The 115,343-nt window shown below is 42.4% G+C and carries 96 protein-coding genes (2 of these 96 cut by a window edge); 50 read left to right on the top strand and 46 right to left on the bottom strand.

Annotation, left to right across the window (positions count from 1 at the left end):
• The 4 genes from thyA to rppH all read right to left on the bottom strand — a co-directional run.
• Positions 1 to 298, bottom strand: partial view of a thymidylate synthase gene (gene thyA / locus HRU23_06455; GenBank protein NRA53770.1) — the 5' end (the start) only. Its footprint begins 497 nt before the window's first position; 298 of the gene's 795 nt are visible here — the first part of the coding sequence; the start codon lies at positions 296 to 298; its stop codon lies off the left edge, out of view.
• A 48-nt stretch (positions 299 to 346) separates the two neighbouring features.
• A complete protein-coding gene (gene lgt, locus HRU23_06450; GenBank protein ID NRA53769.1) occupies positions 347 to 1,156 on the bottom strand; it encodes a prolipoprotein diacylglyceryl transferase in 810 nt (269 codons plus the stop codon).
• A gap of 20 nt (positions 1,157 to 1,176) precedes the next feature.
• Positions 1,177 to 2,043 (bottom strand): sulfite exporter TauE/SafE family protein, encoded by an 867-nt coding sequence (locus HRU23_06445; GenBank protein ID NRA53768.1) that lies wholly within the window; start codon positions 2,041 to 2,043, stop codon positions 1,177 to 1,179.
• Positions 2,044 to 2,108: 65 nt separating this feature from the next.
• On the bottom strand, positions 2,109 to 2,612 hold the full coding sequence (rppH, locus tag HRU23_06440) for an RNA pyrophosphohydrolase (GenBank protein ID NRA53767.1): 504 nt from the start codon (positions 2,610 to 2,612) through the stop codon (positions 2,109 to 2,111).
• Between the two features lie 764 nt (positions 2,613 to 3,376).
• On the opposite strand from rppH, the gene mutH reads away from it, so the two are divergent.
• Both mutH and HRU23_06430 read left to right on the top strand, forming a co-directional pair.
• Positions 3,377 to 4,045: a DNA mismatch repair endonuclease MutH gene (gene mutH, locus HRU23_06435; protein ID NRA53766.1), complete on the top strand. Its 669-nt coding sequence runs from the start codon at positions 3,377 to 3,379 to the stop codon at positions 4,043 to 4,045.
• Positions 4,046 to 4,308: 263 nt separating this feature from the next.
• Positions 4,309 to 6,318, top strand: a complete 2,010-nt coding sequence (locus tag HRU23_06430; protein NRA53765.1) for an NADPH-dependent 2,4-dienoyl-CoA reductase — start codon at positions 4,309 to 4,311, stop codon at positions 6,316 to 6,318.
• 90 nt (positions 6,319 to 6,408) lie between these two features.
• Here the strand turns inward: HRU23_06430 and HRU23_06425 are convergent, their stop codons facing one another.
• Entirely contained in the window at positions 6,409 to 6,966 is a 558-nt protein-coding gene (locus HRU23_06425) for a type II transport protein GspH (GenBank protein ID NRA53764.1), read from the bottom strand.
• Between the two features lie 289 nt (positions 6,967 to 7,255).
• Here HRU23_06425 and HRU23_06420 point away from each other — a divergent pair, with 289 nt between their 5' ends.
• Positions 7,256 to 7,768, top strand: coding sequence for a glycine cleavage system protein R (locus HRU23_06420; protein ID NRA53763.1), 513 nt, complete (start codon positions 7,256 to 7,258; stop codon positions 7,766 to 7,768).
• Between the two features lie 62 nt (positions 7,769 to 7,830).
• Positions 7,831 to 8,391 (top strand): carboxymuconolactone decarboxylase family protein, encoded by a 561-nt coding sequence (locus HRU23_06415; GenBank protein ID NRA53762.1) that lies wholly within the window; start codon positions 7,831 to 7,833, stop codon positions 8,389 to 8,391.
• A gap of 36 nt (positions 8,392 to 8,427) precedes the next feature.
• Here HRU23_06415 and ubiA read toward each other — a convergent pair whose 3' ends face one another.
• Positions 8,428 to 9,291 (bottom strand): 4-hydroxybenzoate octaprenyltransferase, encoded by an 864-nt coding sequence (gene ubiA, locus HRU23_06410; protein NRA53761.1) that lies wholly within the window; start codon positions 9,289 to 9,291, stop codon positions 8,428 to 8,430.
• Positions 9,288 to 9,893 (bottom strand): chorismate lyase, encoded by a 606-nt coding sequence (locus HRU23_06405; GenBank protein ID NRA53760.1) that lies wholly within the window; start codon positions 9,891 to 9,893, stop codon positions 9,288 to 9,290. The genes ubiA and HRU23_06405 overlap by 4 nt, the downstream gene beginning before the upstream one ends.
• Before the next feature lie 206 nt (positions 9,894 to 10,099).
• Here HRU23_06405 and fliL point away from each other — a divergent pair, with 206 nt between their 5' ends.
• Positions 10,100 to 10,510 (top strand): flagellar basal body-associated protein FliL, encoded by a 411-nt coding sequence (gene fliL / locus HRU23_06400; GenBank protein ID NRA53759.1) that lies wholly within the window; start codon positions 10,100 to 10,102, stop codon positions 10,508 to 10,510.
• Between the two features lie 60 nt (positions 10,511 to 10,570).
• On the opposite strand, the gene glpG is transcribed toward fliL, so the two are convergent.
• Both glpG and HRU23_06390 read right to left on the bottom strand, forming a co-directional pair.
• On the bottom strand, positions 10,571 to 11,401 hold the full coding sequence (gene glpG, locus HRU23_06395) for a rhomboid family intramembrane serine protease GlpG (GenBank protein NRA53758.1): 831 nt from the start codon (positions 11,399 to 11,401) through the stop codon (positions 10,571 to 10,573).
• Positions 11,398 to 12,456, bottom strand: a complete 1,059-nt coding sequence (locus HRU23_06390; protein NRA53757.1) for a polysaccharide deacetylase family protein — start codon at positions 12,454 to 12,456, stop codon at positions 11,398 to 11,400. Before HRU23_06390 ends, glpG begins: the two co-directional genes overlap by 4 nt.
• A gap of 19 nt (positions 12,457 to 12,475) precedes the next feature.
• Here HRU23_06390 and HRU23_06385 point away from each other — a divergent pair, with 19 nt between their 5' ends.
• Positions 12,476 to 13,789: an MATE family efflux transporter gene (locus HRU23_06385; protein ID NRA53756.1), complete on the top strand. Its 1,314-nt coding sequence runs from the start codon at positions 12,476 to 12,478 to the stop codon at positions 13,787 to 13,789.
• A gap of 223 nt (positions 13,790 to 14,012) precedes the next feature.
• Here the strand turns inward: HRU23_06385 and fre are convergent, their stop codons facing one another.
• The 4 genes from fre to HRU23_06365 form a co-directional block, all read right to left on the bottom strand.
• Positions 14,013 to 14,714 (bottom strand): NAD(P)H-flavin reductase, encoded by a 702-nt coding sequence (fre, locus tag HRU23_06380; protein NRA53755.1) that lies wholly within the window; start codon positions 14,712 to 14,714, stop codon positions 14,013 to 14,015.
• A 112-nt stretch (positions 14,715 to 14,826) separates the two neighbouring features.
• Positions 14,827 to 16,311: a 4-hydroxy-3-polyprenylbenzoate decarboxylase gene (gene ubiD, locus HRU23_06375; GenBank protein ID NRA53754.1), complete on the bottom strand. Its 1,485-nt coding sequence runs from the start codon at positions 16,309 to 16,311 to the stop codon at positions 14,827 to 14,829.
• 99 nt (positions 16,312 to 16,410) lie between these two features.
• Positions 16,411 to 18,249, bottom strand: a complete 1,839-nt coding sequence (locus HRU23_06370) for a protein-disulfide reductase DsbD (protein ID NRA53753.1) — start codon at positions 18,247 to 18,249, stop codon at positions 16,411 to 16,413.
• Entirely contained in the window at positions 18,249 to 18,566 is a 318-nt protein-coding gene (locus tag HRU23_06365) for a divalent-cation tolerance protein CutA (GenBank protein NRA53752.1), read from the bottom strand. Before HRU23_06365 ends, HRU23_06370 begins: the two co-directional genes overlap by 1 nt.
• Before the next feature lie 182 nt (positions 18,567 to 18,748).
• Here HRU23_06365 and HRU23_06360 point away from each other — a divergent pair, with 182 nt between their 5' ends.
• From HRU23_06360 to HRU23_06350, 3 genes are all read left to right on the top strand, one after another.
• Positions 18,749 to 19,324: an FxsA family protein gene (locus tag HRU23_06360; protein NRA53751.1), complete on the top strand. Its 576-nt coding sequence runs from the start codon at positions 18,749 to 18,751 to the stop codon at positions 19,322 to 19,324.
• A 181-nt stretch (positions 19,325 to 19,505) separates the two neighbouring features.
• Positions 19,506 to 22,583, top strand: a complete 3,078-nt coding sequence (locus tag HRU23_06355) for a transporter substrate-binding domain-containing protein (GenBank protein NRA53750.1) — start codon at positions 19,506 to 19,508, stop codon at positions 22,581 to 22,583.
• A 25-nt stretch (positions 22,584 to 22,608) separates the two neighbouring features.
• On the top strand, positions 22,609 to 23,235 hold the full coding sequence (locus tag HRU23_06350; protein ID NRA53749.1) for a DnaJ domain-containing protein: 627 nt from the start codon (positions 22,609 to 22,611) through the stop codon (positions 23,233 to 23,235).
• 10 nt (positions 23,236 to 23,245) lie between these two features.
• On the opposite strand, the gene HRU23_06345 is transcribed toward HRU23_06350, so the two are convergent.
• On the bottom strand, positions 23,246 to 24,526 hold the full coding sequence (locus HRU23_06345) for an MATE family efflux transporter (GenBank protein NRA53748.1): 1,281 nt from the start codon (positions 24,524 to 24,526) through the stop codon (positions 23,246 to 23,248).
• A 261-nt stretch (positions 24,527 to 24,787) separates the two neighbouring features.
• Between HRU23_06345 and HRU23_06340 the strand changes: the two genes are divergently transcribed.
• The 16 genes from HRU23_06340 to HRU23_06265 all read left to right on the top strand — a co-directional run bounded on the left by HRU23_06340 (position 24,788) and on the right by HRU23_06265 (position 42,882).
• Positions 24,788 to 25,081 carry a co-chaperone GroES gene (locus HRU23_06340; GenBank protein NRA53747.1) on the top strand — a complete coding sequence of 98 codons (294 nt, stop codon included), beginning with the start codon at positions 24,788 to 24,790 and terminating at the stop codon, positions 25,079 to 25,081.
• A 42-nt stretch (positions 25,082 to 25,123) separates the two neighbouring features.
• Entirely contained in the window at positions 25,124 to 26,770 is a 1,647-nt protein-coding gene (gene groL / locus HRU23_06335; GenBank protein NRA53746.1) for a chaperonin GroEL, read from the top strand.
• A 216-nt stretch (positions 26,771 to 26,986) separates the two neighbouring features.
• Complete coding sequence (locus HRU23_06330; GenBank protein ID NRA53745.1) at positions 26,987 to 28,189, top strand: tyrosine-type recombinase/integrase; 1,203 nt, start codon at positions 26,987 to 26,989, stop codon at positions 28,187 to 28,189.
• Between the two features lie 18 nt (positions 28,190 to 28,207).
• Positions 28,208 to 29,053 carry a hypothetical protein gene (locus HRU23_06325; protein ID NRA53744.1) on the top strand — a complete coding sequence of 282 codons (846 nt, stop codon included), beginning with the start codon at positions 28,208 to 28,210 and terminating at the stop codon, positions 29,051 to 29,053.
• A gap of 123 nt (positions 29,054 to 29,176) precedes the next feature.
• Complete coding sequence (locus HRU23_06320; protein NRA53743.1) at positions 29,177 to 29,377, top strand: AlpA family transcriptional regulator; 201 nt, start codon at positions 29,177 to 29,179, stop codon at positions 29,375 to 29,377.
• Complete coding sequence (locus HRU23_06315) at positions 29,370 to 29,861, top strand: helix-turn-helix domain-containing protein (protein NRA53742.1); 492 nt, start codon at positions 29,370 to 29,372, stop codon at positions 29,859 to 29,861. Before HRU23_06320 ends, HRU23_06315 begins: the two co-directional genes overlap by 8 nt.
• Entirely contained in the window at positions 29,848 to 30,948 is a 1,101-nt protein-coding gene (locus HRU23_06310) for a site-specific integrase (protein NRA53741.1), read from the top strand. The genes HRU23_06315 and HRU23_06310 overlap by 14 nt, the downstream gene beginning before the upstream one ends.
• Positions 30,949 to 31,111: 163 nt before the next feature.
• A complete protein-coding gene (locus tag HRU23_06305; protein NRA53740.1) occupies positions 31,112 to 31,693 on the top strand; it encodes a recombinase family protein in 582 nt (193 codons plus the stop codon).
• A gap of 200 nt (positions 31,694 to 31,893) precedes the next feature.
• Positions 31,894 to 33,486, top strand: coding sequence for an SAM-dependent DNA methyltransferase (locus HRU23_06300; GenBank protein NRA53739.1), 1,593 nt, complete (start codon positions 31,894 to 31,896; stop codon positions 33,484 to 33,486).
• The gene (locus tag HRU23_06295) at positions 33,470 to 34,741 is read left to right on the top strand and encodes a restriction endonuclease subunit S (GenBank protein NRA53738.1); all 1,272 of its coding nucleotides are present in this window, start codon (positions 33,470 to 33,472) and stop codon (positions 34,739 to 34,741) included. The genes HRU23_06300 and HRU23_06295 overlap by 17 nt, the downstream gene beginning before the upstream one ends.
• Positions 34,742 to 34,744: 3 nt before the next feature.
• On the top strand, positions 34,745 to 38,002 hold the full coding sequence (locus tag HRU23_06290; GenBank protein ID NRA53737.1) for a type I restriction endonuclease subunit R: 3,258 nt from the start codon (positions 34,745 to 34,747) through the stop codon (positions 38,000 to 38,002).
• A gap of 17 nt (positions 38,003 to 38,019) precedes the next feature.
• Positions 38,020 to 39,414, top strand: coding sequence for a DUF262 domain-containing protein (locus HRU23_06285; GenBank protein NRA53736.1), 1,395 nt, complete (start codon positions 38,020 to 38,022; stop codon positions 39,412 to 39,414).
• An 8-nt stretch (positions 39,415 to 39,422) separates the two neighbouring features.
• On the top strand, positions 39,423 to 40,520 hold the full coding sequence (locus HRU23_06280) for a DUF3696 domain-containing protein (protein NRA53735.1): 1,098 nt from the start codon (positions 39,423 to 39,425) through the stop codon (positions 40,518 to 40,520).
• 227 nt (positions 40,521 to 40,747) lie between these two features.
• Positions 40,748 to 41,479: a hypothetical protein gene (locus HRU23_06275; GenBank protein ID NRA53734.1), complete on the top strand. Its 732-nt coding sequence runs from the start codon at positions 40,748 to 40,750 to the stop codon at positions 41,477 to 41,479.
• A 397-nt stretch (positions 41,480 to 41,876) separates the two neighbouring features.
• Positions 41,877 to 42,149: a recombinase family protein gene (locus HRU23_06270; GenBank protein NRA53733.1), complete on the top strand. Its 273-nt coding sequence runs from the start codon at positions 41,877 to 41,879 to the stop codon at positions 42,147 to 42,149.
• A gap of 316 nt (positions 42,150 to 42,465) precedes the next feature.
• The gene (locus HRU23_06265) at positions 42,466 to 42,882 is read left to right on the top strand and encodes a hypothetical protein (protein NRA53732.1); all 417 of its coding nucleotides are present in this window, start codon (positions 42,466 to 42,468) and stop codon (positions 42,880 to 42,882) included.
• 53 nt (positions 42,883 to 42,935) lie between these two features.
• On the opposite strand, the gene HRU23_06260 is transcribed toward HRU23_06265, so the two are convergent.
• A complete protein-coding gene (locus HRU23_06260; GenBank protein NRA53731.1) occupies positions 42,936 to 43,265 on the bottom strand; it encodes a primosomal replication protein in 330 nt (109 codons plus the stop codon).
• Between the two features lie 32 nt (positions 43,266 to 43,297).
• Positions 43,298 to 44,338, bottom strand: a complete 1,041-nt coding sequence (epmB, locus tag HRU23_06255) for an EF-P beta-lysylation protein EpmB (protein NRA53730.1) — start codon at positions 44,336 to 44,338, stop codon at positions 43,298 to 43,300.
• Positions 44,339 to 44,630: 292 nt separating this feature from the next.
• Here epmB and efp point away from each other — a divergent pair, with 292 nt between their 5' ends.
• Together efp and epmA are read left to right on the top strand one after the other, a co-directional pair.
• Entirely contained in the window at positions 44,631 to 45,200 is a 570-nt protein-coding gene (gene efp / locus HRU23_06250) for an elongation factor P (GenBank protein NRA53729.1), read from the top strand.
• 116 nt (positions 45,201 to 45,316) lie between these two features.
• Positions 45,317 to 46,282: an elongation factor P--(R)-beta-lysine ligase gene (epmA, locus tag HRU23_06245; protein ID NRA53728.1), complete on the top strand. Its 966-nt coding sequence runs from the start codon at positions 45,317 to 45,319 to the stop codon at positions 46,280 to 46,282.
• A 370-nt stretch (positions 46,283 to 46,652) separates the two neighbouring features.
• On the opposite strand, the gene polA is transcribed toward epmA, so the two are convergent.
• Both polA and HRU23_06235 read right to left on the bottom strand, forming a co-directional pair.
• Positions 46,653 to 49,436, bottom strand: a complete 2,784-nt coding sequence (gene polA / locus HRU23_06240; GenBank protein NRA53727.1) for a DNA polymerase I — start codon at positions 49,434 to 49,436, stop codon at positions 46,653 to 46,655.
• Positions 49,437 to 50,517: 1,081 nt separating this feature from the next.
• Positions 50,518 to 50,829 (bottom strand): c-type cytochrome, encoded by a 312-nt coding sequence (locus HRU23_06235; protein ID NRA53726.1) that lies wholly within the window; start codon positions 50,827 to 50,829, stop codon positions 50,518 to 50,520.
• A 261-nt stretch (positions 50,830 to 51,090) separates the two neighbouring features.
• Here HRU23_06235 and HRU23_06230 point away from each other — a divergent pair, with 261 nt between their 5' ends.
• Positions 51,091 to 52,902: a phosphotransferase gene (locus HRU23_06230; GenBank protein ID NRA53725.1), complete on the top strand. Its 1,812-nt coding sequence runs from the start codon at positions 51,091 to 51,093 to the stop codon at positions 52,900 to 52,902.
• Between the two features lie 61 nt (positions 52,903 to 52,963).
• Here the strand turns inward: HRU23_06230 and HRU23_06225 are convergent, their stop codons facing one another.
• Positions 52,964 to 56,614 carry a response regulator gene (locus HRU23_06225; protein NRA53724.1) on the bottom strand — a complete coding sequence of 1,217 codons (3,651 nt, stop codon included), beginning with the start codon at positions 56,612 to 56,614 and terminating at the stop codon, positions 52,964 to 52,966.
• Positions 56,615 to 56,739: 125 nt separating this feature from the next.
• A complete protein-coding gene (locus HRU23_06220; GenBank protein ID NRA53723.1) occupies positions 56,740 to 58,119 on the bottom strand; it encodes a PhoH family protein in 1,380 nt (459 codons plus the stop codon).
• 231 nt (positions 58,120 to 58,350) lie between these two features.
• Between HRU23_06220 and rapA the strand changes: the two genes are divergently transcribed.
• Complete coding sequence (gene rapA, locus HRU23_06215; GenBank protein ID NRA53722.1) at positions 58,351 to 61,245, top strand: RNA polymerase-associated protein RapA; 2,895 nt, start codon at positions 58,351 to 58,353, stop codon at positions 61,243 to 61,245.
• A gap of 80 nt (positions 61,246 to 61,325) precedes the next feature.
• On the opposite strand, the gene HRU23_06210 is transcribed toward rapA, so the two are convergent.
• Genes HRU23_06210 through HRU23_06195 form a run of 4 tightly spaced genes read right to left on the bottom strand, consistent with a single transcriptional unit; the run spans position 61,326 to position 64,513 of the window.
• Positions 61,326 to 61,859, bottom strand: a complete 534-nt coding sequence (locus tag HRU23_06210) for a DUF3299 domain-containing protein (protein ID NRA53721.1) — start codon at positions 61,857 to 61,859, stop codon at positions 61,326 to 61,328.
• 46 nt (positions 61,860 to 61,905) lie between these two features.
• Positions 61,906 to 63,165, bottom strand: coding sequence for an ABC transporter permease (locus HRU23_06205; protein ID NRA53720.1), 1,260 nt, complete (start codon positions 63,163 to 63,165; stop codon positions 61,906 to 61,908).
• A complete protein-coding gene (locus tag HRU23_06200; GenBank protein NRA53719.1) occupies positions 63,165 to 63,863 on the bottom strand; it encodes an ABC transporter ATP-binding protein in 699 nt (232 codons plus the stop codon). The genes HRU23_06205 and HRU23_06200 overlap by 1 nt, the downstream gene beginning before the upstream one ends.
• Complete coding sequence (locus tag HRU23_06195; protein NRA53718.1) at positions 63,863 to 64,513, bottom strand: DUF2796 domain-containing protein; 651 nt, start codon at positions 64,511 to 64,513, stop codon at positions 63,863 to 63,865. The genes HRU23_06200 and HRU23_06195 overlap by 1 nt, the downstream gene beginning before the upstream one ends.
• 348 nt (positions 64,514 to 64,861) lie before the next feature.
• On the opposite strand from HRU23_06195, the gene HRU23_06190 reads away from it, so the two are divergent.
• Positions 64,862 to 65,269: a MerC domain-containing protein gene (locus HRU23_06190; GenBank protein NRA53717.1), complete on the top strand. Its 408-nt coding sequence runs from the start codon at positions 64,862 to 64,864 to the stop codon at positions 65,267 to 65,269.
• A 236-nt stretch (positions 65,270 to 65,505) separates the two neighbouring features.
• Here the strand turns inward: HRU23_06190 and HRU23_06185 are convergent, their stop codons facing one another.
• The 4 genes from HRU23_06185 to ribA form a co-directional block, all read right to left on the bottom strand.
• Positions 65,506 to 65,877 (bottom strand): YacL family protein, encoded by a 372-nt coding sequence (locus HRU23_06185; protein ID NRA53716.1) that lies wholly within the window; start codon positions 65,875 to 65,877, stop codon positions 65,506 to 65,508.
• Between the two features lie 39 nt (positions 65,878 to 65,916).
• Entirely contained in the window at positions 65,917 to 66,579 is a 663-nt protein-coding gene (locus tag HRU23_06180) for an SDR family oxidoreductase (protein ID NRA53715.1), read from the bottom strand.
• Between the two features lie 11 nt (positions 66,580 to 66,590).
• Positions 66,591 to 68,255 carry an NADH:ubiquinone reductase (Na(+)-transporting) subunit F gene (gene nqrF, locus HRU23_06175; GenBank protein NRA53714.1) on the bottom strand — a complete coding sequence of 555 codons (1,665 nt, stop codon included), beginning with the start codon at positions 68,253 to 68,255 and terminating at the stop codon, positions 66,591 to 66,593.
• A gap of 117 nt (positions 68,256 to 68,372) precedes the next feature.
• The gene (gene ribA, locus HRU23_06170) at positions 68,373 to 68,981 is read right to left on the bottom strand and encodes a GTP cyclohydrolase II (protein ID NRA53713.1); all 609 of its coding nucleotides are present in this window, start codon (positions 68,979 to 68,981) and stop codon (positions 68,373 to 68,375) included.
• 287 nt (positions 68,982 to 69,268) lie between these two features.
• Between ribA and HRU23_06165 the strand changes: the two genes are divergently transcribed.
• Together HRU23_06165 and HRU23_06160 are read left to right on the top strand one after the other, a co-directional pair.
• Complete coding sequence (locus HRU23_06165; GenBank protein NRA53712.1) at positions 69,269 to 70,003, top strand: DUF599 domain-containing protein; 735 nt, start codon at positions 69,269 to 69,271, stop codon at positions 70,001 to 70,003.
• A 16-nt stretch (positions 70,004 to 70,019) separates the two neighbouring features.
• Positions 70,020 to 71,051: a lytic murein transglycosylase gene (locus HRU23_06160; protein ID NRA53711.1), complete on the top strand. Its 1,032-nt coding sequence runs from the start codon at positions 70,020 to 70,022 to the stop codon at positions 71,049 to 71,051.
• Positions 71,052 to 71,297: 246 nt separating this feature from the next.
• Here HRU23_06160 and erpA read toward each other — a convergent pair whose 3' ends face one another.
• The gene (gene erpA / locus HRU23_06155; protein ID NRA53710.1) at positions 71,298 to 71,651 is read right to left on the bottom strand and encodes an iron-sulfur cluster insertion protein ErpA; all 354 of its coding nucleotides are present in this window, start codon (positions 71,649 to 71,651) and stop codon (positions 71,298 to 71,300) included.
• Positions 71,652 to 71,940: 289 nt separating this feature from the next.
• Positions 71,941 to 72,657, bottom strand: coding sequence for a hypothetical protein (locus tag HRU23_06150; GenBank protein ID NRA53709.1), 717 nt, complete (start codon positions 72,655 to 72,657; stop codon positions 71,941 to 71,943).
• Between the two features lie 56 nt (positions 72,658 to 72,713).
• Between HRU23_06150 and HRU23_06145 the strand changes: the two genes are divergently transcribed.
• From HRU23_06145 to hemL, 3 genes are all read left to right on the top strand, one after another.
• Positions 72,714 to 74,411, top strand: coding sequence for a chloride channel protein (locus HRU23_06145; GenBank protein ID NRA53708.1), 1,698 nt, complete (start codon positions 72,714 to 72,716; stop codon positions 74,409 to 74,411).
• 105 nt (positions 74,412 to 74,516) lie between these two features.
• On the top strand, positions 74,517 to 75,524 hold the full coding sequence (locus HRU23_06140) for an aspartate carbamoyltransferase (protein NRA53707.1): 1,008 nt from the start codon (positions 74,517 to 74,519) through the stop codon (positions 75,522 to 75,524).
• 46 nt (positions 75,525 to 75,570) lie between these two features.
• Positions 75,571 to 76,857, top strand: a complete 1,287-nt coding sequence (hemL, locus tag HRU23_06135) for a glutamate-1-semialdehyde 2,1-aminomutase (GenBank protein NRA53706.1) — start codon at positions 75,571 to 75,573, stop codon at positions 76,855 to 76,857.
• A 136-nt stretch (positions 76,858 to 76,993) separates the two neighbouring features.
• Here hemL and HRU23_06130 read toward each other — a convergent pair whose 3' ends face one another.
• From HRU23_06130 to ampD, 7 genes are all read right to left on the bottom strand, one after another.
• Positions 76,994 to 78,223, bottom strand: a complete 1,230-nt coding sequence (locus HRU23_06130) for an HDOD domain-containing protein (GenBank protein ID NRA53705.1) — start codon at positions 78,221 to 78,223, stop codon at positions 76,994 to 76,996.
• Positions 78,224 to 78,488: 265 nt separating this feature from the next.
• Positions 78,489 to 79,916: a dihydrolipoyl dehydrogenase gene (gene lpdA / locus HRU23_06125; protein NRA53704.1), complete on the bottom strand. Its 1,428-nt coding sequence runs from the start codon at positions 79,914 to 79,916 to the stop codon at positions 78,489 to 78,491.
• Positions 79,917 to 80,123: 207 nt separating this feature from the next.
• Positions 80,124 to 82,118: a pyruvate dehydrogenase complex dihydrolipoyllysine-residue acetyltransferase gene (aceF, locus tag HRU23_06120; GenBank protein NRA53703.1), complete on the bottom strand. Its 1,995-nt coding sequence runs from the start codon at positions 82,116 to 82,118 to the stop codon at positions 80,124 to 80,126.
• Positions 82,119 to 82,130: 12 nt separating this feature from the next.
• Positions 82,131 to 84,803 carry a pyruvate dehydrogenase (acetyl-transferring), homodimeric type gene (gene aceE / locus HRU23_06115; protein NRA53702.1) on the bottom strand — a complete coding sequence of 891 codons (2,673 nt, stop codon included), beginning with the start codon at positions 84,801 to 84,803 and terminating at the stop codon, positions 82,131 to 82,133.
• Positions 84,804 to 84,884: 81 nt separating this feature from the next.
• On the bottom strand, positions 84,885 to 85,652 hold the full coding sequence (gene pdhR, locus HRU23_06110; GenBank protein ID NRA53701.1) for a pyruvate dehydrogenase complex transcriptional repressor PdhR: 768 nt from the start codon (positions 85,650 to 85,652) through the stop codon (positions 84,885 to 84,887).
• A 278-nt stretch (positions 85,653 to 85,930) separates the two neighbouring features.
• On the bottom strand, positions 85,931 to 86,788 hold the full coding sequence (gene ampE / locus HRU23_06105) for a beta-lactamase regulator AmpE (protein ID NRA53700.1): 858 nt from the start codon (positions 86,786 to 86,788) through the stop codon (positions 85,931 to 85,933).
• A gap of 99 nt (positions 86,789 to 86,887) precedes the next feature.
• Positions 86,888 to 87,454 carry a 1,6-anhydro-N-acetylmuramyl-L-alanine amidase AmpD gene (ampD, locus tag HRU23_06100; GenBank protein ID NRA53699.1) on the bottom strand — a complete coding sequence of 189 codons (567 nt, stop codon included), beginning with the start codon at positions 87,452 to 87,454 and terminating at the stop codon, positions 86,888 to 86,890.
• Positions 87,455 to 87,573: 119 nt separating this feature from the next.
• Here ampD and HRU23_06095 point away from each other — a divergent pair, with 119 nt between their 5' ends.
• From HRU23_06095 to yacG, 10 genes are all read left to right on the top strand, one after another.
• Positions 87,574 to 88,095 carry a TIGR02281 family clan AA aspartic protease gene (locus HRU23_06095; GenBank protein NRA53698.1) on the top strand — a complete coding sequence of 174 codons (522 nt, stop codon included), beginning with the start codon at positions 87,574 to 87,576 and terminating at the stop codon, positions 88,093 to 88,095.
• A 29-nt stretch (positions 88,096 to 88,124) separates the two neighbouring features.
• Entirely contained in the window at positions 88,125 to 89,933 is a 1,809-nt protein-coding gene (locus tag HRU23_06090; GenBank protein ID NRA53697.1) for an O-antigen ligase C-terminal domain-containing protein, read from the top strand.
• Positions 89,934 to 90,078: 145 nt separating this feature from the next.
• Positions 90,079 to 90,918 carry a carboxylating nicotinate-nucleotide diphosphorylase gene (nadC, locus tag HRU23_06085; GenBank protein ID NRA53696.1) on the top strand — a complete coding sequence of 280 codons (840 nt, stop codon included), beginning with the start codon at positions 90,079 to 90,081 and terminating at the stop codon, positions 90,916 to 90,918.
• Positions 90,919 to 91,296: 378 nt separating this feature from the next.
• Positions 91,297 to 91,617: a prepilin-type N-terminal cleavage/methylation domain-containing protein gene (locus HRU23_06080; protein NRA53695.1), complete on the top strand. Its 321-nt coding sequence runs from the start codon at positions 91,297 to 91,299 to the stop codon at positions 91,615 to 91,617.
• Between the two features lie 321 nt (positions 91,618 to 91,938).
• Positions 91,939 to 93,642, top strand: a complete 1,704-nt coding sequence (gene pilB / locus HRU23_06075) for a type IV-A pilus assembly ATPase PilB (protein ID NRA53694.1) — start codon at positions 91,939 to 91,941, stop codon at positions 93,640 to 93,642.
• A 79-nt stretch (positions 93,643 to 93,721) separates the two neighbouring features.
• Positions 93,722 to 94,960 carry a type II secretion system F family protein gene (locus HRU23_06070; protein ID NRA53693.1) on the top strand — a complete coding sequence of 413 codons (1,239 nt, stop codon included), beginning with the start codon at positions 93,722 to 93,724 and terminating at the stop codon, positions 94,958 to 94,960.
• Between the two features lie 109 nt (positions 94,961 to 95,069).
• A complete protein-coding gene (locus tag HRU23_06065; GenBank protein NRA53692.1) occupies positions 95,070 to 95,951 on the top strand; it encodes a prepilin peptidase in 882 nt (293 codons plus the stop codon).
• Positions 95,951 to 96,571, top strand: a complete 621-nt coding sequence (gene coaE, locus HRU23_06060) for a dephospho-CoA kinase (protein ID NRA53691.1) — start codon at positions 95,951 to 95,953, stop codon at positions 96,569 to 96,571. Before HRU23_06065 ends, coaE begins: the two co-directional genes overlap by 1 nt.
• 43 nt (positions 96,572 to 96,614) lie before the next feature.
• Positions 96,615 to 97,349 (top strand): cell division protein ZapD, encoded by a 735-nt coding sequence (locus HRU23_06055; GenBank protein ID NRA53690.1) that lies wholly within the window; start codon positions 96,615 to 96,617, stop codon positions 97,347 to 97,349.
• A 10-nt stretch (positions 97,350 to 97,359) separates the two neighbouring features.
• On the top strand, positions 97,360 to 97,572 hold the full coding sequence (gene yacG, locus HRU23_06050; GenBank protein NRA53689.1) for a DNA gyrase inhibitor YacG: 213 nt from the start codon (positions 97,360 to 97,362) through the stop codon (positions 97,570 to 97,572).
• Here the strand turns inward: yacG and mutT are convergent.
• On the bottom strand, positions 97,569 to 97,970 hold the full coding sequence (mutT, locus tag HRU23_06045; GenBank protein NRA53688.1) for an 8-oxo-dGTP diphosphatase MutT: 402 nt from the start codon (positions 97,968 to 97,970) through the stop codon (positions 97,569 to 97,571). The genes yacG and mutT overlap by 4 nt on opposite strands.
• Before the next feature lie 234 nt (positions 97,971 to 98,204).
• Here mutT and pssA point away from each other — a divergent pair, with 234 nt between their 5' ends.
• A complete protein-coding gene (gene pssA / locus HRU23_06040) occupies positions 98,205 to 99,548 on the top strand; it encodes a CDP-diacylglycerol--serine O-phosphatidyltransferase (GenBank protein ID NRA53687.1) in 1,344 nt (447 codons plus the stop codon).
• Between the two features lie 40 nt (positions 99,549 to 99,588).
• On the opposite strand, the gene HRU23_06035 is transcribed toward pssA, so the two are convergent.
• The 4 genes from HRU23_06035 to HRU23_06020 all read right to left on the bottom strand — a co-directional run bounded on the left by HRU23_06035 (position 99,589) and on the right by HRU23_06020 (position 104,687).
• Positions 99,589 to 100,026, bottom strand: coding sequence for an Hsp20 family protein (locus HRU23_06035; GenBank protein NRA53686.1), 438 nt, complete (start codon positions 100,024 to 100,026; stop codon positions 99,589 to 99,591).
• A gap of 327 nt (positions 100,027 to 100,353) precedes the next feature.
• The gene (locus HRU23_06030; GenBank protein ID NRA53685.1) at positions 100,354 to 100,758 is read right to left on the bottom strand and encodes a MerR family transcriptional regulator; all 405 of its coding nucleotides are present in this window, start codon (positions 100,756 to 100,758) and stop codon (positions 100,354 to 100,356) included.
• 2 nt (positions 100,759 to 100,760) lie between these two features.
• On the bottom strand, positions 100,761 to 103,133 hold the full coding sequence (gene cadA / locus HRU23_06025) for a cadmium-translocating P-type ATPase (protein ID NRA53684.1): 2,373 nt from the start codon (positions 103,131 to 103,133) through the stop codon (positions 100,761 to 100,763).
• A gap of 357 nt (positions 103,134 to 103,490) precedes the next feature.
• Positions 103,491 to 104,687, bottom strand: a complete 1,197-nt coding sequence (locus HRU23_06020) for a tyrosine--tRNA ligase (GenBank protein ID NRA53683.1) — start codon at positions 104,685 to 104,687, stop codon at positions 103,491 to 103,493.
• A 237-nt stretch (positions 104,688 to 104,924) separates the two neighbouring features.
• On the opposite strand from HRU23_06020, the gene HRU23_06015 reads away from it, so the two are divergent.
• Entirely contained in the window at positions 104,925 to 106,319 is a 1,395-nt protein-coding gene (locus HRU23_06015) for a peptidoglycan DD-metalloendopeptidase family protein (GenBank protein ID NRA53682.1), read from the top strand.
• Positions 106,320 to 106,336: 17 nt separating this feature from the next.
• Positions 106,337 to 107,443: an anhydro-N-acetylmuramic acid kinase gene (locus HRU23_06010; GenBank protein NRA53681.1), complete on the top strand. Its 1,107-nt coding sequence runs from the start codon at positions 106,337 to 106,339 to the stop codon at positions 107,441 to 107,443.
• 20 nt (positions 107,444 to 107,463) lie between these two features.
• On the opposite strand, the gene HRU23_06005 is transcribed toward HRU23_06010, so the two are convergent.
• Complete coding sequence (locus HRU23_06005) at positions 107,464 to 109,875, bottom strand: EAL domain-containing protein (protein NRA53680.1); 2,412 nt, start codon at positions 109,873 to 109,875, stop codon at positions 107,464 to 107,466.
• A gap of 200 nt (positions 109,876 to 110,075) precedes the next feature.
• A complete protein-coding gene (locus HRU23_06000) occupies positions 110,076 to 110,744 on the bottom strand; it encodes an OmpA family protein (protein NRA53679.1) in 669 nt (222 codons plus the stop codon).
• Between the two features lie 268 nt (positions 110,745 to 111,012).
• On the opposite strand from HRU23_06000, the gene HRU23_05995 reads away from it, so the two are divergent.
• Positions 111,013 to 113,727, top strand: a complete 2,715-nt coding sequence (locus tag HRU23_05995) for a bifunctional acetate--CoA ligase family protein/GNAT family N-acetyltransferase (protein ID NRA53678.1) — start codon at positions 111,013 to 111,015, stop codon at positions 113,725 to 113,727.
• Between the two features lie 113 nt (positions 113,728 to 113,840).
• Complete coding sequence (locus tag HRU23_05990) at positions 113,841 to 114,032, top strand: (2Fe-2S)-binding protein (GenBank protein NRA53677.1); 192 nt, start codon at positions 113,841 to 113,843, stop codon at positions 114,030 to 114,032.
• A 9-nt stretch (positions 114,033 to 114,041) separates the two neighbouring features.
• Here HRU23_05990 and HRU23_05985 read toward each other — a convergent pair whose 3' ends face one another.
• Together HRU23_05985 and HRU23_05980 are read right to left on the bottom strand one after the other, a co-directional pair.
• Positions 114,042 to 114,965 (bottom strand): histone deacetylase family protein, encoded by a 924-nt coding sequence (locus tag HRU23_05985; GenBank protein NRA53676.1) that lies wholly within the window; start codon positions 114,963 to 114,965, stop codon positions 114,042 to 114,044.
• A gap of 151 nt (positions 114,966 to 115,116) precedes the next feature.
• Positions 115,117 to 115,343, bottom strand: the 3' portion of a protein-coding gene (locus HRU23_05980) for a PilZ domain-containing protein (GenBank protein NRA53675.1). 70 nt of this gene lie beyond the right edge of the window; the window shows 227 of its 297 coding nt (coding positions 71-297); its start codon lies off the right edge, out of view; it ends in the stop codon at positions 115,117 to 115,119.

Raw genomic sequence — 115,343 nt, 5'->3', positions numbered from 1 at the left:
TGCGCCATTGTTTGCCATAAACAGGCCCTAAGTCGCCGTTATCATCGGCCCATTCATCCCAGATTTTAACCCCGTGCTCAGTCAAATAAGCAATGTTGGTATCGCCATTTAAAAACCACAATAATTCATGGATAATTGAACGAAGATGACATTTTTTAGTAGTAACCAGCGGGAAACCTTCGGCCAAATCGAACCGCATTTGATGACCAAATATCGAACGAGTTCCAGTGCCAGTACGGTCGGCTTTATCACTGCCGGTCTCTAAAATCTGTTGCATTAAATCTAAATAAGCTTTCACTATTTTTTCCTACTCTCTGGCCCTTTGTTACCAAGGGCCGCTGACTATTTAACTGTGTTGCGGCTGCGACTTGTGCTTGGCGTAACCATTAATTATTAAGAACAAACCACCGACCAACATCGGAATCGTTAGCAACTGTCCCATGCTTAAATTCAATGTTAGCAGCCCTAAATGAGCATCGGGTTCACGGAAAAATTCGACAATGAAACGACAAAGCCCGTAACCCAATAAGAACATTCCGCTAATAACACCAAGTGGGCGCGGTTTGCGACTAAATAAATATAATACCAAAAACAAGCAAAAGCCTTCTAGTGCTGCTTGATATAACTGTGAAGGATGACGGGCCAGCGGACCTCCGCCCGGAAAGACCATCGCCCAAGGCACATCAGATGTACGCCCCCACAACTCACCGTTAATAAAATTACCTATGCGGCCAAAACCCAGACCAAGCGGTACTAAAGGGGCCACAAAATCACCCAATTCGAGCATTTTTTTATTGGTGATACGGGCAAATATAATCAAGGCCATGATGACGCCTAGCAAGCCACCATGGAATGACATGCCGCCTTCCCATACTTTAAACAGGTACAATGGGTTAGCTAAGAAATAGTCGAAATGGTAAAAAATCACATAACCAATACGGCCGCCTAAGATCACCCCAATAAAACCGTAAAATAATAAATCACTGACCTGATCACGGGTCCAACCTGAATTAGGTCGATCGGCTCGCATATTTCCCAACCACAATGCCCCGACGAACCCCAACAGATACATCAAACCATACCAACGCAATGCGATTGGGCCAATTTGGAAAATAATAGGATCAATTTGTGGAAATTGCATAAACTCTTGTACCATAAACGCCTCTGATTAAACTCTTAACTGACCAACATTTTTAGGCCAACACTCATTAACAACACCGAGAAACCACGTTTAAGTAGCTGCGGTGGCATCACTCTCGCCGCTTTGACGCCCAAAGGTGCTGTAAATAAAGATAAGGTAATAATACCTGCTAGCGCCGGTAAATAAATATAACCAAAGCTCCATTGCGGTAACGCGTAACTGGTATGTAAACCGGCCCACAGATAACCCACCGAGCCCATGCTTGCTACCGCCAATCCGCACACAGCTGATGCAGCTACCGCTCGGGTCATCAAAATTCCACTCCAAGTCAGCAATGGCACCATCATCATGCCGCCTCCAATGCCTAACACGCTAGATAAGCCTCCGATAATGATGCTGGCAAAAAATAACAGTAACTTATTCACTTGAGCATCACTGTTATCTGCTTTTTTCTCAACGGTTTTCGAACCTCGCCACATCTGAAGCGCCATCAACAGAACAAAGCAGGCAAACATCAGCTTTAGAGTGGCTCCCGCGATCGAGTCGGCAAAATAACTGCCACACAACGCACCAAAACCAATGCCACACAGCAGCGGTGGTAACAACGTAACAGGGATGTTTAACAGTCTTTTATGAGCTAGAGTAGCCGAGACCGAGGTTAAAAATATAGCAGCGAGCGATGTACCTAACGCCATTGGCATCAATAGGTTGAGATCGATAGCAGTTAACGGCAATAAGAATATTAGTACAGGCACGATAACTAAACCGCCACCGATCCCCAATAGTCCCGCCATAAAACCCGATAGCGCCCCCAACGCCAAACACCATAGAAAAATAATTAGCGCGACATCCACCCGATCAATCTCCACCATAAACACAGCAGCGTTTGTTAAAAACGCCAAACTGATTACTATCGTTATACGCAGTAGCTAAATTCTGCGCCCACTTACCTATCCTGAGTTCTAGGTTACCTGTTATGAAATGAATCTTTTTTGGTAATAGGCATACACAAATTAACCAGTTCTTTCATTGCTTTTCGGTAGACGTCGCGTTTGAATGAAATCACTTGGCGCACCGGATACCAATAAGTCACCCACCGCCAATCGTCAAACTCAGGGTGAGTAGAATGTAACACATTGATATTACTTTCATCTTCAACAAGTTTTAACAGAAACCAGCGCTGTTTTTGACCAATACAGACAGGCTTGGTGTCGTGACGCACCATTTTAGCGGGTAATTTGTAACGCAACCAAGCTCGAGTAGAGCCTAATATTTTAACGTGTTCGGGACGCAACCCGACTTCTTCGTATAATTCACGATACATTGCTTGCTCTGCACTCTCGCCCTCGTCAATTCCACCTTGAGGGAATTGCCAAGAATGCTGACGATAACGACGAGCCCACATCACTTGCCCATAGCCGTTACATACTATAATACCTACATTGGCACGATAACCATCACCGTCAATCACATTGATTCCCTTAAAACTAGTACCTGACCCACATTATATAGGTCGTTATATCAGAACTACCAATGAAATAATACAAAATCGACAGTTACTGGATAACTTTAAGTTTAACTTCGCCTTATTAACATTCCATTTACCACCGCACAATGTTATCCACTTTTATTAACTGTTTCTGTGGATATAACTGTTATAAACATCAATGTTATACCCATTAACACTCAACACCAGATATTAATATCAAAATAGATCACAGCTTAGGCCGAAAATAAAGATCAGATCATTCAGTCAATTAGATCACATACCCACAAGTAAACCAACTAATAACCACAGGGAAGCTCTCAGTTTTATTATTCAATTTAATCCACAAAACCACGCTGATTACTTATTGAGCGATCACGGTTTTTATCCACAATAAAGACGCATTCCTCATCAATAAAGGGGGTTATTTAGTCGATTATGATCTAGATAGGCCATATTCATTAACAATAAACCGTTTAAGCCATAGTTATCCAACGAATCTGTGGATATCTTTGTTAGCATCGTACTAATTTATTACTTTTTGACTAATTAGCGTCGAATTGTTGCTCACCAGCTACTAACTGACGGCATCTTTATGCTTTGAATTCATATAGATAGCTATATCATAGCTATACAACCATACTTATCGGTCACTTTTTAACCACCCCTTGGTGGTATTCGTGATCTGCATCAGTTAAGATCTGTCTTCTGCGTATTTAGATATCTCGATTGTTAACCCTGTGGATCCCATGATTGAACGACCAAGCGATGAACAGCAACTGCTACTACGAGCACAATCACTGGCTGGCTTAACACTAAGCCAACTTGCTGATGATCTAAAAGTCACCGTACCCGATTCACTGAAAAATAATAAAGGCTGGATTGGTAACCTTCTTGAATTAGCACTAGGTGCAACTGCTGGCTCTAAACCACAACAAGACTTTCCTGAGCTAGGTATTGAGCTAAAAAGCATTCCGATAGATTGTCGTGGCAAGCCATTAGAAACAACCTATGTTTGCATTACCCCTTTAATGGGTATTGGCGGACTGACCTGGCAGCAATCAAATATCTTCAATAAGTTACGCAAAGTACTTTGGATCCCAATTTTATCTGAACGCTCACTTGCGATCAGCGAGCGTCAAATAGGCAGCCCATTTATTTGGCAACCCAGCGCCGACCAGTTGCAATTAATGCAACAAGATTGGGAAGAAATAATGGAACTGATTGCGTTGGGTAAAATTTCAAGCATCAATGGCAAAATTGGCCAAGTTTTACAACTGCGTCCCAAGGGAGCTAATAGCAAAGCCCTTACTAGCGCGATAGGTATAGACGGGGCTCGTATCATGACCCTGCCGCGTGGCTTTTATCTTAAAATTCCTTTTACTCATCAGATCCTCAAAGCCCAATTTAATTATTAAACTCCCGACTAAAAATCCTGATTTTTAGCCCATACTTAACATTAATCAAGCGCATCAATAACTGTCAGTGCATTTAACTGTTTGCTCATCTACCATCGAGTCAATATCAGTAAAATATTAGCGCTTAAATATCGACCTTGTAATGGCTAAAGTGTTAGCGTAGTATTCAAACTAGTGTTTGAATAGAGCCTTAACTCTATTCAATGTCGCAACATTACAAGCCTAACACCGGAGAGATTATGCCAACGTCACCATATAGCCACATGTTAAGTCCGCTTGATTTAGGATTTACTACGCTAAAAAATAGAGTACTGATGGGTTCCATGCACACAGGCCTTGAAGAAGAAAAAGGTGGCTTTGAAAAATTAGCAGCATTTTATGCTGAACGTGCTCGCGGTGGGGTTGGGCTGATCGTAACGGGCGGTATTGCGCCAAATTTTAGGGGCCGAATTGCTCCCCACGGTTCACAATTGAGCTTTAGCTGGCAAACCTCGAAGCATAAACTCGTCACCGATGCCGTGCATAAGGCGGGTAGTAAAATATGCCTGCAAATCCTCCATACCGGTCGTTACGCTTATCACCCTTTTAATATCAGCGCCTCGAATATTAAAGCGCCAATAAACCCGTTTAAGCCGCGCGCCATGAGCGAACGCCAAATAAAGAACACGATTAAAGATTTTGCCAACACTTGTCACCTCGCTAAAAAAGCAGGCTATGATGGAGTTGAAATTATGGGTTCTGAAGGCTACTTAATTAATCAATTTTTATGTACCCGAACCAATAAGCGCCAGGACCAATGGGGTGGCAGCTACCAAAACAGAATGCGTTTAGCATTAGAGATTGTAAAAGCATCGCGTAAAAAAGTCGGTAATGACTTCATCATAATTTTTAGATTATCGATGTTAGATTTGGTCGAAAAAGGCAGTACTTGGGACGAAGTCGTGATCCTGGCCAAAGAGCTGGAGCAATCAGGCGTCACCTTGCTCAATACCGGTGTTGGCTGGCATGAAGCGCGGATCCCAACCATTGCGACCTCGGTACCGCGTGCTGCGTTTAGCTGGGTTACTGCCAAAATGAAAAAAGAAGTCAGCATTCCGCTTATAGCAACAAATAGGATCAATACCCCGGAAGTTGCCGAAGCCATATTAGAACGCGGTGATGCCGACATGGTTTCAATGGCGCGCCCGATGCTCGCAGATGCAGACTTTGTCAATAAGGCAGCTCGTAATGAAGCCGACTCGATTAATACTTGTATTGCCTGTAACCAAGCTTGTTTAGATCATGTCTTTAAACAAAAGCGTGCTAGTTGTTTAGTTAACCCACGCGCTTGTTACGAAACAGAATTAAACTTCGATGCAACCAAAACACCAAAAAAGCTCGCCGTAATTGGTGGTGGCATGGCAGGCATGTCATTTGCAATTTATGCGTCCGAGCGCGGTCATGATGTTACTTTATTTGAAGCCAGCGATACCCTAGGCGGCCAATTTAATCTCGCCAAAAATGTACCAGGCAAAGAAGAGTTTATTGATTCACTACGCTATTTCAGCTCTGAATTAACCCGCAGAAAGATTAAAGTCGAGTTAAACGCTTACCAAAGTGTTGAAAGCATCAAACAGTCAAATTTTGATGAAGTTATCTTAGCAACTGGTGTCGTGCCGCGCATACCTGAAATTGACGGTGTTGATCACCCAATGGTTTATAACTATCAGCAAGTACTACGCGGTGATGCCACAATGGGCCAACGCGTCGCTGTACTAGGCGCGGGTGGCATTGGTTACGATATTAGTGAGTTTTTAACCGAACAGGGCGAATCACATACCGTCAATCTCGATTTGTGGCTAAAAGAATGGGGCATTGATACCGAGATTGCCCACCCTGGTGGCGTTGAAGGCGTCAAACAAGTTAAGCCGCAATCGGCGCGCCACATTTACTTATTACAACGCAAAGACACTCGTTTTGGTAAAACACTCCAACCTACAACAGGTTGGATCCATCGAGCAGCGCTTAAGAAACGCCAAGTAGAAATGATCGCGGGTGTGCAATATATAAAGATCGACGATGATGGTCTCCATATTAGTGAAAATGGCGTCAATCGGATCTTAGCAGTCGATAATGTCGTGTTATGTACTGGTCAGCAATCACAAAAAGAGCTGCATCAAGGTCTTGAAGACGCCAACATCAAAGTTCATCTAGTCGGTGGCGCCGACTACGCAGGTGAATTAGATGCCAAACGTGCAATCCGCCAAAGTGCAGAGCTAGCGGCAATTATTTAACTGCGATAGCTCTGGGTTAGTAGGTCAGGCTTCCCTGACCTACTAACACCTTACTGTCACCTTACTAAGACCGTTCTAATACTTTTAGTGCTAACACCTTAAGACTCTGCCGCTAGCATCCTCATGGACCCCATCACGATTACGATCGGTAGATTTTCGGATCCGCCCTGTTTTACTAACGATTAATGCCCGATTAAACCGCAAGTCGTCTCCTTCAATGCAAAACCTGAACGTGCCATTATAATGATCGGTCCAACCCAAACTGCTAAAATTTAGATAATGATGTCGACGAAACGCCCGCCAAGTGAGTTTTACTTGTGAGCTACGATGGCGCGCATATTGAATCAACAAATCATCCGCCCCTAATACTTGGTCGTTATTACGATCAACAAACACTAGTATGCCCGCCATCCAATCTCGACTGCATATTTCACCGTCTGAAGATGGACACATGGTGACATAACTTCGATTAATCAACGCATATTGACGTGCGGTATCTACCAGAGTTAATACCTGATTATATTCACTGGCTACTCGTGTTTGTTTGAGCGCGGCGCTTAAGCCGGGCACTGCGACGAACACAGCAATTGCTATAATCGCTGTTACTACTAACAAATTAATCAGACTAAATCCTTGTTTTGATAACATCTTAGCTCCTTTTATTAGCCCCTACATTATTAAATCTATTGGTTACAAAATAGCGTTTAAATTTAATGTGATTAGTATTAGCGATAAATAAAACGCCACTGAGATAAAGTGTAGCAGTGCGAACCAGAGCCGGATCTCATTCAAATTAAGTAATTAATTTAAAATGAAATTTATTTTGTTGAGGTGCTTAATCTTGATTAACACTGGACAAACTATTAAATCGAGTTTATTAATGATTAGTGAAAGGCTGTTCGAACAAAAATATAAAGCTAAAAAATTAAGGACGTTTATGAAAAATATAGTAGTTACTTTTGTTGGCAAAGATAAGCCCGGTTTAGTCGATCAACTTGCGGCGCTGATTGTTAAGCACAGCGGCAATTGGTTAGGCAGTTCCATGAGTCATTTAGCCGGACAATTTGCGGGAATAATTCAAGTTGAATTACCTGAATTAGAACTCGCTAAATTTAGTCTAGCGATTGGTAAGCTTGAAGATTTAAGCCTAACGATCCAGCAAGGCCACAATACAACCACCGATATAGAAGCCGAAGAACTACTCAATATAGCGATTGTTTGTAACGATCGCGGTGGTATCGTGCAAGAAATTACCCAAGCCTTGCATTCTGTCGATGCCAATATCGAGCAACTTGGCAGCCAATTAGAAAGCGCCGCGAACACCGGACATATTCTGTTTAGAGCGCATATTACCGCACTATTGCCGCAGCATTCCTCAGTTGAACAGCTGCAAGAAGCGATCGAAAAAATTGGTGACGATGTTATGGTCGATATTGAATACGGTAGTTAACTGCACTTAGCCTCTATGATTGATTTCATCGAGGCTATATTGCAATTTCAGACAAGGACTAAATCATTTTCATTTCAAGTAAAACAAGCTATCCGTGGTATTTGAAACTTTTTTTTTGGAATCAAAAACGCCGTTATGGTGAAGTATTAGAACCCGCAAAATTATGGGGTCGCAGCCCAACAGTATTTGCAACGCTGGCGTTACTTTTTGGTGCTTTAGACCGTAAGTCATCGCCAATTTCGCCATCGTTACGCTCACTAATCACGGTCAGAGTATCGCAAATTAATTGGTGTACATTCTGTGTTGATATCAACTCAATGATGGTATTACGCCGTGGTAACAGCCCAGAAAAATTAAACCAATTAGCTAATTTTCGTGACTGCGATTTATTTAGTGATCAAGAAAAGGCAGCGCTACATTATGCAGAGATCATCACCAAATCAGATGTTCAGGTCAACACTGATGATCAGCATCGGTTACGGCAACATTTTAACGATGACGAAATTATCGAACTAACGGCAATAATTTCATTTCAAAATATGTCGAGTAAGTTTAATGCGGCGCTAGATATACCACCGCAAGGCTTCTGCCAAATCAAGCCAACGAGCCCTACCAACGACTAAGTAATAAACTGCTCGATAGCTGCGGTAACTAGCAAATTACCCGAGATAAAAATTAGCTAAAATACCGGCAAAAACAACACCACCCACTTGATTGTTGGCAATAAATGCCGTGAAATAACTATCGCGTTCACGGCTCTTGGTTTGCCACTGCTGATGAATGAATAATCCGGTTGCAGCCACTAATGCCACATAATAATAGCCGCCTAATTCCATCATTAAGCCAACTTTAACCAAACAATAAATCGTAGTAGCTTGCAATATTCCAATGATTAACCGATCGTAGCGACCAAACAAAATAGCGGTCGACTTAACCCCTATTTTAAGATCATCCTCACGATCAACCATTGCATACCAAGTATCATAAGCCACAGTCCAGGCTAAATTAGCGCCAAATAATAACCAGCACACCGGTGGCAGTTCGTTAGTTTGGGCCGCAAAAGCCATTGGGATAGCCCAGCCAAAAGCGGCACCTAGCACCACCTGCGGTAAATGGGTATAACGTTTCATAAACGGATAACAAGCGGCCAATGCCACGGCGGCAAAAGATAACCCTATGGTTAAATTATTCATCGTAATTACTAATAGCAAAGCGATAACCAACAAACCAAAAAACAGCGCCAGTGCTTGTTTTGATGAGATAAGACCCGTCGCCAAAGGCCGATTTTTGGTGCGCTTAACCCGGCCATCTATTTTTCGGTCGGCAAAATCGTTAATGACACAACCAGCGCTGCGCATCACAAACACCCCGAGCGTAAATACAATTAGCACCTTAAAATCAGGAGTGCCCTGCGCTGCAAGCCACAAGGCCCAGTAAGTTGGCCATAGCAATAATAACGTGCCAATAGGCCGATCAAGCCGCATCAGCGTTATATAGCCCTGCAGCCCAGTTTTAGTGATCATGGTGTTACCTCTTGATAAGCCAGTGCGCCGGGCAAAAATATTTCGGAAACTAATAACGGGTACTGCTGCAATGTAAAGATCGAGCGTCGTCCCCATAACGGCTGAGTTGGGCTTAAATTAAGCTCACGGGCCAATGTTGCCACCGACGACTGACAACTAAACTGACTCACCTCAATGCTGCCACGTTGGGCTTGCGGCGCTTGAAACAACACCTGACCCAGTGAATTGTTACCCAGTTGTTTAAGCCCGATCTCTGAATGCTCTAACGCTTGCTTAACAATTAAACTGCGCGCATAGACCTGAGGAATACCATCACACAATAATAATACTTCGCGACAATGCAATGGCATCTCAATGGCGGGAAACAACAGTTGTTCCTGTGCAGATACGGCCCCGGCGCCACTGTTCAGTACCACGACGGAGAAATTTTGACAATAATCCTTTAATCTTGTGGTTAATGATCCTCGGTCAAACAGCCAGCTGGTAAGGGCTGGCGTTAATTTACCCTGGCCAAGCTCACTTTGTGTTAGCCATTGATTATCACAACCAGCAGCGAACGGTGGCGTTAGTTGTTTAAAGTCTACATTGTGGATATCTGACACTGAATTTTCTTCGTTTTTTGCAACTGGCGTATTATGCGATAAGCCGTTAAGAATAGTAATACCAAAACAACGAATAATTTCTGTCCAACGTGCTCAAAATAAGTGATTTTATTGCTATATTCGCGAGATAGCCTTAACATGTGATTATTGAAATCCAATAACAACCGCGCTAATTAGAGCGATTAACTACAGGAAACATCTACTAGATGAAAGCAATTTTTAGCCTACTCATTGCATCGATGATGCTATTTAGCGCGAACAGCTACGCCGCCGAGGACGAAGAGGTAGCCGCAGATGAATATGCATACTTTGCATTCGAACCCGATATTACTACCAACTATCTTACGTCAGGTAAAAAAGTAGGCTTCATTCGCTTAACCATGGAAGTAATGGTTAAAAATCCTGACGATTTAGCAATCGTTGAACATCATGCGCCCTTGTTACGAGCCGCAATTGTCGAAGTATTGGGCCAGCAAACCGAAGATAAAGTAAAATCAGCATCAGGCAAGCAAGAAATTCGCGAATTGTGCCTTGAAACTCTTAACGATTTACTTAAGCAAGAAACGGGCAAAAAGCTTATCGTCCGACTGCTATTTACCAAATATATCCATCATTAATTAGTCTTAGCGGCGCAACATCGCCGCTCATTACTAAATATTGCTAAATGTATGGCGCCATTATTTATTTGATTCTCGTTTGTTATCAAACCAAGCCAATAAGCAGCCAACGATCAACCCACCAACGTGCGCGCCATTGGCCACCTTAATCCCCATCAGATCAAAAAATCCCATCACTAACCAGACCAACATAAAACCAATATAGGCAGGTGGCAGATACAAACCTACTTTAGGATTGCGCCACCAGACATAACCAACTAAAGCATACACGACCCCAGACAACCCACCGAAAGCCGGCCCTGTCATAAGATATTGCACAATATTGGGAAAAATACTAGCCAGCACTAGAATTACCAATAACTTGCTCGACGACACCTTGTTTTCAATTAAGCCACCAAGATACCACCACATCACCAGGTTAAATAAGATATGCAAGGTTGAAAAGTGCAGCAAGGTCGGGGTAAACAACCGCCATATTTGACTAACTTGGGCCAACTCTAAGCTCGGAAAAAAAGCCAACGCCTGATACACAAAGTTAAAGCCCAATAGATAACTGAGATAGACAACAACCGCAACACCAAAAGTAACCAAGGTAACTGGGCCGCTATGACTGATGAAATTAGCTAACATCTCAACATTGGCTGCCGAGTGACCAACCGCACTGATTTGCGGATTAGCATTAGTCCAAGAAGCAGCCAAGTACTTTGGATGACTGGGGTTTACGATAAATTGCTCAAATTCATCCTGCGCAAGCTGTTGTTGATCAGTGGTCACCAACCATAACTCAAAGCCCTGCTGCTGGCGCAACTGACAATCGATATCAAGGTTAAACAAATAATCGATAAACGCTTGGGCCATGCGTGGATTTGGCACCCGTCCTAATAAAATCATCCGTGATACCAACTGCCGTCAGGCTTGTGATTAATCCAAGGTTGCGAGAACCAATAATAACCCAATTGGCTTTTACTCGGCGCGGTGCAGTTGTAACGCGAACGCCCAGCTGGTAGGTCTTGTGGCGCGCCGATAGTAAATCGACGTTTGTTCAACCAAATTGGATCAACACGCTCGCCCAAGATATAGCAATACAGTTGCCTCGTATCAACATCTTTCCTGTTAATAGTTACGGTTAACACGGGTCTGTTTTTGTGCTTTATTTTACGGTGTTGGCTCAGTTGCGGATTGGCATTAACCAATGAGGTTACCGGCATTGCCAGTGATTTTAATTTAATCGCCAAGGTTTCAAGATTGGCATAACGACCAGAAGCCGGGAATCTTGGCAATGCGCTAAAGTCAGAATAAGTGGCCAAGGCACCAGAGTGCTGACCAATGCCAACATAACCCAATTTAGCCACCAGTGCTTGTAAGTCACTGTTATATTCGCCATAAGGATAGGCTAACAACTTTAAATTCTGCTGAGTTTTCAAGCTAATCAGCTGCTCAGCTTGCTCAATATCCTGGGTAATTCGCAACTGCCATTGGCTTAAGCTTTCGTCAACCAAGCGCCGATTAAGATGTAAGTGCTTACTACTGTGATTTGCAATGGCGACGCCCCCTGCGGCCAGCTGCTCTATTTGCGCCCAGCTCAGCATATTGGGGTAATCGTGATTAATTTCATCCGGGGCAATAAATAAGGTGTAGCTAAAGCCATGCTGTTTTAAAATAGGCTCGGCATTGATCAGCACATCGTCATATCCATCATCAAAGGTGATGGCAACAACCTTAGGACCCGGATCTTTACCTTGTTGTAGTTGCTTTATAATTTCACTGAGCGCTAACACCTGATAGTTATTATTGGCCAAGTAATTCATATGAGCTCTAAACTGCTCAACCTTAATGCTGGTTGAGACGGGCGTACTATCACTAACGTGATGATATTGTAATACCACGGCTGCAGGTGCCGGTGCGATATAACATAACAAGAAAAAACAGGCCACAAAACGCCGCATATAAAACCTCAGGAATAAAATGAATATTGTCACTCAACTACAGCAACAACGTAAGCTACTGACACTGGCCTTGCCAATGATTTTTTCTAATATTACCACACCTTTATTGGGCTTAGTTGATACCGCTGTTATCGGCCACCTTGATCATGCTTATTACTTAGGTGGCATAGCAGTGGGCAGCATGGTCATCAGCATTATGTTTTGGTTAACCGGCTTCTTACGCATGTCAACCACAGGTGTCGTATCACAAGCCCTAGGCCAGAATAATGCCACCCTCGCTTGGTCTTATGTTTTTCACTCACTAGGGTTAGCACTTACTATCTCGCTGGTGTTGTTGTTAACACAATCACCATTGAGCAATTTAGCTTTTGGCTTAATTGGTGCCAGTGAACAAGTCACCACCTTTGCTCAAGTATATTTTGATATTCGTATTTTCTCAACACCCGCAGTATTAGCTAATTTAGTGATACTTGGCTACTTAGTCGCCAGCCGACAAATTAAGTGGCTGGTCTATCAGTTACTGTGCATCAATATTATCAATATCGTGCTTGATATTATATTTGTGGTCTACTTAGATTGGGGAGTTTCAGGTGCAGCCAGTGCTTCAGTTATCGCTGACTACTGCGGCCTAGTACTCGTTGCAGCAGTGGTGTATCCAGCGATTAAATCGCAAAACATTGGCCAGTTAGTGCACTTTAATTACGCGATATTACAGCGCTTATTTCGGCTTAATCGCGATATCTTTATCCGTTCGCTCGCGTTACAACTGTGTTTGGCGTTTATCACGGCCACGGGCGCTGGGTTTGGCGATGTTTATGTCGCTGCTAATGCTATTTTACTCAATCTGTTTATGCTTGCTTCTTATGGGCTCGATGGCTTTGCATATGCAGCTGAGTCACTGGTCGGTTTTGCCAAAGGTCAGCGCGATCAACATAAATTGCACCAAACTGTTTGTCAGTCAGCTGGGTGGTGTGCTGTGGTTGGCCTGAGTTTTGCGATTGCTTTATGGCTTTGGGGCAGTACGTGGATTGGCTGGTTAACCGATATTGCTGAGGTGCGAGATTTAGCCGTGCAATATTTACCTTGGTTAATTGCTGTTAGCTGTGTCGCTTGGTTATCTTTTATTATGGATGGTGTATACGTTGGCCTAACTCTCTCGCATGTTATGAGAAATTCAATGCTAGTTGCTTGCGCGGTGTTTTTTAGTCTGTGGTATGTCGCGGCTGATTGGCACAATGATGGTTTGTGGTTAGCCTTTTGCGGCTTTATGCTGGTGCGGGGGTTAACGCTGACTGGTCATTATATGTTTAGCTATCGCCAAACTAAGTTATAGCAATAACAAAGCGACCACCAGAAAATAAGATGGTTGCACTTATTGCGCAACCGTCTGTATTGGTTATACCGTTTGCATTAATTACGTGATCTTGTTGTGCCTGAGTAAAATAAATTAGAACAAGGCGCTCGATTGACTAATAGCTGGCTATTGGGATTGAGAGCAACGCCGTTATTACTTATTCTAATTGGCACAAGTGGGCAATTATTAGATGCAAATGGTATTACTTTAAATAAGCTAAAGCATCGCCGTGCATATGTTCTATTTTCATGCCTTGTTCAAGGAACGCGTCACGAATAACACCGACCATTTCAAAGCGACCAGCGGCATAAATTTCATGCTGGCTCAAATCACTAAAGTCTTTAAGAACAGCATGGTGAACCAACCCGCTAACACCTTGCCAATCAGCTGGGGTATTTTCAACCACAGGAATTAGCGTCATGTTGTCATGCGCAGCGGTCAATTGCTGTGCTTCTTCCAAGACGTAGAAATGCGCTAAGTCTTTACAGCCCCAGTAGATAGTCACTGGGCGCTGATCATTGTTGGCAACCAATTCGCGCAAAATAGAACGAACGTAGCTAAAACCAGTGCCACCAGCAATCAAAATGATAGGTCGCTGATTGTCGTTATTTAAATCGGCATCACCAAAGGGCGCTAAGATCGTAATTTCTTGATCTTGCTTCATCCGCTCAATGACTTGCATCGGATAGCTATGCTGCTCAGAAGCACCGATGTGGAGCTCGATTAATTCACCGTCACTTGGCGCGCTGGCGATCGAAAATGGACGCTTGTCCTCATCCGACATTTTAACCATTAAATATTGTCCCGCTTTATACGTAAAGCCTTGCTCTGGACGCAATACCACGTGATAAACCGACTCATTAAAAGCGTGTAATTTTTCAACGCTACATCTAATCTCTGACATTAAAATACCTTGAAAGTTAATGATTTTTGCCAAGGATACCGTAAATGAGCTCGCTTGAATACCAGCTCAGAACAATATCACTACCTAAACGTAAACACCTGCATCAAGCGCCTTAGTCACTGGTGTTATTAGTGAAAATTGCCAAGTCGTCCCAAATGTCATCAACTTTGTCTTTAACTTCTTGAGTCATCTCAATTGGTTCGCCCCATTCTCGGTCGGTTTCGCCCGGCCATTTATTGGTGGCGTCCATCCCCATTTTAGAACCTAGTCCCGCAACTGGCGAGGCAAAATCAAGGTAATCGATTGGAGTATGCTCAATCAACAAGGTATCGCGCGCGGGATCCATTCGGGTGGTAATAGCCCAAATTACATCATCCCAACTGCGGGCATTAATGTCGTCGTCACAAACAATCACAAACTTGGTATACATAAACTGGCGCAAGAATGACCACACACCCATCATTACCCGTTTAGCATGACCAGGGTACTGCTTTTTGATGGTCACGATAGCCATGCGATAAGAACAGCCTTCTGGCGGTAAATAAAAATCGACAATCTCTGGGTACTGTTTTTTGAGGATTGGCACAAATACTTCATTTAATGCCACACCTAAAATCGCCGGCTCATCGGGCGGACGACCGGTGTAGGTACTATGGTAAATCGGATTTTTACGATGGGTGATATGAGTGACAGTAAAAACAGGAAACTCTTCCACTTCGTTATAATAACCGGTGTGGTCGCCATAAGGTCCTTCTGGCGCCATCTCGCCTGGCTCAAGATACCCCTCAAGCACAAATTCAGCACTGGCTGGCACTTCTAAATCATTAGAAATACTCTTAACCACTTCGCTGCGAGAACCACGCAATAATCCAGCGAATGCATATTCAGACAAAGTGTCTGGCACTGGTGTGACTGCACCAATTATCGTTGCCGGATCCGCTCCTAAAGCAACAGATACTGGGTAACGTTCACCAGGGTTAGTTTGTTGGAATTCTTGATAGTCTAACGCGCCGCCGCGATGAGATAACCAGCGCATCACCAATTTATTTCTACTGAGCAATTGCTGGCGATAAATCCCTAAATTCTGGCGTTCTTTATGCGGGCCTCGGGTAATCGTTAAACCCCAAGTCACCAATGGCGCGACATCGCCGGGCCAACAATGCTGAATAGGCAACATCGTTAAATCAACATCGTCACCAGTAATCACCACATCCTGACAAGGCGCACTGCGCAACCGCTTGGTTGGCATGTTGAGTACCTGCTTATACAGCGGCAACTTATTCCACGCATCTCGCATGCCCCGTGGCGGCTCAGGCTCTTTAAGTTCTGCCATTAGCTCACCCACCTCACGCAAAGCGGACGCATCGGTCTTGCCCATGGCCAAAGCGACTCGCTCAGGGGTACCAAATAAATTGGTTAAGACAGGAATGGTTGAACCTTTAGGGTTTTCAAACAATAACGCTGGCCCTTTCGCCCGTAACGTTCGGTCCCCTATTTCAGTCATTTCAAGGTAAGGATCAATTTCTTGGGTGATGCGTTTAAGCTGACCAAGTTTTTCCAGTTGCTCGATAAAATCACGCAGATCTTTATATTTCATTATTAGTCTTTATCAGATAAATAGGGTTTGATACCGTCGATTGTATCAAACCCTATTATTATTGTATCTAGTGCTGTGTTCACTGCTAACCGTTAACGGCTAACTTTGAGTGGCAGGTACCGCATTCAAGGCTTGCTCAACAACGAGCTTAAATTGTGCTGGCTCCTGAAAGCCGACCACTCGTAAATTTTTAAGCTCATTACCTTGGCGGTCAAATAAAATAATGCTCGGCAGCCCCAACACCGCTAACTTGTCTTGCAGCTCGATATCAAGTGCATCAGTATTGGTCACATCAGCTTGAATCAAGCGCATATTAGCCAGTAATGGCTCAACACTAGGATCAGAGAAGGTTTTAGTTTCAAAGTCTTTGCAAGCGACACACCAGTCTGCGTAAAAGTCTAACATCACTGGCACATTGTCGGCCTTAGCCAGCGCTAATTGCTGCTGCAATTGCTCGTAACCTTTAACCTGAATAAATTCAACCTGATGCTCAGGGCTAGTTTTCCCAATCAACGTTTGATTGCCAAGCCAAGGCAGAGCCACTGTTAACGTACCAAGAATTAATATCACTGACGCCAAGGTATGTCTAATGCTGTGCATCATGCTGTGCTGAGTTTGCTTGTTGTGGTGTAACAAGTATCCCGCTAATGCCACGGCCCATAAGCCCCAGATCATCATGCTGATAGTCTCGTTAATAAACCTGCTGAGCAATATCACGACCACGGACAACAGCATAAAGCCAAAGATCCCTTTAACCACTTCCATCCATGCACCAGCCTTTGGCAACAACTTACCACCCGAAGTACCCATTAGTAACAACGGTACTCCCATGCCTAAACTTAAAACATACAGGGTAATGCCACCAAGAAATAAATCGCCCGTTTGCGCAACATAAAGCAAGGCGCCCGATAACGGCGCAGTGGTACAAGGTGAAGCCACCAGCCCAGAAATCATGCCCATTGCAAAAACGCCACCATAACGGCCACCTTTTTGATTGTTAGACAATTGATTGAGCTTATTTTGCCATGATGACGGCAGTTGCAGATTAAACACCCCAAACATCGACAAAGCTAAACCGGTAAACAAAATCGCGAGCGCACCTAATACTAATGGGTGCTGAAAGGCCGCCTGAAATTTCAAACCGGCTGACGCCACGACTAAACCTAATGCTGAATAGGTAATTGCCATGCCCTGAACATAAGTAAACGACAATAAAAAGGCCTGACGGGTCGACAGTTGGTTACCCGAGCCCATGATAATGCCAGATAAAATTGGATACATCGGAAAGACACAAGGCGTAAAGGCTAAACCAACACCCAAACCAAAAAACAATAATAAGGCCAAATAGAAACTGCCGCCGCTGAGCAAACTGGCAAATTTACCTTGCTCACTGGTTAAGTCACCCTGCTGGTTCGCCGCTGGTCCAGATAATTCAGAGCCAACTGATGGCGAGACAGGTAATTTCGAAATAGTGGTGGTAGTAACATATTTAGGATCGAAAAATACCGTCTTGGTGGTCGGTGGATAACATAAACCAGCGTCAGCACACCCTTGATAGCGAACCGTAATCTGATGAGGTTTATCGCTAGGGCTTAACGCAAAATCAAATGCCGCGGCTTGATAATAAACAACTTGCTTACCAAAATAAGGGTCGTCATGCATTTCACCTTCAGGTAAAACCAAAGGCTTTATTTGAGCGGTATCACTGGTAACTTTAAACTGATGCTGATAAAGGTAATATCCGGGCTCAATCTGCCAATTGACAAAAACTTTGTCATTTTGTTGACTGAAATTAAACTTGAAAGCCTGCTCTACCGGTAAAAACTGTGGTTCATCATCAAAAAAACTGCCAGCAGTGACCGGGATGAATAAAGAAAAACAGACCGCGACGTGGGCAAATAGTAAGCCAAATGAGCGCCCAGAAAAACGTGTAAACATCAGTGTAAATTACCTTTTAACCAATCTAAATATGCTTTGTTACCACTAATAATAGGTAACGCAATAACCTCAGCGACATCGTACGGATGAAGCTGCAATATTTTATCTTCAAGCGCTTGATACAAACTCTTACTGGTTTTAATTTGCAACTGAACTTCACGAGCTTGCTCAAGCTGCCCCTGCCAACTGTAAATCGATTCAACATTGGCGATGATATTGACACAAGCGGCCAACTTAAGTTCAACCAAGCTTTGTGCTATTTGCCTGGCACTGTCTTCATCAGGGCAATTACAAGTTACTTGAATAAATTCGGTCATAACAATCCTAAAGTGATTACTAACATATAATATCGGGCGAGCTCGCTTGAATTGTGCTAGTTTACCCCAATATTAATAGCAGGGTATTGGTTTTATTTAAATCCCACCCTGCTATTGCAAGTTACCGAAAGATTTCAACATGTTGATTTCTTTATATAAATAAATCAATGAGTGAAGTTAGCGTGTTTATTATATTATTTCTTATTTTTGTTATCGTTCCTATTATTGAAATATCAATTTTAATTCAGGTCGGTGACTACCTAGGCCTAGTGCCGACCATTGCTCTGGTTATCTTAACCGCCGCAGTTGGTGCTTCGTTGGTGCGTAGCCAAGGATTAAAAACCTTGCTGTCGGCTCAACAAAAGATTCAACAAGGCTTACAACCCGGCCAAGAAATGCTCGAAGGCGTGATGCTAGCCGTTGCGGGCGTATTATTAGTTACCCCTGGATTTGCCACTGATGGACTCGGACTGTTATTACTACTGCCTGTAACCCGACAAGCCTTTGCCAATTACTGCCTGACTAAAATGATTAAGCGCCAAAGCGCTAACGATCCGTTTGGTGGCCAAGGTTTTGGCTCAACCCAGTCACAATCAGAAGACATCATTGAAGGTGAATTTGTCAGTAAAGACCAAAGCCGCATCAATCAAAGTACTGCTCAAGACAATGTTCAAAACAATGCCCAAAGCAATGCTCAAAGCAATGCTCAAACCAACGAACAAGACACTGAACAAGCCCGAAACAAGCACAACCAATAACAATTTAGCCGACGACTATCTTCATCGTCGGCCATTTCCCAACTATCACTTGTCACAAAACTATCCATTTATTAGCGAAATAAAAGGATAATAAACAACCAACTAATCATTGACTAACACCTGAGATTGCCAGAGAATCAATAAGACCCATCGATTTGATACTTAGACGTAAGGACACGTAGTGAGCACTCAACAAAGTCAATTAAAGCTATCAATTCGTTCGAGTTTGCTGTTATTTACCGCCGCGGTAACTCTAATCACGGCATCGATAACCATTGGGCTGCAGTACTATTTTAGTAAAAACCTCGCGACCCAATCCGCTTTCTCGTTGTACGAGCTTTCAGCCGACAATACCAGTGACTATATTGCTTCCTTAGATACCAAAGCCCTTAATGCCTCAAAGATCTTATCGCTGCACAGCGACTTGACCGCCAACAACTGGATAAAACCACAAACTCGCGAACTATTCGCCCAAATAATGTTAAATAACCCGGTGTTTTACGCGATTTATGTCGGCTTTGACAATGGTGATTTTTACGAGTTAATTAACCTTGATTCGGCCCCTATCGTCCGTAATCAATATGGCGCTCTGCCTGAAGATCGTTGGATTGTAGTCACAATAAAAGAGCATAACGGCCAACGATTACGTCATTACAATTTTTTAAATCATGATTTTAAACGACGAACAGTCACCCAGCAGCAGAGTAATTTTTATGCCACCAAACGCCCTTGGTATAATAATGCTAAAGCCCAGCAAACCCTTAAATCTGAGCCTTATTTGTTTCAACTGTTAAAAACTCCAGGCCAAACTTACTCAACCCGACTTGCTGATGGCAAGGCGGTGCTTGGCATTGATATCGCCTTAACGTCGATTTCTGATTATTTAATTCAACAACAAATAAATGATATCGGGCAGGTCTATTTATCAAAAAACAGCGGTGAAATAATTGCGTCCAACACCATGCCATATCAGCTAGACCCGGTTGCCGATATAGAACCTTTAGAGTTAAGCTCAGCACAGCAGAAATTCGTCGCAAACACACCGTTAATTAGCATTACTAATGCAACAGATTCTGCGCCACTTGATTTTGTAATCGCCGGACAGCCGAAAGGTTATGCGGTCGATATTATTTCTATTATTGCTAAAATGACCGGCTTACAATTTCAATACATCAATGGTTTTAGCAGCGCAAAATTAGCCGAAAAATTTAAGCATAATGACATCGACATGCGTCAAGCTGTCTACCATACTCACGATAATGAACGTGATGGCATATTGAGTAGCTCTTTTGCTAATTTAGCTTTTACCATCTTTACCAAACCGGCGGTACCAGATGTCACTCGCTTAGAAATGTTAGCAGGGCGGCGCTTGGGCATTGTCAAAGGTTGGTCTATTACCAATAGCCTCCAGCAAAATTTTCCGCGGGTTAACATCGTCGAATTAGAAAGCCGCAAAGAGGTATTACACGCCGTGCGCTCAGGCACTGTTTATGCGGGACTCGATGTTGAAGTTATCGTTAAGAATATTGCGCATCAGTTTTTTATTACCGATATTAAATACCATAATAATTTAACGTTTCTGCCGCTTAGCTTTCCCAATACCTTGCATTTTTTATCTCAACATCACAATCAGGAATTAGCACAGCTGATTGACTTTGCTATTGCTAATATTCCACCTAATAAGCTGCTAGCATTACAAGAAAAATGGTTAAGTACCAACAACAGTGTCAAAAATAAAATTACTAACGGTATTATTCCCTACCCTGAGCTCATCAATCCACACACGACTATACAACCAAATTCATCACCATTAACCACCACGGTTAATGATATAGACTATGTTATTTTTTCAAAAAACATCCTGCTTCATCCGCAAAATACCAGTCTATTTTCAATCGTTATTCCACTCGATAGAATCACCGCCAACAGTTTACGCGAAGCTAAATTTTCATCAATGATCGCCTTAGCAATCCTAACTTTTCTATTACCAACAGCTTGGTTTGCGGCCAAACCCTTTACTAACTACTTTAATAACATTAATAGCCAAAATGCTAAGTTAATTCACCACCAGCAGGACCAACAGGACCTACTACAAGCTTTTACCGGCATTATTAGTCAGGCGATTGATGATAAATCAAGCTCGACCGCCCAACATTGCAAACGCGTACCCCAATTGGCAATGATGCTAGTCGATTGTGCATCTAAATCACAACAACCAGCCTTTGAAAACTTTAGCTTTTCTAAAAATGAACGACGTGAATTTAGCATTGCTGCGGCGTTACATGACTGTGGCAAGATAACCACCCCGGATCACATCATTAATAAAGCCACAAAACTCGAAGGCGTTTATAATAGGATCCACGAAATAAGAATGCGCTTTGAGGTATTATGGCGCGACCTAGAGATAGAATACTTAGTCGAAGTATCACAAAAACCGTTAAATTACGCTTTATTGCAACAACGATTGCAACAGCAACGTGCCACCCTAGTTGATGACTTTGAATTTATTGCCAACGTTAATCTTGGCAGTGACTTTATGCCTCATCGCGATATTGTACGCTTACGCGCTTTGGCTAGCGTAACCTGGCAACGAAATTTTGACGACACCTTAGGTTTGTCTATCGCAGAAACAACACACCTTAGCCCCCGCTCGCTTGATTTCCCGGTCACCGAACACTTAATAATGGATAAACCTGAACACCTTGTCAGACGCCAACAACCCTTAGAGTTCGATCCAAAACATAATATTAAAATGAAAATTCCTGAGTATTTGTACAACAATGGCGAACTATACAACCTGTCAGTGACTCGCGGCACCTTGACGACCGAAGAGCGATTTAAGATTAACGAGCATATTATCAGTACCATAAAAATGCTTGAAACACTGCCGCTGCCACCAGAATTAGCAAAAATCCCTCGCTATGCCTCAACCCATCACGAAACCTTAAGAGGCAGTGGTTATCCAAGAAGCTTAACCGCAGAACAACTTAGTATTCCCGATCGCGTCATGGCTATAGCCGACAGGTTTGCCGCCTTAACGTCATCGAAAAGTCCGTATAAAGAACCTAAATCGCTCAGTGTCGCGATTGATATGTTATATAATATGGCCTTAGGAAATCAGATCGACATGGACATCTTCCAGTTGTTATTAACCAGTGGTATTTACTGGCAATTTGGTGAACTATTTTTAGAGCCAGAACAAATGGATCAAGTTAATATTATCAAATATCTTGAACAACCCGCTAACGCGACTATATAAAAATGGCAGAGGAGCATTGAGTAAAGTGTCACTTACAGAAACAACTCATGCCAAGCAACCAGATCAAGACAACCCATTAATTTGGCCCTTGCTGGGGCTACTAAAAAAAACAGACCACAGTTGGAAAATTCATTATTTGGCGACGCAGCTTAAACAGCACGGTTTGCTTATAACGATGGATCCAGATCCCAATCAAGACTTGTTTAAGCGTAACTTTCTGCTGATGAATGCGCTGTTTCAATTGCAAGCGCTGTTGCTGCCGCAGCAATGGCTGCAAGTACAGGCAATGGATATAAGAATATGCTCTTGCGTACCAACAGATCTCGCGTTAGAAATCCAAGCCGAGCAAAGTTTGCGTGAGTACTATCTAAACTGGGACAATTATCAGGTCAGTGGCGACTATATCCGCCAAATGTTAGAACAATTTTGGAGCCGTTATCAGGAACATATTGGTGCAGATAATAAATGCAGCGCTAACTCCAAAGACCGGCGAGCCGCCTTAATTGTTTTTGAATTACCTCAACAAGCCACCCAAACGGATATTCGCCAGCAATGGCGACGACTCGCACTGCGCTGGCATCCAGATCGTCACCAAGGCAATGCCGAAAAATTCAGAACCATGTGTGAAGCATGGCAGGTACTACGCGATTAATTTATTGGTTTTAAAGCTTGGTTTCACTTATCCGCAAGGCCAATAAATAGCTCGCCCCACCCATAATAATGTTAGCAATAGCAATCGCGGCAAATATGCCCGTCGCACCAAGCAAGGTATTACCTAACCAAGCCAACGGTAACATCAATAAAAATAAACGCGATAAATTAAGCGCCAACGAGCTGCCGGGGCGATTATAGGCATTAAGGCTGACCGCCAACATAATCACAATGCCGAGCGCGCCGTAAGCAAAAGGCACAATGCGTAAAAACACCACTATATACTCAATTACCGCGGTGTCCTGACTAAATAAATTAGCAATCGGTCGTGCTAATAATGCCACTACTACATAGCATACCAATTGCGTTAAGATTGAAAATTTGGCACTACCGACCAAAGCCCGTTGCGCGCGCAACGTCTGCCCCGCCCCAAGGTTTTGCGCGATAAAAGGCGTTAATGACGAAGACAACGCCATAATACTAATTAATAGTAACGACTCAATTCGAATGCCCACACCAAAGGCGGCCACCGCTGCCGTATCTGCACTGGCTAACATCGCCATAATAATTGCATTAATCAAAGGATTGATCATGTTTGACAGTGCCGCGGGCCGCCCTATTTTCAACACCGTTTGCCAGTGCCCATAACATTGACTAAAACTGAGTTTAACCCGGCGAATAAGATCGCTGCGATAAAGTAAAAATAACGAGCCTAACATCGAGAAAAACCACGCCAACAAGGTCGCTATTGCCGCGCCTTGCATGCCCATCGCAGGAAAAGGACCCCAACCAAAGATCAAAATAGGATCGAATATCGCATTGAGTAAGCCAGCGATTGCCATGACTAAGCTCGGCAATTTGGTATTACCGGTTGCCCGCAGCGCGCTGTTGCCCAACATCGGAATAACTAAGAAGATAATGGCGACATACCAGACACTAATATATTGCTCAATTAACGGAATTAAATGTGGCGGCGCGCCCAAGAAACTAAACAGCGGGTAAATCGAGACAATGCCAATGGCGCTTAACAAGATCACCAAACCAAGCCCTAAAATTAAACTGCTCACCACTAGATTAGCATCGTCATTGTTAGCACCTTGGCCCAACATTCGCGCGAGCGATGCCGACAAACCACTGCCAAGACCAATGATCACACTCGATAAAATTAAACCAACAGGAAAAGTAAAACTGATAGCGGCCAGTTCATCGGTACCCAGTAAACTAACAAACCAAGTATCGACTAAATTAAAGCCAAAAATGGTCAAAATACCCAAACCAGAGGGGATACTCATTTTTGTTAAGGTGTGGCGGGTTGAACCTTGCAGGAGATTTAATCTCAAAAGAAATCGGTAGCCTAATAAAAAAGAACTATTGTACCTGCGTTTTAATGATTTCCGGATAAATAAAACACGATAAATTGAAAAAATTATCAGCTAGCCCTTGGTTCTGTAAATTACACCCCCACCTCTTATTCACAAGCAAAAATAATCATAAACAATAAGTGCAGCCCGTGCTGTACTGACCCATATTTTGAAAATTATTAGGAGTTAACCATGAAAATTCGTCCTCTACACGATCGTGTTATCGTTAAGCGCACTGAGTCTGAATCTAAATCTGCTGGCGGTATCGTATTAACAGGCAGCGCCGCACAAGTATCTACTCGCGGTAAAGTACTAGCCACAGGTAACGGCCGTATTCTAGAAAGCGGTGACGTTCGTCCTCTTGATGTTAAAGTTGGCGACACAGTAATTTTCAAAGATGGTTACGGCGTTGAAAAAGAAAAAATTGACGGCGAAGAAGTATTAATTATGTCTGAAGCAGACATCTTGGCAATTGTTGAAGCTTAATCCCTTCATTGACCACTAATTAACAGAATTTAGGAACACAACATGACAGCTAAAGACGTAAGATTTGGAACTGATGCCCGCGTAAAAATGTTAGCCGGCGTTAATGTATTAGCAGATGCCGTCAAGGTAACTTTAGGGCCAAAGGGTCGTAATGTAATTATCGATAAAAGCTTTGGTGCTCCAATCATCACTAAAGATGGTGTAACTGTTGCCAAAGAAATCGAGCTAGAAGACAAATTCGAAAACATGGGCGCACAACTGGTTAAAGAAGTTGCTTCTCAAGCCAACGATGCAGCTGGTGACGGAACGACTACTGCAACAGTACTTGCACAGTCAATTATTACTGAAGGCATGAAAGCAGTTGCTGCGGGCATGAACCCAATGGATCTTAAGCGCGGTATCGACAAAGCAGTAATCGCTGCAGTTGCTGCTCTTAAAGATTTATCGCAAGAATGTACTGACAACAAAGCGATTGAGCAAGTTGGTACTATCTCTGCAAACTCTGATGTTAGCGTTGGCCAAATCATTGCAACAGCAATGGAAAAAGTGGGCACCGAAGGTGTTATTACCGTTGAAGAAGGTCAGTCGCTTGAAGACGAGCTAGACGTTGTTGAAGGTATGCAGTTTGACCGTGGTTACCTATCACCATACTTCATCAACAACCAAGAAACTGGTACGGTTGAACTTGATTCACCATTTATCTTATTAGTAGACAAGAAAGTTTCTAACATTCGTGAGCTACTGCCTACGCTTGAAGCACTTGCTAAAACAGGCAAGCCGCTATTAATTATTGCAGAAGACCTTGAAGGTGAAGCACTAGCAACGTTAGTGGTTAACAACATGCGCGGCATCGTTAAAGTAGCAGCAGTTAAAGCCCCTGGTTTTGGCGACCGTCGTAAAGCAATGTTACAAGATCTAGCCATTCTAACTGGCGGTACGGTTATCTCTGAAGAAATCGGCCTAGAGCTAGAAAAAGCAACTCTTGAAGATCTTGGTACTGCTAAGCGTGTAATCATTACCAAAGACAGCACCACAGTTATCGATGGCGCTGGTGATGAAGTTGCAATCAATGGTCGTGTTGCACAAATTAAAGCACAAGCACTTGAGTCTAGCTCTGACTACGACAAAGAAAAACTTCAAGAGCGTATGGCTAAACTAGCTGGCGGTGTTGCAGTGATTAAAGTTGGCGCAGCGACTGAACTAGCAATGAAAGAAAAGAAAGACCGTGTTGACGATGCGCTACACGCAACTCGCGCTGCAGTTGAAGAAGGCGTTGTTGCCGGTGGTGGTGTAGCTCTAGTACGTGCTGCTGCAATGATTTCTGGTCTAGAAGGTGATAACGAAGAGCAAAGCCACGGCATCGCAGTATTACTACGTGCCATGGAAGCGCCACTACGTCAAATCGTTACTAACGCTGGCGATGAAGCTTCAGTTGTTTGTAACAACGTTAAAAACGGCGAAGGCAGCTACGGTTTCAACGCTGCTAATGGCGAATATGGCGACATGCTTGCAATGGGTATCTTAGATCCTACTAAAGTAACCCGTAGTGCATTACAGTTCGCTGCATCAGTTGCTGGTCTTATGATCACAACTGAAGCGATGATCACCGACGCACCGCAAAAAGACTCAGGTGCTATGCCTGACATGGGCGGCATGGGCGGAATGGGTGGTATGGGCGGCATGATGTAAACGTATTGCCCAAATACTAGCACTTCCTAGAAAAGCCCGTAAGCTTATAGTTTACGGGCTTTTTTGTTGACTCCACTTCCTAATTCATTCCATAATATCCCACTACTTCCCAGAATTACTAGGTGTTAATGAGGGGTACCAGTGTTATTAGCCATCTTAAATTTGGCGCTTTAAATAGTCGTACCCCTCATTTTGTACCCCTCTTAGGAGATTTTAATGCCATTAACAGTGCTAGAAGTTAAGAATTTATCCTGCCCTGATGATAAGTCACAGATCAAGAGATCTGACGGTAACAACTTGTTCTTACTAATTAAAAGCGGCGGCTCTAAGCTTTGGCGGCTTAGGTTTAGACATGCAGGTAAGTATCAAGAAATGGCTTTAGGAAAGTACCCCTCCGTATCCCTAAGTGAAGCACGTAAATTGGCAGAGGAAGCTAGGGCGTCGCTAATTAACGGTATTAATCCGATGGATGTACGAAGAGAAAGAAAACGCACTAAAACAACTTCTAAAGATAAGCTGTTTGAAACAATTGCCCTAAAGTGGTGGGAACAACAAAAAGACTCTTGGTCTGATGATCATGCCGCTAGAATTAAACGCTGGTTGCTGGTGGACTCTAAATGTATAAGTAATCTCCACATTGAAGATATTGATGCAGGGCATATTACGGAATTAATGTTAGCCATTGAGGCTGCGGGTACGCCTAAAAAGGCTCCTAATATATTAGCCGTCATAAATCGGGTGTTTGGTTATGCACTGGCGCATAGATTAACGCGAGGCAACCCAGCCCAAGGATTACCGTTAGGTGACATATTAAAACCCTTACCAAAAGTAAAGCATAGGGCGGCAATTGTTAAGCCTAATGAGCTAGCCCAATTAATTAAAGACATCGATGCAACACAGTCAGGTAATTATTGTACCGCAGAAGCACTTAAGTTAATCCCTAGAGTCTTTTTAAGACCAACGGAAATAAGAAATTTAAAATGGGAATACATCGACTTTGATGATCTTTTGATTAGAATACCAGCCGAAAAAATGAAGCGAGAACGAGAACACTTAGTGCCAATGTCAAAACAAGTCGCTAAGCATCTAAAGGAAGTTAAAGCCGTTACTGGTTATTCTACATTGGTATTTCCAAATCAAAGAGACAGCAGTAAACCGATGAGTAAAAATGTATTAACGAATCGTTTACGCAGTTTAGGCTACCCCGCTGATGTGATGTCTGCCCACGGCTTTAGAAGTACCGCATCGACTATTTTACATGAAAAAGGCTGGGATCATGACGTGATTGAAGTACAGCTTTCACATTTGACAGGAACCGCAACCTCAAGAGCTTATAACCGTTCAATTTATTTAGCTGAAAGAACAAAGTTAATGCAAGAGTGGGCGAATTATTTAGATGATCTATCTAATATGGGTTAAGAAGGGTATAAAAAAATAATGAGCAAACTAGATAAACTAAAAGAGTGGTTCACACTTGAAGATGCCGCTAAACACATTTCCAAAAAGATTGATGAAACTATCACTATTGATGATTTGTATCGGTCGGCACTCGATGGGTATTTAAAACTTTCTGTATATTTTGTTAACAATGCCTATGGCATAACAGGGAAACTGTGTGATATTGATAATCAGCTACCGCAAGATTTTGATACAAAGAGGAGTGATGTTCAGAATATAGAAGGCATTTGGGATTTATCAATGCGTGGTTTGGAAGCTCATTTAATTGAAGAACATTTTGTACAGGGTAGCTCTGGATTAAGGCTTACACAGCAAAGTAAATATGAACATGGAATTTTACTACAACGAGACGGTGTTATCTGCAGACTTTACAAAGGATTCGATCGTAAGACGATATGTGATCCTAAATTCAACGAGTCAGAAGAGAGGCAACGTGCTATTGCGGAAGCACCTATGAGGGCTTTAGAAAATCATCTTAGGATTAACCATCCTCTACTTAGAACTGGTAGATTCGGCATCGAATACGCACCTTGTGCCAAATTTTCTGATCTCGGTTGTGTATTGATTATTAAAAGCCTTGAAGTCACTCGCTTCATCCAGTCCTTAGAAGATACACCGCAAGAAGAAAAACCACTTCATGATAAAGAACGCACTACGTTACTTACTCTCATAGGCGCACTTCTAAAAGAGCAAAATATAAACTATTCAGAGAAAGGTGCAGGTAACCCTGCTACTGTTAAATTGATAGTAGAGAAATCTGATATGACAATATCAGAAAATACCGTTCGTAAAATTTTTCGTCAAATCTCTGAGACTCTAGGTTAATCCACATTATTTTTAGATATTGAAAAACGCAATTGAGTATTTGCTTTCCGCAATTGCGTTTTTTACGCCCCCTCTTCCCGCATTCTCTTGGTCACATTCAATAAACGACCAAGAGAGCTTAAGATGTCTAAAAAATTCATTCGCTTACCAGAAGTAAAAAGTAAAACAGGTTTATCACGTAGCAGTATTTATTTACGTATGAGCAATGACGAATTCCCCCAAAGTATTTCATTAGGTAGCCGCGCAATTGGTTGGCTGGACGCTGATATTGAGCAGTGGCTTGATGAGTGCATTTCAGCATCTAAGGCGGCTAGCCATGGGTAGTCGTAATAACCCTAATCGTATCAAAATCCATCGCAGCTATACCGTAATTGAGGTTAGTGAAGCATTGGGCGTTCACCCCAAAACTGTGCGTAATTGGATTCGTGTTGGTTTACCTGTTGTAGATGAAAAACGTCCGCTCTTAATTTGTGGGGTTGACTTAAAAATTTATTTAAAACAGAAACGCAAAACTTACATGCATCGATGTGAAGTAAATGAAATGTATTGTTTCAAATGCAAACACCCTAAAAAACCAAGCATCGAATCGCTTCAGTTTATAGCAAAGCCTGCTGGCATGGCGCAAATGACGGGGCGTTGTGGCGAGTGTGGATGCAAAGCAAATAAGTATGTTTCTTGGCGTGACGTAAATCAAATTTGGCTTGAACTCGGAGGGAAATTACCGATAGCAGAGAAACACTTAAACCTGAGAGGAAAAGCTCTCTTAAATTATCCTTTAAATACGGTATTTGATGATGAAAAAAAGTAGTGTAAATAACGTTCGAATTCTGCATGAATACATCAAGTATTTGAGAGATGCAAAACGCCAAGATCATTCAACAATTGATGGAGCAATGAAGTCAATTAATCGCTTTGAAGAATATACGGGCTACCTTGATTTCAATAAGTTTAAGGCAAAGCGTGCTATTGGGTTTAAGAAGCATCTTCTTGCTCAAAAATCGATTGTGACTGGGGAAAAGTTGAGTAAGGCAACGGTGCTTACTGCAACTCGCCACTTAAAAATGTTCTTCCAATATCTCGTCACACAAAAAGGCTATCGAGCAAAAATCAACTACAGCGATATTGAATATTTCAATTTGTCTGAAAAAGATACTCGCATTGCCAATGCCAAGCGTAAAAGGAATGTGGCGACAATTGAGCAGATCATGCAAACCTTGGAAGTTATGCCTTACTCAACAACGATTGAAATGCGTGATAGAGCTTTAGTTGCCTTTGTAATCCTAACAGGCGCAAGAGACAGTGCTGTTGCTTCAGCGAAGATTAAACACATAGATATTGCCGAACAAAGTTTTTATCAGGATGCAAGGGAAGTAAATACAAAGTTTAGTAAAACCTTCACTACTTACTTTTTTCCTGTGGATGAGTTGCCATTAAAGATTTTGACTGAATGGATTGAGTATTTGATTAAAGAGCTTGGATATAAGCAAAATGAACCGTTGTTTCCAAAAACCAAGTTGGGACACAACAAAAACCAGCAATTTGAAGTTGTTGGTTTACTTAAAGATCATTGGAGTAATGCAAACCCAATCCGCAAGGTCTTTAAACAAGCCTTTGAAGCTGCTGGTTTGCCTTATTTTAATCCTCACAGCTTTCGTCATACTTTGGTAAGACTAGGTGAAAACCTTTGTCGATCGCCTGAAGAGTTTAAAGCATGGAGCCAAAACTTAGGACATGAAAGCGTGTTAACCAGCTTTTATAGTTATGGTGATGTGCCAGATTACAAACAAGCCGAACTATTGCGTAAATTAGCCGAGCCAGCTGATAGTATTTCTTCAGATATGGAAGATAAATTTAAACAATTTATGATGTTCCAAGAAATGATGGAGAAAAAATAAACCCATTAAATTAACCTGATTATCTGGTATCAAAAAACAGTCGTATATTGATACCAGTCTTCCATATCAAAAACTGGCATCATAAAAGTAGGGGGTAGCTTTTATGATACTTAAATTATATGATACCCCCATATTTGATACCTTCTATAAAAGTGAGTGACCAATGCGTATCTTCTCCTATTGTCGTGTCTCTACAACAGAGCAAACAACCGAGAATCAAATTATTGCTATCCGTCAGAAAGGGTATGAGGTGAGTGACTCTCGTGTTATCAGCGAAACGATTTCAGGTTCTGTTGAAGCAATGAAGCGAGATAAATTTAAGATGTTAATCAATCATCAGATAGAAAGTGGCGATATGTTGGTTGTCTTAAAGTTAGACCGTTTAGGCCGAGATAACATCGACGTACAAAACACAATCAAGCTGCTTACAGAGAAAGGCATTAAGGTTGTTTGCCTTGATCTCCCCATCGCAGATCTTTCTAGTGCTGAGGGTAAGTTGATGTTGCAAATGTTTTCGGCCTTTGCTGAGTTCGAGCGCAACCGAATTAGAGAACGAACAAAAGAAGGACTTGAACGAGCTAAAGCTCAGGGTAAAAAGCTAGGCAGACCAGAAGCCCACGCCACAACGCATTCAGTTCAAGCAAAGAAAGCCGAGGGCTTATCGCAAGCGAAAACCGCAGAAGCGTTAGGTTTGGGAATTGCTACAGTGAAAAGACATTGGAATAAAACGACTTATATAGTTTAGCTTGCAATGTGACGGAGGCAATAATTTTGGCTTCTTCGAATTTTGATTATTTATTATCGTTAATATTCTTTCCTAAGACTTCCTAAAAAGGCTCTTTAAATAGGAGGGTTATCAACCTAATCCATTAAATTTCATATATAATCTTTGATATGAACTGCACGTAACCGCAGTAATCCTAAGTTATTAGAGTAATAAAAAACATGGCAAAAGTACCCGCTAAAAAGATACCAACAACGAAAAAGAAAGAAAAATCATTTGAAGAAATACTCTGGGACGCAGCAAACAAGCTACGTGGTAGTGTTGAATCGTCAGAATATAAACATATTGTTTTAAGTCTTATATTTTTGAAATTCATCAGTGATACATTTGAAAAGCAAAGAGAAAAACTCATTGATGCTGGGCTTGAAAAGCATATTGATATGGTGCCAGCTTACACCAAAGATAATGTGTTTTATTTACCAGAAAACAGCCGTTGGAGCTTTGTTCAACAAAACGCTAAGCAAGAAGATATAGCGCTTAAAATTGATACAGCCCTAAGTACCATAGAAAAAACCAACAAAGCCTTACAAGGCGCATTACCAGATAACTATTTCTCTCGTCTTGGTTTGGATGTCAGTAAACTTTCTGCTTTGATTGATGTAATTAATAACATAGATACTCTAGCTAATCCGCACGAAGATGTGGTTGGGCGAGTTTATGAATATTTTCTTTCTAAATTTGCCATTGCAGAAGGTAAAGGTAAAGGCGAGTTCTATACCCCAAAAAGCATCGTTAACTTACTTGCCGAGCTTATCGAACCCTACAAAGGAAAAATATACGATCCCTGTTGTGGGTCGGGCGGTATGTTTGTTCAATCAATGAAGTTCATTGAGAACCATCAAGGCAATAAAAAAGATATTTCTGTTTATGGTCAAGAATATACGGGCGCAACCTACAAGTTAGCGAAAATGAACCTCGCTATTCGTGGCATCTCTGCCAATCTTGGTGCTGCCGCAAAAGATACCTTTGCCAATGACCAACACGAAACGCTTAAAGCTGATTTTATTATGGCAAATCCTCCTTTTAACCAAAAAGATTGGCGAGCCTCAGATGAGTTGGTTGATGATCATCGTTGGGATGGCTATGAAACACCACAAACAGGTAATGCTAACTATGGTTGGATATTGCATATGGTATCTAAGCTATCTGAAAATGGTGTGGCTGGTTTTATTCTTTCGAATGGTGCTTTATCAGGAGATGGTACTGAAAAGGCTATCCGTAAGAAGCTAATTGAAAATAACCTTGTAGAAGCAATTATTATGTTGCCTCGTAATATGTTTTATACCACTGACATTAGTGTAACTCTTTGGATTTTAAACAAGAATAAAAAAGCGCATTACGTTCCGCACGAAGATGTAACTCGAAACTATCGAGATCGTGAAGATGAAATTCTGTTTATGGATCTACGTCAACGTGGCGAACCATTTGAGAAGAAGTACCTTCAGTTCTCAGAGCAAGATATTAAAGACTTTGCAGAAACACTTCATACTTGGCAAGAAGTCAGAGCTAATGAGCAATACCAAAATATTGCAGAATTTTGTTACTCTGCGAATAAAAGTGAGATTGCAGCTAAGGATTACTCATTAGTACCAAGCAAATACATTGAGTTTATTAATCGAGATGAAAATATCGACTTTAATGAGAAGATGAATACTCTCAAATCTGAATTTAGTGAGCTTCTAGTTCAAGAAGAACAGTCAAAGAATGACTTGTTAAACGTCTTTAAAGAGTTGGGCTATGAGATCAAATTATAAAAAGTTAGGCCAGTTCATTCGAGATATTTCTGTTAAGAACAAAGACCTCAATGTTGAGCTATTACTCGGTGTAAGTATCACAAAGCGATTTATTACTTCAATAGCAAATACTGTCGGCACTGATATGTCGAAGTATAAGATCGTAAAACGTCACCAGTTTGCTTATGGTCCTGTGACTTCTCGCAATGGCGAGAAAATATCGGTAGCTTTACTCAATGAAGATGAGTGCCTTGTTTCTACTTCTTATACAGTGTTTGAAATAGTTGATACGGACCAACTTGATCCTGAATACCTAATGATGTGGTTCAGACGCTCTGAGTTTGACCGATATGCACGCTATATGTCACACGGTACGGTTCGAGAGCTATTTGGTTGGGAAGAAATGTGTGATGTTGAACTGCCAATCCCTGCCATCGAAAAGCAGTGGGAAATTGTGCGTGAATACAATGTGGTGAATGATCATATAGTGCTAAATGAGCAACTCACTCAAAAGTTAGAGGCCACAGCACAAGCCATTTACAAACAGTGGTTTGTGGATTTCGAGTTTCCTATCACTAAAGAATACGCAGAGTCGATTGGTAAACCAGAATTAGAAGGAAAGCCTTATAAATCGTCTGGTGGAAATATTGAGTCTTGTGAAGAGTTAAAAGTAGATATTCCAGCGATTTGGAAAACTCATTGTTTAGATGATGTTCTTGAACTGATTATTGATCATAGAGGGAAGACTCCTCTGAAATTAGGTGGGCAATGGAGTTCATCTGGTTTTCCTGCAATATCAGCTAAAAATATTAAAAAAGGTAAAATAGTCCAAAGAAATACAATTAGATTTGTAAATGATGAACTCTATGAAAAATGGATGAAAGTACCTTTGCAAACAGATGATCTCATTATGACATCAGAGGCCCCGATGGGAGAGCTTTTATATGTTGGTCAAAAAACAGATTTTCTTTTAAGCCAAAGGCTTTATGCGTTTAGAACCATTAAGTCAATGATTTCAGGTTACTACTTGTACTATTGGATGTTAAATCCATTATGTGTGAGAGATATGGAAGGTCGAGCATCAGGAACTACTGTATTAGGTATTAAACAATCAGAGCTAAGGAAAGTTAAGATATTAAAACCTGATTTAAATACGATGAATACATTTTCCAGATTGGTAGCTCCGATTTTTAAACAGAAAGAAAATATCGAAAATAGAAATGTAGCGTTAGAAGAACTAAGGAATATTCTTTTTTTAAGATTATCTAGGATTTAGACCATGAAATTCACAGAAGAAAGACTTGAACAAGCCATTATTGAACTGCTAGGGAAAGAAGGCTATCCACATACTCGTGGTGAGGCGATTGAACGGCTACCTGAAGATGTGCTGATTAAGTCCGATCTTCGTGAGTTTATAGCAAAGCGTTATCAAGCTGATTCAATCACTGACTCTGAAGTTGAATCGGTCATTCATAAGCTGGAATATCTCCCAGCATCAGATCTTTACGATACTAACAAAGCCATTATGAAGTTTGTTGCTGATGGTTTTTTGTTAAAGCGTGAAGATGCCAATCAGAAAGATTTATATATTCAGCTAATCGACTACGACAATGTTAAACAGTCATTACCGATAGTATTGAAAGAATTGCAAGGTGTTGCTGAGGCTAGTCCAAAAGACCTACCTAGTAGTGATAATAATATCTACCGTATCGTTAATCAGATGGAAATACAGGGCTATGAGCTGCGTATTCCTGATGGGATCCTTTATATTAATGGCTTGCCGTTAGTGGTGTTTGAGTTTAAAAGTGCCATTCGTGAAGAAGCAACTATTTATGATGCCTATAAGCAACTAACCACCCGTTATGACCGTGATATTCCAGAACTATTCAAATATAACGCTCTATGTGTGATCAGTGATGGTATTAATAACAAGATGGGATCTTACTTTGCCCCGTATGAATTTTATTATTCTTGGCGAAAAATCACGGGTGAAGAGAAGTTAGACAAAGACGGTATTGATTCTCTGTTTACTATGATCAGCGGTTTATTTAATAAGCAGCGTTTGGTCGATGTAATTCGCCATTTTATTTATGTACCTGACACCTCCAGCAAACAGGAGAAAATTGTTTGTCGTTATCCGCAGTATTACGCTGCAACTAAGCTCTTTACTAATATAAAACAGCATATGAAGCTTATTGATAAGCAAGGCAACTTGATTAACGAGAATGGCTTACGTGACGGTAAAGGCGGTACTTATTTTGGTGCAACAGGCTGTGGTAAGAGCTACACAATGTTGTTTTTATCTCGTTTGTTAATGAAAGATATTGAGTTGGGTAGCCCTACCATCATTTTAATCACTGACCGTACCGATTTAGATGACCAACTCGCTGGCACATTTACTAACGCCAAAGCTTATGTAGGCGACCAAAATATTATTAGTGTTGAGAGTCGAAGTGAGCTGCGTGAACACCTAAAAGGCCGTAAAAGTGGCGGTGTATTCCTTACTACTATTCATAAGTTTACCGAAGAATTAGCACTACTGACTGAACGTACCAATGTTATTTGTATCTCTGATGAAGCGCATCGTAGCCAAATTAATTTAGAGCAAAAGATTACCGTCACTGAAGATGGTGTGAAAAAGACTTATGGTTTTGCTAAATATCTGCACGACTCTTTACCTAATGCGACTTATGTTGGTTTTACGGGGACACCGATTGACGCAACGCTGGATGTATTTGGTGCAGTGGTAGACAGCTACACAATGACTGAATCTGTTTATGATGAAATTACCGTTCCTATTATTTATGAAGGTCGAGCTGCAAAAGTCTTACTTGATGGTAAGCAACTTGATCTCGTTGAAAAATATTATAAAGAGTGTGAAGACGCAGGCACTAATGAATATCAAATAGATAAAAGTAAAAAAACGATGGCGAGTATGTCTACCATACTAGGCGATCCTGACCGTATAAACGCTATAGCTAGAGACTTTGTTGAACATTATGATAATCGTGTAGAAGAAGGCTCTACTCAAAAGGGTAAAGCTATGTTTGTTTGTAGCAGCCGTGAAATTGCTTATCAATTCTACCAAGATATTATTGTGCTTCGTCCTCAATGGGATGAGGTGAAAATATGTGAAGAAGGTTCAACTTTATCAGAAAGTGATAAGAAAAAAGTTAAGCCGATGGAGCGAGTTAAAATGATTATGACTCGTAACAAAGACGATGATAAAGCGATGTGGGATAAACTTGGTAATAAAGAGTACCGTAAAGAGTTAGATCGTCAGTTTAAAAATGGTAAATCTAACTTTAAAATAGCCATTGTAGTAGATATGTGGTTAACAGGTTTTGATGTGCCGTTTCTAGATACTATTTATATTGATAAACCATTGCAAAAACATAATTTGATTCAAACTATCTCTAGGGTAAACCGTAAGTTTGAAGGAAAAGAAAATGGTTTAGTGGTCGATTATATCGGCATTAAGAAACAGATGAACTTAGCCCTTTCTCAATATACGGGCGGCCAAAAGCAAGATATTGAAGATATTAAACAATCAGTGATTGTGGTGAAAGATCACCTTAGTTTACTCGATGGTTTATTTCATCAATTTGATTCAAAACCCTATTATAACGGCTCCCCATTAGAGCAACTACAATGCTTAAACGCTTCTGCGGATTTTACGCTAAGAACCAAGAAGTTTGAAAAAACCTTTATGGACTTAACTAAGCGGCTTAAATCTGCTTATGATATTTGTGTGGGTAGCAACGAGTTAACTCAAGATCATAAAGATAAAATTCATTATTATTTAGCGGTTCGTACCATTGTTTTTAAAATTACAACGGGTGGTGCGCCTGATGTTGATCAAATGAACCGTAAAGTACGTGATTTAGTTAAAAATGCATTATTGAGTGATGGTGTTGAGGAAATATTTAAACTTGGTGAAGATAGTGGCGGCGAAATTAATATTTTCGATGCTGATTATCTCGCTAAATTAGAAGTGATTAAACAGCCTAATACTAAGCTTCAGTTACTTCAGCAGATGCTTGCCAAAGCCATTGGAGAGTTTAAAAAGACCAATAAAGTTAAGGGCGTAGATTTCTCTAAAAAGATGAATATGCTGGTTGAAAAATATAATGAGCGTGAAGAAAAAGACGTACTTAGATCTGAAGTGATTACCGATTTTTCAGATGAGATTATCAACCTATATAACGATCTGCGAGAAGAAATGTCTTCGTTTAGTGAGATGGGCATAGATTTCGAAGAAAAAGCATTTTACGACATTTTAATATCATTAGCTCATAAGTATGATTTTACTTACCCAGAAGATAAATTGCTGGATCTAGCGAAAGAAGTAAAAGCGGTGATTGACGATAAAGCCCAATATCCAGATTGGAATAAACGTGAAGATATTAAGGCTGATTTGCAATTTAGTTTAATCATTTTGCTAGATGAGTGGGGTTATCCACCGATTGATCGTGATGAAGTGTATAAAGAGATATTTGAACAGGCTGAGAATTTTAAAAGTCATAGAGCAGCATAAGAAATTACGGGTGTAAAATGGAAACTCAAAATAAGAACGAAGATGAAAAAATTGAAGGGTTAGATAATGCACCTTCTGAGTCTTGGGGCGACTATCCGCTAGATACTGTTTTTGTTAGAAAAGAACCTAGAACTGTTGGAGATATTGTAAGTCGGATAGATAAGGGAAGATATAAACTAGACCCAGACTTTCAAAGAGACTTTGTTTGGAACCTAACAAAGCAGTCTCGGCTGATTGAATCAAGTCTTATGCGAATACCTCTTCCTGTTTTATATGTAGCAGAAGACACTGATGGAAAAATTATTGTTGTTGATGGGCTTCAACGACTTACTACTTTTCATCGATACTTAAATAACAAATTTGCCTTAAAAGATGTTGGCAGCTCAGATCCTGAATCTGTGATATCGGGGAAAAAATTCGATGCATTGCCTATCCACTTACAAGAAAGAATAGAAGATACCCAACTTACGCTTTATATTCTAGATCCTAAAGCCCCCGAAAGAGCTAGATTGGATATATTTGAAAGGGTTAATAGTGGAGAACCATTAACTCGACAACAGATGCGAAACTGTCTTTATTCTGGGGAGTCTACTAGGTGGTTAAAAAAGGCTTCTCACATGGACTGTTTCTTAAAAGCCACTGGTCGCTCCCTTAAAATAAAGTCCATGAGAGATAGGGAAGTTATTAATCGGTTTTGTGCATTTTATATTTTGGGGTTTGATTCATATAAAGGAGATATGGAAGAGTTTCTTGCAGAAGCATTAACTTCTATGAATGAAATGGATGAGGATTCTTTAGCTGAGATGAAAGAAGCATTTTCTAGTGCTATGGAACTAAGTTATAAACTTTTTGGAAAACACTCATTCAGAAAGTCTCTAGCAAAAAATAATGGCGACGATTCACGTTCTGTGCTTAATATTTCATTATTTGATGCATTAGCTTCTCAGTTAGCTTTAAATCAAAGATTTTTGAAAGATATACACCCTAACTTAGTAAAAGAAAGAATATGTAAATTAATGGAATATAGTAAATTTACTTCAGCTATATCCTACTCAACTAACAACACAATTGAAGCCAAAGCCCGCCACCGATTGGCGAACAAAATGTTAAGTACCGCTGAAAAGGTGAGCATCGATGAAATCATTTATCTAGATATCATCGAGGAGCATTTTAAATACATAAAGAAGAGTATTTATAGCGAAAAGGCGTGTCAAATAGCACGTCACTTCTATTCTGAAATAGAGGAAGTAAAACAATTTACAGATTGGTCTGTAAAAGAAAATCTTCTAAGTGAAATTTATTTCAAAGTAGTGCTTGTTTTGGAGCCATATGAGTTAAATGAAGTACAAACTACATTATTAATCTCAAAATTGATGGAACAAGCGAAAGAGTACAATGTAAGCAAAGGGTAGGGAATAAAATGCTTGATAATATATATATAGAAAACTTTAAATGCTTTAAAAAACAGAATATTCCAATGGCTCAGTTGACTCTTTTTACAGGCTTTAATGCTGCTGGAAAGTCCAGTGCTATACAAACATTGCTCCTAGGTCGTCAACTTCAAAAAAATTCAAATGGGGACTTAGCAGCCCCTCTTAATGGAGATTGTGTCAAGCTAGGTACAGTAGGTGACGTAAGGTGTCATTTTGGCTCTGATAAAGAAATCGTAATTAAATATACCACTAAGGAAAGTACATTGTCTTTATCCTTAGATGCTAGCTTACGAAATCAGAATTCATTACCATTCAAAGTAGAAGACGATAGTAATTCTTCAGAAATATACAGTAAGTTAAATGAAATCATATTCATAAGTGCCACTCGAAATGGGACATTGGATGTATACCCTGTACCGCACAGTCCCTTTCCTATTCATGCTGATGTTGGTGACTGTGGTCAATTTGCTCCTTGGTGGTTTAGTCAATATATCGATGAAGATATATCGATAAAGAAGCAAAATGGAAAGGAATCGGCAATGACCTTGAGGCGGCAGTTCAATGCTTGGGCTAACGAATTGTTCCCAGGTGCAGAAGCTTCAGTAGAAGAACTTGAAAGAGTACCCCTTGTTAAGCTTGAACTAAGAACGAGTACAAGACAACAGTTCAAGCGCCCTGCAAATATTGGTTATGGATTAACTTATGCTTTCCCTATTTTAGTAGCAGGGTTATTGGCTAAAAAAGGACAAATATTGATTGTAGATAGTCCTGAAGCTCACCTGCATCCCCTTGGGCAATCGAGAATTGGTTACTTCTTAGGAGCAATGTCTGCTGCTGGTGTTCAAGTCATTTGTGAAACTCACAGTGATCATGTCTTAAATGGTATAAGACTTGCGGTAGCTGATAACACTATTACGAATACGGATGTGGCTATACATTTTTTCCAGCCTCAAATTGGTGCCACTGAAGAGACACCTTTAATAACATCCCCACAAATAGATCCTAATGGTAGCCTTGATATCTGGCCTGACGGCTTTTTCGATCAAACGGATAAAGATTTAGCTAAACTAAATGGGTGGACTTAATTAATATGGAATGGATTCTAAATGACTTATCTTTAAAAAATAAATATGCCACAGCAGCAGACTTTCTTACCGATATTGAAGGAATTGTTAAGTTAAGGTTTACGAATAAATTAATTAATGAAAAATTATTGTGTCCAAGAAGTATTGGGAATATTGAAGTTATTAACGATAAGCTATTTTCTCAAGTTGTATTAACGGACGCACCAAGGGACTTAAAGCAGCAAATAATGATTTGGGTAAATAGAAAAGGCCCTTTCTGGTGTGATAATAGAATAGAGAATGATGATGATTATTTTGAATATAATGACATCGATGTTACTGATTTAGGCTTGGGAGAATGTGCAAGGAAATCGATTATTAAACAAAGAGTTGCCTCTTACAGTTTTTCAGGGCTTTACGACCTATCACCTTTACCTATTCAACATGGTATTCCTGAAGATAACCTCGGTACATATGATATAGAGAACCTTTGGACTACAGAGCAACTACTTGAGTCGTGCCGTGAATCGATACCTGAACCAACTACTTGGGTTGAAGCTTTAGAGCAGCTAGAACAGACATTTCCAAAATTAATATTCTCAATTCATCTTATAGAGCAAGTTGCGACACTGCCATTCAACCTGACTGTATACCAACGAATGAAAGCGCTTTGTCGAGTATTGGAAGATTACTTGGATAGTAGAAATGAAAGAGGTGAATCTACCGGTAAGACTGTAGAAATATTAAATGAACATTTTCGTGGTAGGAAAGCATGGTTTTCTGATGAAACAGATGATGACATCAGAGATTTTGAGCATCAATTGAAGTTCATTGATACTAGAGATGATACTAAGAAGAAATATAGCTTTCATGGGAAAATTAAGACCCCACAAGTGCGAGTTTACTTTGAGTGGCCGATACCGTCAGGCCAGAGAGATATTCAAATCGTTTACTTTGGCCCCAAGATTACTAAAAAATAACGACATGAGCCTATGTTCATTGCCGTGCCAGCAGTTTAGAAATATTTTGGTAGCATAAACGCACGGCACATGGTGAGGAATTCAGGTTAATCACTCAGCCCAATATGTAGTGGGTACAATCAGGGGTATACAGGCGTCAGCTTTACTTTTAACTTAATTAAATCAATGCTTTGGTTATGTGTGGGCGGCATGATGTAATCATACTGGCCTAAATACATAATAACGGCGTTATGACTGCGCTCGCATAAGAAACACTATGCAGCGCTTATCATGCCTTGTTCTAATGTATTTACCCTGCGCATGAAGTGTTATGTGCTGAAGATGAAAAAGCCTGAATAGTAATATTCAGGCTTTTTTTGTGAGCGAACGATACAGAATATTTTTAAAAATCACTGATATAAAAGTACAGGCCCCGAATTCTAGGTATATTCGTGTTTCGACAATTGAACAAAACACGGAACGCCAATTAAATATAATCCCACTAGATGAAACCTTCACTGATAAATGTAGCGGTAAAGATACAAACCGACCTGCTCTGAAGGAGCTTATAAAATTTGTTAGAAAGGATGACACTGTACATGTGCATGACATCAGCCGAATGGCTCGTAAGGTTTTACCTTGCGGGCTTTTTTGTTGCTGTTGTTTCGTGCATAACTCTTGTGCGGCATGATATAGCCACCTTTTCACCTAAGATCGCTTTTACATGGCATAAAGTTAACCGGCTCAGTCTCAATCAGATTTTTGAGCATGCACCAGTCAAAAGTGAGTCATTTTTTTGTCAAACGCCGTTATTAACAGCGGTTAATAATTATTTGAATCAAAACAAAAATTAAGCGCTAACATAATCGTCAACGGCTATTAGGGCTAACAAAGTCTATTTAAACTACAAAATCAATAATGTTGGCACTAAAGTTGCTTTTAATTACATAACATTGAAAAGAACCTGACTTTATCGGGTTTCTGACACTCAAGAAAAGGACAACCTTATGTTTAAAAGTGAAATTGTGACACATGCCGCTGCTTCTGCCGAAACGAACCGTTTGGTACTAAACAGCTTAGGTCTTGAACATGAAGGACCTATTCAATACATGGTATTAAAAAGTGACGTGGCGGGTGAAGAAATTTTCAGTGCGTTAGTTGGTGGTGAAATTGTTGGTGACGATATCAACTTAACGCCTGTTGGCACTGGCGCTTATGAAGCGTTATGTTCATTGCCTGGTCAAGAAATTCAAATGTACGCCCTAAGTGACGACGACGAAATTATGGCGCAGCAAGTGCCTGGTATTATTGAGCAGCAACGCAATGGCAGCCGTCTTTGCTTTATCAGTTCAAACCTTGTTGAACGCCAGCAACAAATAATGGATGCATTTTCATTAGTTAAGGCTAAAAACTTAGCTGCCTAGCGCTCGGTGTGACACGCTAGGGTTATAAGCCACGATCTAACTGGTGTACTAGGTTAGCTCTGTGGCTTACCTTTTAGGTTGGCTTTAAATACCTGTAATATTTGCAGCGACACTTCAATTTTCACGACCAGCGGCTGAACTTGCTTAGTTATCTCTTCCGGTGAGAGCTGTTGCAATTCTATTAAGTCTTTCGCTAGCTCTTCAGCATACGGAGTAAAGCGGTTTGCTTTCGTGCTAAATCCTAGGCTTTGATCAAAGATCGAACTAAATTTTGCCATATCTTGCTGGCGCAATTCATTAATTTTCTTGTCGGCGTCAATCGACTGACGATAGATCAGGCGAATGTTTTCTTGCAGTGCGGTAAAAAGTTGACTATGTGGCATCTTATTCTCTATAACCTATAAATTTTGCGACATTATACCTTGGGAAATAACCCAAGATCTATCGGTGTTTTGTGAGCCTCGCCACCAATTTCTCTGACTAATTTAGGAACCAAGAAGCCCGGCAGTTGCTGATGCAGCTGACGCATCATCGTGATGGCCTTAGTCTCGGGAGTATCAAAATGGCTCGCGCCAGCGACCTTATCGAGTAAGTGTAAGTAATAAGGTAATATTCCAGCGTCAAATAATGCTTCGCTCAGCTGCGCTTGCACCGCTGCACTGTCATTAATGTCTCGTAATAACACCGCCTGATTTAGCATCGTCACCCCTGCTTGTTTCAACCGCTGTACAAACTCACTGACCGTGTCATCAATTTCATTGGGGTGGTTAATGTGCAACACCATTATTAGTTTAAGCCGGCTATTACGGCACAGCTCAACAAATTGCTCGGTTATCCGCGCTGGAATAACCACCGGCAACCGGGTGTGGATCCGCACACGGGTCAAATGGGGAATCGGCTCTAGCAGCGCCATTAAAGCACTAAGCTGATCATCATTGGCCATTAACGGATCGCCGCCCGATAAGATCACCTCATTGATCTGAGGCCGCTGACCAATATAAAGTGCGGCATCTTTAAAGCCTTGCTTATTGGGGCTGTTGTCTTGATAGGGAAAATGGCGTCGAAAGCAATAACGGCAATTAACGGCACAACCCGTTCTTACCATGAGTAACACCCGGTTTTCATATTTATGTAATAAGCCAGGTAAGGGGGTCACTTGCTCGATTTGTTCAACGAGGGGATCGGCACCAAAGCCTGGCTGTTGCTCAAATTCCAACGCTGAGGTCATAACCTGTAACAAGAGCGGATCCTTGGCATTACCGCGTTGCATTCTGTTCGCAAAAGGTACCGGTACCCGCAGCGGGAATAGTTTGCGCGCAGCAAAGGAACCGAGCAGTGGTTCAGGATCAATCGCTAAATATTCCAGTAGCTTAGCAGGGTCAGTAAATGCCTGACTTAACTCTTTTTGCCAGCTAAGCTGGGGGGTGATCATATTTCGGGCTATTATCTTCATCATTTATTTTTAGATTGGTGATTAATCAGGTAGAATCTGCCAATTAATATCGTTAGCAGTAATTGACAAACTATAACAATAATGTGCTTTGTCAGTAAGGCTAGCAGTCGTAGATTAACAAAATAAATTAATTGCGCGCTGACAGACAGCTTCAAGGTTGCACGCAGTACCACTTATTTTAATGAAATAACGCTGCCAGTAACACTGCTGACTTTAAGTAAATAAAGACCTGCGACTTAAGAGAGTTATCTTTTGGGTAACAGAGCACAGATTCTGACAACATAATGAGGAAATCATGGCTACAGTTAGCACAAACGAATTTAAAAACGGTTTAAAATTCATGCTCGATGGTGAACCAACTACCATTATTGACAACGAGACAGTTAAGCCAGGTAAAGGTCAGGCCTTTAACCGCGTTAAAGTTCGTAAACTAATTTCAGGTAAAGTACTTGAAAAAACATTCAAATCAGGCGAAACAGTTGAAGTAGCCGATGTAATGGAATGTGATCTTGACTATCTGTACAGCGATGGTGAATTTTGGCATTTCATGAATGCTGAAACTTTTGAGCAAATTGCCGCAGACGCTAAAGCAATTGGCGACAATGAAAAATGGTTAGTTGAACAAGATAGCTGTGTTATTACCTTATGGAATGGCAGCCCTATTATTGTTACACCAGCAAACTTTGTTGAATTAGAAGTCACTGAAACCGATCCTGGCCTTAAAGGCGATACCGCTGGTACGGGTGGCAAGCCAGCAACCTTAAAAACTGGTGCTGTAGTTCGTGTTCCACTATTTATTCAGATTGGCGAAATCATTAAAGTAGATACTCGCTCTGGTGAATACGTATCACGCGTATCTAAATAACCTTTATCAAAAGTTCTGGTTAAATAACAACTAATTTACCTTAGTGTTAGCACAAAGCCCGCGGTTTATAACTGCGGGCTTTTTTGATTAATGCGCTAAATAAAATAGGACGCCTCATGAATTGGCAACCCTCGGCCTCAATCTCAACTCTAAAACAACGCGCCAGCATTTTAGCAAATGTTCGCCATTTTTTTGCCCAGCGCGATGTCATGGAAGTTGATACCCCAGCGATGTCACAAGCCACGGTCACTGACGTTCATTTGCAAACCTTTAACACCACTTTTGTCGGCCCAGGCGCCGCCAATGGTAAAACGCTGTATTTGCAAACGTCACCTGAGTTTCACATGAAAAGATTGTTGTGCGCTGGCAGCGGTGCCATTTATCAAATCTGTAAATCTTTTCGTAATGAAGAATCGGGCCGCTATCACAACCCTGAGTTTACCATGCTGGAATGGTATCGCCCGGGGTTCAACCATATTGACCTGATGGCCGAAATGGATATATTGCTGCAACAAGTGTTAAACACCGCGCCTAGCGACTCAATGAGCTATCAACAAGCTTTTATCGAGCATTTAGCCATTGATCCACTAACCGCTGACATTGAGCAATTGCGCCAATTAGCCATGTCGCATGATCTCGGTGATTTTGTCGCGACCGAGCAAGATCACGATACGTTATTGCAATTGTTATTTTGCTTTAAAATTGAACCTAAGATTGGCCTTGAGCGCCCGATAATGATTTATGACTTTCCGGCTTCACAAGCGGCACTCGCTCAAATTAGCCCAGCGGATCCACGAGTCGCCGAACGATTTGAGGTATATTATCGCGGTATTGAGCTGGCCAATGGCTTTCATGAGTTAGCTGATAGCGATGAGCAACATCGGCGATTCAAAATCGATAATCAAAAAAGAGTCGCTGCCGGGTTGGCACCACAGCCGATTGATTTAAACTTAATCGCGGCCTTAAACGCCGGTCTGCCCGATTGCGCAGGAGTCGCCTTGGGCATAGATCGGCTAGTGATGCTCGCGTTAGATCAAACGCACATCGATCAAGTAATCGCTTTTGAAGTGCAACGGTGTTAATTGCGACAAAATAGATCAACATTTTCACGGTTACAGAAAAAAGGCAAAAAAAACCAGCCTAAAATAAGGCCGGTACAAGGAAATGTTTTACTATCGAGATAACTAACTACAAAGATTAGTCAACGAGGTTGCTCGATAGTTCATAAAAATAACTAATTTTTACGGTTGACTGAAAAAAGGCAAAAAAAACCAGCCTAAAATAAGGCCGGAACAAGGAAATGTTTTACAACAGAGATAACTAACTACAATGATTAGTCAACGAGGCTGCGCAATAGTTCATAAAAATAACGCGTTTTTTGCATTATTTAAAAAACCATTTAAAAGTTAACATTAAGCCATTGATTACTATTGGTTACTATTAACATAATAATTAATGAGCTTGTTCCCAATTATCACCAAAACCAGCTTCAGCAATTAGCGGTACATCAAGATCAGCGGCCTGGGCCATTAGTTCGATAATTTTACTACAGAACTGTTCAACCAATTCGGTTTTGACCTCAAACACCAATTCATCGTGTACCTGCATGACCATTGACGCATCACCACTAGGTTGTTCACTTAACCAACCAGCAACCAAAATCATCGCCTTTTTAATGATATCGGCGGCAGTTCCTTGCATGGGTGCATTAATAGCGGCACGCTCAGCAGCTTTACGACGCGCGCCATTTTTGGCATTAATATCAGCCAAATACAAACGACGTCCAGCTAATGTCTCAACGTATCCTTTGTCTGCCGCTGATAGCCGAGTATTTTCCATATAATCGAGCACGCCAGGGTATTTACTGAAATAGCTGTCAATGTATTGCTGGGCTAAACCGCGTGGAATATCGAGCTGTTTGGCTAAACCAAACGCCGACATGCCATAAATTAAACCAAAGTTAACCGCTTTAGCGCTGCGACGTTGATCGGTTGTCACCTCATCAAATGGGGTATTAAATACCTCACTGGCTGTGGCTTTGTGAATATCTAAGTCATTGGCAAAGGCCGTTAACAAGCCTTTATCTTGCGATAAGTGCGCCATAATCCGTAATTCAATTTGGCTATAATCGACCGCGACAATCTGATATCCCTCAGGCGCAATAAAGGCCTGGCGGATCTTACGCCCTTCTTCACTGCGAATTGGAATGTTTTGCAAGTTAGGATCGCTTGACGACAAACGCCCTGTCGCAGTAACTGCCTGATGATACGAGGTATGAACCCGGCCAGTTTTCGCATTTATCAACAAAGGTAACTTGTCGGTATAGGTCGATTTAAGTTTACTCAGGCTGCGGTATTCTAAAATAGTCTTTGGTAACTCATAATCATGCGCTAATTCTTGCAGCACTTCTTCGTTGGTCGACGGCGCGCCTTTAGGCGTTTTCTTTAATACCGGCAGTGCCATTTTTTCATCGCTAAACAACACGTCTTGCAATTGCTTGGGTGAGCCTAGGTTGAATTCCTCACCCGCTAAGCTCCACGCCTGCTGTTCGAGCTCAGTAATGCGGGTGGCTAGATACTTGCTTTGCTCAAGCAACATGTCGGCGTCAATTAAAACCCCGTGGCGTTCAATGTCCGATAAGATCGGAATTAACGGCAACTCTATCTCATTAAACAAGCTTGCTAATTTCGGCTCAGCACTGACCTTTTGCCATAAATTTTGATGCAACCTTAGGGTGATATCAGCATCTTCAGCGGCATAAGGCCCGGCTTCAAGAATAGAAATTTGATTAAAGGTCTTTTGTTTAACGCCTTTACCTGCAACGTCTTCAAAATTAATGGTCTTGTGGCTTAAATATTTAAGCGATAAGGCATCCATGTTGTGCTTAACTGCCGTCGAGTTAAAGACATAAGACTCCAGCATGGTATCGAACTTAATACCCGCCAGTTTAATGTCATAATTGGCTAACACATTACGATCATATTTAAGGTTTTGGCCGACTTTAGCTTTTGTTGGATCTTCAAGCAGTGCTTTAAATTTCTCAAGCGCAAAGGCTAATTCTATTTGCTTAGGTGCGTCTTCGTAATCATGTGCCAACGGCAAATAGGCCGCCTCGAAGCTATCATCGCCCGTTTGAACAGCAAACGACATGCCGACAATTTCAGCCGCCATATAATCTAAGCTAGTGGTTTCTAGATCAAACGAGAATAACTCTGCATTGGTCAGTTTTTTATGCCACTGATTAAGCTGACCTAGGGTGTAAATAACCGGGTAGTTATTGGTTTTAATCGTATTGGCTGATTCGGCAGTAGCAGCGTTCTGAGTGCTCGCTTGACCACTGGCCAATAAATTACCGCCATCAATCACTTCGCTCAACCAGCGCTTAAATTCAAGCTGACCAAAGAGTCTTATTAGCTCATCTTGCTGTGGTTCAGCAATTTTAAAGTCGTCATAACCTTGGTCTAATTCAACATCAATCTTGATCGTGGCTAGGTCGTAAGACAAACGCGCCATTTCTTCATGCTCAAGCATTCGTTTGCCAATCGTTTTAGCACCACGGAAACTTAAATCAGACAGCTTATCAATGTTTTGATAAATATCATTAATCGAGCCAATGCCTTGTAGCATGCCTAACGCGGTTTTTTCACCAACTTTTGGCACGCCGGGAATATTGTCTGAACTGTCACCCATTAAGCCAAGTAAATCGATAATAAGCTCTGGTGGCACACCAAATTTGCCGATCACACCGTCACGATCCAATACCGTGTCTGTCATGGTATTAATCAGCGTGGTATTTTGATCAACTAACTGCGCCATGTCTTTATCGCCGGTACTAATTAGCGTGTGTATGCCCCGCTTGCTCGCCAACGTCGACAATGTACCAATAACATCATCGGCTTCAACACCAGCAATCGATATAAGCGGCAAGCCCATCGCACGAATAAGCTCATGTAATGGTTCGATTTGAATCCGTAAATCATCAGGCATCGGCGGTCGATTGGCCTTATATTCACTATACATGTCATTGCGGAACGTTTTGCCCTTAGCATCGAATACCACCACCATATTTGACGGTTTGTATTGCTTAACTAAACTGCGCAACATATTAATGACACCGTATACAGCGCCAGTGGCTTCGCCTTTAGAATTCGTTAAATGTGGTGGCGAAAAAAACGCACGAAACAGATAAGAGGAACCATCAACGAGAATAAAAGGGTTTTCAGGAATTGTAGCCATATTTTTTTATCGTTTTTTATCAGAAAATGAACAGGATTTTACGGCATTAAGCATGCCATATTCGACAAGGTTAGTTAACTAACTTTTATTGTTCGCTACTAAAAGTTAGCTTGACAATTTAAAGTTCTTTTAAAATAGATTAGTAAGTGAAATGTTCAACTTATTATAAATATATTCTGTGGATAACTCTGTTGAGAAGAAATTCTATTATAGCAACATCAAATAGCACAAAGCTGCATAATTTAACGCTAAATATTTGTTTTTGCTTAAGAAAAAGATAAAGAGATGAATTTTATAGTAAAAATTATTTTTTGTGGATAATAATTTTATGGCATGGAGTTTGCCTTATACGATCTTAGGGTGTTTTTAAGCCAAACTACTAACTTTAGCTAGAAATGAGACCTCGGCAGGCTCATTTATTAACCAGAATAATTTGGCAGGAGCGATAATTTACCAGAATTCGATTCGATTACCAGCTTTTATTTAATTTATTTTTATTAGCAGTCGACCGACTTAAGTTAACGATAAATTTCAAGTCTTTTTTTGATCAATTAGCAGACCAATATCACTAAATTTGCAGTTATTTTCCGCGATCCTCTCGCGACAATGCTAATGACGAGAGTTAGTCACGTTAAATACAATAATTTGAGTAAGGAAGCTTGACTGATAATTTTTAGAGAGGCAAAAAAAAGCGGCCGCAAAATGCGGCCGAAAAATAGCAATGTGAGCAATAGTCGTGTTCAAGCAAATACCAACATTCGATATTTACTCTAAAACAATCCATATAAACAGCATATAGTTTGTCAGGAGATACGTCCCTGAGAACGTGACGTAATAATAATCATTCTCATTAGCACTTGTCAACGCTTAATTCGAATTAATCACAACATATCGATCTTTTGTTAACATTTAGCGCAATATGATAGTTGCGATAACACGACTCACCTTGTTATTGGCGCTAAGCTAACAAAAAAAGCCCATCGTAATGGACTTTTTGGTTTAACCTGAGTTTTGGTTAAGGTTTTTGTAACCCCTGATACTAAACCAATACTTGGCAGCGTCGGGTTATCTGCTTAATTTTTTACAGTGCAGAATAGTACGCTGCTAAGTTTGCAATGTCAGCGTCACTTAACGGTGCGGCCATGCCATACATGACCGCAGCTTGGTTACCGGTGCGTGATTGATTTTTAAAAGCTTTTAAAGAAGCTTCAAGATAAGCAGCCTTTTGACCTTTTAAATTAGGGTAAGTTGGAATAGCTGAAACCCCTCCAGCGCCATGACAAGCGGCGCACATTGCCGCTTTTGCTTTACCGGCCGCAGCATCACCCGCTGCATTTGCTAGCATTGGCAATGATAATGCTAGTGCCAGTGCGATATAACGTTTTTTTAACATGTTTATTCTCCTGAATATTATTATGTTTTGTTTAAAACTATTGCTTAGAACTTTTACTTAGAGCTAATGTTAATAGTTATGGCTAAGAGTAATCAAAGGTTCACCTTAGCAATAAGACATTGATCAATTTTTTGTTATAATTATAAATTAATTTGTCTGTCCATATATTAATACAAATTTCGCAACAAATATTATAACTTTGGTTGCCTTGTTTTATTAATAGTCATACTCTTAAATTGATTGCCCTCACAAATTAATGCTATGACAAAACCTAATCTACAACAGTTTTATATCTCTGAAGAACAGTCAATTTATTTACTCAATCATCACGACGCCAAAAAGCTGCGCGATTGGATAGATCTTTGTCATCAGCAACTTGAGCAATTGGGTTATCGTAATCCGCAATATATTGGCAAAGGCGCTTACGGTTTTGCATTTTCGGCTTTGTCACCTGCCAATCAAAATTTTGTGTTTAAATTCTCGCGTATTACCTTGCCTGAGCATGTGCAAGACCGGCTCGAAGAAGAAGCCTTTATGCTAGAGCAAGTCAATTTTCCACTGGTGCCTAAATGCCTCGGTTATTTTAAAATCGGCAAACAACGGATATTGGCAATGCAGCAAGCCATCGGCATTGATTTAGAAAAATATTCGATCAGTCAGGGCCCGCTGCCCGCTAAAATATTAATCGATATCGCCAGCCAATTGGTCGAGATATTAATCGAGTTAAGACAACTAAAAAAACCTATTATTCATGGTGATATTAAGCCGTCTAATATTGTGTATGATCCACATAAAAATCGGGTCGGATTAATCGATTGGGGCTCATCGGTGTTCTCTCAAGTTGATACTCAAGGACAATTTTTTAATGCCAACGTGATGGAGTTAATGTCTGGTGATTTACAGCATACTAATGCCCGGCTAGGCGATGTTTATTTTATTGGCGAAGAGCAGTTAAATGGCGCGTTGTCTTCCCCGCGTTTTGATGAGCAGGGCTTGGCCGGTACGCTCTATGCGTTAGCGTCTGGCCAGTCTTGCCGCTTTGGATCGCAAGTTATTTCGGTAACGTCCCTTGGTTTGCCCAAGGAGTTTGCCATCACGCTACAAAATATGATGAGTAGCGACATCAAACTACGTCACCAAGCTGGCGATTACTTTATTAATAACATGAAGTACATGAAAAACATTGTGGTGCCAGCTGAGCAAGCATCTCCAAGCCCACCTCAATTGCCGGTATGGATTCATCCGTCAAATGAAGATCTGGAATCGGTTGTTTATACCTCTCGTAAATCATTCCTTAAAGAAGAAGCCCATTTAAGCGAGTTTGATGATATTGATGACGTTCAGCTCGATAATTATTATAAAAACTTTCTCGCGGGCATGGGCGACAACTCTAAAGCTTTTCTAGCCTCGGTTAGTCGCTTAGGTAAATTTCCGATTGTCGGCGGTTTGGCTATTCATTGGCAAGATGATGGCCTTTATATCGACTCAAATTTAAATCTTTATGATCCGTCATTACGACGCTCCTTTGGTTGCGCCGTCAATAACATGGTGAATTTGGCGCGAGCAATCGACCGTGAAGGCATTTTTAAAGCGTGTTTCTTCAACGCTAAGCAAACCCAACATATTGAGCGCGACAGTCAGGACAAGCCATACTTGCCCTATGAGCAGACCACGTTAACTTTTGATGTTCATGATCAACCCCAAATTGATGACAGCAGTCGGCTTCACTCTTATTTTGAAGATGACAAAGATCCCGATGAACAACTGGATTTACCCGATGAAATGATGGAAATTTTAGCCAAGATGAATCAGGTTCATCACACCGGCTGTATTATTTTTGAAGCGCTTGAAAAAGATTTAAAGATCCATAACTACCTGTCATTGCTCGATGGTTCGCAACAACAATATTTCCAGCAACTTATTGATAGCTTGATCGCTAAAGTACCGCTAATTAACGGCCTTGGCGTATCTGGATTTATGAAATTTCCTTACAAAGACAGTAAGTTCTTTAGCTCGCAGGCAAGGATGCAAGATAATTTCCAGCACGCCAACCCAAAATCACAAGCGAGTTAGCTTGTGATTAATAGCCAATTTCATTAAAGCGGCTAGTCGATACTAGCCGCCGTTTGCACGGTTATAACGGATCGCTCTCGCTAATGCAGCGCGCGATAGTCTCGAACATTTCAGTTAAAATCAGCGGCTTGGTTATATGATCATTCATACCAGCATCAATGCTTTTTTCTCGATCGCCACTCATTGCATGTGCGGTCATCGCAATAATAGGTAATTGAGTGAGTGAGTAGGTTTTTCTGATTTCTCCCGCTGCTGTTAAACCGTCCATTACCGGCATTTGAATATCCATTAATACCGCGTGATAGTGATGATTTAATGCAGCTTCTACCGCTTCTTGGCCGTTAACAGCCAAGTCCACTTGATAACCTTGTGACTCTAACAAACCTTTAGCGACTTGCTGATTTATTATATTATCGTCAACTAACAGCAGTTTTCCTTTAAATTCAACGCTAGCAGCCTTTTTAGCGACAGTAGGCACCGTTGCTTGATCGAGCAGTTGACTGACTTGCTCTACCATGACCATTGGCGATAGCGGCTTACTAAGTACACCTTTGACGAGGGAACTTATCTTAGGATCTTTCATTACGTCATCGCCATAACCAACCATCAAAATTAATAGCGCTTTATTAGCCAGCTTAGCAACCGTTTGTAATTGTACGGTGTTACGGTCTTGCTCTCGGGTCCAGTCAAGCAAGATCGCTTGGTAATTATAACCAGACTCAAGCTGCTCGGCGGCATCGGCTAAACTACTCGCAGGCGTCACCGTAAAACCAATTTCAGTTAAGGTCTGTTGATAGCTAATGCGTGCGCGTTCGCAAGGTTCCACCAGCAAGATCGCTGGTTCACGAAGCTGCTCAGGCAAACGCCATGGTTGCGGTAATTGCTGGTTTTCTAACGCCAATTCAATGGTAAAACTAAAGCAACTGCCTTGGCCTAATTGACTAACAACCTCAAAACTGCCGCCCATCATTTGCACCAAATGCTGCGAAATAGACAAACCTAATCCCGAACCACCATATTGACGGGTGGTTGAGCCATCGGCCTGACTAAATGGCTTAAATAGTCGGTGTAACTTGCTCGAGTCAATGCCAACACCGGTATCGGTAACACTAAACTTTAGCTTAACCTGCTGCGGACTTTGGCTTTGAACATCACAACGCAGCTCGACAAAACCTTGGGCGGTAAACTTAACCGCATTTGATACCACATTGGTCAATATTTGATTAAGCCGCAATGGATCGCCCAACAAGGCCAGCGGCGTTGTCGGCGGATGCAATATGAGTTCTAGCTGCTTGTCTTGCGCCGCCAAGACATTAACATTAACCACCGCACTTAATACCTCTTCCAAATTAAACGGCACTTGCTCTAATGCCAGCTTGCCCGCTTCAATTTTGGAAAAGTCTAAAATGTCATTAATGATGTCGAGCAAGACGTTAGCCGAACTATGGGCTTTATTTAAATAATCAGCTTGCTTAAGATCTAATTCTGTTTGCAGCGCCAGCTGGATCATGCCCATGATGCCATTCATCGGCGTACGGATTTCATGGCTCATGTTAGCCAAGAATTCACTTTTATAACGGTTAGCCGCTTCTGCCTCTTGCTTGGCTTCAACGATTTTCACCTCGAATTCTTTGCGTTTGGTAATGTTTTTATGGGTGCCTAACATCCGTAATGGTTGGTTATTTTCGTCATACTTAACCACACTGCCGCGGGCTAAAATCCATTCATAATTACCCTGTTGCGACAACATTCTAAATTCATGTTCATAAGGTTGGCTCGGATCACTCAAGTGCTCGTTAAGCTTAGCCGCGGTTAAACTCCAATCGTCTTTATGGACCAGCTTTCTAAAACCGTCCCAGCTCGATAACACATCGGCAGGTTGATAACCTAACATGGTAAAATATGCGGGGTTGCAATGCAGCTCATCACTGTGAACTTTCCAGTCCCATAAGCCTTCTTCGACCGCGTCCATCGCCATATAGTAACGTTCTTCACTGCGTCGTAATTGCTCAGCGGCGTGGTGCTCTTTGGTGATGTCGCGAGCCACCCCGATAATACCAAGTAATTCACCGTGAATACCTTGGTAAGGCGTTTTTTGAATTTGCCACAACAGGCTTGGATTCTTGGAATCGAGCGCTTGTTGCATGGTGACTGTTTTGCCGGTTTGTATCGCTTTTTTATCACCTAACTCCAGCTTGTCGGCTAAGTCATCACCAAGAAAGTCACGACAACTGCGACCAAGAAACCCTTGTTCATCAACCGCAAACAGGGTTAAAGCGGCTTTGTTACAGCCTAAATAATTGCCTTGAATGTCTTTATAAAAGATCACATCGGGGATTGAGTCGATTAACGAGCGCAATAAGGCATATTCTCGCTCGCGTTTTTCAGTGGTTTCTCGCAGCTTTTCGGTTCGCTGAGCTACTTTTATATCGAGCTGACGATTGTCTTCAGCCAGCTGTAACGTATTGCTTTTGTTTTCACTGAATATTCTGCTCACTAAGACAAAGAATGGTCGCCAACCCTCGCTGATCCCTTTAGGCGGTTCAATAGGCTCTTTAGCACAAGATTCTAGATGCTCCATCAATTTAGAAGCAGGGCCAATAAAGGTTTGCTGTGCTAGCCAATGAACCACTGAAATTAAGATCGATAACGCCAGCATCATTGACACTAAACTAATCACAAACTGGCGTCCTGACTCACCAAACAATTGGCTTTCAGCTTCAAAATAAATCATTTTAAATGGCGCGTTAACTAACTCGACCGCTTGAACATAATAACCATTAAGCAGCTCGCCTTGTGTCGCCTGTAATAGCCGTTCAAGTGAATAATTACTTAACTCTGTTGGCAACTGACTTTGAAACAGCTCTAAGCCAGAACCTGCTGGCTCAGTGTCGCGCCGGTTTTGGGCCAATATTTGTTGCTTATCATCGAGCAATAACATAGTGCCGTTAAAACTCACCTGCCGCATCAACTCCTTGCTTAAGGTTGATAGTGTAATATCAATCGCAATTGCGCCGTAGAATTCGTCATCAATATACAGTGGCACCCCCACCGTGGTCATTAGCCCTTTGCCGGCATCATCTAGGTAAGCACTGGTCCAAAAAACGCCACGCTGTGGATTAGCCTCGGGAGACGCATTAATAAAGGCAGGACTATTAAACGAGTCTTTGGAAAAAAAGTAATCATCTCCTGGCCATGGATATACGCCAATAAATTCATTCGCTGATAAATAATAGACCCAAGCAGCGTCGGGCACCATTTCGAGCGCAACCGGAAACGACAAGTTCATTTCGAACAACATATCGATTTCACTGTAATATTTCATTGAGCGTTGTTTAAGGCTGCCGGTACCACTGATCATGCCAATTTCAAACAAGTCTTTAAACTCAGCTTTAACATTTGGGGTTATCTCAAAACCTTGCTCAATACCTTTATACGAATAATAGGACAGCAACAAATCAAGTCGCGGAGCATCAGCCAAACTTAAGTGTTTGGTTGCATACTGGCGCAACGAATTAACAGCGCGCACGCCAGAGTCGAGCAGCAATTCAACTTGATGCTCATGGGTTTTTATTTGCAGAAATTTGTCATTGAGCGTTTCTGTACGGTTTTTATTAAGTACCCACAACGATGCGCCAAGCGCCAAGGCCAAAACAGCAAGATAGGTATAAAAAATGGTCCGATTATATTGACCAAGAATGTGGGTCTTCACGCTAAACTCCTAATATCATTATTGGCGCTATTATATACCCAAGCTGCTTGGGGATATACCCAAGCTGCTTGGGGATATACCCAAGCTACTGGAATTGCATAGCTTAGGCAGGAGTTTAACTGGGCTTACATATGCTCTTCGGCAAATTTAGCCAGGCGACTACGCACCACGCCATCAAGATGAACCACCGAGCTGCCTTCAAAGTCTTTAAAGGTTTCGACCAGGTAGGTTAAACCCGACGATACGGCAGTTAGGTAGTTACTGTCTATTTGCGCTAAGTTACCCAAGCAGACAATTTTGGTGCCCTCTCCACAGCGAGTAATAATGGTTTTTAGCTGTGACGCGGTTAAGTTTTGACATTCATCAAGCAATACAAAGGCCCGTTGAATTGAACGTCCGCGCATAAAGTTAATCGATTTAAATTGAATATTTGCCCGTTCACAAATGTAATTAATACTGCCTTGCTGGCATTCGTCGCCACCATGTAATACTTCCAACGAATCGGTTATTGCCGCCAACCACGGTGCCATTTTTTCTTCTTCGGTGCCGGGTAAAAAACCGATTGATTCGGCAATTTCCGGGGTATTTCGAGTGACAATAATTTTGTTATAACGTTTTTTATCAATCACTTGCTCTAACGCCGCAGCCATGGTCAGCAACGTTTTACCGCTGCCAGCGGCACCCGTTAATATCACTAACTCAATTTTAGGATCAAGCAAGGCATCAAGCGCCATGCCTTGATAGACGTTTTTTGCTTTCACTCCCCAGGCTTTTCGGTGCTCAATTCGTTCGCGGCTAACATCAATAAAACTGACCCCAGTTTGCTCAACTTTAGTCACACGTGCACAAAAATGGTCACTACCATCAATTAAATATTGGTTAACATAACTCTCTTGAACATCGTCGGTGCTAACGGTATGAATAGTATGACGACCATCACTTTTGGTATCACAGTTTTGAATATGCTGCCAAAAGTCGCCACTAAACTTTTGGTAACCTTTACTCAAAAATCGAATATCTGAAATAGGCTGGTCGCTGCGATACTCTTCAACCAACTGCACGCCTGCTCCTTTGGCTTTGAGCCGCATATTAATATCTTGAGTAACGAGTATGACGGCACGGGGCGCGTGAACCTTTTGTAAGTGCAGCGCGGTATTAATTATTTTATTATCGTTAGCGGGACCAGGTAGCGCGTCTTCATCAAGTTTGAGCTGGTGATCAGGGAAAATAGCCAAGGAACCAAGCTGCGACTGGTCGACGCCATGGTTTGAGATAGCGACGCCTTTAAGAATATGTTCTGAGCTTTCTTGCGAAAAAATATCTTCGATGGTGCGAATAGCCACTCGGGCATCGCGGCTGACATCTTTGTGGCGGTCTTTAATTTGATCCAGTTCTTCCAATACTGTCATTGGAATAATGACATCGTGCTCGTTAAAAGAAAAAATGGCGTTGGGTTGATGCAATAATATATTTGTATCTAGTACATAAATTTTAGTCTTATCCATAAATCATACTCCCTATTTCTAACAAGTTGATCCTAAAAATAAACATAACACAGTTTGCGACAAAAAAAAGCCTTGTTAGCCACCAGCCACCCGCTGTGATCATTGGTTTTGCCGCAATCGTCTCACTAGCACACCACAGACCTGTTAAAATGAGCTAAAATAGCAATGCATTCGGGTATATCATCATGTAATATACGCGTCCTTTTGAACTCGGTTAGAGAGATACATTACATGCCTTTTGTTTTGGCCCAACGTTGGATTAGTGATACAGAATCAGAATTAGGACTCGGCACGGTTGTCGCATTAGAAGGGCGCACCGTGACCGTACTGTTTTCTGCGACAGGGGAAAGTCGACTTTTTTCACGCAATGAAGCGCCATTAACACGAGTTATTTTTAACCAAGGTGACCGTGTCAACAGCCACGAGGGCTGGTCGTTATTAATTACCAGTGCGACCGACAATGACGGTTTAGTTACCTATACTGGCACCCGTGAAGATACTGGTGAAGAAGACGTTACCTTACGCGAAGTCATGCTATGTCATAACATTCGCTTTAATAAGCCTCAAGATCGGATGTTTGCCGGTCAAATCGAGCGCATGAATCATTACACTTTGCGTTATGACTGTCTTAAACAGCGTCATAAAATGCAACAAAGCGAACTGCTAGGCCTAGCTGGAACCCGCGCCAACCTAATTCCTCATCAGCTTCACATCGCTAAAGAAGTTGGCTCACGTTATGCGCCGCGCGTATTATTAGCCGATGAAGTGGGTTTAGGTAAAACCATTGAAGCTGGCATGATTATCTTGCAGCAAGTGTTAACCGGCCGCGCCGAACGGGTATTAATTTTATTACCTGAGACTTTGCAGCATCAGTGGTTAGTCGAAATGCGTCGCCGCTTTAACTTAAAGTTTGCTATTTTTGATGAAGAGCGCTGTGTAGAAGCCTACGCCGATGCAGAAAACCCATTTGAAACCGAGCAGCTTATTATTGCCAGCCTTGGTTTAATGCGTAAAAAGACCCGTTATCAGCAAGCCATAGATGCCGAATGGGATCTAGTGGTTGTCGATGAAGCGCATCATCTTGAATGGAACAGTGAAAAACCATCGCGCGAATACCGAATTGTTGAAGGCCTAGCGAAAGCGACCCCTGGTATTTTGCTATTAACGGCGACGCCGGATCAACTGGGTCATGAATCGCATTTTGCCCGCTTACGTTTGCTTGATCCCGATCGTTTTTACGATTACCAAGCCTTTTTAGCCGAAGAGCAAGACTACCAAAAAGTCGCCCAAGCAGCCCAAGAGCTGATAGACCAACCGGCTCTTTCTGACTCGGCCCGCGCTACGCTTACTGAGATATTAAAAGAAAAAGATATCAGCGGTTTGCTTAATGATATTGCGGGTGATCCTGAGTCACCTTCACGTCAAACGTTATTACAATGGCTGCTCGACCGTCATGGTACAAGCCGCGTAATGATGCGTAATACTCGCCATGCGGTTAAAGGTTTCCCTAAACGGATCTTAAACAGCTACCCGCTGGCTATGCCAAGCCAATATGCAACGTCGATTAAAGTATCGAAAATCATGGGCAGCAAAAAAGATTCACAGCAATCAGCTTTGCAATCATTATACCCTGAAGAAATTTTCCAAGAGTTTGAAGGTAAAGACGCTTCATGGTGGGCCTTTGATCCCCGCATTGATTGGTTAATTGAGTTAATTAAAACCAGTAAAGAAAAAGTCTTAGTGATTTGTGCTCACGCGAATACCGCGTTGGTATTAGAGCAAGCGTTACGGGTTAAAGAAGGGATCCGCAGTGCGGTATTCCACGAAGGCCTGTCAATTATTGAACGTGATAAAGGCGCCGCTTACTTTGCCCAAAAAGAAGATGGCGCTCAGGTGTTAGTATGTTCTGAAATTGGTTCAGAAGGTCGTAACTTCCAGTTTGCTCGTCATTTAGTGTTGTTTGATTTACCACTTAATCCTGATTTGCTCGAGCAGCGCATTGGTCGTCTCGACCGTATTGGTCAAGAAAATGATATTCAACTGCATGTGCCTTACATGGCAGGTTCAAGCCAAGAAGTATTATTAAATTGGTACCACAAAGGTCTTAACGCCTTTGAACAAACTTGTCCTTCTGGCGGCATCGTTTTTGAACAAGTTAAACAAGATTTATTTGATCTGCTTAACCAAACTGACGAAGCCCAATCGTTAACTGAACTGGTTAGCAGTACCGATGAAATTCATCAGAAACTTAAACTAAAAATTGAGCAAGGTCGCGATCGTCTGCTCGAACTAAATTCTGGTGGGCAGCAATCTGGCCAGCAAATCGCCGATCAAATCAACGAAATCGATGACGGCACAGAATTGCCAACCTTTATGTTTAACATGCTCGACATTTGCGGTGTTGACCAAGATGATCACAGTGAAAATGCAATTATCTTGCGTCCGGGTGGCCACATGTTGCATCCTAATTTCCCGACGTTAACCGAAGATGGCGCCACTATCACCTTTGATCGTCAAACGGCGCTAGCGCGAGAAGATTTCCAGTTTGTTAACTGGGAACACCCGATGGTTCAAGGCGCAATTGACATGATCTTAAGTGACAATACCGGTAATAATGCGGTATCTGTCCTAAAGAGCAAGGCATTGCCAGCGGGCACCATGTTACTTGAATTGATTTTTGTCGCTGATACCTCAGCACCAAAGAGCTATCACATCGGTCGTTTCTTACCGGCCACGCCACTGCGGATGTTAATGGACAAGAAAGGCAATAACCTACACAGCAATATCTCGTTTGATAACCTCAATGGTCAATTAAGCCCGATTGGTCGTCATATTGCCGCTAAGTTGGTTGGTGCGTCACAAACTTTCATTCACCAACAAATTCAAGAAGGCACTGTCTTTGCGAGCACTGAGTTGGAAGATATTAAAGCGCAAGCACTGGCAAAAATGAATATTGAGCTTGATAGCGAAATAGAGCGCTTGGCCGACCTTAAGCTAATCAACCCTAATATTCGTGAAGAAGAACTCAGCCACTTGCGCACCCAACAAACGCAACTCGCTAAGTTTATCGACAACGCGCAAATCCAACTCGACTCATTACGCTTTATTGTGGTCTCACCTGAATAAGAATCGTAATAAAAAGTAATTTGGCATAAAAAAAGGGCGCTTACGAAAGTAAGCGCCCTTTTTATTACTGCTGTAAAAAATTACAGCTGATAAGGCTCAATGCTGATAGCTTCCAGCTTATATCCGGCCGTACCCATTTCATTGGTCACCGTTGCGATGGTCAACTTGCCGACAATTGTTACCGCATCATAAATGCTGTCAATTTCGATGCCGGCAGGAAAGGTAACGTGTAACATTTGATTGGCCGGTGGTGGCGGCACATGAATGCAAGCACCAAAGTACGGCACGAGGAAAAACTCGGTAATCTTTAACCCATCTTCGACCAATGGCACCACAAACCCTGGTATACGAATTATTTGGCCGTCTAATTCAGGCATTACCGCCGCAGATGCTAGTGGCGCGTTCGTGGCCAAATCAGTCATTGGATCTTCAGTCAATTCGGCAAATTGCTGGGCATCAAACATTACATCACCCTCTTGCGGCAATGCCAAATATTCTGGCATCAGGTTATCCCAGTCAAGCTCGTTAACCTGCTGGCCATTGATCGTTTCACTGTGGACAGGGCTAAAATAACCCAGCAATAACATTGCCCCGACATATAATATTTTTTTCATGTTTTTCTCTGTAATATTGTTAATAAAATCCAGTGTAAACTAGCCGTTAAATCCGTACCGTCATGCCATCGCTAACACTGTTACGATAAGCGCGATAACCAGGTATTAAGCCACACAAGGTACCAGAGAACCAAACAACAGCGAGCAATTTCAATTCATAACTGCTCGGCCAATCTAATTCTAAAAAGAGCCCAAACTGACTTTCTATCATGGGCAAACTCAGACCTAAACCACCGTACAGCATTAACATCGATAGCAAAATTCCGCACAAGGTCAACCCGCCAGTTTCAAGTACCAGTAACAAAAATATATGCCATGGACGAGCGCCAACAGCGCGCAAAATCGCCATTTCACGGCGTCGTTCATTCAAACTGGTTAGTAATACCGTTAACATTCCGAATAGTCCGGTTGCCACGACAAAGCTCGAGATCACCAATAACATCTGCTCTGCAATGCTGATCATTGCCCACAACTCTTGCAGTGCAACGCCAGGTAAAATAGCTTGTAATGCTTCACCACGGTAGTTATTAATGCTGCGTTGCAGCTTAAATGTGGCCATTTTTGACTTTAGCCCCACCAGCATTGCAGTAATAGCCTTGGGCTGTAACTGCCGATCCTCAATCGGCACACTACCGCCAGAGCCAGCAATATACGCTCCCGCTTGCCAATCGACATGAATAGCCTCAATCGCTGCTAAGCTAACATGTAAGGTCCGATCAAGTGGGGTGCCAGTCGGCTTAAGAATACCAACAACCTTAAATGGCTGATCTTTGTGTTCGCTAAAACTGGTATTGCCAATACCGTGGCCAATCACTAACTGCTGATCCAATTGATAACCGAGTTTTTTCGCCACTTCAGCGCCAAGCACTACATCATGCAGCCCAACAAACTGGCGACCTTGGTCAAAGTTCAACTGACGCTGACGACCGTATTTATAATGCTTAAAATAATCACTATTGGTGCCCAGTACTCGATATCCGCGGTGTGAGTCGCCCAGTGAAATAGGAATGGTCCAGGCAACTTTAGGATTAGCAGCGATGTCTTGATAACTCTGCCAACTGATGTTGTTCGTTGCATTGCCTATTCTGAACACCGAATATAGCAACATTTGAACCGAGCCAGAGCGTGCTCCGACAATTAAGTCGGTCCCTGAAATGGTATTGCTGAAACTGACTTTAGCACCCGTTCTTAACTTCTCAACCCCGACTAACAGGGTCACGCTAACGGCAATTGCTAAGATGGTCATGATCGCGGTTAAACGCCGGTTTCTCATGCTTTGCAGCGCTAACATTAATAAGGTTTTCATCACACCACCTCAACTTGGTTTAACTGAGCCAATGAAATTACCCGACTAAAATTCGCTTGCAGCGAGTTGTCATGGCTAACAAAAATCAACGTAGTTTCGCTATGATCGCATTCATTGATTAATAGCTGTAGAAATGCATTTCGACTGTCCGTATCGAGTGCTGACGTTGGTTCATCGGCAATCAGTAGTTCAGGGCTGCCAATTAATGCTCTGGCTGCAGCAACCCGCTGTTGCTGGCCGATACTCAGTGTGGTTACCGGTCGGTTCCACATACTTTGTGCCATGCCGAGCTGATCAAGTAACTGCGTTGCGGCGCTGTTTAACGTGCCATAACGGCTTATTGCACGTTGGCGACGCTGGGTAGAGAAGCGACACGGCAACAACACATTCTCGATAACACTAAGGTAAGGGAGTAAATTAAACTGTTGGAATATCAGTCCGATATGATCCGATCTAAAACGATCTCGCCAGGCACTGCCCTGCTGATTAATCTTTTGCCCCAATAGGCATACACTGCCCTGATTTGGGATATTTATTCCGCCGATTAAATTCAGCAGTGAACTTTTACCACTGCCGGAAGGACCGTGCAGAAATATTCGCTCACCTGAATATATTTTTAAGCTTGGAATATCAAGCACTGGCTGCTTGTTATCCCAACTAAAGTGCACCTGATCCAATTCGATAATAGGTGTTAACACTAAAAATTCACCCATTTATTATTAACGTCAAGTTCTTGATAGCTCTGACCCTTAGGACCAATTAACTGAACGGTTAACGCTTGCAGCTGCGGGAAATTTTTATTTAGTTCGACCGAAAATTGCGTTAATGCCTGTGGCTTAGCACAAACGTAAACATAAGACAGCTCAAAGTCACTGTGGCCATCAGCATGATCGTCATGATTTTCATCATGCTTGTCATGATCTTCTTCATGCTCGTCATGGTCTTCTTCATGCTCGTCATGGTCTTCTTCATGCTCGTCATGGTCTTCTTCATGCTCGTCATGATCTTCTGCATCAGCATCAGCGTCATGCTCAAGCATCGCTGCGTCGATTGTGGTCGACTGTAACTGGCAATCGGCAGCACTTGGCAACATAAATAATTTCTGAGGTTGCTCTAGTAGGCTCATTGCGCTGGCAAGGGCTAAACGCTGACTGTCATTGTGTGGAGCATGTTCAAAACCGACAATACTGTCAGCGGGGCTATCAATATTAATCTGTAACTTCACACCGTCGAACACTACTGTCATGCTGCCTTTTCCATGCTCATGGCTTTGATGAAAACGTTCAATTGACTCTGCCGCAACCATAGGCGCTGCGAGTGATAATAATATGCTGGTTAACAATTTCATAAAATAGTTCCTCATTTCAATAATGCCAACATGTTATATTATAACATTACACTTTAAAACATAAAATTTGCTTGCCGAGCAAAATAGTTAATCAAAACATATAACGTAACCACATGATTACTCTAAATAACAAGTTTAAAAAGTTAGGTACAACATTTTATATTTGCGTTCAACGCTGCGAGCTTAATCACCTTTTTAAATGATAAACCTTTTTTATTTAAATGTTATGTTATAACATTACCTAAATAGCAAGATTATCAATTTACAAAATCCATTTTTTGGCCAGTGATAACAAAACTAAATATCTAACTAAGTAACGGCATAAACAACCTAGGAAAATTATTAACCATGAACAATACCCAACGCATTAGCGACAAAGCAGCTATTAGCCTTTCGCTCCTTTGCACTGTCCATTGCTTAGCACTACCGCTAATTGCTGTTTTTTTACCTTCGATTGCAGTACTACCATTAGCAGATGAAGCTTTCCATTTATGGTTGTTAGTTGCTGTCGTGCCAGTCAGCGCCTATGCCCTGACTCTCGGCTGCAAAAAACATCAGCGTTATCGGGTCGTTGCTACGGGTGTAATCGGCTTGTCGACCTTAGTTGCAGCTGCTCTATTTGGCCATGATATGTTGGGTGAAACCGGAGAAAAAGCGCTGACTGTCGTTGGCACAATCATCATTGCTTTCGGACATATTTGGAATTATCGGTTGTGTAAAAGTAAAGATAATTGTGGTTGCTCTGAGCAGCACTAACAAATTTAAATCAAGATGCTTTGTGAAGATGCGGCGCGAAGAATTAAAGGGGAATGATAGTAAATGCCACTTGTTGCTGACACCTAGTGTAAGGTTGAACACCAAGTTTAAGTTTGAACACCAAGCAAGTTTAGATGCTCACAATGCGGGGGGATTGATCAAAAATTCTAACGCTTAGCGTTATAATACGGCAGATAAGTGGCCACATTATAACGCTAAATAAACCCGAGCTTAGATTATTTATTGACGATAAACTCAATCCAGCTATGCAGCATGGTTTCAAAGTCTTCAATGCCACATTCGGCAAAACTTTCATCATCGTAATGGGATAAATCTTCCCCTTCAGGAATTTCAGCCTCTAGGTGTAAAGCATTGGCTTTAACGATGATGTCTTGCGGCGTTACGGTTAAAGAGAAATCACGCCCTTCCATCAAGGTTTCGGTATTTTCTTGAGTTTTAATAACTGCAAGTTGGTCAAGCAACTGTTTAATATCAGCAACGTCGCTGCCAAGTTCAGCCACTAACCAATGGCCAATCGCTTCATGTCCCATCGAAAACTCGGCGCGAAATGAATCGTTTAAATAATCAGTTTTAAATTCAAATTCCATAATAATAATCTTTTGCTATGTAATAAGCTTATTTTACGACTACCAAGGCAATATTTCACCATTTGAATGCTTAAATAAACCCGTTTGCGTCATATCTTGCTCAATAATTAACTTAACCAGTCTGCTTGCGGCGGTTGCAGCACTAATGTCACCATTATTTTCGACCATATCGGTCTGAACATAACCTGGGTGATATAAACCCACTGAAATATCGCGCGGTGCTAAATCTTTGCTTAATGACATGCCAGCCGCGTTGAGCGCTGCCTTTGACATGCGGTAGCCGTATCGTCCGCCGGAACCGTTATCGCTGATCGAGCCCATGCGCGAGGTAATTAGCGCAACTTTGGAGCCACTAGGCAATTGCTTAGCCAGCAAGTCAACCACCTGTAATGGCGCCAGCGCATTGATAGAAAATTGTGCCATGATCGTTGCGCTATTAAGCGCGCCTAATGATTCGTCACGTAAAATGCCGGCATTATTAATTAAAATATCAATCGAGACATTCGCTAAGGCTGTAGCCATTATCTCACGCCCACCATCGGTTGCTACATCAACCCCTTCGATTACTTTAACATTGAGAGCTACTAATTTAGCCGATGTTTGGCGGCACAAAGCGATCACTTCATATCCTAAGCGCTTAAACTCACTGGCCATGGCTAAACCTATGCCACGATTAGCGCCGGTAATTACTACTGTTTTCATCCGTTGTTCCTTTAGGTAAATTCATCACATAAAATTTGCGACTGGGACACCCCTTTACGCTGCAATAACCTCGCGGTGTCTTGCATCATGACTGGTGGGCCACACAGAAAAAAATCACAGTCGCTCAGTCGCGGGTGTTGATCTAAATATTGATTAAATAGGGTTTGTTGAATATGTCCGGTCGCTCCCTGCCACTTACTGTCTGGTTTTGACAAGGCAACAGTCCAGTTAAAATTATGATGACGCCGGGCTAAATAATCAAAATGTGCTTGATAAAATATATCATCTTCGGTGCGCGCGCCAAACCATAAGGATACCTTACGACTCGGTTGACTAACCGTGACACTATCAATATGCGATTTTAACGGCGCCATACCGCTGCCAGCGCCAACAAAAATCATTTCGCGGCGGCTGTTGTCGTTGCTCACGAACTCACCCAACGGACCCGATATCGTTAAACGCTCACCGACGCTAAGCCCAAATAAATAAGTTGATGCGACTCCCGGACCATAACCTCTTTTGGGCATCGCTAAGCCAATATTAAACACTAACTTAGTGCCATTAGCAGAGCTTGATGCCATTGAATAACTGCGCTGGATTTGCTGCGAATTAACCACCTGATATCGCTTTAATCCTTGCTTCAACCAATGGGGCTGAAATTGTGGCGGCACGTTTAATTGACTCATTGAACGCGAAAAAGGCGGCACTTGCACGTTAACAAACTGGCCTGCGTCAAACGCAAAATTAGCACTGTATGGCACATTCACCACCAGCTCTTTAATGAAAGGCGTTACAAACTTGCTGCTCACGACATCTACTTCAATGCTTTGCTGGTGTTGATTGGAGATTTCAATCGCCAAATCGTTATCGACCGCTATTTGACAGGCCAAGCGATAGCCCTGACTCAGTTCATTGGCTGTTAGGGTTGTACGCTCTTGTGCCGTCAGCGGACTATCCACCCTAACCGCCTTAACTTTACATTGACAACAAGTGCCTGAGCCACCACAGCCCGAGGGTAAATTATACGCCTGCTGCGCTAATGCGCTGAGCAAAGGCTGCGCCCCCGTCACCGTGATATTTTCCGTGCCCTGCGCGCCATAAATTGAAACTTGATAGCTTGCAACTCGCTTAGTGAACAAAATAACCAACAACATAAGCAAGGCGATGACTAAAAACACTAACGTCAGGCTCGATGCACTGAGTAATAACACGTTGTTGAGCAAGGCATTTTGACTATATGACATCAGATGAAACATGTTAGCGATTGAATTTGACTGGTCATTTACCCCATCTGGTAAACTTAAAGCGAATGCACTAAGGGTCCAAATTATCAGCTGTATGCCAACTAAGCCACCAAGCCACTTATGCCATGCTCGCAAGCTGGGCATGGCGGGTTGACGTTGATCGTTAACATCGAAGCTATAGCAAAATAGCCAGCCACCAATCGCACTGACCGCAAAGATCAGCGACAGCGCTAAATAGGATAAATAGGGTTGAGCTGCGCCGATATCTACCAGATGAATCTGCCGCGCTAGCTCGCTGCTCGGATCAAGTGCGAGCATACAACCACTGAGCAGCCAAACAAATAAAGGGATTATCGCTAAAAATGCAAGCGGGCGGTGCAGGTTACGTAATTTGGCCGCCCAACTGATTTGATTTTGATGAATGATGATCATAGCTTTTACAAATTCCTTTTGTAAAAAGGTCATATTACATCGAAGCTAACACAGATATATAAATGAAGCGATTGAGCGTATATGGATATCTAAATTATGATGCGCTTGCCCTGGGGGCTACCCCAGATCGCTCAATAAACCCGGCGTCATCATGTGACCCATTTTTTCCGCTTTGGTATTAAGATAGTCATGATTGTGCTGGTTACGCCCGACCTGAATCGCCACCTGTTCAACCACCTCAATGCCAACATCGGTTAGTGCTTGGACCTTTTTCGGATTATTGGTCAGCAGACGAACCTTGGTTACTCCAAAGTGCTCAAGCATCGGCTTGCACATATCATAGCGGCGCAAATCAGCAGCAAAACCAAGTCGTTCATTGGCTTCAACGGTGTCGGCTCCTTCGTCTTGCAGATGGTAAGCTTTAATTTTATTGATTAAACCAATACCACGGCCTTCTTGGCGTAAATATAATAAGGCGCCCTGACCGGCTTCAACGATGCTAGCTAACGCGGTTTCTAGCTGATAACCACAGTCGCAGCGCATACTAAACAATGAATCACCGGTTAAACATTCGGAATGCAACCGAATTAATAATGGTTGCTCAGGTGTAATATCACCATAGGTTAAAATAATATGCTCTTGGCCATTAGCTTCGGTGAAACCATGCATTGTGAACTCACCTAACCGAGTGGGCAAGCGACACGAATCTACAAAACTAACCGACATATAACAACCTTTTAAATTTTAATACCGCAATCGAGGTATTGGTATATCTGTTATGACCAATCACATTAAGTAATGCAACCAGAATTAATATTTCACTACTTACAAGGTATGGGCGCATCAGACAAAAACAAGTGTTTAACTGGGCTTTATTTACTATTGAGCCAACTCTATCTCAGTCATTATACTCAATTAGCGTCAATGATCTTAATTTTTCATAAAATAACCGCTTAACTCGCTTGGCAAAAGCCCTTAGAACAGGTTATTTTACATCAAATAAAAAAACCTAAATTAAGGATCAATTTGTGAGTAGTGAATTAATATCGATTGGTTGTATCAGCTGGTTTTTTATCTGTTGGACTGGTTACACTCAATTTGCCAAGAGCCGAGCGAAAAAAACCCACTGCATTGCCTCTGTCTTGCACCGGCATCGTATTACGTGGATGCAGCGATTACTTTATCGTGACCATTTAATTGCCGATACCGCCTTGCTGGCCAGCTTAGAACGGCAAGTGAGTTTTTTTGCGTCGACCACTATCCTTATTTTGGCCGCCTTACTGACGCTATTAAGTACCTCAGATAAACTTTATTTAGCCATTAGTCAGTTACCCACTGCCTATCCTTCAAGTTTGCATGACATTCAGGCCCGGCTTTTTTTAATGATTGGCATCTTTATTTATGCCTTTTTTACCTTTACCTGGTCGATGCGCCAATATGCCTTTTGTTCAGTCTTAATGGGCGCATTTCCTCGTGCTGAAAAGAACCAACCAATTACTGAACAACAGCAAAAACACGTGGTTAATGTCGCTAAAATTGTCGATCATGCGGGCCATAGCTATAACTACGGCTTACGCTCTTATTACTTTGCGATGTCAACCTTAGCTTGGTTTGTTCACCCGCTGCTATTTGCTTTTTCGTGTAGCGCCGTGGTGGTGATTCTCTATAAACGAGAATTTAAGTCCAACACCCTTAAAGTAATGTGTATGATTGATGAAGTAGAACAACGCCCAACGGAAAAAACTTAACTTTCAAGGTAGATTTATTTTGACGATATGTTCCCGGTTACTAACAACAGGATTATTAGCAGCATCCTTTAGCCTGCCCCTCTCGTTCGCTGCTCATGCCAGTGAACCTAGCTTTGATCAATGGTTGGTTAAAGTACGGGTAGAGGCTAAGCAACAGGGCATAAGTGACGGTATTATTGATACCGCTTTAGCCGATCTTAAACCTTACCCCAAAGCGATAAAAAGCGATCGTGCTCAACCCGAATTTAAGCGGACTTTTGTCGACTATTCTACGAAGCGTTTATCACCTTGGCGCATCGACACCGGAAAAAAGATGCAAAAGAAACACCGAGAGTTACTTGAAAAGGTTGGTCAAGCCTATGGCGTACAACCACGCTTTATTTTATCTTTTTGGGGCTTAGAAACCAATTACGGCACTTATACCGGCAACAACGATATTATTCGTTCATTAGCGACCTTAGCCTTTGATAAACGCCGCGCTGCCTATTTCCGTAAAGAACTGTTTAATGCCCTAAAGATTTTAGATCAAGGTCATATTAAACTGAGCGATATGAAAGGTTCTTGGAGTGGTGCAATGGGCCAGGGTCAATTTATGCCATCGAGCTTTTTACGATTTGCCCAAGACTTTGACGGCGATGGTAAAAAAGACATTTGGAATAATCAGGCCGATGTTTTTGCATCGATAGCCAATTATCTCAGACATTTCGGTTGGGATGACCAACAAACATGGGGTCGTCAGGTCTCTTTGCCAAAAAATGCTCATGGCTGGCTCGATCAGGTAAAAGCAACAACACCTGAAAAAGGCTGCCGCGCGTTACGCGTTCACAGCGACAAACTGTCACTAGAAAAGTGGAACAGCTTAGGGGTTCGCCGTTTAAATACCACTGAATTACCTAAAGTTGAGCTAAAAGCGACCTTGATTTTGCCTGACGGCATCGATGGACCGGCGTATTTAACATACGAAAATTATCGGACTATCTTAAGATACAACTGTGCTAACAGCTATGCACTAACGATCGGCCTGCTAGCTGATCAGCTAAAGTCTTAAGCAGATTAAGGTATTATACCAATCTAGCAAAGTACCTGATCATTTTTAATGGCCTAAATAGATGATGACTGCGTTATTTCTTTTCTATGTAGAATAACTACATACGTAAATAAATGCCTTGTCCTAATCAATTTATACTCATAAAAAAGTAGACCACTTATTTACCTAGATTGGTATTACTTTAATCCTAAACTAAAAAAACCACCGCAAGCGGTGGTTTTTTTTCAAGCTAACCTGCGTTTACAATTAAACGCTAAATGATGAACCACAACCACAGGTTGCAGTGGCATTTGGGTTATCAACCAAAAAGCGTGAACCTTCTAGCCCTTGGGTAAAGTGCACTCGGCCACCAACTAAATATTGTAAACTCATCGAGTCTACAATCATGGTTGCACCATCTTTATCAACCATCATGTCATCTGGATTGATTTTATCATCGAAGGTAAAACCGTACTGGAAGCCAGAACAACCACCGCCGGTAATATAAACCCGCAATTTAAGCTCTTTGTTATCTTCATCATCTAACAAAAAATTAACACGCTGGGCCGCGGCATCCGTAAACTCCAACGGGATCCCAGCTTCAACGACTTCTACAGACATAGCAACCTCACAAAAAAATAAAACTCAATAAACCTGAGTGAATCGGTCAATTATCTTACAGCAAGCTGGTAGGTGCAATCCTTTTATTGTGAAATGGGCGGCTGCGCACTATCTAACCTGAGTACCAGATAAATTAATTTGCCCAGCAACGCTCTTTTAGCAGCTCTCTGCGTTGTTTTCACTCCCAATAGCCAGCTATTGATTCGTGAATACGCCTAGATATCCACTCAAATGTCGTCACTGGGAGTTAGCTGTGTATATTCATTTCTATTATCGTGTTACAAAATATTTATCCAGGACTCAGGTTATCTAACAACAGTTTTAACGGTGCAACTAAGACTTCATCCCACGCATAAACTTGGGGATTATTAGCCGCTTTTTGACCGCGGCGCTTCGACATTTTTAAGCGAAGCTCTAATTGCTCCGGAATAAATCCCTGTGGCAACACAAACTCGCCTTCTATCGATTGAAAGTACAAAAAACTAAACTTAAGTGCGCTAGTATTTTTAATCTGTTTGGTTAAATTAATGATCTTTGGCTGCCCGCTCTCACTGCCAATAACCGCTAACCGTACCTCACCTTTAATGTAACGTTTACGTTTTTCGAGCTGAGCAAGCACCAATTGAAAGCGGTAATGGTTGGCGCTAATGCCCGCCTCAAGCTTAACATCTTCGATTTTCACTCCATTTTCAGTATCGCCTGGCGCCATCACTTTTTGGTAAAATCGTAACGCGGACTGCTGCTCAATCAGCTCAGATTGTTGACGCAAAATAGTCGCGTTCATTTCAACAATGGTGTTACGCTCAATCTCTAGCGAAATAGCCGTTTGTGATAGCGCCAATTTATTACGCTTATTTTCAGCCGTTACCTCAGACAGCTGCGCTAACGCATTACCATCATCTGCCTGACCAAACCAATAGCCACCAGCCACCAGACCACTAAGCACAAAAAGGATCGCCTGAACTAAGCCAAACTTGGCTTTTAAAAAGTATTTTAACCTTAACATTAAATTTAATATCTGCTCAATAATCTGCAATAGTCGGCATTCTATAGTAGTATCAATTGCCGAACAAATTTGAGATAACTAATCCTACGCCAATGAGCTTTATCCAAGGTTTTAAATATCACCTAGCCCACCCAAAAACATCATGGCAATTAGTCAGTTGCGGCTTAATTGTCGGGTTTTTCGCATCTCTGGCTATCATTTCATTACGACTAATCATCGCGACTATTACCAGTTTTTACGCGGTTAACAATGGTGATTTTGCTGAACTAGCCCCCGCTTTGCGTTTAGTACTGCCGGTCATTGCCGTGATATTTATTTTACTGATGGTACGAATAACTCGGCACAAATTTCACCGTATGGGCATACCTTTTGTTTTATATCGTCAGCGAAAATATTATGGCTACATCCCTGCTGGCAATACGTTAAATCAATTTTTTAGCGCTATAGCCGCGATAGCCGGCGGTTTTTCGGTTGGCCGAGAGGGCCCGGCGGTTCATGTCGGAGCTGGTAGCGCCAGTGTGCTAGCTAATTTCATTCAAATGCCCAACAATGCCAAACAAATAATGGCAGCTTGCGGCGTTGCAGCTGGCATTTCAGCCTCGTTTAATTCCCCCTTAGCCGCAGTGGTTTTTGTATTAGAAGTGGTGTTAAGACAATATCGAATTCATTTATTCTTACCCATTATGGTTTCTGCTTTGCTTGGCACGGCCATGAGTCGCATGGTCTTTGGTGATATCCATCTGTATAGCGATTTATTACTGCCACAAATCACCATTAATGCTTTGCTGCCCTTTATAATTCTTGGGCTAACGGTTGGCCTAATTGCGGTATTGTTTAATCGCTCATTACTAAGCATTATTAAATATTCGCGTGAAGTCAGCATTTATGTTCGACTGCCGCTGGCCGCTATTATTATGGCCATTATTGGCTGGTTAGTACCGCAAACAATGGGTTCCGATTACGGTGCTTTAACAGTCGCCTTAACTGAGCATCCTGAAACATCATTTATTTTTACGATGTTAGTCGCAAAGTTTATCGCAACTATTTTTTCTCTCGGCTTGGGCATTCCAGGCGGCGTGATCGGGGTGCTTTATGGCATAGGGGCCTTGCTTGGCAGTTTTATTGTTTGGTCATTGGTGCCTTATTTTCCGCAGCTGATTGAGTTTGTGCCAATGGCGGTGATGATTTGCATGGTTACCATGATGGCAACTAGTCTCAATGCTCCACTCGCCGCTTTAGTGGCCGTGTTAGAGCTGTCTGGCAATGCCGCCATTATTTTTCCAAGCTTGCTGGTCGTCGTGCCCGCCATATTATTATCACAACAGGTATTTAAACTTAATTCGTTGTTTTATGCTCAGCTCGATTTACAAAAATTAAACTATAAAGTGTCACCGGTTATTTATGAGTTGCAAGATACTGGCGTGGTGGTATTAATGCGCCGCAAGTTCAACTTACTAGAAGCCAGTTCGCCTTGGCGTACGCTCAATAGCACCATGCCTACGGTTATTCATCAGCACGGTGAACAGGGACAGTATTTAGTCCCTTCAAATATGATGGGTTATACCAGTCGCGATCAGACCCTCGTGAGCATTCATACCCTAACTGACAATGCCACCTTGGCAGAGGCCTACCAATTACTCAGCCCGCAACGAAAAGGTTATGTGCTTATTTTAGCCCAGGGTAGCAATACCCCTGTTGGACTGCTTAGCTGGCGATCTTTGCAAAAGCACCTCCATAAAGGTCGAGGTTATTAGCGGATTTAATGATGAATCTCCTTTAGGCAATACTGATTTTCTGCTATATTTTGCCGCCACAAAGCTTATCGTTTATTGGGTATCACTTCTTTTAAGGAACATCACATGATTGATTTCACGGGCAGCCATATTTTGTCGGTCAAGCAACTGGACCGCGACGCAATTTCCACCATTTTTTCAACTGCCGATATTATGCTTCCTTATGCTCAACGTAAAAAGCGCACCCAGGTGCTCGACGGCGCCATTTTAGGTAATATGTTCTTTGAAGCGAGCACCAGAACCCGAGTGAGTTTTGGTAGTGCATTTAATTTACTCGGCGGTTTTGTCCGTGAAACGACGGGAATTAGCAGCTCAGCCTTATCTAAAGGTGAGTCACTTTATGATACGGCTCGCGTATTAAGCAGTTATGCCGATGTTATTGCGATGCGTCACCCACAATCAGGCTCAGTTGCTGAATTTGCCACGGGCTCGCTCGTGCCAGTAATTAATGGCGGCGATGGTTCGAACGAACATCCGACGCAAGCCTTACTTGACTTATATACCATTGAAAAAGAGCTTTCGAGCAAGTTAAGAACCATTGATAATATGCACATAGCAATGGTCGGTGATCTTAAATTTGGTCGCACCGTTCATTCATTATCAAAGTTACTAAGTAAATATAACAACATTACCTTTAGCTTAATTTCGCCTCAAGAATTGGCGATGCCTGATGACGTTATCTCACTGATTGAGGACGCTGGCCATCGGGTAATTATAACTGATGTGCTTGAAGGCAATCTCGATGCCGATATTTTGTATTTAACTCGGATTCAAGAAGAACGTTTTCCAAGCCCTGAAGAAGCCAACAAATATCGCGGCCAATTTCGCTTGAATCAACAAATTTATACCCAGCATTGCAAATCTAATACCGTCATCATGCACCCGTTACCGCGCGACTCTCGCGAAGAAGCCAACGAACTCGATGTCGATTTAAATTTAAACCCTAATTTGGCTATTTTCCGCCAAGTGGAAAATGGTGTATTAATTCGAATGGCGCTGTTTGCTTTAACGCTAGGTGTTGCCGATCAAGTACAGCAACACGAAAGTGAAGTGAATTGGTTTAGCCGTAAATAACCTTTATCAAAAATTCAGGTTAAGTAATCTATTATAAGGACAGAAAATGAGTCGTTCACAAGATTTATTTGAACAAGCACAGCAGACAATCCCAGGTGGTGTTAACTCACCGGTTCGCGCTTTTACTGGCGTTGGCGGCAGCCCGTTGTTTATCGAAAAAGCCGATAAAGCAATTATCACCGATGTTGATGGTAAAGACTACATTGATTATGTAGGCTCGTGGGGCCCGATGATTTTAGGTCATAATCACCCTGAAATTCGTCAGGCAGTGATCGACCAAGCCGCTAACGGCTTAAGCTTTGGTGCGCCAACCGAGTTAGAAATTATCATGGCTGAAAAAGTACGTGAACTAGTGCCGTCAATGGAACAAATTCGCATGGTCAGTTCTGGTACCGAAGCCACCATGAGTGCGATTCGTTTAGCCCGAGGTTTCACCAAGCGCGATAAAATTTTAAAATTTGAAGGCTGTTATCACGGCCATGCCGATTCTTTGTTAGTGAAAGCAGGCTCAGGGGCATTAACCCTAGGCCAACCAAGCTCACCTGGTATTCCGAGCGATTTTGCCAAACATACCCTGACCGCGACCTATAATGATATCGCCTCTGTTGAAGCTTTGTTCGAGCAATATGGTGACGACATCTCATGTATTATTGTTGAGCCAGTTGCTGGCAACATGAACTGTATTCCGCCAACGGATAATTTTTTGCAAAAACTACGCGTTGTTTGTGATAAATATCAAGCGCTATTGATCATCGATGAAGTGATGACAGGTTTCCGCGTAGCCCTTGGTGGCGCGCAGGCATATTATGATGTAAAACCTGATATTACTACCTTGGGTAAGGTCATTGGTGGCGGCATGCCAGTAGGCGCTTTTGGTGGTCGTAAAGAAGTAATGCAATACATTGCACCAACCGGCCCAGTTTATCAGGCTGGTACGTTATCTGGTAACCCTATTGCGATGGCCGCAGGCCTTAAGGCATTAGAATTATTATGCGAGCCGGGTTTGCATGACAGCCTAACAGCAAAAACCAAGCAAGTAGCCGAAGGTTTTAAAGCGGCCGCTAATAAACATGGCATCCCAATGGCGATTAACTATGTCGGCGCTATGTTTGGCTTTTTCTTTACCGACCAACCTCAAGTGAACTGCTTCGAGCAAGTGACTAAATGTAATATTGAGCAGTTTAATACTTTTTTCCACTTGATGCTTGAAGAAGGTGTTTACCTAGCGCCATCGGCTTATGAAGCAGGTTTCTTGTCAACCGCTCACGGTGAGCAAGAAATTGCAGCCACGCTGGCTGCTGCCGATCGTTGTTTTGCCAAAATGGTTAGCTAAAGCGCTTAATGCGACTGCTTAAGTAGAGTGCTTTGTTTCAGTGCTCTATCAGAGCAGCTTTATTAAGTAGCTTAATAAAAAGCCCAGACTAATAATTAGTCTGGGCTTTTTTATGGCTGGCATTCGCGCACTCAATTTAAGCTGAGTTTAAGATAAACCGCATTTGCTCATTAGCCCATTGCACTGAGTTTTGATAAATCTCAGGTACTTGATCTGGTTCTATGCCCACACTTTCAATTTCACTAAGTGCAGCGTCCCAGTTAGTTGTCTCGTAGGATTTAGCAATCGTAATGAGCTTAGCGAGTTCACCTTCACCCTCAATCAATGCAACTTTAATCGCACTAGACAATGGCAACTTTTCCATTGCTGTCACCATCGTTTCGCCAAGGATCGCATCGATTAATGACAACATGCCCGTCAAAAATGCCATCGACTTATCCTTGATTTGGCTAGATTGTCCCGCCAGACCCTCACAAAATTTAGCCCGCGTTAGCGCCAATGCCATTAATTCAGGCGGCTTGCCCTCACACGTTTGAGCCGAGAACAATACCGACACAAATTTTTGCAACTCAGCCTTGCCCAAGGTCACTAATGCTTGTTTGATCGTTGAAATTTCGGCACGTCGCTTAAACAATGGCGAATTACTATAACGCAATAATTTGTATGACAAATTAACGTCTAATTCAAACACGCTAATGATTTTCGGCAAATCAAGATCGGCTTTACTCGTTTCGTACAGTAATTCCGCCAAACTGACCTGCGAGGGCGTTAAACTTTTAGCTTTGATCATTTCTGGTTTTGAAAAGAAATAACCTTGAAAATATTCAAATCCGAGATCTAACGCTTGTTCAAATTGCTCATAAGTTTCAACTTTCTCGGCCAATAACTTGATATTTGGATAGTCTTTTGTTGCCGTAATTACTTCATGAATTGTCTCAAGCGAAGTCGCCAGCACATCAATTTTAATAATGTCGATAAAGGGATAAAAATGACGCCATACTGGCTGATGAATATAATCATCGAGCGCAATCACATAACCTTGCTGTTTTAACTCTTTGCAATGACTTAGCAGTTTTTTGCCGGGTTTAACCGTTTCTAATATTTCAACCACTAACTGTTCTGGCGGGACCAAGGCAGGATATTTTTTATCGAGCGTTTCTAGGGTGAAATTAATGAAAGCCGGTTTGTCACCAGTAAAGTCTCTCATTGAAAAATCAAATTGACTGCCCGCGACGATTTTTGAGGTCGCAGCATCGCCATCGATATCTGGAAAAACATTGCTCACGCCATCTCTAAACAACAACTCATAAGCAAAGAGATTTTTGTCGCGATCAAGAATAGGTTGTCTAGCGGCATGAAAAAACATAAATAGTCTGGCTCAAATTTATTAACTAATTGCATAATAACAAATAACGTATTAAATGTATGGTTTTATGCTAACTAAAATTAATCGCAAACGTCAGGTAACATGTCGCTAACTAACAAGAAAAAACCAAAAAAGTTAGCTAACTTACGAGCGTTGTCATTGATGATTAATTAAATAAATGTGGAATGTTAAGGTTTAGCAATACCTCGGGCATAAAAAAGGGCTGTCAATTGACAGCCCTTTTTATGCTAATAACAAAAAGAAGTTATTTCTTTTTCTTTACCGCTTTAGCATTAGGAAGGTCAGTAATTGAACCTTCATAAATCTCTGCCGCCAAACCGATTGACTCGTGCAATGTTGGGTGAGCGTGAATTGTTAGGCCGATATCTTCAGCGTCACAACCCATTTCGATCGCCAGACCGATTTCGCCTAGTAACTCACCAGCATTATCTCCAACTAAAGCACCACCGATAATGCGGTCAGTATCTTTGTCGAAGATTAGCTTTGTCATGCCGTCAGACACGTCTGAAGCGATAGCACGGCCACTTGCTGCCCATGGGAACTTAGCTACTTCAAAGTTGATGCCTTGCTCTTTCGCTTCTTTCTCAGTTAGACCAACCCATGCAACTTCTGGGAAGGTGTAAGCAATTGAAGGAATAACTTTAGGATCGAAGAAGTGATTCTTACCTGCAATAACTTCAGCAGCAACGTGCGCTTCATGCACAGCTTTGTGCGCAAGCATTGGTTGACCAACAACATCGCCGATAGCGAAGATGTTTGGTACATTGGTACGCATTTGCTTATCAACGTTAATGAAACCACGCTCGTCAACTGCAATACCTGCACCTTGTGCACCAATTTGTAAACCGTTTGGCGCGCGGCCAATGGCAACTAGTACCGCATCATAACGAATTGGATCTGTTGGCGCTTTTTTGCCTTCAACCGAGACGTAAATACCGTCTTCTTTCGCTTCAACCGCTGTTACTTTAGTTGACAGCATGATGTTGAAACGTTCTTTGTTGGCTTTGGTGTAAATACGAACCATGTCAGCGTCAGCCGCAGGAATTAGCTGATCAAACATCTCAACCACGTCTACTTCACTACCTAGCGCTTCGTACACGGTGCCCATTTCAAGACCGATGATACCACCGCCCATGATCAGCAATTTCTTAGGAACGCCTTCGACTTTAAGTGCGTCAGTTGAGTTCCAAATGCGTGGATCGTTATGCGGAATAAATGGCAATTCAATTGGGCGAGAGCCACAAGCAATAATTGCATGCTCGAAGTTAATTGTCGTCGTTTCTTCACCTTCAACAACTAAAGTATTGGTGCTTGTAAATTTAGCAGTGCCAGTAACCGTTTTAACTTTACGCATTTTGGCCATGCCTGCAACACCAGCGCTTAATTTATTTACAACGCCTTCTTTGTAGCCACGAATTTTAGCGATATCGATCGTTGGCTCACCGTAAGTAATGCCATGCGCTTCGATATGCTTTGCTTCTTGAGTAACTTTAGCAACATGTAGTAGCGCTTTAGACGGAATACAACCAACGTTTAAACAAACGCCGCCTAACTCTGCGTATTTTTCTACTAATACAACATCTAGTCCTAAATCGGCTGCGCGAAACGCTGCTGAATAACCACCAGGGCCTGCGCCCAATACTACAACCTGAGTTTTAATTTCGTTGCTCATTTTCACCTCGATGTGTGTTCGCAAAACCACGCTTATGATGGCTGCGATATGTGTCTTTTTAGTTTGCACAATTCTAGCCAGCTAGACAAAATATGTATAGTGCTATTGCGCAATTAAATAATTTAATCGCTATTGGTTTGCATTTAATACAGCGACCAACTTTTTGTCTGCAATCAAAAAAGCCGCAGAGTGTGCGGCTTCTATTAATTAAAGTACTAAGCGACGAATGTCAGATAATACTCCAGCTAAAGTAGCACTAAATCGTGCAGCTTCAGCACCATCAATTACCCGATGGTCATAAGACGTTGAAAGCGGAACCATCAATTTCGGTAGGAACTCTTTACCATTCCATTTAGGCTTCATTTCTGATTTAGAAACACCTAAAATTGCCACTTCAGGCGCATTAACGATTGGCGTAAACGCCGTGCCGCCGATGCCACCTAGGCTTGAAATAGTAAAACAACCACCTTGCATATCAGTTGCTTTTAGCTTGCCGTCACGGGCTTTCTTCGAGATTTCACCCAGTTCGCGTGATAACTCGTGAATTCCTTTCTTATCAACATCACGTACCACAGGAACAACTAGGCCGTTTGGTGTATCAACCGCGATCCCGATATGAATGTATTTCTTAAGAATAAGTGATTCACCATCGCTGCTCAATGAAGAGTTGAACGTTGGGTGAACGGCTAACGCTTTAGCGGCAGCTTTTAAGATAAATACCAGTGGCGAAATCTTAAGGCCAAGCTTTTGCTTTTCAGCAATTGCATTTTGCTCTTTACGGAAAACTTCAAGTTCAGTGATATCCGCTTCATCAAAGTGAGTAACATGTGGAATGGTTACCCAGTTACGATGCAAGAATGGACCTGAAATCTTCTGAATGCGTGACAGCTTCTTCTCTTCGATTTCACCAAATTTAGAGAAATCAACCGGCTTAACACTAACAACACTCAAGCCACCTTCTTTGCTGCCTGATGTCGTTGTGGCCGCAGAGGCTTTAGGACGTGATAATTCGTACTTAACGTAAGATTGAACATCTTCACGTAGTACCCGGCCTTTACGCCCAGTACCTGTAACTAGCGTTAAATCAACGCCAAACTCACGGGCAATACGACGTACCGACGGTGAAGCATGGGCTTTAGTTCGCTTACCTGGCTGTGCTTTTGATGGATGAGCTGGAACAGGCGGTGCTTTCGGCGCTGGTGCAGCGGCAGGAGCAGCCACAGGAGCTGGTGCAGCCGCAACTGGCGCTGCAACTGAGGTTTCAACAATGCCACCAGCTGTTTCAATCACAGCGATGATAGTGCCCGTAGCCACTTTACCACCAGCAGCAATGCGAAGCTCTTTGATCACGCCAGCAAAAGGAGCTGGCACGTCCATGGTCGCTTTGTCAGTTTCCAGCGTAATTAGGCCATCTTCCTCGGCAACAGTGTCGCCAACAGCAACTAATATTTCGATAACGTCAACTTCACCGTCTTCGCCAATATCAGGAACCGCAACATCTTGCAGCGCAGGAGCACTAGCTACCGCAGCAGCAGCAACTGGTGCAGCAGCAACTGGTGCAGCAGCTACAGGAGCCGGAGCAGCTACAGCTGCTTCAACAACAGGGGCAGCTACAACAGCACCAGCCGACGTTTCAAGCATCACGATTAACGAGCCTTCGCCCACTTTATCGCCAACGACAACTTTCACCTCAACCACGGTGCCAGCAAAAGGAGCTGGTACGTCCATGGTCGCTTTGTCAGTTTCAAGGGTAATTAAACCATCTTCTTCGGCTACAGTGTCGCCAACGGCAACGAGCACTTCAATGATCTCAACCTGACCGTCTTCGCCAATATCAGGCACATGAACTTCTTGAATAGCTGATGCGGTAGGTGCCGCGGCCACAGGTGCAGCAGCAACGACTGGCGCAGCTTCCACAACCGGAGCAACTGGCGCAGCGCTTTGAGCCGCTGGCGCAGACGCGCCAGCAACAGCCATAGCACCAATGCGCATGCCTTCAGAAATTTTGTCACCAACACTCACGCTTAATTCACTAAGCGTGCCAGAAAATGGTGCTGGAATATCCATTGAGGCTTTATCAGACTCAACAGTGATTAGTGCCATCTCTTCTTCAATTGAGTCACCAACGGCAACACAAATTTCGATAATTTCTACTTCTTCGCCACCAACATCAGGGACTAAGATATCTTGTAAATCAGACATGTTGTTGATCCTTTAAGCGTAAAGTGGGTTAATTTTGTCGCCATCAATACCAAAGCGCGTCATCGCGTCAATCAGTACAGACTGCTCTAGCTTGCCACGGTTAACCAATTCAGACAGTGAAGCAATAACGACGTGCGCCGCATCAACTTCAAAGTGTGAACGTAAGTTAGCACGGCTATCACTGCGACCAAAACCATCAGTACCCAATACTTTGTAGCTACCAGGAATATAAGCACGAACCTGTTCAGCGAATGCCTTCATGTGATCCGTTGACGCGATAACGATGTTATCTTCGCTAGCACCTAATACTTCAGTAATGTAAGCAACACGAGCATCTTTAGTTGGGTTAAGCATGTTGTAACGCTCAACGTCTTGACCGTCACGGCCTAGCTCATTGAAAGACGTTACGCTGTATAGCTCAGAGCTAACACCGAAGTCTTCAGCAAGAATGGTTGCCGCTTTACGAACTTGCTCAAAAATAGTACCACAACCTAGTAACTTAACCGTGTTAGCACCATTGCTCTTAACGGTAGCAAACGGGTAGATACCTTTGATGATACCTTCAGTAACGCCTTCTGGCATTGCTGGTTGCTTATAGTTTTCGTTAAGCGTTGTTAGGTAGTAATAAATATTTTCTTGTGTTTCACCGTACATTCTTTCGATACCGTTTTGCACGATAACAGCTAGCTCGTAACCGTAAGTAGGATCATAAGAAATACAGTTAGGAATAGTACCTGCCTGAATGTGGCTGTGACCATCTTGATGCTGTAAACCTTCGCCGTTCAATGTAGTACGACCTGACGTTGCACCAACCATGAAACCACGTGCTTGCATATCACCAGCAGCCCACGCCATATCACCAATACGCTGGAAACCAAACATTGAGTAATAGATGTAGAACGGGATCATCGGACAATCGTTAACCGAGTAAGATGTCGCTGCAGATACCCAAGAACCCATTGCGCCAAGCTCGTTAATGCCTTCTTGCAATACCTGACCTGAAGTATCTTCACGGTAGTAAGCTACTTGATCTCTGTCTTGAGGAACGTATTTTTGGCCTTCGTGAGCATAAATACCGATTTGACGGAACATGCCTTCCATGCCGAACGTACGGGCTTCATCAGGCACGATTGGTACAATGCGCTTACCGATTTCACGATCTTTAACCAAGGCAGTCATGATGCGAACCATAACCATGGTGGTTGAAATTTCACGCTCGCCAGAACCTTTAAGCACATTGTCGAAAATGCTTAGGCTTGGAATGTTTAACTGTTCAGAGAATCTTGGCTTACGCTGAGGCAATACACCACCTAATTCGTCACGACGCGCTTTCATGTATTTCATTTCTGCGCTGTCGGCTGCTGGGCGGTAGTAAGGAATATTCGGTAGGTCTTCATCAGACACAGGAATGTTGAAACGGTCACGGAATTGCTTAAGCACTTCAATGTCCATTTTCTTAACGCCGTGCGCAATATTTTTGCCTTCAGCTGAATCACCCATGCCGTAACCTTTAACTGTTTTAGCTAAAATAACGGTTGGACGACCTTTCGTCGCTTTCGCTTTCGCATAAGCGGCATAAACTTTCATTGGATCATGGCCACCACGATTTAGACGCCAAATGTCGTCATCTGTCATGTTTGCAACCATTTCTGCGGTTTCAGGGTACTTGTTAAAGAAGTGCTCACGCGTATATGCGCCGCCCTTTTGCTTACAGTTTTGGTATTCACCGTCAACGGTTTCTTCCATTAACTGTAACAATTTACCGCTGGTATCACGGGCTAATAATGAGTCCCAGTAGCGACCCCAGATAACCTTGATAACTTCCCAGCCAGCGCCGCGGAATTCACCTTCAAGCTCTTGAATGATCTTGCCGTTGCCACGAACTGGACCGTCAAGACGCTGCAAGTTACAGTTAACAATGAAACATAGATTATCAAGACCTTCACGCGCAGCAAGACCGATAGCGCCTAGTGATTCAGGCTCATCACACTCGCCGTCGCCCATAAAGCAATAAACAGTCTGACCTGAACAATCTTTAATACCACGATCGGTCAGGTACTTAAGGAAACGCGCTTGATAAATCGCTTGAATTGGACCAAGACCCATAGAAACCGTCGGGAACTGCCAGTATTCAGGCATCAATTTAGGGTGCGGGTATGAAGAAAGACCATCGGCGAATGCTTCCTGACGGAAGTTATCCATTTGCGCTTCAGTGAAACGTCCTTCAAGGAATGAACGCGCATAGATGCCAGGAGAAATATGGCCTTGGAAATACACTAAATCGCCGCCATCTTTATCATTTGGCGCTTTAAAGAAGTGGTTAAAACCAACATCATATAAGGTCGCAGACGACGCGAAACTTGCTAGGTGACCACCAAGTTCTAAGTCTTTCTTAGACGCGCGCAATACCATCGCTTGAGCATTCCAGCGGATCATCGAACGAATGTTACGTTCAATTTGTGGATCGCCAGGCATATGCGGTTCTTGAGCTGTTTCAATGGTATTTAAATAAGCAGTCGTTGCAGTGTAAGGCAGGTGAGTACCGTTACGACGGGCTTTATCAATTAACTTTTCTAGTAAATAATGTGCACGCTCTGGACCTTCTTCTTGAAGTACTGCTTCAAGTGCGTCGATCCACTCCTCAGTTTCCTGAGGGTCTACATCCGTAAAATTGATGTGAGACATTGTCGTTTCCTTATATGTATTTTTTGTATTTCAGCCACGTTGCATTCCCTTCTATGAGGGTAAATGCATTAGCCCTGCATCTTAGACAGGGTCATTATTTTGTATTCTTCTTAACGAACGTTGTACTCTTGAATCTTCTTGGCGGACAGATAATAAAATGTCTTCAATATATGCCAAGTGAGCATTAGAGGCATTTCTCGCCTGCTCTGATTGTCGAGAAACAATCGCTTCAATTAATTCGCCTCGGTGCTTATTGCTCATCTCAACGGCTGCTGGATGGCGATAAAGTAACTCAAGGTTTTGGGCAATGTTATCGCGTAATAATTGGCTCATGCTTAACACCAAATGCAACATCGCAACATTATGCGACGCTTCTGCGACCACTTTGTACAACTCAACAATCTCATCAGCTTCTTTAGCAATATCATGTTGGCCTTGTGCCAGCTTAATTGCCTCCTGACAGTGTCGAATCGCTTCAAAGTCAGTCGCGGTACCACGTATCGCGGCGTAAAATGCCAGCATTCCTTCGGTCGCATGACGAAATTCTAATAAGTCATACTGACTTTCAGGATCATTAGCGATTAACTCGAGTACCGGATCACTCAAGCTCTTCCACAGTTGTTCCTGCACATAGGTCCCCCCTCCTTGGCGACGATTTAATAGCCCTTTACTTTCTAATGCCTGGATCGCTTCCCTGACGGACGGGCGTGATACCTCAAACTGCTTGGCAAGCTCGCGCTCGGACGGTAGTTTTTCACCGGGGCGTAAACTGCCTTCAAGGATCATGGTCTCAAGTGCCGTCACAATCGCGTCGGATAGCTTTGGCTGCCTGATTTTACGATAGGTCATTATTTCCTCTTTATTATAATTGGTATTACCAATTAACCAACGAAGACGAATTTAACAAAAAAAAGTTAATTTGTCCACCTAGCAAAGAATTTCGATTAAACAAAATTGCCATGATATGAAACAAATCAACCTTTAGTCTTAGCCAGATTAATTAGATGATGAAATTAGATAAATGTAACACTTGTACCCGCGCTACCGCATAAGTGTCCGTTTTTAACGGTCAACATAACTAGTCAACCTCAGGGCACAAAAAAACTCACAATCGATAAAAAATAACGCTAAGCCAGCAGCCCAGCAATGGTCATTAATGCCACCAAACCAAGCAACAACAATAAATTCCGCTTAGCCAGTGCCACTAGCCGACAAGTAGTTTGCATACATACACCTTGCACACAAGACACGTCAGTCACTTGCTCTGCCGCCATCGCTACAGCACCAATTAACTGTGCCGCTGGTAATTTAAATTTAAACAACAGCGACAACCACAAACTAATAGCATGCGAAAAATTACCAACCAACACATAACCCAAAGCCACTAGTCGCGCAGGCAGCCAATCAATAACAAATAACAAAGACTTTATAACAGCCACCTTTGGTAGCACCCTGCGATCAACCAACAAATCATAACTGCGAATACTGGCATAAAAGACCACGGCAACCGGGCCACCAATAATCAGCATTAAAACAGTTGCACAATAATAGCGGTAATTAATCCACACCAGTTGGCGCCCAACTTGCGCGCCCAAACTAGCGGCCTCAGTAACATCAAGTTTCTCAACTTCAGCCAATTGTGCAGCAATTAAATAACTGGCCTGAGTATCGTCGTGGCAAACCGACAACAAGTAATGCTTATATTGTTGACGGAAATGGACACAACCAATACTTAGTAGTACAGCAACAACCCACAAAATCGGTGTTAATAGACCGTAAAGTAGTCCAGCACTTAATTGCAATAATAAATAGGTTAAGCTAGCAGGTAAAATAAGCACTAGCAATTGAAATGACCACGCGGTTGGTTCAAGTGTGCGGGTTATTTTAGTTACTCCTCGCTCAAACCAATATTCAAATTGCCAATGCGATCCCAATGAATAGATCCGCTCAAGCAACAAAGCAACTAACAAAGCAAACAGCGCCATAATATATTAAGTTCCAAATAGTTGTTTTATCCAAATACCAAGCTCAGCGCCGATATAACTCTCTGATTTAATATTGCTTGGCAATATTTTTGTCGTTAATCACTCTAACATAGCGCCATAATGCGACCAATCAAAAGCGTCACCGGGGTCAGTTTTCCGCCCAGGGGCAATGTCACAATGACCAACAATAGTCTGAGGTGTTAAGCACCGATAGTGTCGGCACAAAACCTTGGTTACCTTAGCCAGCGCCTCGTACTGCGCCGAGGTATAAAGGGTGGTATCTGTGCCCTCTAATTCAATGCCAATTGAAAAATCATTGCAATTAGTTCGGCCATTATAGGTGGAAATTCCGGCATGCCAGGCTCGGTCTTCAAATGAGACATATTGAGTAATAATACCGGTACGGCTAATCATGCAATGAGCTGACACTCTCAGCCCCTCTAGTTGAGAAAAAAAGGGATCTGCTTGGCAATCTAGTCGCCCTAAAAACAAGTCATTAATATAACCACCGCCAAACTGACCCGGCGGTAAACTGATATTGTGGATCACTAACAACGAAATATCATCGACCAGCGGCCGTTGGTTGTAATGACTAGAACAACAAATAGTGGCATTATCTAACCAACCATTATCAATGGTTAATGTTTGTACATTGGGTGTTTTCATCGGCTGACTTTCATTTTTCATGGTGTATTTATAGTTTTTATTAAGTGTTTTTTAGTATGTATTATAAGTTTTTACTTAAGTTTTTACTTAAGTTTTTTCATCAAATATAAGGACGACCCGTGATCAACATAAGTAACACATTCATCGCTAAAGCAATGTCCGTTATTTTTTGGTGCTTACTGCTCGGGGCATTAGCTTACTATTTTCAAGACCAAATCTCGCAAAAAATTAATCCGAATCAGCAAGTCAGTTCAAATTATCAAAATAACGGCCAGGTTTCAGTGGTGCTTAAACCTAATAACCGCGGCCACTACTTAGTTAATGGTACTATTAATAGCCAGCCTGTGACCTTTTTACTCGATACTGGCGCCACTCAAATATCTATTCCGGCACATCTTGCGCGGCAACTCCAACTGAGTGCAGGCCAAACGTTTACGGTTAATACCGCCAATGGCCAAATTCAAGTAGCCGCCACGACAGTGAACTCCCTAACGATTGCTGGTATTAAGCTAGGCCAGCTCGCGGCCCATTTAAACCCGGGCATCGAAAACAACGTGATTTTACTTGGAATGAATGCATTGCAACAGTTAGACTTGCACCAACAAAATAATACCCTGACGTTGACCCAAATTAATCCTTAGGTCATCTACTTACAAGGAATGTTAGCTTAATGCTAAACCTGCACTGTCATTACTCAACCCTTAAAACCCGGCTGTTTCAGTTAGAACTAAAACAATATTTTTTATTGATTGTAGGCTTTTATTTTATCGTCGCGATGCATTACTTTCAGCAAAATCACGGCGGCATGGCGTTAAGTACCCCGTTTAACCCACTGGGTTGGGTCGTAATTTCAGCCTTGATTGCATTAGGCATCATACAAATAGCCCACAGTAAAAAACTATTATATACCCCCTTTGTTACCGCTATTACTATTGCTTGCTGCCTCTTACTCGTGCCATTAATTTACGCGCCTGGAACTGGCTGGTATAGCCATCAACGTTTACTTGGTTTATTTGCAGGGCTCGCCGTGTTAATTGCGATTATTCAGTTTGAGCTCACTAGCGCTGATTTTGAAAAACTACTCAAATTTATTTTAATTGCGACCTTAATTGAATCGACATTTTCGTTAATTCAGTTTTATATCTTACCCAGCCAAAGCCTTATTAATATTAATTCACGCCGGCCCTCGGCGATATTTTTTCAAGCCAATGTCGCTGCTAGTTTCTTTGCTACCGGACTTTTAATTTCGCTTTATTTACGTCAACGCTTAAGTGATAACTTAAGAAAAAACTTAAACCAAGCACCTACCAAACTCTATTCATTGCTCATTAATACGGTGCCAGTTGTTACCACCATGGCGATAGTGTTGCTGCAATCACGGACCGGTTTTGTCGCGGTAGTTATCGGCTCATTGTTATTATTAATGCCCCGACACGGCGTTGCTAATTCTGACGTTAATCAGCCCTCTATTAATAAGCCCTCGGTTAACAAGGATTGGCTAAACAAATTATCAGTAAATAAGCAGTGGCTCGCCTTAGTTTTATTGGGCATTACCCTAGCGGTGAGTTCACTAGCTTTATTAGAGCGCCATACCCGTGGTGCCGAGGTTTACAGCGAAGCGGGTCTGCGCAGCGAAATTTATCGCGATTCAATTGAATTAATCACGCAACAGCCATTATTAGGCCATGGTTATGGCAGCTTTCGCCGCGCTTACCATCAATTGCAAGCCGACAAGTATCGCAGCGACCCAAGTTATCCCCCCCAATACCGCATGAGTCATCCGCATAACGAGCCATTACTGTGGTTGGTTGAAGGCGGTGCGGTCGCCCTAATAGCAATGCTAATTATTGCAGCGGCTTTTATTTATGCCATCGGTCGCCAGCGCAGTAATTGGCCAATTAAATTTGCGTTACTATTTCCGCTGTCACTGCATACAATGACCGAGTTTCCTTTTTATTCAAGCGTTGCCAGTTGGCTAACTTTTTTATTAATTACCGCTTACATTGCTCGCCAACCAGCCAAAGAGCGGGTTATCAGGATTGATAACCCAATTATTTTTAAAGCACTAGCGCTGGTCTTATTTGTCGTTACCACAGTGCAAATGACTAGCTTATTAATAAGTCAAAAGATCATCACTCAGGTGGTGATAAGCCAAGATTCATCACCATTGCTTGCAACATCCTTACCGCTAGTATCGGTAGACTTTGAGCAGGTCTTAATTGAAACACAATTACAAATTGCGATTGAAAATCAGCTGCCACAAACGATTGAGCTTTACATTACTTGGGCGCGGCAGCAAATTGCGGTAATGCCAGTACCACAGCATTACAGTAACTTAATTTTGGCTTATTTATATCTACAACAAATCAGCGCGGCTAATTTAATACTCAGTGAAGCACAAGCGCTATTCCCAAGTTTAGATTGGCAAGAGTCTGTCGCTCATATAACCGCGGCACAACAGCTATTCCAACAGCCATAATATGAGATGTAAGCACGACAATTAAGTCCAACGTTTGGAATCTATTAAAGACCGCTGAATTAAGCCCAGCAATTAACCTAGTATTTGAATGGGAAAACCCGTTAAAATAAACTAATTCCTGATTAAACCAAAGTAAGTATAAAATATGCTACAAGATGACATTAAACAAAGCGTAACTCTGGCGCTAAATGAAGATCTCGGCTACCAATCGGCCAGTGACGGCGACATTACCGCTAACCTTATCGCCGATGAAACTAGTGCAGAGGCGACGATTATTTCCCGCGAAATGGCCGTTTTTTGTGGTAAAGCTTGGGCCGAAGAGGTGTTTAAACAGCTCGGTGGCGAAGTAGCAATTCACTGGTTAGTCGACGACGGCGACATTATTGCGCCCAATGAAGTGCTGTGCGAAATGTCAGGCCCGGCAAAAATCTTATTAACCGGAGAGCGAGTAGCGCTTAATTTTATTCAGCTATTATCAGGCACTGCTACTGTGGTTAAGCAATACGTAGACCATATTGAAGGCACTAATACTCGCTTGCTCGATACCCGAAAAACCATTCCAGGTCTGCGCACCGCACAAAAATATGCCGTAACCTGTGGCGGTGGCGCTAATCATCGCATTGGTTTGTTCGACGCTTATTTAATTAAAGAAAATCACATTATGGCTTGCGGCGGCATAAAACAAGCTATCGACAAAGCGCGCCAATTACATAGCGACAAACTGGTCGAGGTTGAAGTTGAAAGCCTTGAAGAGCTAAAACAAGCCCTAGCAGCTGGCAGCGACATTGTGATGTTAGACAATTTTGACATTGAAATGATGCGCCAAGCGGTTGAGTTAACCAAGGGCAAAGCTAAATTAGAAGTGTCTGGCAATGTGACGCTAGCGACCATTGGCGACTTTGCTCGAACCGGTATTGATTACATTTCTGTTGGCGCTTTAACCAAACATGTTACCGCGACCGATCTGTCGATGCGACTTAAATAACTACCACCTCGCAGCGGTCAAAATAAGAACAACTTCTTTATTATCAATTGCGTGTCGGCATCCAAGATTTAACAACTAGGTATGTCGGCGTAGTTTAATTACATCAAATAGCTCAAATATCCGACAAAGGTATGAGTTTTTCGTTGTTATTAATAATATATAATGTTAATTTTAGCATGTTACTAAATTTACAGTTTTAGTGACGTTAGGTTATTTTGCCGCCACATTATAGCTTGATAACAGCTCTGATTATTTTGTATGACAGCTTGCAATAATAAGTTCAACACAAAAAATCATTAGCTCATATTAAATATCGTTTAGTTAAGCCAAGTTAAACTTAGATAAGACTTGCTTGACAAACAACAGAGGAAATTTCCCATGAAAAAAGCACAACAAGGTTTTACCCTAATTGAATTGATGGTTGTTGTTGCCATTATCGGTATTTTAGCCGCAGTAGCAATGCCTGCTTATAAAACATACATTGAAAAAGCCGACGGCGCAGCAGCTCTGTCTCAGTCTCAAGTGAACATTTTTAAACAAACAGAAGCTTGGTCAATCGATGGTTCTAGTGTTGCTTCTTTTACCACTAAAGTAGGTAACTCAACAGTTACAATAACCCCTACCGTTGATGTTAGCTCAGGTGAATTGTCTTGGGCATGTGTTTCAGACAAAGAAGCATTCAAAGGTTGTGGTCTGTAATAAACTGCTGGTTTAATTATTAAGCAAATAAAAAATGCCACTCCATTTTTATTGAGTGGCATTTTTATATCAAAAATATGATAAATTTCAAGTCGAAGCCGCGACATGCCAATCCATTCTGATTGCACTGCATCCAGCCTATTTTAGAATTTTCTAACAAACGTTTCTTTGGTCAGGTTTATTTCAACCGACCTGATTTCAACCGACCTGCATAGCATCATAGCCTCACTATTAAGTAAAAATCTTGCAATATCGCTAGGTTTTTTTGCTTATTAAGATACTATGAAAGTATTATAACCAATTGCGTATTCAGGAATTTTAATGGCAACAGCAACATATCATGGACTGTTAGATGTCATTGCCCGCCATCAGTTGCTGTCAAGTGCCGCGGCCCAGCAGGCTGCAACAGCAGCGGCAGCCGAAAACCGGCCGTTTTTAAGTCACCTAGTTGAAAGCAAACTGATTGACTCGGTTAAGTTCGCCCAAATTTGCAGCCATGAATTTGGCATGCCGTTATTTGATTTAAACCAATTTGATCATAGTTTTTTACCAAGCGATTTACTCAATGAAAAGCGCGTTAATAAACACGCAGCGCTGCCGTTGTATGTGCGTGGTAACCGACTATTTTTAGCAATTGGCGACCCAACTAATATTACCGCGTTAGAAGAGTTCCAGTTTAACGCCGGCATGCGCACAGAACCTATTTTGGTCTGTGAAAATCAGCTGCAGCAGGTCATTAACAGCCTATTTGAAAGTGACTCCGACGCCTTGGCGATAGACGCCTTTGACGAGCAAGAGTTAGCAGAAATTGGTGTTGACGAGGGCCCAGCTCAACAGCAAGATGACGACGTTGACAAAGACGACCAGCCAATCGTTATTTACATTAATAAATTATTGATGGATGCCATTCGCAAAGGCGCCTCCGATTTACACTTTGAACCCTACGAAAAAACCTATCGAGTACGTTTTAGAATCGACGGAATTTTACATGAAATGGGCAATCCACCAGCCTACTTAGCCTCACGTATGGCGGCGCGAATCAAGGTCATGTCAAAAATGGACATCGCCGAAAAACGCATTCCGCAAGATGGCCGGATTAAGTTAAAAGTATCGAACAAAAAGTCGATTGATTTCCGAGTCAGTTCACTGCCGACCTTGTTTGGCGAAAAAATGGTATTGCGTATTCTCGATTCGTCTATTGCCATGATGGGCATTGATGCCTTAGGTTATGAGCCCGAGCAAAAAGCGCTCTACCTTAAGCATCTTAACCAGCCACAGGGCATGATTTTAGTAACGGGCCCAACGGGCTCTGGCAAAACAGTGTCGTTATATACTGGGCTTAATATTTTAAACAGCCCCGAACGTAATATTGCGACCGCAGAAGATCCGGTTGAAATTAACTTAACCGGGGTCAACCAAGTTCATATTAATGCCAAGGCCGGACTTGATTTTTCTATGGCGCTGCGCGCCTTTTTACGCCAAGATCCTGATGTAATAATGGTGGGTGAAATTCGTGATCTAGAAACCGCCGAAATTGCGATAAAAGCCGCCCAAACTGGCCACTTAGTGCTTTCGACCTTGCACACCAACTCGGCGGCTGAAACCATTACTCGCTTAATTAACATGGGCGTACCAGGATATAATATCGCCAGTTCGGTTAGTTTGATTATTGCCCAGCGCTTAGCCAGGCGGCTATGTGAACATTGCAAAAAACCAGAGCAATTAAGCCCCGACCAGTTAACTGACTTAGGATATGACGAAAGTATATTAAGCCAAGGCTTAACCCTGTTTCAACCAGTCGGTTGCGACAGGTGTTCGGCCGGTTATAAAGGCCGAGTCGGCATTTATGAAACCATGCCAATGACAGAAAAAATAGGCAGAATTATAATGGACGGCGGCAATTCAATCGAAATTGCCGATGCTGCAACCGCTGAAGGAGTTGCTAATTTACGCAAATCGGCGTTACGAAAAGCCGCCCAGGGGGTAACTAGCTTAGAAGAGGTTAACCGAGTAACCAATTTTTAGCCTCCGGAGTCAGTTACAACCAACTTATCCGCTGCCATTGTTTAAATGGCGCGACATCACGCACAGATAGGACAATATCATGGCTACCGCGACGGCAAAGAAAAAGCCAAAAAAAGCGATTAAAATTAATACTTATAGCTGGAAAGGTATTAACCGCAAAGGCGTTAGAACGTCGGGTGAAATTAAAGCGGCAACTCCGCTAGATGCCAAAGCTATTTTGCGCAAACAAGGGGTCAGTACCACCAAGTTAGTAAAAAAATCAGAACCTTTGCTTAAGTTCGAGTCGATTAAACCAATGGATATTGCCATGGTCACCCGCCAACTAGCGACTATGCTAGGCGCTGGTGTACCGCTAGTGCAAAGTTATAAAATAGTTGCCGACGGTCATGACAAAGCACCTGTACGTGAGTTATTAACAACGGTTAATGATGAAATTCAAGCCGGGGTACCAGTAGCCGACGCATTAAGGCCGCATCGTAAATACTTTGATGACCTTTACTGTGATTTGGTCGCCGCAGGCGAAATGTCGGGTTCGCTCGATGCCATCTTTGATCGAATCGCAACCTACCTTGACAAAACCGAAGCACTAAAATCAAAAATAAAAAAAGCCATGCTCTACCCTACGGCAGTCATCGTGGTCGCGCTGGGGGTAACGCTGTTATTGCTGTTATTTGTGGTGCCGCAGTTTCAGGATATATTTTCGTCATTTGGTCATGAACTACCCGCCTTCACCCAGTTTGTGTTACGCATTTCAGAATTCGTGCAGGCTTATTGGGCGCTAATTGTTGGCGGTGTTGTTGCGGCGGTATTACTGTTTAAACGGGCTCACTTTAATTCACAAGCGGTGCGCGATAAAACCGACCGTACCTTATTAAAATTTCCGATCATTGGCCCAATCTTGCATAAATCTTCAATCGCTCGCTTTAGCCGTACTTTAGCCACCACTTTTAATGCTGGGGTGCCGCTGTTAGAAGGGCTAGACTCAGCAGCAGGTGCTTCCGGAAACGCTGTTTACCGTGATGCCTTAAGAACGGTCAAAAGCGAGGTTGAAGCGGGCTTAATGCTGTATGTCGCGATGAATTCAACCGGGATATTCCCCAATATGTTAGTGCAAATGGTGATGATTGGTGAAGAGACGGGTGCGATTGATGACATGCTCAATAAAGTCGCCGAGGTTTATGAACGGGAAGTCGATGACGCAGTTGACGGCTTAACCTCGTTGCTGGAACCATTATTAATGGTGGTGATTGGCGTGTTAGTTGGTGGCTTAATTATCGCGATGTATTTGCCGATTTTCCAGCTCGGCAGTATTGTATAAGGCTTATTTTTAAGCGCTTAGTTTAAGTATTAGCGTTAAGCGCTTAGTTTAAGTCTTGGTTTTTATTTGTTAGTAAATATATTTAGTTATTTAGAGTGGTATTGTAGTTATGAACGAAATGGTCAATTTGTTAAGTCAGCATCCGAATTACTTTTATGGCTTAGTGTTAGTCTTGGGTTTGTTAGTCGGTAGTTTTTTAAACGTCGTCATTCATCGATTACCAATCATGATGGAACGCCAGTTTAAGCAAGAAGCGGGTGAATATTTTGAATTGTCACAGCTAACCACCGAGACAGAGAATGAAAGCAACTACAACCTGGTGGTGCCACGCTCAGCCTGCCCTAAATGTCAGCATAACATTAGTGCATTAGAAAACATTCCAGTCATTAGTTACTTGTGGCTAAAAGGAAAGTGCCGTCAGTGTAAAAACCCCATTTCGTGTCGTTACCCATTGGTTGAATTGTTAACGGGTATTTTATCGCTGATGGTAGCGCTTAAGTTTGGTTTAAGCTGGCAATGTTTAGCAGCACTGGTATTAACTTGGTCGTTAGTGGCACTCACTTTTATCGACATTGATAAAATGTTATTGCCCGACAGCATCGTAATGCCGCTGTTGTGGCTCGGTATCTTGTTAAACCTTAATGGCATGTTTACTGATTTGTCCAGCGCTGTGGTTGGTGCGGTTATCGGCTACCTAAGCTTGTGGTCCATTTACTGGGCATTTAAACTGTTAACCGGTAAAGAAGGCATGGGTTATGGCGATTTTAAGTTATTTGCTTTAATTGGAGCTTGGTTCGGCTGGCAATATTTACCGATGACCATTTTATTGTCCTCGGTGGCGGGCGCAATTATCGGCATTTCGATTTTGGCAATCAAAGGCCAAGATAAAAATATTCCGATCCCCTTTGGTCCTTATTTAGCGATCGCGGCTTGGGTCACGCTAATGTGGGGCGAGATGATCAATCAAGCTTACTTGAGCTATTTCTTCTAATGAGTCACTTAATTATTGGCCTTACTGGTGGCATCGCCAGTGGTAAAACAACCGTTGCCAATTTATTAGGCCAATATGGCATCGACATTATCGATGCCGACATTGTCGCACGCGATGTCGTTGCGCCAGGCTCAAGCGCTTTATCTCAAATAAGTCAGCACTTTGGGCCCGACATTTTAAGCCCCGATGGCAGCCTCAATCGCAGCGAGTTACGCCAATTGATTTTTAGTGATGCCGAGCATAAAACTTGGCTCAATAACTTGTTACATCCGTTAATTCGTCAACAAATTGCAACTGAACTTAGTTTAGCGACTTCGCCTTATTGCTTACTGGTGGCGCCACTGCTGATCGAAAACAACATGCAGTCGATGGTTGATTTAGTCTTAGTGGTCGACAGTAATGAGCAAGATCAATTAGCCCGTACCATGGCCCGAGACCACAGCAGCGAACAACAAGTTAAAGCGATAATGGCGGCGCAAGTAAGCCGGGACCAACGCTTAACCGAGGCTAATGACATTATTCGTAACAACGGCAGTATTGAACATTTAACCCAAGATGTGAAAAAAATCCATGATAAATATCAGCAACTTGTTTATGATAGGATCAAGAATAAAAAATAAGCTAAATAAACCAATTCATTAACAGCATAAAATAATAATAAATATGTCTGATACTATAATTTACGAACATCCACTGAGCGAAAAAATTCGCTGTTATTTGCGCATTGAGCATCTTGCCGAGCAAATAAATCAATTGAGCGCCTGTCAGCAAAGCGCTGGCTTTAAGCCTTTTTTTAATGCCTTATTTTCAATCGCTGAACTTGTAGAGCGCGGTGAATTAAAACAAGAACTGAACCGCGATCTCGACGGGCATAAGATCTCGCTGCAACAATGGCGCCATAATGATGGCATCGATGCCGAACAGCTAAATCAGTTATTAGGACAAATTGACGGTTTTTTACTGTTAAAATCAGCAGCTAATAAAGGTCAGCACCTATTAACAAATGATCCATTGCTCAATCAAATAAAAAACAAAATGCCACTGCCCGGCGGCGGCGCGTTATTTGATACTCCGCTGTTAAATTTTTGGCTGCATTTACCGCAGGCCACTCGCCAGCAAGATATCAAGCGCTGGCTCAAGCCATTTCAGAAAACGATCGAGGCGATTAAATTATTATTACATTTGCTGCGCCAATCATCGAGCTATCACCAACAAATCGCTAACGATGCATTTTTCTCGGACACTTGTGATAGAAATCAATTATTAAGGATAAAACTGGACGTGCAACAAGGTTGTTATCCAACGATTAGTGGTTATCGTAATCGTTATGCTATTCGCTTTATTCCTTGGAGCGAACAACCATTACATGATATAAAGTTTTTTCTTTCATGTTGCTAAATGATTCACTATGACCACAGTAAAATGCCCAACCTGCCAACAAGACGTAAAATGGATTAAAGCCAGTCAATATCGACCTTTTTGCAGCGATCGCTGCAAGCTGATTGATTTAGGTGACTGGGCCGATGGCAGCAATGCAATTGCCGGAACCACCAACCCTGACTTGATAAACTTTGATGAGTTTGATCTGCCGGACAACGACGATTTTTTTAACCCGAACTAATCCGAGTCAACCGTCGCCAAAATGGCGGCGACTATTGGTTTGTTAGCGGCGGGGAACTCGAAGTTTACTAAATCTGTTTTAGTAACCCATTGCACAATTTGTCCTTCTAAGCCGGTTGCTACGCCACTAAAACTCGTCACGTGCCATACATCCAAAATAACCATTTTATCGCCGTAATCATGTTCTAGCTTAACCATAGGCTTAGCACCGGTCACAACTAAACCGACCTCTTCTGATAATTCTCGAGTCAAAGCCTCAAGTGCCGACTCATTAGCCTCAACCTTACCCCCAGGAAATTCCCATTTTCCGCCTTGGTGTAAATGTGCTAAACGCTTAGCGATTAATATTTCACCCTGGTGGTTTTCAATGACCCCGGCTGCTACCCATATTTTTTTCATCCAACAAACCTATCTGCTACTAATGGCGTCTATTCTAACCTAATTAATGCGCTAAGCTGCGGTTTTATTGGGCTAAGCCGTTATAGTCACTGCTAAAAAAGTACACAATAGTGAGCCCAAAATGCTGGTTTTTTCGCAAATCAGTGTTCAAGATTAAATAAATCAGCACAATGGCTTTATCAATTTGTAATTACACGATAAAGTGAGTCCATTAAAAATTACCACATGAGTGCTATGGTCAGTCTATACCGTCGCAATAACTTGCTAAACAAACTACCGAAAATTTCGCTTGAAAAAGATGATATCGAACTTTTATTTAGTGCAAAAGAGTACCTTACTCAACTATTGGCGTTAATCGACAGTGCAACCCAACGCATCTATCTCACCGTACTTTATTTGGAAGACGACGAAGTAGGACAGCTAATAGTCAAGCACTTGATTAGCGCTAAGCAACGCCATCCGGCGTTAGATATAAAAGTATTTGTCGATTTCCACCGGGCCAGACGTGGATTAATTGGTCATGCTGGTTCTGAAGGCAATGCCGGGTTTTATAAAAAAGTAGATCTGGAATATCCCGATTTCATCAAATTCTACGGTGTCGCAATTAAGCACCGTGAAGTTTTTGGTGTGCTGCATTTAAAGGGCATGATTTTTGATGACAAGATGTTGTATACCGGTGCGAGCATCAACAATATCTACCTCCACTATCAAGATAAGTACCGTTACGATCGATATAGCGTAATCAACTCGTTAGCGCTAACCAACAGTTTCAGCGACTTTTTAAACGACAGATTAATTACCAGCCCTTGTGTTTATCTATTTAATCGTCAACCGCTTGAGATACAAAAAAAGTTCAAACAACAAGTCGCATTACAGCGTCGCCAATTGTCGCGTTGCGCTTACGAACTGCCATCTAGTCAAGACGCTGATTTAACGATAACCCCACTAATCGGTTTGGGCAAACGCGCCAACAACCTTAACACCGTGATTGAGCAACAATTACAAGCGACCGAGCGTAAGTTAGTGCTTTATACGCCGTATTTTAATTTACCACGGGCTTTAACGCGCCCACTGATTAAATTGCTCAAGCAAGGGAAAAACGTTGAGATTGTAATTGGTGATAAACGCGCCAGTGATTTTTTCATACCCGAAGATCAACCTTTTAGAAAAATTGGCTTAATTCCCTATTTATATGAAGGCAGCTTGCGGAAGTTTGTTAAAAAGCATCAAAAGTTTATTGATAATGGCTTGTTGACGATTCGCTTATGGCAACATGAACAAAACTCATTTCATTTGAAAGGGGTGCGGGTCGATGACCAGATTCATATTCTGACCGGTAACAATTTAAACCCACGTGCTTGGCGCTTAGATATTGAAAATGGCTTAGTGATTAACGACAAACTGGCGCAGCTTGCGTCGATGTTTAATCAAGAGCATCAACAGATTATTAAGCACACCAGAATTGTTAGCCATTGGCAGCAAATTGACGAAGAAAAAGACTATCCAAAAGCCGTCCAATTATGGCTAAAACGATTACACAGAACTAAGTTAGATAAGTTATTTCAACAATATATGTAAAGTGATAGAGCTTAAGTTTTTCACCTAAGCTCTAGCCAGATTATGCGGCTGACGAGCCAATGGCAATAGTGCGGGGCTTCATTGCTTCAGGCACTTGTCGTTTCAAGTCAATGTGCAGTAAGCCATTACTCATATCCGCACTTTGCACCGTAACGTAGTCGGCTAGCTGGTACTTGCGCTCAAAACCTCGCTCAGCGATTCCTTGATACAGATAATTGACTTCGGTTTTATCACTAGCCTGCTTGGTGCCTTTGACTAATAAGGTATTTTGATGGCTGATTATTTCAATCTCTGATTGTTCAAAACCTGCGACGGCCAAAGTAATCCGGTATTGATCCTCGGACAATTGCACAATATTGTAAGGGGGATAACCTTGGTTGGCATTGCTGCTGCCTTGATTAGCATTTTCAATCAAGTGAGCTAAGCGGTCAAAACCTATCGCGCTGCGATAAAGGGGTGAAATGTCGATGGTACGCATGATATTCTCCTAAGAAGCAATATTACCTCAATGTAACTCGCCAGCCAGTAGAGACTTGGTCCAGTTACAGAGGTTTAAAAGTCGGCCAGCACGATTGCTGCACCTTAAGTTGAGCACCCTAATAATACCAATCCAGCAAAGTACCTGATCATTTTTAATGGCCTAAATAGATGATGACTGCGTTATTTCTTTTCTATGGAGAATAACTACATACGTAAAGAAATGCCTTGTCCTAATCAATTTATACTCATAAAAAAGTAGACCACTTACTTACCTAGATTGGTATAAGGCGTCCTCAATATAGAGATAAGGTCAGATTATTTGTTTTCAAGGCAATAATGAATTATTTTCCAAGCCATCTAAGATTGAACACTGCGGATTTTCATCGCCATGGCAATGCTCTGCCAGCAACTCAAGCTGATTGAGCATCTTAGTCATAGCGGTTATCCGTTGCTGCACTTGGTTAATTTTTTTTACTGTGAGCTCTTTTACTGCACTGCTGGCGCGATTTTTATCCCGAAACAAATTTATCAACTCTTTAGTTTCAAGCACGGAAAAACCAGCTTGACGCGCCGCTTTGGCAAATTTCAACTCGCGAATATTATTTTCATCATAACGCCGGTAACCATTATCACCTCGTTGCGGTGGTGAGATCAGCCCTGAATCTTCATAATAACGAATGGTTTTAGTGGGTAACTCTGTTTGTTGTGATGCCTGACCTATGCTTAACATCATTATTGCCCCTCTTGTTTCAAGGTTAAGCGCCAGCGTTTAAGTAACAACGCATTAGCCAACACGGTCACGCTGCTTAATGCCATGGCTAAACCAGCGAGCTGTGGACTTAAGGCCCCCATCGCCGCTAATGGAATGGCCAATGAGTTAAAGATAAAGGCCAAAAATAAGTTTTGTTTTATTTTAGACCAGGTCGCTCTGGCAATATCGATTGCGGCGGCCACCAACATTGGGTCATCGCGAATCAAGGTGATGTCAGCGCTAGCAATCGCAACCTGAGTGCCTGAGCCCATCGCAATGCCTAAATCAGCCTGTGCCAACGCAGGGGCATCATTAATGCCATCACCGACCATCGCGACCCGCTGCCCTTGTTGTTGCCATTGTACTAGCTGTTCTAATTTATGCTGCGGTTTAAGCTCGGCTTTAACCGTCTTTATTGCTAATTGCTGCGCAATATTAATCGCCGCCGCTTGATGGTCACCACTGAGCATCGCGGTCGCCACCCCATTTTGCTGTAATAACTTAATGGCTTGCGCGCTTTGCGGGCGGATAGCATCTTCTAAGTAAACAATCGCCTTTAACTGGCCGTTTATCGCAAAGAAAATTTGGCTATATATTGATTGTTGCTTGTCGTCTGGTACACCGCTAACCGCTTGTTCAACCATTAATTCAAGATTGCCAGCCACCAGTTGCTGCCCTTGATAACTGGCACGAACTCCCTTGCCTGCATCAACTTTAAAGTTCTCAATCGCCAACGATTTAACGTTTTTGTCCGGCTCATAACTCACAATAGCTCGCGCTAATGGATGCTCACTTAATTCCATCAATGAACTAAATACTGCAGAGTCATAGTCAGCGTTAAGATCAATATTTTTGATGCTCGGGCGGCCCATAGTCAAGGTGCCAGTTTTATCAAAGGCGACTAAGTCGAGTTTGCTAGCGATTTCAAGCGCCTTAGGGTCGCGAATAATAATGCCGTGTTTCGCTGCCACGCCACTGCCAACCACGACGGTCGCTGGCGTAGCCAAGCCCAGCGCACAGGGACAAGCCACCACTAACACCGAAATGCTATTGATTAACGCGACCTCAAATCCCGCGCCCAACCCTAACCACACGAATCCTGTTAACAAGGCAATAATCATTACCACAGGCACAAAGAAACTAGCAACCCGGTCAACTAAACGTTCGATCGGGGCTTTGGTCATTTGGGCGCTTTCAACCAATTTTATAATTTGACTGATACTCGAGTTTTCGCCAACAGCGCTAACCTCAACGTTTAAAACCCCATGGCCGTTAATAGCGCCAGCCACCACCGAATCTGCCACCGATTTAAGCACAGGCAAGCTCTCGCCCGTGACCAATGATTCGTCGACCTCAGTTTCACCACTCAGGATCACGCCATCGGCCGGAATTTTCTCGCCGGCTAAGATCCGAATCGTATCACCGAGTAAGACTTGCTCAAGCGGCAACATTTGTTCCTGCTGATTACGAATAACTCGTGCCTCAACGGGTCTTAAGGCCATTAACTCGCGGATCACCTGTCCGGTATTAAACTTGGCTTGACGCTCAAGCCATTTGCCAATCGAAATAAAGGTAATAACCACCGCACTGGCTTCAAAATACAAGGCACCTTGAGCCAAACCGCCCAGAGTCATCATTAAATAAATACTGTAAAAATATGCGGCACTGGTACCCAACACCACTAAAGTATCCATATTAGAACTGCGATTTTTTAGCGCGAGCCATGCACCGCGATAAAACTTAATGCCGACCACAAATTGCACCACACTGGCTAATGCCAGCTCAAGCCATGGATTAAGATCAAAGCTAATGCCAACCAGCATCAAGATCATGGGACTAACTAACGGCAAGGTAAACATGCAGGCAATCAGCAACAACATCAGCTCGCGGCGGTTTTGCTGTTGATGTTTAAGTTCGAGTGACTGGGCTGGATCTTGCCCAGCATTAGCTTGAGGGGTTAACTGGTAACCCAACGAATCAACCGCTTGCGCAAACTGCGCTGGCTTTACCGCGCCTTGAATATATTCAACCATCAAAGATTGGGTAGCGGCATTAGCAGTCACCTTAGTGACGCCGTCAATTTTCTCTAGCAACTTAACCGTTTTATTGGCACAGCCTGCGCAACTCCACCCAGTGACCTGATAAGACGATTCAACCGCCGCCAATTGGTAACCGTTATCGACCACAACCTGCTTAACCTCAGTGATCAGCTGTGATTGATCGAGTTCGAGCGATACCTGTTCGAGCGCGTAACTCACCTGCGCCGTCACCCCATTAATGGTATTTAACAGTCTTTCGACCTTGCCAGCACAGCCATTACAGCGCAAGCCAGAGATATGGAGTTGAATGGTCATGGGCAATCCTTAAATAAGATAATAAGCCATCTTAACCTTTCCCCTTACTGTAAGGTAAAGTGTTTTTTAGATCTGAACGCTAAATGCATGGAGATGATGTCGTAAGGTATTGCTATTAAAAACAGCGAAACCATAGGCACTTCGGTAAGCTGCCTGAACAATTCGGCCTTAATCTAAGTATTCAGTGTAAGGCTTTAATGTGGCTGTAAATAGCTCCACAGATATTGGTCTGTGTGGATATCTCGGTGATAATGCGATTGCGATTAAAATGAACATTATCAATACAATTTGCTATAAATTGTGGACATAAAAAAGCACAGCGGGCGCTGTGCTTTCGATTTAAATTACCGCTAGTAATTAGCTAATGGTAACTCGGGCAAATTTACGCTTGCCAACTTGAACTACGCCACTGAAACCATGCTCGATAACTTGCTTGTTATCACTGCATTTTTCACCGTCAATTTTAACCGCGCCTTGCTTGATCATGCGCATGCCTTCAGAGGTACTGCTAACCAGACCAATATTTTTTAACAAATTGGCAATTGCAATGCCCTCTGGACATTCTAACGTATGCTCAGGCATGTCATCGGGGATAACACCTTTTTGAAAGCGTGAAATAAAATCATCATGAGCTTTTTGAGCATCGGCTTCGCTATGAAAACGCGCGATGATTTCTTTCGCCAAGGTAATTTTAATATCACGCGGGTTTGCACCTGCCGCAATATCGGCTTTAAAGCCTTCAATTTCAGCCAAAGGCCTAAAGCTTAACAGCTCAAAATAACGCCACATTAAGACGTCAGAAATCGACATGATTTTACCAAACATTTCACTTGGCACATCATTAATACCAATGTAATTATTGGCCGACTTTGACATCTTTTTAACGCCATCTAATCCCTCAAGCAGCGGCATCATAATAACGCACTGCGGGCTTTGACCATTGGCTTTTTGTAATTCGCGTCCCATCAACAAATTAAACTTTTGATCGGTACCGCCAAGTTCAACATCAGTTTCCATTGCAACCGAATCATACCCTTGCAATAACGGATATAAAAATTCGTGGATCGCAATCGGTTGATTATTGTTATAACGTTTTTTAAAGTCATCACGTTCTAACATTCTGGCGACGGTTTGATTGGCTGCCAACTTAATCATGCCCGCGGCACCCAACTTTTCTAACCATGTAGAGTTAAAAGCAATTTTGGTTTTTTCCGGATCTAAAATCTTAAAAACCTGCTCCGTATACGACTCGGCGTTCTTGAGCACTTGTTCTTTGGTTAATGGCGGTCTGGTGGCATTTTTGCCGGTAGGGTCGCCAACCATCGCGGTAAAGTCACCAATTAAAAATGTTACTTCATGGCCAAGCTGCTGAAACTGACGCATCTTATTTAAAATGACCGTATGGCCCAAGTGAATATCTGGGGCGGTCGGGTCAGCACCCAGTTTGATTCGTAATGGTCGGCCAAGTTTGAGCTTCTCGATTAGTTCTTTTTCAACAAGAATTTCGTCGGCACCACGTTGTATTTCTGCTAAGGCATCGGCTATTTGCGACATCTACTGCTCTCCTGACATTAGTCTGATTACTAAAACTAGATCTATTGATCCCACTGAAATGATCACTGGTATGACAATAAATGACAAAAAAGAGACTTTTTCGCTGCAGAATATCCGCTTCTAGGTTTAAGGATATAAATAAAGCTGGTAATCTTACTAGATCCATAGTTGAAATTAAACTTTCAACCATGCTTTTCATTGCTTACCAGCGTATAAAACAAGGTTTTTCTTAGCGTCATGACAAAAATTTTCCATAAGTTACCCCGTCGCCATCAGCAATTGCTGCTAGCCATTTCCCTAGTTATGACTATTTTATTTTTGTTACCTAGTAACGAAACGGCCCCATCATCGGATACCAGCTTAAAAGTGGCTACCCGTTATGCTGCCGATATTGTGTTTGATGATAGTTCAGGCAGTGCAAACTCGGCGCCAGTACTTCACATACAGCAACAGCAAACAGCAACAACTGCGAAGGTTGCACCGCCACGGTCACAATCTGCAGTCACCAAGCCTGTCGTCATAAAACCAGTCGTAACAAAACCAGAGCCGACGTTAAGCTGGCAACAGGTCACGGTAAAGTCAGGCGATAATCTCGGCTTGATTTTTAATCGTGCCGGTTTTAGTGCCAATACCTTGTATAAAATTACCAGTTTGGGCAACGACACCATGGCCTTAACTAAAATAATGCCCGGCCAAACCCTAAATTTTGGCACCAATGGTCAGCAAGAATTAATAAAACTGACCTACCAACAAGATGTCGTCACTAGCCTTGAGATATCGCAACAAGCAGGTAAGTTTCAAGCCAAGAAAATTGTTCGCGAACTCGAAACACGTGAGCACATTGTGAGCGCCACCATTGAAAACAACTTTTGGAACGCCGCGTCTGAAAATGGCTTAAGCCCGTCATTAATTATGAATTTGGCCCAACTTTTTGGCTGGGATATCGATTTTGGGCTCGATATTCGCGCTGGAGATCAATTTAGCCTGATCTATGAAACAAAATATCTCGATGGTATAGAGGTTAAGAACGGTAATATTATTGCTGCAGAATTTGTCAATCGTGGTCAAAGCTATCAAGCTATTAGAGCAAACAATGACCAATATTACTCAGCGACTGGGCGCAGCATGCGCAAAGCTTTTTTACGCTCACCGGTTAATTTTAAATATATCAGCTCTAATTTTAATCCGCGCCGGCTTCACCCGGTCACTAAAGCAATTAAACCGCACCGTGGCATCGATTACGCCGCTAAGACAGGCACCCCAGTGGTCGCTTCAGGCAGCGGCACTGTGATCGCTTCGAGTTATAATAAGTACAATGGTAATTATGTGGTGATAAAACACGGCGAGCGTTATGTCACTAAGTATCTTCATTTATCAAAAAGATATGTCAAAAAAGGTGCCCGAGTTAAGCAAGGTGATCGCATTGGCAATGTCGGTGCAACCGGACGTGTTACCGGCGCCCATCTGCATTATGAATTCTTAGTTAATGGCGTGCATCGCAATCCTAGAACGGTTAAATTACCAAAATCACAAGCAATAGCCAAAAAAGATCGCCGTAAGTTTTTAACCTTAGCCGAACGTAGAATGGAACAACTAAACGCCAATAAGCGCGTAATGTTGGCAAGCTTTTAGGCTCAGGGAGCGCTAGCATGAAAAAATATTATATCGGATTAATGTCAGGTACCAGCATGGACGGCGTCGACGCCGTGTTGGTCGAGTTTAGTCATGGCAAGCCACAGCTAGTAGCCAGCCATGATCAACCTATTCCTAGTACCCTGCTCACTAAATTACATACCTTAGCCAATCCAATGACTGGTGATATAAATTTACTCGGCCAGTGCGACCGCGCCTGTGGTGAGCTGTTTGCGTTAGCGAGTTTAAATTTACTCAAACTCGCTAACATTGCCCCTGAAGAAGTTATCGCGATTGGTTCACACGGCCAAACTGTCCGTCATATGCCCAATGGCGAGCACCCGTTTACAATTCAAATTGGTGATGCCAATGTCATCGCAGCACTCACTAATATCGACACTATTGCAGATTTTCGACGTAAAGATATGGCGCTAGGCGGCCAAGGTGCACCTTTAGTACCGGCATTCCATCAGCAGCTGTTTAGTGCACAATCAACAAATCGGGTGATCTTAAACATTGGCGGCATCGCTAATATTACCTGGCTGCCCGCACATAGTAATGAGATTAAAGGCTTTGATACTGGCCCGGGCAATACTTTGCTCGATTATTGGTTTAATAAGCACAATCAACAAACCTATGATGATGGCGGCCAATGGGCAAGCCAAGGTAACTATTGCCCAGCGCTATTAGCTAAGATGTTACAACATCCTTATTTTAACCAACAGCCGCCAAAAAGTACCGGCCGCGAGCTATTTAACCCGCAATGGCTAAGCAATCATCTTGAACAATTTTCAGCGTTAAGCCCACCAGATATTCAAGCAACCTTAGCGCAGCTAACAGCGGAGTCGATTGCTCGTGATATTGAGCAACTGTCCCCCACGGCCCAAGTTTATTTATGCGGTGGCGGGATCTTTAATCTAGACTTGGTTGCTCGGTTAAAAGCTCGTTTACCCAAGGCCACCATCGCGTCGAGCGCGCAGCTTGGTTTGGCGCCGCAGTGGGTTGAGGGCATAGCCTTTGCGTGGTTAGCTTATTGCCATATTGAACGCCAACCCGCAAACTTGCCTCAGGTAACAGGCGCGAGCAGATCGGCGGTATTAGGTGTTTTTTTTCCAGCGGCATAAACCAGATCGACAAACTTTGATTAGAGAGTCACCTCAAGTGACTTCACCTGATATTGTTGACGTAATAACAACGACAAGAAGTCATCTTCAGACAACGGCCGACTAAAAATAAAGCCCTGAATGGTTTCACAAGACAGTTGCTGTAAAATAGCCAGTTGCTCTGGTGTTTCAACCCCTTCAGCCACCACGGTTAAGCCCATATTATGGGCAATCGAGATAATTGATGCCACCATGTGCCGCTCGCCTTTTTCCAGCGTTAAGTCATCAATAAAGGCTTTATCAATCTTAAGCGTATGAATTGGAAAACGTTTCAAATAACTTAATGACGAATACCCTGTGCCAAAATCATCAAGTGCCAAGGTAATACCAATATCCGTTAGCTGTTGCATGGTGGCTATGGCCATTTCCGGATTTTCGATCACCGTGCCTTCAGTAATCTCAAGCTCAAGATTAGCAACTGGTAGCTGGGTATATTCTAAAACATGGGTAATGCGTTTAAGTAAATCAGCCTGACTGAATTGTCTAGCGGCCAAATTGACCGCAACACGGCCGTTAAACAGCCCTTTACAGCGCCAATACTGCGCGGTAAGACAGGCCTTACGTAATACTATTTCACCAATTTCGATCACCAAGCCAGTATCTTCGGCCACCGGAATAAATTCATTGGGACTGATCATGCCAAGCTTAGGATGGTTGAGCCGAACCAAAGCCTCCATACCCGACAACTGCGAAGTGGCGGCGTCATATTTAGGCTGATAATAGACTTCAAACCAATCATTTTTTAACGCCTGACGAATTAAGCTTTCAACCTCAAGACGACGGATCGCCGATTCATTCATCGAACTACTAAAAAACTGGTAGCTAAATCCGCTATCTGATTTTGCGTAATACATTGCCGTATCAGCACATTGCAATATGTTTTCAGTACTTTCACCATCATTAGGAAATATCGATACGCCAACACTGCAACTCATTACCAGCTCGGCGCCATTAAAACTAAACGGCTGCTGTAACGAAGTCTCTATTTCATAAAGCACTTGAGTGATCATGCTGATTTGGTCAGTATCTTCGAGTAAAATAGCAAACTCATCACCACCTAAACGGCATAATAAATGCTGGCATTCAATTTTTTTATCAAGTCGCTTAGCGATCAAGCAAAGTAAATTATCCCCTTGATCGTGGCCCATTGAATCATTAATTTTTTTGAAATTATCAACATCTAAAGTTAACAGGGCATGGCGCTGATTTCGTCGAATCAGATTACGGTGTGCGTATTGAAAATACGAGCGATTGGGCAATTTGGTTAATGGATCGATATTAGATAAGTTGCGCAATTCAATTTCAATCGCTTTACGACTGGTAATGTCGGAACAGGCCGCTACGTAGTGACTTATACTAGAATCTTCATTGGTGATAACATTTATATTAAGATATACATCATAAGCTTGACCGGTCGAGTGTTGCGCAATTATTTCACCACTCCAGCCCTGGCTTTTTTCAAGTTTGGCCCGAATTAAGGCGGAGGTTTTCGGGTGGTAACTATCAAATATTTTACTGTTACCTAACACTTGCTCTCGTTGGTAACCCGTAACGCTTTCGAATGCCTTATTAACTTCCACCACATTAAAATCGAGATCGAAAATATAAATCGCATCTGAAATATTATCAATCGCCTCAGCTTGTAACTTAAGTTTAAACTCGGTCTGTTTAAGCTCAGTAATATCTCGAATAGTACCGGCCATCCGGTGTGGACTGCCATCATCGTGGTATTCGACAATCTTGGCGCGATCTAAAACCCAAATCCATTGGCCGGGCAAATCAGTGCGCTCAATACGATAACTGACCTTAAATTGAGTCACTTGACCTGCGAGGTGCTGCTGCAATAATTTTTGAACCCGCTGACGATCATTAGGATGGATAGTCGTTAAACTTTGATCGGTAAAACCTTGATAATCGAATAATTCACTTTGGCTGCTGACATTAATCGTGTTGTTAGTTATATTCCAATCCCATGCCTGATCGCCGCTGCCACTAAGTGCCAATTCGAGCCGCTCAACCTGCTTATTAGTCACATTAATAAACGTTCGCTGCTGCTTAAATAGTACCAATAATCGCCGAGCTAACAGCACGAAAATGACGAGTAACATCGAGCAGCTTAAAATAATTAAGCCGGTTAATATTTCAGATTGGGAGTCAGGATCAGTAACGACTGAATTGTCGTCAGTGATAGCAGCATTAGCCACAATAGGCTTATTCTCTGTCGCTTGAGTAACCAACAACAAATCATTAAATAACAGCGATGGCGTTCCGGTAATAAGCGTGTCTATTAACGGCAAACTACTGAGGGAGACTGCGACAACGTTGGTTACGATAGATAGATTAACAAGTAAAGACAGCATCATGAAATTTAAAAATTTCAACAGTCCAAGCATAAAAATTCCCGCAGATTAGCATTGATTAATACAAAGAGTTGGTCAGATTTATTAAAATTATTAGACTCGCTCATCAACCCCATTAAATTAACACAAACACATACGGTTACCACTATTTTTTAACCAAAAAAAAGCCAAATACAGCACTAGATATAAAAAGTGAGATATTTGGCTCTTAGTATAATCTTAACAATTTAGAACTAACGTGCACCGGCAGCAATAATGTCGAGCTCAACCCGACGATTTAGTTGGCGTCCGGCAGCGGTATTATTGCCTGCAACTGGCAATTCAGAGCCGTAACCCCGGCTCATTAAACGTTGCGCCGCAATACCACGGCTTTGCAGGTAATTGGCAACAGAAACAGCGCGATTGGCCGATAAAGTCTGGTTAAAACTAACTGAACCAGTGCTGTCAGCATGACCGCCAACCATTAATTGGGTATCTTTAAATTTATCTAAAACACGGCCAACCGCATTTAGCGTTTGATAAAAATTAGCATTAATGTCAAACCTTGCAGTATCAAAGGTGACATTGCCAGGCATGATCAAGCGCAATTGATCGCCGTTACGCTCAACCTGCACTCCAGTTCCTTGCATTTCTTTGCGCAGCTCTGCTTCTTGCGCGTCCATGTAAGCACCAATTCCGGCACCGATAACACCACAGCCTAAGCCTGCAGCACGAGCGCGTTTACTGTTTTTCGTTGAGCCGATTAAGGCACAAACTGCTGCCGCTCCAAAGCCATAAACAGCTGCTTTGCTGGTTTTTTGTTCACCGGTGTAAGGATCATAGGTCTGACAAGCTGTTAAAGTTAATGTCGAAATAGCCAAAGCTGTCGCGGTGATTTTTTTAAATGATAATTGAGTGAACATAACACTCTCCTTGGATAAAGTAATGTGCAATTTAACGGCATTTACATGATTATAAGCTGCAGTATCTGAACAAGTGATTAATTTACTGACGTTTATTTAAATATGATAACACGCTATGGTGATTGGCTCGGTAATTAGCTTGATATAACAAACTTCATCGTACTAACCTTGGCATTAGCGTAATTTAGACAAAAATTTGATTAGAGTCATAGCCATAAGCGCGTGACTGATTTATGATTTTCTCATTCCATTTGATTAGGAGCAACTAATGAGTCGCAACCCGGTTTCTTACTTATTTCAACCCAAGTCGATCGCAGTGATTGGCGCCTCAAATAAATCGAACCGGGCCGGTAATAAAATTATCCGCAATTTATTGGAAGGCGACTTCAGCGGTCCAATCATGCCTGTTACCCCGAAATTTCCTGCTGTGTGCGGAATTTTAGCTTATAAAACTATTGCCCAATTACCCATCGTGCCTGACTTGGCTATTATAGCGGTTAGCGCCGAGCGACTGAGTGCGGTTTTAATTGAGCTTGGGCAAGCCGGCTGCAAATACGCCACCATTATGGCAGCAGGCATTAGCGAGCTGCCAGTGGTCGAACAACAAGATGGCACCGAACAAATTCGTGCCATTGCCAAAAAATATGGCATAAGACTACTTGGCGGCAGCAGCTTAGGCATGCAATTGCCACATATTGGACTAAATGCCAGCTTATCTCATATTCAGGCTTTACCGGGTAAAGTCGCCTTTATTTCGCAATCATCATCGGTCGCCACCACCATGCTCGACTGGGCTAATCATAACAATATTGGCTTTTCTCACTTTATTTCTATCGGTGAAGCTATCGATATCGACTTTAGCGAGTTATTAGATTATTTGGGGCGCGACACTAAAACTCAAGCCATTTTACTTTATATTGATAGCATTAAAGACCATCGCCATTTCATGTCAGCCGCCCGCAGCGCTGCCCGCTCAAAGCCAATTTTAGTTATTAAGTCCGGCAAAACGGCTCAAGGTGCGATCTCGGTATCACATCATAGCGGCGGCCAGTCAGCTGGCAACGATCTGGTCTATGACGCGGCTTTTCGTCGCGCGGGCATGTTACGTGTTAATAATTTACATGAGCTATTTGCCGCATTTGAAACTCTGGCTCATGCCAAACCGCTCAAAGGCGAACGATTAGCCATAATAACGAATGGCGGCGCTCCTGGTATTATGGCCGTTGACGCCTTAATTAGTCGCGGCGGTAAATTAGCCGAGATCGAACCCGAAATTATTGCGCAACTAGACAAACTATTACCCCGTTATTGGTCTCGTACCAACCCGGCTGACATTGCCGGCGATTCAACCCCTGAGCGTTTTGCTCAAGCGGTCGAACTGTTACTTCACTCGAAAAACATTGATAGCTTATTGATTATCCATTCACCAAGTGCGGTCGACACGGGGGAAGAATATGCCAAGAAAATACTGGCGGCAATAACGAAACTGCCAAAATCTAATAAAATTAACATCTTAACCAACTGGACCGGTGAGCAGTCAGCCTACGCTGCACGTCGCCTGTTGCGCCAACATGGACTGCCCACTTACCGAACTCCAGAAGGAGCTGTCGGCGCCTTTATGCACATGGTTGAATACCGTCGCAATCAAAAATTGCTGCAGCAAACGCCAAAATCAATATCTCGCCATGTTCAATCTGATGCTAACCTCGTTAGGCAACTGGCCCAGCAGCATTTAGCCAGTGGTATTACTAAACTTGATATTGGCCAAGCGCAGCCAATTTTAGCCGCTTATGGCTTATCTTGTATTGCTACTCGCCACGCTCAAGATCCTCAACAAGCTAGGTTAATTGCCACTGAAATTGGTTTTCCAATCGCCTTAAAAATTGCTGCACCGCAGCTCGCATATAAATCAGATGTTGGTGGAGTGGTGCTCAATTTAAATAATGGTGATGATGTTGAAAATGCCGCGACTGCCATGATCGAACGAGTGAAATCGTTTGAACCCGCGGTTAACATTACCGGACTAAGTTTACAAAAAATGGCGCAAACCGCTGGCGCGCAAGAACTACGATTTGCGATGCATAACGATCCGGTATTTGGTCCCATTTTATACATCGGTGAAGGCGGCTCTGAATGGGATTTAACCCAAGACGCTGCCGTTGCCTTACCGCCGTTAAACTCTGCACTTGCACGATATATGGTCATTAATGCACTCAAAAATGGCAAAATTAAAGATCGTAAAGCCTTGCATGCGCTAGACATTAATGCCTTATCGACCACTATAGCCCAGCTATCCTATTTGATTGTTGATTGCCCAGAAATAGCTGCCTTAGACATTAATCCGATGTTAGTCGCTGGCGAACATATTACCTTGCTTGATGTCTCAATAACATTAAGCCATAGCGACTGCGACGGTGCCTCACGGTTAGCTATCCGCCCTTATCCCAAGGAGCATGAAGAGAATTTTAGCCTGCGTGATGGCCGTGAAGTATTATTAAGGCCGATTATTGCAGAAGATGAACAAACCCATTTCGAATTTAATAACAGCCTCAGTAAAGAAGATCGCTACAAACGATTTTTTGGGGAAGTCGGCCAATTGAGTCATGAGGCGATGGCTAAAATGACTCAAATAGACTTTGATCGCGAGATGGCCTTTATCGCCTCATACCAAGATCCTGCTGGCCAATTTCATACTTTAGGTGTCGTGCGAGCCATTACCGACCCTGAAAACCATGAAACAGAATTTGCCGTTGTTATTCGCAGTGAATTGCAAGGCCAAGGCTTAGGTAAGAAATTAATGCTAAAAATGATCGATTACTGCCGCCAACGTGGCACTCAAATTATGGTAGGTATTACGTTACCGCAAAATGCTGGCATGGTCAGTTTAGCGCGCAAGCTCGGATTTAAAGTAAAATTCGATATTGAAGAAGGCTGGGTTGAAATGAAGTTACCGCTACAAAAAATAAACAAAACAAATCCTTAGCAAGCACGACAAAAGTAGTGCAAAAAACATCCGATTTTTTGCACTATTTAAGCTTTAAATGCAAATTAATATCATTTATACTGCTCGCTATATTTTAAATCGGAATAATTCTTATGTTTGTTTGTGTCTGTAATGCCGTTACTGAAAATGACATCCGTCAGGCTGTCAATGATGGCAGCGAGACGATCAAACAATTAAAAGAAAAGTTTGGTGTGGGCAGTCAATGTGGCGGCTGTATTAGCTTAACTAAACAGGTACTGAATCAGCAATTAGCGGCAACAGCTAATTACTACGAAGTTGCGTAATCACTCTCTTTATAAACGAGCCAAGGCTTTAATATGCGCAACGGCGCTGCGACCGAGAACATCTGGCACATAACCCCCTTCAAGCACCGATACAATCCCCTGACAGCCTAGCTGTTCAGCAACGGCAACAAGTTGCTCGGTTACCCAACTATAATCAGTATCAACTAAATTAATTCCGCCCATGTCATCGTCACGATGGGCATCAAAACCAGCAGAAATAAACAACAGTTGCGGCTTAAATTCTAGTAGCGCAGGCAGCCATTGGTTAGTCACCACTTGCCTAAATTCATCACTGCCGGCACCTGCGGCCAGCGGTATTTTAATGTGATATTTATTAGGACGCTCGGTATTGCCGTGCGGAAAAAATGGGTGCTGAAAAATAGAACAAAACATTACCCGATGATCATCTTTAAAAATATCTTCCGTGCCGTCGCCATGATGTACATCAAAGTCAATCACAGCCACACGCTCAAGTCCTAATTTATCAAGTGCATAACTTGCAGCAACCGCAACATTATTATAAAAACAAAATCCGCCGGCCTGTGCCCGGTGTGCATGATGTCCCGGCGGTCTAATATTGCAAAATACTGCCCGATGATTACTACCGCAGACTAAACTAACGGCTTGCACCGCAGCTCCTGCAGCGCGCTCAGCCGCTTTGAGTGTATTAGGGCACATTTGGGTGTCGGGATCGACCGCGACCAAACCTTCACTAGGTAACATCGCATCGAGCTGCGCTAGGTAAGCCGCGTCATGAACTCGTAATAAATCTTCGCGTTGAATAAGGTTGGCATCATAATGATCTAAACTATATTCTAAACCACTGGCAATCAGTCGGTCTGAAATAGCATCGATTCGGCTCGGATCTTCCGGATGATCATCACTCATCTTATGGCGACGACATTGTTGATGTGAAATAATAGCTGTGCTCATGGCTTAAACTCAACGCAAATAATATATCATGACCCATGCTATCAAATAGGTTAGACGAGAAAAGTGGACTTAAGTCGCAGCTAGCTTAAAGGATAAGAAACAAAAATGGCGACCATTGGTCACCATTAGTAATTAGGTTAAATTATTCGTGTTATGCGCAGATTTTCATCTCGCAGCACACTCGATATTTCCCTTCGTCTGATGGCGCACAACGTAGCACTTTAGCGTTGGCCATCAAGGGTGGAATTGAGCTATTACCAGGATTAACTTCTAACAAAATTTCAGTGTCCTGATTAAGTTCGGTCGTGGTATTGAACGACACTCCTTCGGCACTTAAATTTTCTAATTGGCCATGAAATAAATCAGTAGCACCATTTA

The organism is Gammaproteobacteria bacterium, from assembly GCA_013214945.1.
Taxonomy (GTDB): Bacteria; Pseudomonadota; Gammaproteobacteria; order Enterobacterales; family Psychrobiaceae; genus Psychrobium.
This window is presented reverse-complemented; position numbering and strand designations above follow the sequence as displayed.

What these genes read in the sequence shown, in the direction of transcription:
- lgt (NRA53769.1), bottom strand. Translation starts at nt 1,156, where the DNA reads ATGGTACAAGAGTTTATGCAATTTCCACAAATTGATCCTATTATTTTC.
- mutH (NRA53766.1), top strand. Translation starts at nt 3,377, where the DNA reads ATGATTGAACGACCAAGCGATGAACAGCAACTGCTACTACGAGCACAA.
- HRU23_06430 (NRA53765.1), top strand. Translation starts at nt 4,309, where the DNA reads ATGTTAAGTCCGCTTGATTTAGGATTTACTACGCTAAAAAATAGAGTA.
- HRU23_06425 (NRA53764.1), bottom strand. Translation starts at nt 6,966, where the DNA reads ATGTTATCAAAACAAGGATTTAGTCTGATTAATTTGTTAGTAGTAACA.
- HRU23_06420 (NRA53763.1), top strand. Translation starts at nt 7,256, where the DNA reads ATGAAAAATATAGTAGTTACTTTTGTTGGCAAAGATAAGCCCGGTTTA.
- ubiA (NRA53761.1), bottom strand. Translation starts at nt 9,291, where the DNA reads ATGATCACTAAAACTGGGCTGCAGGGCTATATAACGCTGATGCGGCTT.
- fliL (NRA53759.1), top strand. Translation starts at nt 10,100, where the DNA reads ATGAAAGCAATTTTTAGCCTACTCATTGCATCGATGATGCTATTTAGC.
- glpG (NRA53758.1), bottom strand. Translation starts at nt 11,401, where the DNA reads ATGATTTTATTAGGACGGGTGCCAAATCCACGCATGGCCCAAGCGTTT.
- HRU23_06390 (NRA53757.1), bottom strand. Translation starts at nt 12,456, where the DNA reads ATGCGGCGTTTTGTGGCCTGTTTTTTCTTGTTATGTTATATCGCACCG.
- HRU23_06385 (NRA53756.1), top strand. Translation starts at nt 12,476, where the DNA reads ATGAATATTGTCACTCAACTACAGCAACAACGTAAGCTACTGACACTG.
- fre (NRA53755.1), bottom strand. Translation starts at nt 14,714, where the DNA reads ATGTCAGAGATTAGATGTAGCGTTGAAAAATTACACGCTTTTAATGAG.
- ubiD (NRA53754.1), bottom strand. Translation starts at nt 16,311, where the DNA reads ATGAAATATAAAGATCTGCGTGATTTTATCGAGCAACTGGAAAAACTT.
- HRU23_06370 (NRA53753.1), bottom strand. Translation starts at nt 18,249, where the DNA reads ATGTTTACACGTTTTTCTGGGCGCTCATTTGGCTTACTATTTGCCCAC.
- HRU23_06365 (NRA53752.1), bottom strand. Translation starts at nt 18,566, where the DNA reads ATGACCGAATTTATTCAAGTAACTTGTAATTGCCCTGATGAAGACAGT.
- HRU23_06345 (NRA53748.1), bottom strand. Translation starts at nt 24,526, where the DNA reads ATGAGTATCCCCTCTGGTTTGGGTATTTTGACCATTTTTGGCTTTAAT.
- HRU23_06340 (NRA53747.1), top strand. Translation starts at nt 24,788, where the DNA reads ATGAAAATTCGTCCTCTACACGATCGTGTTATCGTTAAGCGCACTGAG.
- groL (NRA53746.1), top strand. Translation starts at nt 25,124, where the DNA reads ATGACAGCTAAAGACGTAAGATTTGGAACTGATGCCCGCGTAAAAATG.
- HRU23_06330 (NRA53745.1), top strand. Translation starts at nt 26,987, where the DNA reads ATGCCATTAACAGTGCTAGAAGTTAAGAATTTATCCTGCCCTGATGAT.
- HRU23_06325 (NRA53744.1), top strand. Translation starts at nt 28,208, where the DNA reads ATGAGCAAACTAGATAAACTAAAAGAGTGGTTCACACTTGAAGATGCC.
- HRU23_06320 (NRA53743.1), top strand. Translation starts at nt 29,177, where the DNA reads ATGTCTAAAAAATTCATTCGCTTACCAGAAGTAAAAAGTAAAACAGGT.
- HRU23_06315 (NRA53742.1), top strand. Translation starts at nt 29,370, where the DNA reads ATGGGTAGTCGTAATAACCCTAATCGTATCAAAATCCATCGCAGCTAT.
- HRU23_06310 (NRA53741.1), top strand. Translation starts at nt 29,848, where the DNA reads ATGAAAAAAAGTAGTGTAAATAACGTTCGAATTCTGCATGAATACATC.
- HRU23_06305 (NRA53740.1), top strand. Translation starts at nt 31,112, where the DNA reads ATGCGTATCTTCTCCTATTGTCGTGTCTCTACAACAGAGCAAACAACC.
- HRU23_06300 (NRA53739.1), top strand. Translation starts at nt 31,894, where the DNA reads ATGGCAAAAGTACCCGCTAAAAAGATACCAACAACGAAAAAGAAAGAA.
- HRU23_06295 (NRA53738.1), top strand. Translation starts at nt 33,470, where the DNA reads ATGAGATCAAATTATAAAAAGTTAGGCCAGTTCATTCGAGATATTTCT.
- HRU23_06290 (NRA53737.1), top strand. Translation starts at nt 34,745, where the DNA reads ATGAAATTCACAGAAGAAAGACTTGAACAAGCCATTATTGAACTGCTA.
- HRU23_06285 (NRA53736.1), top strand. Translation starts at nt 38,020, where the DNA reads ATGGAAACTCAAAATAAGAACGAAGATGAAAAAATTGAAGGGTTAGAT.
- HRU23_06280 (NRA53735.1), top strand. Translation starts at nt 39,423, where the DNA reads ATGCTTGATAATATATATATAGAAAACTTTAAATGCTTTAAAAAACAG.
- HRU23_06275 (NRA53734.1), top strand. Translation starts at nt 40,748, where the DNA reads ATGATTTGGGTAAATAGAAAAGGCCCTTTCTGGTGTGATAATAGAATA.
- HRU23_06265 (NRA53732.1), top strand. Translation starts at nt 42,466, where the DNA reads ATGTTTAAAAGTGAAATTGTGACACATGCCGCTGCTTCTGCCGAAACG.
- HRU23_06260 (NRA53731.1), bottom strand. Translation starts at nt 43,265, where the DNA reads ATGCCACATAGTCAACTTTTTACCGCACTGCAAGAAAACATTCGCCTG.
- epmB (NRA53730.1), bottom strand. Translation starts at nt 44,338, where the DNA reads ATGATGAAGATAATAGCCCGAAATATGATCACCCCCCAGCTTAGCTGG.
- efp (NRA53729.1), top strand. Translation starts at nt 44,631, where the DNA reads ATGGCTACAGTTAGCACAAACGAATTTAAAAACGGTTTAAAATTCATG.
- epmA (NRA53728.1), top strand. Translation starts at nt 45,317, where the DNA reads ATGAATTGGCAACCCTCGGCCTCAATCTCAACTCTAAAACAACGCGCC.
- polA (NRA53727.1), bottom strand. Translation starts at nt 49,436, where the DNA reads ATGGCTACAATTCCTGAAAACCCTTTTATTCTCGTTGATGGTTCCTCT.
- HRU23_06235 (NRA53726.1), bottom strand. Translation starts at nt 50,829, where the DNA reads ATGTTAAAAAAACGTTATATCGCACTGGCACTAGCATTATCATTGCCA.
- HRU23_06230 (NRA53725.1), top strand. Translation starts at nt 51,091, where the DNA reads ATGACAAAACCTAATCTACAACAGTTTTATATCTCTGAAGAACAGTCA.
- HRU23_06220 (NRA53723.1), bottom strand. Translation starts at nt 58,119, where the DNA reads ATGGATAAGACTAAAATTTATGTACTAGATACAAATATATTATTGCAT.
- rapA (NRA53722.1), top strand. Translation starts at nt 58,351, where the DNA reads ATGCCTTTTGTTTTGGCCCAACGTTGGATTAGTGATACAGAATCAGAA.
- HRU23_06210 (NRA53721.1), bottom strand. Translation starts at nt 61,859, where the DNA reads ATGAAAAAAATATTATATGTCGGGGCAATGTTATTGCTGGGTTATTTT.
- HRU23_06205 (NRA53720.1), bottom strand. Translation starts at nt 63,165, where the DNA reads ATGAAAACCTTATTAATGTTAGCGCTGCAAAGCATGAGAAACCGGCGT.
- HRU23_06195 (NRA53718.1), bottom strand. Translation starts at nt 64,513, where the DNA reads ATGAAATTGTTAACCAGCATATTATTATCACTCGCAGCGCCTATGGTT.
- HRU23_06190 (NRA53717.1), top strand. Translation starts at nt 64,862, where the DNA reads ATGAACAATACCCAACGCATTAGCGACAAAGCAGCTATTAGCCTTTCG.
- HRU23_06185 (NRA53716.1), bottom strand. Translation starts at nt 65,877, where the DNA reads ATGGAATTTGAATTTAAAACTGATTATTTAAACGATTCATTTCGCGCC.
- HRU23_06180 (NRA53715.1), bottom strand. Translation starts at nt 66,579, where the DNA reads ATGAAAACAGTAGTAATTACCGGCGCTAATCGTGGCATAGGTTTAGCC.
- nqrF (NRA53714.1), bottom strand. Translation starts at nt 68,255, where the DNA reads ATGATCATCATTCATCAAAATCAAATCAGTTGGGCGGCCAAATTACGT.
- ribA (NRA53713.1), bottom strand. Translation starts at nt 68,981, where the DNA reads ATGTCGGTTAGTTTTGTAGATTCGTGTCGCTTGCCCACTCGGTTAGGT.
- erpA (NRA53710.1), bottom strand. Translation starts at nt 71,651, where the DNA reads ATGTCTGTAGAAGTCGTTGAAGCTGGGATCCCGTTGGAGTTTACGGAT.
- HRU23_06150 (NRA53709.1), bottom strand. Translation starts at nt 72,657, where the DNA reads ATGTTAAGGTTAAAATACTTTTTAAAAGCCAAGTTTGGCTTAGTTCAG.
- HRU23_06140 (NRA53707.1), top strand. Translation starts at nt 74,517, where the DNA reads ATGATTGATTTCACGGGCAGCCATATTTTGTCGGTCAAGCAACTGGAC.
- hemL (NRA53706.1), top strand. Translation starts at nt 75,571, where the DNA reads ATGAGTCGTTCACAAGATTTATTTGAACAAGCACAGCAGACAATCCCA.
- HRU23_06130 (NRA53705.1), bottom strand. Translation starts at nt 78,223, where the DNA reads ATGTTTTTTCATGCCGCTAGACAACCTATTCTTGATCGCGACAAAAAT.
- lpdA (NRA53704.1), bottom strand. Translation starts at nt 79,916, where the DNA reads ATGAGCAACGAAATTAAAACTCAGGTTGTAGTATTGGGCGCAGGCCCT.
- aceF (NRA53703.1), bottom strand. Translation starts at nt 82,118, where the DNA reads ATGTCTGATTTACAAGATATCTTAGTCCCTGATGTTGGTGGCGAAGAA.
- aceE (NRA53702.1), bottom strand. Translation starts at nt 84,803, where the DNA reads ATGTCTCACATCAATTTTACGGATGTAGACCCTCAGGAAACTGAGGAG.
- pdhR (NRA53701.1), bottom strand. Translation starts at nt 85,652, where the DNA reads ATGACCTATCGTAAAATCAGGCAGCCAAAGCTATCCGACGCGATTGTG.
- ampE (NRA53700.1), bottom strand. Translation starts at nt 86,788, where the DNA reads ATGGCGCTGTTTGCTTTGTTAGTTGCTTTGTTGCTTGAGCGGATCTAT.
- ampD (NRA53699.1), bottom strand. Translation starts at nt 87,454, where the DNA reads ATGAAAACACCCAATGTACAAACATTAACCATTGATAATGGTTGGTTA.
- HRU23_06090 (NRA53697.1), top strand. Translation starts at nt 88,125, where the DNA reads ATGCTAAACCTGCACTGTCATTACTCAACCCTTAAAACCCGGCTGTTT.
- nadC (NRA53696.1), top strand. Translation starts at nt 90,079, where the DNA reads ATGCTACAAGATGACATTAAACAAAGCGTAACTCTGGCGCTAAATGAA.
- HRU23_06080 (NRA53695.1), top strand. Translation starts at nt 91,297, where the DNA reads ATGAAAAAAGCACAACAAGGTTTTACCCTAATTGAATTGATGGTTGTT.
- pilB (NRA53694.1), top strand. Translation starts at nt 91,939, where the DNA reads ATGGCAACAGCAACATATCATGGACTGTTAGATGTCATTGCCCGCCAT.
- HRU23_06070 (NRA53693.1), top strand. Translation starts at nt 93,722, where the DNA reads ATGGCTACCGCGACGGCAAAGAAAAAGCCAAAAAAAGCGATTAAAATT.
- HRU23_06065 (NRA53692.1), top strand. Translation starts at nt 95,070, where the DNA reads ATGAACGAAATGGTCAATTTGTTAAGTCAGCATCCGAATTACTTTTAT.
- coaE (NRA53691.1), top strand. Translation starts at nt 95,951, where the DNA reads ATGAGTCACTTAATTATTGGCCTTACTGGTGGCATCGCCAGTGGTAAA.
- HRU23_06055 (NRA53690.1), top strand. Translation starts at nt 96,615, where the DNA reads ATGTCTGATACTATAATTTACGAACATCCACTGAGCGAAAAAATTCGC.
- yacG (NRA53689.1), top strand. Translation starts at nt 97,360, where the DNA reads ATGACCACAGTAAAATGCCCAACCTGCCAACAAGACGTAAAATGGATT.
- mutT (NRA53688.1), bottom strand. Translation starts at nt 97,970, where the DNA reads ATGAAAAAAATATGGGTAGCAGCCGGGGTCATTGAAAACCACCAGGGT.
- pssA (NRA53687.1), top strand. Translation starts at nt 98,205, where the DNA reads ATGGTCAGTCTATACCGTCGCAATAACTTGCTAAACAAACTACCGAAA.
- HRU23_06035 (NRA53686.1), bottom strand. Translation starts at nt 100,026, where the DNA reads ATGCGTACCATCGACATTTCACCCCTTTATCGCAGCGCGATAGGTTTT.
- HRU23_06030 (NRA53685.1), bottom strand. Translation starts at nt 100,758, where the DNA reads ATGTTAAGCATAGGTCAGGCATCACAACAAACAGAGTTACCCACTAAA.
- cadA (NRA53684.1), bottom strand. Translation starts at nt 103,133, where the DNA reads ATGACCATTCAACTCCATATCTCTGGCTTGCGCTGTAATGGCTGTGCT.
- HRU23_06020 (NRA53683.1), bottom strand. Translation starts at nt 104,687, where the DNA reads ATGTCGCAAATAGCCGATGCCTTAGCAGAAATACAACGTGGTGCCGAC.
- HRU23_06015 (NRA53682.1), top strand. Translation starts at nt 104,925, where the DNA reads ATGACAAAAATTTTCCATAAGTTACCCCGTCGCCATCAGCAATTGCTG.
- HRU23_06010 (NRA53681.1), top strand. Translation starts at nt 106,337, where the DNA reads ATGAAAAAATATTATATCGGATTAATGTCAGGTACCAGCATGGACGGC.
- HRU23_06005 (NRA53680.1), bottom strand. Translation starts at nt 109,875, where the DNA reads ATGCTTGGACTGTTGAAATTTTTAAATTTCATGATGCTGTCTTTACTT.
- HRU23_06000 (NRA53679.1), bottom strand. Translation starts at nt 110,744, where the DNA reads ATGTTCACTCAATTATCATTTAAAAAAATCACCGCGACAGCTTTGGCT.
- HRU23_05995 (NRA53678.1), top strand. Translation starts at nt 111,013, where the DNA reads ATGAGTCGCAACCCGGTTTCTTACTTATTTCAACCCAAGTCGATCGCA.
- HRU23_05990 (NRA53677.1), top strand. Translation starts at nt 113,841, where the DNA reads ATGTTTGTTTGTGTCTGTAATGCCGTTACTGAAAATGACATCCGTCAG.
- HRU23_05985 (NRA53676.1), bottom strand. Translation starts at nt 114,965, where the DNA reads ATGAGCACAGCTATTATTTCACATCAACAATGTCGTCGCCATAAGATG.